Raw genomic sequence first — 93,100 nt, forward strand, 5'->3', positions numbered from 1 at the left:
ACCGCCCCGATGTGCTGACCTATGTCACCGAGCCCTTGACGGCGCCGCTGCAAATTTCCGGCCAGCCGATGGTCAACCTGTATGCGTCCACCAGTGGCAGCGATGCCGACTGGGTCGTCAAACTGATCGACGTGTATCCGGACGAGATGGCGTCGCAGCCTGAAATGGGCGGCTACCAGCTTGGCATCGCCATGGATATTTTCCGCGGGCGCTACCGGCATGACTTGAGCCGACCAAGCGCGATTCCAGCGGACAGCGTGGAGCGCTACCGGTTCGCACTGCCGAATGCCGATCACGTGTTTTTGCCGGGCCACCGCGTCATGGTGCAGATTCAATCGAGCTGGTTCCCGCTGTACGACCGCAACCCGCAGACCTACGTGCCGAATATTTTCTTTGCCAAGGCGGGGGACTACCGCAAGGCGACCCAGAAAATCTATCATGCGCCGGACATGGAAAGCGCGATTGAGCTGCCGGTCGTGAAGTCAATTGAGGTGAAGTGATCTGAGCTGAATCAAGGCGCCAGCGTTGGATACCGAACAGAGCGTCGCCACGGTCGGCCGTATCGTCGCTGCATGGGCACAATCCACATCGGCATTTCCGGCTGGCGCTACGAACCGTGGCGTGGTGTTTTTTATCCTGACGATCTGAGGCAGGATGACGAACTTGCGTTCGCCTCGCGCGCGCTCTCGTCGATTGAACTGAACGGCTCGTTTTACGCACTGCAAAAGCCGGAAAGCTACGCGCAGTGGTACCAGGCGACGCCGAAGGGGTTTGTCTTCAGCGTCAAGGGCAATCGTTTCATTACCCATGTCAGGCGGCTCAACGACATTGACGGTCCGCTCGCCAACGTGCTGGCGTCCGGCGCTTTTAACTTGCGCGAAAAGCTCGGGCCTTTCCTGTGGCAGTTCCCACCCAACTTCAAGTTCGAGCCGGATCGGATGGAGCGTTTTTTGAGCCTGCTGCCGCACGACACCGATGAAGGCCTGGCGCGCGCCCGCCAGTACGAGGCGCGCATGGAGGGCAAGGTGGCGCTGGACGTGGACAAAAAGCGCAAGCTGCGCCACGCCGTGGAGATCCGGCACGACAGCTTTATCGACGAGGCCTTCATTGCGCTACTGCGCAAGTACAAGGTGGCGCTGGTGGTGGCCGACACGGCGCGCAGCTGGCCGTATTACGAAGACGTGTGCGCCGACTTCATGTACCTGCGTCTGCATGGCGACAAGGAGCTGTATGCCAGCGGGTACTCCGACGAAGCGCTGGACAGGTGGGCGGAGCGGAGCGGCGCGTGGAGCGCCGGTGCGCAGCCGGACGATGCGCGCCTAATATCGGGCAAGGCCGGGCCGAAGAAAGCGAGCCGCGATGTGTTCTGCTATTTTGACAATGACGTCAAGGTCAGGGCGCTGTTCGATGCACAGCGGCTGATTGAAAAGCTGCGCTTACTGAGCGGCACTACGACTGCACGTGAATCCTGATCACCCGCTGCTTGGGCAGCTCCACCGGCGTACTGGGCTCACTGCACGCATTGCACGTGTCGCACCCGCTGCCCGAGCCGCTGCCGCTGCCGCTGCCGCAGCCTGCCTTTTTCCCGGGCCGATACCTGGCCCACGCCGACCATCCGGCCGCAAGCACAATCAATGCAACAATCAGATTTTCAATCATTTCAGACTCCGATCAGGGCCAGCGAAATGCGGTACGTCAGGAACGACGCCACATACGCCAGCGCGAACATATACCCGGCCATCAGCAGCGGATAGCGCCAGCCGTTGGTCTCGCGCTTGACCACCGACAGCGTGGACAGGCACTGCGGTGCAAACACATACCAGGCCAGCAGCGACAGCGCGGTCGGCAAACTCCACGAAGCGGCAATGATCGGCGTGAGCGACGTGGCCAGCTCGTCGCCCGTTTGCGACAGCGCATACACCGTCCCCAGCGCACCGACCGCCACTTCGCGCGCCGCCATGCCCGGCACCAGCGCAATGCAGATCTGCCAGCCAAAGCCGATGGGCGCAAACACCACTTCCAGCGCGCGGCCCAGCAGGCCGGCGATGCTGTAATAGATCGGCGGATGGGTGGCGCCTTCCGGCGCGCCCGGAAAACTCGACAGGAACCACAGCAGCACCATCAGCGTCAGGATGATGGTGCCCACGCGCGACAGGAAAATTTTGGCCCGCTCCCACAGGCCGATAGCCAGGTTGCCCAGGTGCGGCCAGTGATAGCTTGGCAGCTCGAGCATCAGCGGCTGGTTGCGGCTGGCCGACATTGAACGCTTCATCACCCACGCTACCGCCATGGCCGAGGCGATCCCGGCAAAATAGAGCACGAACAGCACCAGCCCCTGCAGATTCATCAAGCCCCACACCTCGCGGTTGGGAATGAAGGCGGCGATGATCAGCGCATACACCGGCAGGCGCGCCGAACAGGTCATCAGGGGCGCGATCATGATCGTCACCAGGCGGTCGCGCGGATTCTGGATGGTGCGCGCGGCCATGATGCCGGGGATGGCGCAGGCAAAGCTGGACAGCAGCGGAATAAAGGCGCGCCCGGACAGGCCCACCCCGCCCATCAGGCGGTCGAGCAGGAAGGCCGCGCGCGGCAGGTAGCCGCAGTCTTCCAGCGCCAGGATAAAGAAGAACAGGATCAGGATCTGGGGCAGGAACACCAGCACGCTGCCCACGCCGCCGAAGATGCCTTCGACCAGCAGCGAACGCAGCAAGCCGGCGCCCATGTGCGAGGTGACCCAGGCGCCCGCCGCTTCGACGGCGCCGGTGATCAGTTCCATGGGCACTGCGGCCCAGCTGAACACGGCCTGGAACACCAGGAACATGATCGCCGCCAGCAGCAGCGGCCCGACCAACGGGTGGAGCACGACTTCGTCGATTTTTTCGGTCAGGTTGCCGGTGTCGTTGGCGTAGCTGATGCACAGCGCCAGGATGCGGCGCACTTCGCGCTGGGTGTCTTCGACCGATACCGCGTCGATCACCGACAGCGGCAGCGACTTGAAGGTTTGATGGCGCGGCATGCGGTCGAGCGCTTCGAGCAGGGCCACTTCGCCGCCGCTTTCCACCGCCACCGTCTCGATGACGGGCATGCCAAGTTCGCGCGCCATCTGCGCGCTGTCGATCTCGATGCCGCGCTTGCGGGCCACGTCAACCATGTTCAGCGCCAGCACCATCGGCAGGCCAAGGCGCTTGATTTCGAGGACCAGGCGCAGGTTCAGGCGCAGGTTGACGGCGCTGACCACGCACACGATTGTGTCGGGCGCCTCTTCGTCTTCGCGCAGGCCGGCCACCACGTCGCGCGTGATCGCTTCGTCGGGCGTGGTGGCCGCCAGGCTGTAGGCGCCCGGCAGGTCCAGTACTTTATAGGGATGCCCGGCGGGCGAGGTGAAGCTGCCTTCCTTGCGCTCGATGGTCACGCCGGCGTAATTGGCGACCTTCTGGCGCGCGCCCGTGAGACGGTTGAACAGGGCCGTCTTGCCGCAATTGGGGTTGCCCAGCAAGGCGATCAGCGGCGTGCGCGCGGCACCCTGGCCCGGCGTTGCGACGCTCGTGGGCTTGAGGCTCGTGGGCTTGAGGCTCGTGGGCTTGAGGCTCGTGGGCTTGAGGCTCGTGGGCTTGGTGCTCATCGGCTTATTCCGGCCGGATCGAGATCAAGGCCGCCTCGAAACGACGCAACGCGAAGGTCGACTCGCCCACCCGCACGGCCAGCGGATCGCCGCCCGGCATGCCGCGCCTGAGCATGCGGATGCTCTCGCCCGGGACAAAGCCGAGTTCCATCAGGCGGCGCGAAACGTCCACGCCGGCATCGGCCTGGTCGCCGGGCGCGAGGTGGATCACGATGCCGCTCTGGCCTACCGGTAAGGCGTCAAGCGTTGTGAGGGTCGGAGCTAAGGTCATGATCGGCTTCAGTCACTAATGGAAGAAATGGGACGAGATGGGAAGAGATGTTTCGTGTTGGATATTAGCATCATAAACGCAAATGCGAACTATTTGTATTCAGGTTTTGCTTAAATCGCTTGCAATCGTCGTCGAGTTCCGACAAAATATGAATCTAAGTGATAATGATTCTCATTATAGAACGAGCGGTCGGCAAAATGCTGACTTCACACAAATTTACCTGGAAGGTGTATCAATGATTGTTTGTGTCTGCAATAACATCTCCGACAGGGAAATCCGCCAGGCAGTCGATCTTGGCCTCTCGTCCATGGCAGAACTGCGCCGCGATCTGGGCGTGGCTACCTGCTGCGGCAAGTGCGCCAGCTGCGCGAAGGAAGTGCTCAATGCCCACCTGGAGCGCAAAATCCAGGTCACCGAACTGTCGTTCCGCTCGGTCCAGGCGGCCTGAGCATCATGAACACGCTCGCTTACTCCTGCGCGCCGGACCTGGGCCAAGCCCGTAGCGCCATGGACAAGCTGCGCGCCCAATGCGGCCCGGTGACCATGGTAGTGGCGGTGCATGCGGTGCTGTTCTATTTCGCTTACAGCGGGATGATGAGCCGCATGGTCGACGCTGCGCTGCCGCAGGCGGTGCTGGTCAGCTTTGTCGCCCAGGTGCCTGAAGCGCCGCCGCCGGCCGCACCGACGCTGGTGCCGCTGGTGCCGTTGGTGCCGCTGGTGCCGTTGGTGCCGTTGGTGCCGGTGGTGCAGCCGCTCCCGCCCGTGGTACTGCCCACGGTGCCGGCGCCGGTGCTGCAGATCGCAACGCAGCCACATAGCGTCACGGTCGAGCAAACGTCGGTGCCGGCCGAGCCAGGCCAGGTCGCCGCCGTCGCAGCGCCGTCCGCGCCGCCGGCTGCTGCCTCCGGCACGCCCAAAACCATCACCAGCGGCGTTGAGTACATCCAGGCGCCGCAGCCGATCTACCCGCAAATGTCCAAGCGCATGGGCGAGCAGGGCCGCGTCATGCTGCGCATCCTGGTCAATGAAAAAGGCATGCCCGACCAGGTTGTGGTGCAGACGTCGTCCGGTTCGGCGCGGCTTGACGAAGCGGGCCGCCAGGCCGCGCTGCGCGCGCAGTTCAAGCCGCACATGGAAGACGGCCACGCAGTTGCCGTGTATGTCATCGTTCCGCTTAACTTCCAGCTGTCCAGCTGAATTAGCCCACGCCAGCCGCAACATTGAGCATGGCGCCGCAAGCGATGTAAAATGACACGCTACCACCACTCTAGAAAGAACACCCATGAAGGGCGATAAGAACGTCATCCGGCTGCTCAATGCGCAGCTGACCAATGAACTCTCCGCGATCAACCAGTACTTTTTGCACGCGCGCATGTATCGTCACTGGGGTCTGGAAAAGCTGGCCAAGAAGGAATATGAAGAGTCGATCGGCGAAATGAAGCACGCCGACAAGCTTATCGACCGCATCCTCACGCTCGACGGCCTGCCCAACCTGCAGGCGCTGCACAAGTTGCTGATTGGCGAGTCGACCCAGGAAATGCTGGAATGCGACCTGAAGCTGGAACAGGCGGCGCAGGTGACGGTAAAGGAAGGCATTGCCGCTGCTGAAATCGCCGCCGATTATGTGTCGCGCGATTTGCTTTTGTTCATTCTGGAAGATACTGAAGAGCATATCGACTGGCTGGAAACCCAGCTTGACCTGATCGTCAAGGTCGGAATCCAGAACTATCTGCAGAGCCAGATGGGAACTGCCGGGTAAGAAAGAAGCACTGGCTGCGAGCATTGGCTGGGAGCATTGACTGGAAGATGGTTCGCGGTTACGGAACGCCCTTTTGCTCGGGCTAGGGCGGCCGTACCCCGGTGTACTGCGCCGACACCATCTTCCACTCGCCGCCGCGCCGGTGCGCCACGAGCGTGGCGCGCAGCGTCATCTTGCGCTGCTCGCCGCCAGCCATCATGGTGTAGGTCAGCTTGACCGTTTGAATGCCCACATCGCCATAGACCCGCGTCAGTTCATTGTCGACCGTCAGGGGCGGCGCCTGCGTCTTTTTTTCAGGTGCATAGAAGCCCAGCATTTTCTCGCGGTCATCAAGCTCCCCGGCCGGCGACACCTCCACATAATTTTCGGCAGTCAGTGCGCGGATCGCGGGCAGGTCAAAACTGCGCTGCGCTTCCAGGAACTTGCCGGCAAGCGCGGCAACCGCCGCCCCCGCATCGTCGCGCGCCGCTGCGCCCCCGGCCATGGACAGCAACGAGAGCAAAGACAGCGAAACAAGCACAGCACGGAACGGCAACATGAGAGACCTCCGGAAAATGGCAAAAGTTCAATGTAAGCCACGTCGCGCCGGCAAGTCAACTTTGTGCATACATCCGGCGCCAGCGCCGTGCTGCCTAAGCGCGCCAGAGGCTTTCCCATTTGTCGTAGAACGCCAGGTCGCGCGGCACGGCGCCGGGCACGGCGCAGATGGCGCCGGCAAACTCGTTGGCGCGCGCCAGCGTGCGCTCGAGCGGCCAGCCGCGCGAGCGCCCCAGCAAGAAAATAGCCGCAAAGGCATCGCCCGCCCCGACGCTGTCAATCACAAAAGGCGGCGCCGGATTGTCGCGGTTGGCGACGATATGGCCATCGGCGCCAAAGTACACGGAGCCGCGGTGCCCAAGCGTGACGATCAACCCTTGCAGCGCAAACATCTGCACCAGGGCTGCGCAAGCGGCACGGACCTCACCGGCCGGCATCGGCGTCGCGCTCGTCGCGCTCGTCGCGCTCGTCGCGGGCCGCACATCGACATACCAGCCGAACAGATGTTGCAATTCTTCTTCGTTGACCTTGGCAATATCGGCCGCGTGCAGCGAGTGGAAGACGCAGCGTTCGTCGAATTGCCCTGCACGCAGATTGAGGTCGAGAAAGCGGGTGGCGTCGGTGGCATCGAGCAAGGCGTGCAAGGTGTCGCGCGAGCGCGGCCCGCGCTGCGCCAACGTGCCGAAGTACAGTGCTGCCGGCTCGACCATGTCGATCGCGGACAATGCCTGTTCCGGATTGATGAAGTCGTACGCTTGCCCCGGCAAAATCGTGAAGCGGTGCCCGCGCGTGCCGCGCTCGACAATGACGCGTCCAGTCTCTTCCATTTTATCGATCTGCAAGCCCGCGTCCGACATGGCAAAGCGCTCGAATTGGGCATGCACCACCGCGCCGTTCCTGTCGTTGCCGATGCGCGTGATCATCAGCTGCGGCGACAGGAACGCGGCCAGGTGGCGCGCCACGTTGAAAGGCGCGCCGCCGACCACTTGTTCGGTCACGAAATCGTCAACCAGCGCTTCCCCGAATACCACGGTTGTCATCAGCATGCTCCCCGGCGTCGCTACCACTTTGCCCTTTGACCTTCACGCGCAGGACGGCCAGCGCCGCGCACAGCATGAGGACTCCGGCGAGCATTATAACGTTCCCCGGTTGACCGCCAAGCAGACTGCGATAGTACAGCGGCAGCGTGAAAATCTGGATGATCATCGGGATCACGATGAACATATTGAAGATGCCCATGTAGACGCCCGTACGCTCGGCAGGAATGCTCCCGGCCAGCATCACGTACGGGTTGCCCATGATACTGGCCCACGCCAGCCCGATGCCGATCATCGGCACAAACAGCAGCGCACTGCTATGGATGTGCGGAATCCAGAGCATGCCCAGACCGGCCAGCGCCAAACACACGCTATGCATGTACTTGGGGCCGTAGCGACGGGTGAACGGCACCAGTGCAAAAGCGGCAATGAAGGCGACAAAGTTATAGAAGGCGCCGATCTGCCCGTTGAGCAGTCCCGCGTCGCGAAAGCCGTCGGTGGCCGGATCGGTGGTGCCGTAGATGGTGCTCGCCACCGACAACGAGATGTATTGCCAGTAGCAGAACATGGCGTACCACTGGAACAGTTTGACCAGCGCCAGCTGGCGCATCGTCGGCGGCATTTCGCGCACGGCGCTGGCGATGTCGCCAAGGGTGTGGCGCCATCCCGGCGGCTTGGCCTTGATGGTGGCAATTTCCCGTGCCGACAAGGGATGCTCGGCCGTCGTTTTGAGCGTCCACAGCACGGTGGTAATCGAGAACACCGCGCCGATGATAAAGGCCGCGATCACAATGTGCGGTATGTTGCTGGCGTTGACCGCGTGCTGGCTCATCCCGCACAGCACCAGCAGCGAGGGCGTCAGGTAAGCGAGCGTCTGCCCAAGACCGGTAAAGGCGCTTTGCGTGAGAAAGCCCAACGAATGCTGGTCCGGAGCCAGCTTGTCGCTGACAAAAGCGCGGTACGGCTCCATCGTCACATTATTGGCCGCGTCGAGTATCCACAGCAGGCTGGCGGCCATCCACAAGGTGGAGCTGAACGGCATGAACAGCAGCCCGATACTGCACAAAATGGCGCCGATCAAAAAGTACGGCGTGCGCCGCCCCCAGCGCGTGAGCGTGCGGTCGCTCATGGCGCCGATGATCGGCTGCACGATCAGCCCCGTCACCGGCCCGGCCAGCCACAGGTACGGCAAGCTTGCCTCATCCGCGCCAAGGTATTTGTAGATCGGACTCATGCTGCTTTGCTGCAGGCCAAAGCTGAACTGGATCCCGAAAAATCCGATGTTCATGTTGACTATCTGCCAGAACGTGAGGTGCGGCTTGTGAAGCGCCATGATGTGCTTTCGAAGGTTCAGCGAAGGTTCAGCGAAGGTTCAGCGAAGGTTCAATCAACAAGCCAGCGCGACAGCCACGGCTCATAGAATGCCAGATCGGCCGGGACCGCGCCACGGATGCCGCACACCGCGCCGGCAAATGCATTGGCGCGCGTGAGCGTGGTGTCCAGCGGCCAGCCGCGCGCCTGCCCAAGCAGAAATACGGCAGAAAACGCGTCGCCCGCGCCGACCGTGTCGACCAAGCGAGCCGGCCCCGCAGTGTCGTGCGCGGTGACGACGGCGCCGTCGGCGCCAAAGTACACCGCGCCGCGCGGGCCGAGCGTGACGATCAAGCCTTGCAGCGAAAACGTGCGGATCAGCGTGGCGCATGCGCTGCGTACTGCCACGCTGTCCATATGCTGCGTGGCGTGGCGGGTATGCGTGTACCAGCCGAACAGGTTGCGCAACTCGTCCTCGTTGACCTTGACAATGTCGGCCAGGTGCAGGGACTCGAACACGCAGCGCTCCGTCACCTGCCCTTCGCGCACATTCAGGTCAAGGTAGCAGCTCGCCGTGCTCGCTGCCAGCAGCGCGCGCAGCGCACCGCGCGAAGTCTCGCAGCGCTGTGCCAAGGTACCAAAGTAAATGGTGGCGGGCGGCGGCCCGGCAACGGCGGCCAGTGCGGCTGCCGCGTCGATATGGTCGTACGCCTGGTTGGGGAGAATGACAAAGCGGTGCTCGCCGTGCGCGCGCTCGACCAGCACGCGCCCGGTCGGCTCGGCCGCGTCAAGCTGGAGGCCATCCTGGCGCATGCCGAAGCGCGCGAACTCGGCGCGCACCAGCGCGCCGGCCGGGTCATTGCCGGTGCGGGTAATGAGCAGCGGCGCCAGGCCGAAGGCGGCAAGGCTGCGCGCCACATTGAAGGGGGCGCCGCCCACCACTTGCTCGGTGACGAAGTCGTCAACCAGCGCTTCGCCAAATACCAGCAACGGCCCCGTGTCCGCTTTGACGCCAGGCGTCGGGGTAAGTGAATTTGTCATCGATGCGCGCCTCAGGTTAGCGTTCGAGCCACAGCATGGCCCACGGTTGCAGCACCACCTGATCGGCGTAGCCAGGCCAGGCGCCGGCCTGCAGAGCGGCGAGGCTGACCACGAGCGGCAGGCCGGAAAAGTTGGACAAGCTCAGGAAGCGCTCGCCGCGCGCCAGCGCCAGCAAGGCCGGGTCCGCGGCCGCCAGCACGCTGCGCGGCGCGTCGGCCGCCAGCGCGGGCAGGCGACGGCGGGCGGCGATCAGTTCGCCCAGGCGCCGGTACAGCTCACCCGTCACAGCGCTGGCGTCGGCGCGTTCGGCAAAAAGCCGTTCGTCAAAAGGGGCGCGCTGGACCCAGCGCGTGTCGTGCGCACGCGAGGCGTCCAGAAGATAGGTGTGGTCGTTCTGCATGCCCAGTTCGTCGCCCATGTATAGCACCGGCAGGCCGCCGAACGACAGCGCCAGAGCGTACAGCAGTAGCAGACGGCGCACGCCCAGTTCACGCTGTTCAGCGTTGATCGCGGTCTCGATGCCGGCCAGCGCCGCGGCGCTGCCGTTGGTGCCGTGCACGGCGCGCGTGCCGCTGGTCTGAAAGGCGACGCCGGCGGCGAAACTGTCGCCGTCGGCATAAAAGCGTGCGATGGACGCCAGGCGCGCGTCGTCACCGGCTTCCGCGCGCAGCACGTTCCAGCCAATATCGTCGTGGCAGCGCACATAGGTCAGCCAGCTCGCCTCCGGCGGCAGCGCCGGGGTGGCGTCGATCACCGCTTGCAGCAGCGCGGTGTCCTGCTCGGCCAGCGCCGCCCAACCGGCCGTCATCAGGGTGCTGTGGTACGCCAGGTGGCACTCGCGCTGCGCGCCGCTCCCGAAGTAGGCCGGCAGCGCGCGCGTGGGGACAATGGCTTCCGCCTTGAGCAGCACGCCCGGCGCGGCAATGTCGACCAGCGCGCGTATCACTTGCAGCAACTGATGCGCCTCGGGCTGATTCATGCAGCTGCTGCCTTCCCGCTTCCAGAGAAAGGCGGTGGAATCGAGCCGAAACACTTCCACGCCGCGGTTGGCAAGGCGCAGCAAGGCGAGCACCATCTCGCCCAGCACAGCCGGGTTGGCGTAGTTCAGGTCCCACTGGAACGGATAGAAGGTAGTCCAGACCCAGCCTTGGACGGCGTCGACATACGTGAAATTGCCGGGGGCAGCTTGCGGGAAGACTTGGCCGAGCACCTGTTCGTAACGCTCAGGGACGCTCTGGTCGGGAAATATATGAAAGAACTGGCGCAGCGCCGGATCGCCGGCTGCAGCGCCCAGCGCCCACGGATGGTCGTCGGCCACGTGGTTGAGCACCAGATCCGAGCACAGGCTGATGCCCGCTTCGCGCAACGCCGCAGTGAGCGCCAGCAAGTCGTCGGTGCTGCCCAGCGCCGGATCGACCTCATCGAAGCTGGCGACGGCAAAACCGCCATCGTTCTCGCCGGCGCGCGGGCGCAGGAAGGGCAGCAAGTGCAGGTAGGTCACACCGAGTTCGCGCAGGTGTTCGATGCGGCCGATCACGCCGCGCAAGGTGCCGCCGAACTGCGGCACGTAGGCGCTGTAGCCAAGCATGCTCTGGCGGGTGAACCAGCCAGGTTCGGCGCTGCGCGCCGCGTCCAGCGCGTGCAGCGCGGCGGGACGCTGCCCGTGCAGGCGTCCGATCGTCTCCATCAAGGTGCTGAACCAGGCGTCGAGCGCGGGATCTGCTCCGTACAGCGCTGCCAGGTGCTCGCGCAAGGCTTCCTCACGCTCGGAAAAACGCTGCGAGGCGGCCGCGCGAAGGCGCTCGGGCAGCGCGCTGAGCATGCGCGCGTGTGCATTGGATAGTGTCATGGAAAAATCGCATCAGGTAAGGCACGGCCGCGCGCGGCGGCCGTGCGGGTCGGATTAAAACGAGTACTTCAGCGTCGCCTTGACCGAACGGCCGCCAATCGAACGCGCCGCATGGCCGTCGCCTTCAACCTCGGTATAGCCGGTCTGGTTGAACAGGTTGTTCGCGCTGAATGCCACCAGCACGCGCTGCGAGAACTGATAATTCAGGTAGCCGTTGACGGCGGCGTAGGCGCGCATATTGATGGTATGGGCGTCGTCGGCCCACGCCTTGCCGGTGCCAATCACCGACGCGCCGAAGCTGACGTCCCCGATCGTGTAGCTTGGCGAGACCTGGTACACGGTTTTTGCCTGGCGCCGCGGCGTGTTGCCGATGACCGCTTCGGCGCCGGGCGCGGTAGCGGTGATCTCGGCGTCGGTGAGGGTCACGCCGCCCATGATCCGCAGCGGTCCCGCGTTGTACGCCGCCTCGATCTCCACGCCCTTGGCGCGGTAGCTGTTGGCCGTCGTTTTCTGGGTTGTCGCTTCGAAGTTGGTTTCCTTGGTCCGGGCCTGGAACAGCGTCACAAAACTGCTGATGCCACCGCGCCGCCACTTCACGCCGCCTTCGAGCTGGCGCACGGTGTTCAGACTAATCGGCACGCTGCCGTCGAGCGGGGTACCGAACAGGATGCGGTCGGCGTTGAACGAGACGCCGTCGCTGACGCGGGCGAACAGCGCCACGCTTGGCGAAACACGGTAGTTGCCGCCGACCGAATACGAGGTGTGACCGAGCTCGTAATCCACCGACTGCAGCGTGGCCGGGTCGTAGCGAATGCCCCGCGTTGCAATATTGGCCGTGCCGGAGGCGCTTTGGCGGTCATGCCGCACGCTGGCGTCGACATTGACCGGACCCTGCTCGAAGCCGACGTTGACGTAGGGCGAAAGCAGCTTGTACTGCATGTCGACGGCGCGCGAGCAGCAGCCACCGAAGGCTGGCCCCACCAGGCCAGGCGTGCTGCTGGCAGTTTGCAGCAAGGCTGGCCGGTCGCCGCTGGCCTGCATCAGGTACTCATTGAAGTTCCAGGTCAGCGCGAGGTTTTGGGTGGAGGCGTACAGGCCGCCGGTGGCAGTGACCTTGGCGCTGCCGGCAGCGAACGTCTTGGCCAGCTTGGCATCGTTGAAGGTAGCGCCAGCGTCGTCGATCGCGGTATTGAACACAACGGCGGAAAAAGCGCGGCCGTTATAGGCTTGACCTGCGTTCGGTCCGGTAGCAAATTTGTAGCTGCCGACGGCGCCGTTATTGCCCGGGAATACACCGACGAAGCGGCCCGAATTGTTGGCGTGGCGGAAGTTTTCGCTCAAGGTCCAGCCCTCGCCAAAGCGCAGCGACGCTTCTAGGCCGATGGTGTTGCTCTTGACCGCTAGGCCGTCGTTGACGTCGCTCGTGACGGCGTTGTTGCCCTTGCCGAGCGAGACGTCGCGCACCCAGTACGGCGAATAGAACGTGGCGGTGCGCGGATCGATGCCGGGCAATGCCGACACCTGTTGATTGGTCACGCTGACCGGCACCGGCAAGGCAGTCGGGGTCTGGTCGTTGAGGTGTTTGAGCGACAGGCGTACAAAGCCGTTTTCGAATTCATGGGTGATATTGGCGCGGATCTGGCCACCTTTTTCGGTGTGCATGCCGGTGTTGCGCACGCCTTCGCCGCTGCGGTAAAAGCCGGCCACGAAATAGCGGGTCTTGGCCGACAGTGCGCCGCCAAAGTCGGCGTCAAAACGCGTGGAATGGTAGTCGAGACCTGTGGTGATGCCGACGCTGCCGCCCTTTTCAGCGCCATTTTTGCTGATGAAGTTGATGATGCCGCCCGGCGAATTGCTGGCCAGGGTGGAGGCCGAACCGCCGCGCACCACTTCCAGGCGGTCGAGACCGCCGTCGATCTTGACATACGCATCCGGCGTAATGAAGTTGAAGTCGCCCGACTGCAACACCGGCAGCCCATCTTCCTGGATCTGTACATAGCGCGCGCCGCCGGCCGAGATTGGCACGCCGCGCACCGTGATGTTGGCGTTGCCTTCACCGCCCGACGACTCCGAGCGCACGCCCGGGATGGAGCGCAGCACTTCCGCAGCGCTGGTCGGCGCACCGTTCTGGATCGACTCCAGACTCATTGTGCTCAGCGAGACGCTCGACTTCATCTTGGAAGTGCCGCCGGTGCTGCCGGTGACGACGATGCGCTCCATGTTCAGTCCGTCCGCGACCGGCGCGTCGGTTGTAGGGGCTTGCTGGGCAGCGGCGCCGCCCATATGCAACAGTGCGACGGACACTGCCGCCGCCATGCGTTTGACTGGGAAATTCATGTGCTCTCCTCCGGTGGGTTGCCGCCGTACTGCATGTCGGCGGTTATAGTTGGTTTAGGTACAAGACGAATCAAGTATGGAACAGATGCGCGGTTTATGCAATCGATTGCATCCTTGTTGCTAAAATGAGAATTTGAGGTCAAAAAGAGGGCGACAAGGGAGGAAAATCAGGCTAACGCGCGCGAATTGGCGTCGGCGCGCCGGGAGTGCAAGAAAAATGAGATGAGCCGAGGAACGACTTGCAACCGATTTCAGCGCGCCAAAAAGCTATTTAACCGCCGGCAGTGGCGCGCACGATTAATTCGGTTGGAAGCTGGCGCGAACCGGGCGCTTGCCCGTCGACCAGCGCCAGCAGTGCGTCGACCAGCGCGTGCCCGGCCGCGCGGATCGGCTGGCGAATCGTGGTCAAGGGAGGATGGAAGTACGTCGACAGTTCAATATCGTCATAGCCGACCACGGCAACGTCGCGCGGCACGCTTTTACCCACTTCACGCAGGGCGTTAATAGCCGTCATGGCCAGCAGATCGCTGCAGGCGAAGATGGCGTCGTATCCGAGCGCGCGGCGCTCGATTTCCTGGACGGCATGCGCGCCACTTTCCGGCAGAAAAGACACCGATACGCACAGTTGTGGATCGACCTGCAGTCCATGCTTGCCCAGCGCATCGCTGTAGCCGCGGTAACGCTGGGCCACTTCTGGCAAGTTGATGTCGCCGAAAAAAGCAATCCGCTTGCGCCCCTGCTTGAGCAAGTGTTCGGTGGCAAGCATGCCGCCGCTGACGTTGTCGCCGCCGACAGTGACGTACAGTTGTTGCGCCAATTGTGCGCCCCACACCACGATCGGCACATGGCGCGCGGCCAGCTGGTTGAGTTGGTCATGCTGGCGCCACTGGCCGATCAGGATAATACCGATCACGCGCCCGGTGTCGAACGGTTGCGCCGCAGCGTCAATCTGGCGCGCATCGACGCGCGAGAGCAGCATGTCGAAACCGCGCTCGGTGAGCGCGTCCGCCAGGCTGCCGAGCATGCTGAGGAAAAACGGGTCAGACAAATGCTGGCGCGTGGCGGAATCAAACGGCACGACCACGCCGACGGTGCGGTTTTGCTTGAGGCGCAGGTTTTGCGCGCCGATATTGATGGTGTACTTGAGCGAAGCGGCCAGCTCCAGGATGCGGGTGCGCGTTTCGTCGTTGACCAGGGGGCTGTGGTTGAGCGCGCGCGACACGGTGGCCTTCGAGACCCCGGCAAGACGCGCGATATCGGCCATCTGCAGGCGTTTTTGTGCCGCCCCGCCGGTGCTTTCCTCAGAACTGCCCATCGCCGCGACCGCCTTACTGGGGCACAGTATCTTTGAACGACTGGCGCTCGGACAGTTTGTCGTACAGCTTGGCCAAATTGGCGTAGTCGTCGCGCCAGGCAATGTCGGGGAAGCGGAAATCGAGCCAGCCCAGGCAGCAACCGACAGCGATGTCGGCCAGCGTGTAATGGTTGCCCTTGCAAAAAGGCGACTCGCGCAAATTGGCCGACATGACGGCCAGCCCCGCGTGAACCTTGCCCATTTGACGCTCGATCCAGGCCGGGCTTTGCTGCTCGTCGGGGCGCAGCGTGGTTTCCAGGCGCACCAGCACTGCAGCGTCGAGCACGCCGTCGGCCAATGCTTCCCAGACCTTGATGTCGGCGCGGTCACGCGCATTTGGCAGCAGCAATTTGCACACGGGCGTGAGCGTATCGAGGTACTCGACGATCACGCGCGAATCGTACATGCTGCTGCCGTCTTCCATCAGCAGGCAAGGAACCTTGCCCAGCGGATTCGAAAGATGAATTTTTGTTTCGGCGCCCCACACATTTTCGATTTCATAGCCGTAATCGAGCTTTTTTTCGGCCAGTACCACACGAACTTTGCGCACGTACGGGCTGGCCAGGGAACCGATGAGTTTCATAGACGCTTTGAATAGAAGATTGGATCACAGTATAGCATCGCGTTTCGCGCCCATGGAGGGCAAGCAGGCTGCTGCTGTGCGGCCACAACATCGGCTTGACATTGGCGCCGGTGGTAAAATTGCGCTCTCTGCGGCACGCGCGCGACATTTTTTCCCCTCCTCATAAAAGCCCTCTCCATGACCTCTACCGTCCCCTACTCCACGCTGTCGGCCCTGTCTCCACTGGACGGCCGCTACGCTGCCAAGACCGACAAGCTGCGCCCGATCCTGTCCGAATCGGGCTTCATGCATCACCGCGTCAAGGTCGAGATTTCGTGGCTACAAGCGTTGTCCCAGGCCGGCTTTGCCGAGATCAAGCCATTCTCCGTAGAAGCGACCGCCTTGCTGGAGCGCATGGCAGCCGATTTTTCCGAGAACGATGCAGCGCGCATCAAGGCGATCGAAGCGGTCACCAACCATGACGTCAAAGCGGTCGAGTACTGGCTCAAGGAGCAGGTCAAGGACGTGCCGGAATTGCTCTCGGCAACCGAGTTCATTCATTTCGCGTGCACCTCGGAAGACATCAACAACACCTCGCACGGCATGATGCTCAAGGCGGCGCGCGACACGGTGATGTTGCCGGCCCTGCAGGGCCTGGTCGAGAAGCTGACCCAGATCGCGCGCGACAACGCTGCCGTTCCGATGCTCTCGCGCACCCACGGCCAGACCGCCAGCCCGACCACGCTGGGCAAGGAAATGGCCAACGTCGTCGCGCGCCTCAAGCGCGCCATCGAGCGCATTGCCGCCGTTGAGATCATGGGCAAAATGAATGGCGCCGTCGGCAACTACAATGCCCACCTGTCGGCCTACCCGGGTTTCGACTGGGCGAATTTTTCCAAGAACGTGATCGAGCAGCGCCTGGGCCTGACGTTCAATCCGTACACGATCCAGATCGAGCCGCACGATTACATGGCCGAACTGTTCGACGCCTTCGCGCGCACCAACACCATCTTGCTGGACTTGAACCGCGATATCTGGGCGTATATTTCGCTCGGTTACTTCAAGCAGACGACCAAGGCCGGCGAAATCGGTTCCTCGACCATGCCGCACAAGGTCAACCCGATCGACTTTGAAAACTCCGAAGGCAACCTGGGCCTGGCCAATGCCGTGCTCAAGCACATGTCCGAAAAATTGCCGGTTTCGCGCATGCAGCGCGACCTGACCGACTCGACCGTGCTGCGCAACATTGGCGTGGGCCTGGGCTACGCCTTGCTGGCTTACGACAGCTGCCTGCGCGGCTTGAACAAGCTGGAAGTGAACCGCGCGCGCCTGGAACAAGACCTCGATGCGAACTGGGAAGTGCTGGCCGAGCCGGTGCAAACCGTGATGCGCCGTTACGGCATTGAAAACCCGTACGAACAGTTGAAAGAACTGACGCGCGGCAAGGGCATTTCAAAAGATGCGCTGCGTGAATTCGTCACCACGCTGGCCATTCCCCAGGATGCGAAAGACTTGCTGCTGGCGATGACGCCGGCAAATTACCTGGGCATTGCCGAAAAGCTCGCGCGCGAGATTTGATGGTCTAGGGAAGCACTGATTTATTCTGAGGGATGGAATCGGCCAGTGAAAAAGGCGGCCGGCAAGGCGCAAATTCGCAGCAATAGCTAGCTATTGCGAGAATTTGCAACGCCGCAGGGCGTCTTTTTTCATGGCCGAGTCCGCCCTCATGAATTAATCAGTGCTTCCCTAGCGGCATGTCGGACTGATCGGCGCCAGTGGCGCCGGCTATCCTGCTGTTGCCTTACCTCTGCCACACCAGCTTGACGCCCAGCGCGCGCCCCACGTGCGTCCTGGTCGCCAGCGGCCCGTACTCCCCGTGCGCGCCGTTCAAATTCTGCCCGAACACCGACAACTCCACCGCGCGCCGCAAGCGCCAGCCAAAGCGCGCGTCGAGCGCCGTATAGCCGGGCACGTCCGGTTCGCTCAGCGCACCGACCTTGCGCAGCATGAGGTCAAACTCTTTGTCGTCGCCCAGGTTGAAACTCGATCGCAGCTGGAGCGTATGGGACGGATCCTTGCCCACCGTGCCCGGCCCGGCCGCGTCATTGCTGAGCGCCTTCAAGGTCATGCTCTCGTGCAGCGCCATCAAGCCTGCGCTCAGGCGCCATGCCGGCGTGGCTTGGTAATTGCCCCACATTTCGATGCCGTCCGCCTTGCCTTGCATCAGATTGCCAAAGGTGACAAAGGTGCCGCCGGGATCGACTTCCTGCGTGCGCAAATGATCGTAATCATGGTGAAACGCCGTCATCGAATACGACAGCTTGGCCAGCGGCTGGCCGCGGTAGCCCAGTTCGAACACGGTGGCCACTTCGGAACGGATGCGCGGGCCGCCGCGCAGCAAGTACGGCGGCTTGCCGGGGATAAAGGCGTCGGCGTCTAGCCTGGACGGCGCGCGCACCGTGCGCGAGGCGCTGGCCCACAGCGTGTGCGCCGGCGCCATGGTCCACGCCAAGCGCAGCGTGGGCAAAAATTCCGTGCCCGTGTACCCATTGCGCTCAATACGCGCGCCAGTCACCGGGCGCAATGACTTGCCCAGCGTAACTTCGTCCTGCGCAAACAGGCTGGACCAGTTCTGGTTGGTCTTGGCGGGCAGAAAGGCAATGTAGTCGCTGTTGCGCACATCATCCCAGGTACGGCGATAGTTCGCGCCCCACACCAAAGCATGCGCGCCGATCGCCGCCAACGCATGCTGGAACTGCAGGTCGGCAATATCGAGCGACTCGCCAAAGGTGGGCGGCACGTCGCGCCGCGTATGGTCCAGATAGCCTTGCAGGCTGACGCCGGCGCCCTCGCCCAGCAGATAGTTCCAGCGTCCGGTCAGGTTCACGCCCGCCGTATTGATCGGCCCAAGCGCGAGCGGCACGCCGGTTTGCAGTGCGCCCGGCTCCGGCTGGTCGGCCTGGCCGCGGTAGGCGTTGCCGTGCACGCTGAACTGGTGGGCGCCGCGCTCCCAGTCGGCGCGAAAGCCGCGCTGGGCTTGCTGGCGCGCGTCGTTGACCACTTGGACGCTCGCCAGTTGCGTGCGCCGTTCCTCAAGATACTTGCCGTAGGCGCGCCAGTGGCCGCCGCCGGCCAGCGCGCCGCCCTGGCGAAACGCCACGTCGTAGCCGCGCTCGCCAGCCGTCACAACGCCCATCGCGCCCTGGATGTCGCGTGCCGACCGGGTGGTAATATTGATCACGCCATTGACCGCGTTGGCACCTCACAGCGTGCCGCCGGGTCCGCTGATGACTTCGATGCGCGCGATATCGTCGAGCATCAAGTCCTGCGCATCCCAGAACACACCCGAAAATAGGGGCGCATACACCGAGCGCCCGTCCACCAGCACTTGCAGCTTGTTCGGTGCGCTGTCGTTGCTGCCGTTCAGGCCGCGCGCGGTGATGGCATAGCCCCCGTTGGCGCCCTGCGCCACTTGCAGGCTGGGCGCCAGGTGCAACACGTCGGCCAGGTTTTGGAAGTTTGAACGCCGGATATCGTCGGCAGTGATGACGAACACCGAGGCGGCGGCGCCCGATAGTGTCTCGGCTTTTTTGGACACCGAGTAGATCTGGATGTTGGCCAGTTCCTCGATTGACAGGTCGGCGATCTCGGGCGACGCCGGTTCGCCCGCGCGGGGCAGGCAGCGCCAGCAGTGGCAACAGCGGCAACAGCGGCAGCAGCGGCAACATTACGGCCAGGCGCAGGATTGCTGTTTTCATGAGAGTCTCCCGGCAAACGTCACTGCATGGTTAGTATGATCAGATCGCTTACCGATTTTTACAATAGCAGACCCGTTGGCCCGTTTTCAACCGTGTTACTCTCGCGGCAAGCACAAGCAGGTTTTTTTTGGTATATTGGTTCTAACACGTACTAATTTAGAGGCGTCAATGCAACAGCGCTACACCAACGTCGCGATCATCTTCCACTGGCTGGTTGCGCTGATGATCATCGGCGCGTTCAGCATGGGACTGTTCATGACTGATATGGCCGTGTCGCCCGCCAAGCTTAAATATTACTCCTGGCACAAATGGACCGGGGTCACGATCCTTGCGCTCGCCACATTGCGCCTGTTGTGGCGCCTCGGCCATCCCGCGCCCGCCTATCCCGCCAGCATGCCCGCGTGGCAAAAATCGAGCGCCAATATCTTGCATGGCATGCTGTATGTGCTGATGTTTGCGGTGCCCGTGTCCGGCTATTTCTACACGCTGGCGGCAGGCTACCCGGTGGTTTATTTCGGCTTGTTCAAGCTGCCTGTGCTGATCGAGAAAAACGCAGAACTCAAGCCGGTGCTGCAAGCGGTGCATTTCTGGCTCAACATGACGCTGGCCGGCGCGGTCGGCGTCCACATTGCCGCTGCACTGAAGCACCAATTTATCGACCGCGACGGCGTGCTCAAGCGCATGCTGCCCAAGGCGTAATTTCACCTCCCGGAGAATGTATGAAACGAAACAGTGGCACATTGTTTGCAGCGTTGCTTGGCGTTAGCCTCGTTGCCGGGGCCGTTCCGCTCAAGACCGATCCGGCCAAGAGCCGCGTCTCGGCCGTCTTCAAGCAGATGAACGTGCCGGTTGAGGCCCCCTTCAAAAAGTTCGCGGCGGCGATCGACTATGATGCCGCCAAACCGGAACTGGCCAAGGCCAGCGTCGAGATCGATACGGCCAGCCTCGATGTGGGGGACGCCGACATGAACAAGGAAGTGGCCAAGAAAGACTGGTTCAATTCCGCCCAATATCCAAAGGCGAGCTTCGTGTCCTCGGCGATCAAGCCGGCCGGCGCCGGCAAGCTCAGTGTCATCGGCAAGCTGACGATCAAGGGCAAGAGTACCGAGGTAAATTTCCCCTTGACGGTCAAGACCGAGGCCGGCAAGCAAGTGTTCGAAGGCGCGCTGCCGATCAAGCGGCTGGCCTACAACATCGGTGAAGGCGACTGGAAGGATACGGGCATAGTCGCCGACGAGGTCGTCATCAAATTCCGCGTCACTGCGGCGCAGTAACATCCATTCGAAAAAAAGGAATTCCATGAAACTGAAGCAACTGTTTATTGCACTGCTGGCCTCCGGCGTTGCCGCCACCGCCTTTGCTGCCGCCGATACGTACAACATCGACCCGAACCACACCTTCCCGAGCTTTGAAGCTGATCACATGGGCCTGTCAGTCTGGCGCGGCAAGTACAAGAAGACCAGCGGCACCGTGACGCTCGACCGCGCGGCCAAGACGGGGTCGATCGACATCCTGATCGATGCCGCCTCGATCGACTTCGGCCTCGACGCAATGAACACGCACGCAAAAAAGGACGACATTTTCGACGTCGCCAAATTTCCGAACGTGACTTACCAGTCGAAGACGATCACCTTCACGGGCGACACGCCGACGTCGATCGCTGGCGAGTTGACCTTGCACGGCGTCACCAAGCCAGTCACGCTGACGATCAATAAATTCAAGTGCGTGATGCACCCGATGCTCAAGAAGGAAGTGTGCGGCGCCGATGCCAGTGCCACCTTCAACCGCGGCGACTTTGGCGTGACCAAAGGCTTGCCGATGTTCTCGCCGGAAGTCAAACTGGCGATCCAGGTCGAAGCCGTCAAAAGCAACTGATCGCAATCACTATAATGAAAGCCCCGCTGCCGCAAGGCACGGGGCTTTTTTCATACCGCAACCATCTCCCCCGGGGGAGGTTTTGGAAACATTTTGGTGGGAGATGAAGAAAGCCCCGTTTTCCTTAAGGAAGCGGGGCTTTTTGGGGCTGCGATGGCAGCGTTGCTGCCAGGCGGTGCTGGTTAGCGGCCGTCGCGGTCGAAGTCGCCAGGCATGGCGCGCTCAACCTTGTCCCACGCCGCACGCGAAGCGGACTTGGCTTGCTGCCAGTTCAGGCGCGAGCTGCCTTTGACGCGATCCCATTCGGTTCCCAGGTCGTTTTCTACTGAATCGAACTGCTGGCCAACATAACGGCCGCGGCTGTTGTAGCCCAGTTCGTAGGCAGGACCGTAGTCGTCGTAGGTGTAGCCTGGCGAATAGTACGGAGCCGTCTGGTACGAAGAACGCCAGTAAGCCGACTCTTCCTCTGGGTTGACCAGCGATCCAGCGGCGTGACCTGCCATGCCGCCCGCAACGGCGCCGATACCTGCGCCCACGGCCATGCCGACCGGACCGCCTACGGCGCCAACGGCGGCGCCCATTGCCGCGCCGCTGCCGGCGCCCACGCCTTTGGCGAGGTGGTGATCATGCAGGTCGTCGCCCGGGGTCGGGTTGACGACTTCGCCTGCACCCTTGCCTGCCAAGCCACCAGCCAAGCCGCCGATGGCAGCGCCCGCCGCCATGCCGATAGGACCGGCAACGGTACCGGCCATGGCGCCCGCTGCCGCGCCGCTACCTGCACCCATGCCTTTGGCAAAGTGGTGTTCGGGCAGTTCGTCGCCTGCCTTGGGATTGATAACTTCGCCCACACCCTTGCCTGCCAGGCCGCCGGCGATACCGCCGATTGCAGCACCTGCCACAGTACCGATAGGACCGGCGACCGAACCGATGGCCGCACCGGTCATGGCGCCGCCTGCGGCGCCCACGCCGGTACCGATGATGTGCTCGCCGGCATTGTCGGTCCAGCTGCGCTCGATATGCATGGCATCGTCGTCGCTGCGTGGATTTACGCCCATCAGGATGCCGCCGCTCTTGATGCCTTCTTCGTAGTGCACGACGCGCTCTTCAGGAATGCCGGCGCCGATCAGCGCGCCAACCAGGCCGCCTGCCAGACCGCCGGCGCCGGCGCCGGCCAGTGCCGCTGCGATTGGACCGGCCACAACCAGGCCAATGCCTGGCAGTACCAGCGTGGTGCCGACGGCGGCGATGCCGGCCAGCACTGCGCCAATGGTGCCGCCGATGCCGGCGCCGACGCCTGCGCCTTCGGCAGCTTTGCTGCCCAGCTCCGTGTCGGTATCGTTGAAATGGGTCTTGCGGGTGTCGTCAGACATCATCAAGGTGACGTCGTCACGGCTGTAGCCGCGGTCTGCCACGGCGTTGTAAGCGCGCTCGGCGCTTTGGCGGTCACGGAACAGGCCAGTAACCATACGATCGTTTTTTTGGGTGGTGGTGTCGTAGTTGCTCATTGGAATTTCCTTTCGAATTTTATTCATGTTCATGTGCGGGGCTCGCAGATAAACCTGGAAATATTTTGCCAGTGGTGCAACGATAAATCGACCGTAGAGCACCTTCCGTACGGTGACGCACGTTAACTTATACATTCTCCGAGGTAACAAAAAAATAATAAAAACACAATGCGTTTTTTGGTACGTTGCCGCACCGACCATGAAACGAGCGACCCTTAATCTGCTTCCACGGCCCAGCAATCGGCAATGCGCTCGGGGTCTTTTTTAACTAATAGGAGGAATCAATCATGTTATTCATCATCTGGATCGTGGTAGGTGGTATTTTGGGTTGGCTGGCAAGCATGGTCATGAAAACGGACGCTGAACAAGGCATGATCCTGAACGTTGTCGTCGGTATCGTCGGCGCCTTCCTGGGCGGCTGGCTGCTCTCGCCGCTGTTTGGCACCGGCACCATCAATCGCGATGACTTCAGTATCACGTCACTGCTGGTGTCGTTCCTCGGCGCCGTGATTCTGTTGGCCATCGTAAATCTCTTGCGTCGCGGAAAAGCGCGTTAATATGCTTTACCCCAACTAACCAACGCCCTGGGCGTTGGTTTTTTTTTGCCCGAAAGTTAGTCATGAGAACGAAATCCCTCAAGGCCGCCCTGATCGCCACCGCGTTAACGCTGCTTGCCGTCTTTCTGACGTTTAACTTCATGCCAAGCGAGAAGAAAATTGAACGGCAATTGCAGCGCCTTTACAACGTGGACGACCCCCAATTTCGTCGCTCCATGGGTGTCTTGCTCGGTCCGCCGATCATTGAAGGAAACCAGGTGGAGGTGCTGCTCAACGGCGACCAGATTTTCCCTTCCATGCTCAAGGCGATCCGCGAAGCGAAACAGACGATCACGTTCGAAACCTATATCTACTGGTCGGAAACGATCGGGAAGGAATTTTCCGACGCACTGATTGAACGCGCGCGCGCGGGCGTCAAGGTGCATGTGCTGCTCGACTTTATCGGAAGCATGAAGATGGACGATGCGGCGATGGACGCGATGAAATCGGCCGGCGTCAAATTCCATCGTTATCACAAGCCGGTCTGGTGGAAATTTACAAAATTGAACAACCGCACGCACCGCAAAGTGCTGGTGGTTGATGGAAAAATCGGCTTTACGGGCGGCGTCGGCATTGCCGACCAGTGGCGTGGCAATGGCCAGGACAAGGAACACTGGCGCGACACCCACTTCCGGATCGAGGGTCCGGTAGTGGGCCAAATGCAAGCCGTGTTTGCTGAAAACTGGACCAAGGCCACCGGCGTCGTGCTCGACGGCCAGCCGTACTTTCCCGCGCTGGCGGCGAAAGGAAGCCACGCTGCGCAAATGTTCAGCAGTTCACCCAGCGGCGGCAGCGAAAGCATGCTGTTGATGTACCTAATGTCGATCACCGCAGCCCAAAGCACGATTGAACTGTCGAGTTCTTACTTTGTGCCGGACGAGCTGACCATCAAAGCACTCGTTGCCGCAGCAAAACGCGGCGTAAAAGTGCGCATCATCACGCCCGGTGACACAATTGACTCGCGCATCGTCCGTGCGGCATCCCACGACACGTGGGGGCCGCTGCTTGCCGCCGGTATTCAAATTGCTGAATACCAGCCGACCATGTACCACGTGAAGGCGCTCGTTGTCGACTCACTGATGGTTTCAGTAGGTTCGACCAATTTCGACAACCGATCGTTCAGTTTAAATGATGAAGCAAACCTGAATATTATCGATGCAGTCTTCGCCAAGGAACAGGTTGCGGTGTTCAACAACGATTGGAAGCTGGCCAAGCCGATCACCTACGGCGCCTGGCTGGACCGGCCGTTCCTCGACAAGGCGGCCGGCAAGCTCGCCGCGCTGGTGGGCGACCAGTTGTGAGTTGCGCCGTCGGGACGCCGCCGCGCAGCGTCCATACAACATGCATATATTGCACATAAATCGCGCTTCAACGCTGCCATGGTCAAAATCTGATTGACTAAAATATGGGCGCTGCGGATACTCTAGGGCGCTCAAAAGGCGTGCCCTGTTCCGACTGACCATAATGAGACGAAACGCGAATGAAAAAGACCCTGATCACGCTCGCTATCCTTAGCATCGCAAGCGCCCATGCCGACGAAGGTATGTGGATGCCGCAACAGCTGCCGCAAATTGCCAAGCAGCTCAAAGCCGCCGGCTTGAAACTCGACCCGGCAACGCTGACCAAGCTGACCGAATTCCCGATGAACGCGATTGTGAGCCTGGGCGGATGCTCGGCTTCCTTCGTCTCGCCGATGGGACTCGTTGCCACCAATCACCACTGCGTGTACAACAGCGTGGCCGTCAACTCGACGCCTGAACGCGACCTGCTGGCCAACGGTTTCCTGGCCAAGACACTGGCCGAAGAATTGCCGGCTTCGCCTGGCAGCCGCATCTATGTCACCAAGGGCGTGACCAACGTCAGCGACAAAATCATCAGCGCCGACGTTGCCAAGCTGAGCGGCAAGGCACGGGTTGACGCGATTGAAAAGGCCCAGAAGAGCCTGGTTGCCGAGTGCGAAAAAGACGCCGGCCACCGCTGCACGGTCTCGAGCTTTTACGGCGGCCTGGAGTTCTACCTGATCAAGCAACTGGAAATTCGCGACGTGCGCCTGGTGCATGCGCCGCCGGCGGGCGTGGGCAAGTTTGGTGGCGACACCGACAACTGGATGTGGCCGCGCCACACCGGCGACTACGGCTTTTATCGCGCCTATGTCAGCAAGGATGGCAAGGCTGCCGATTTTTCCAAGGACAACGTCCCCTACCAGCCGGCTACGCACTTGAAAATTGCCAAGGAAGGCGTCAAGGAAGGCGACTTCATCATGGCTTTGGGGTATCCGGGCGCCACCAACCGCCACCGCCTGCCGTCCGAAGTGGCCAACACCTTCGGTTGGAACTATCCCGCGTTCGTGCAACGTTCGGCTGAAACGCTGGCCACCATCGAGAGCGAGACCAAGACCAATCCTGATGCCAAGCTCAAGTACGCGGGCCAGGTTGCCGGTGTCAACAATTACTACAAAAACCGCAAGGGCATGCTGACCAGCTACGCCGGCAGCGACTTCCTGGCGCGCAAGACGCAGGAGCACAAGGACCTGAAAGCCTGGGTGAATGCCAATCCAACCCGCAAGGCGCAGTACGCCAACGACATCGAGCAAGCCGAACAATTGATCGCGCTGCGCGACGCCAAGGCCAAGCGCGACTTCTACCTCGGCACGTCAGCGCCGCGCCTGCTCAACAGCGCGCGCGTGATGTACCGCCTGGCCAATGAGAGCGTGAAGCCGAATGCCGAGCGGCGTGCCGGCTTCCAGGAACGCGACCTCAAGCGCTTCCAGGCAAGCGTGGCCGGCATCGACCGCACCTACGACGAAAAAGTCGACAAGGCGCTGGTCATGAACAGCCTCGTCAAATACGCCGCGCAGCCGAAAGACCAGCGCGACGCCGGCTTCGACAGCGCCATGGGCATTCGCGACGGCATGACCGCGACCGAACTGCGCGCCATGCTCGACACCCTGTACGCCGGTTCCAAACTCGGCGTTGCACCCGAGCGCGCCGCGTGGCTGGGCAAGAAGCCGGAAGACTTCAAGACCAGCAACGACAGCTTCATCAAGGTAGCCGTTGCCATGTACGAACAAGGCTTGAAGGATGAAGCGGAAGAAGAGGAACTTGGCGGCAAGATCCAGCAATCCTACGCCAACTATATGAAAGCGAAGATTGCCTACATGACCAGCAAGGGCCGCGCCGTCTACCCGGACGCCAACGGCACCTTGCGCGTCACCTACGGCAACATTGCAGGTCGTCCATATGGCGCCGATGGCACCGGATCCTGGACCGCCTTCACCACCGTCAAGGGCGTGGTGGCGAAAGCGACGGGCGAAGGCGAATTCAACGCACCGCAAGCGCAGCTGGCCGCGATCCAGTCCAAGGATTTTGGCAAGTATGTCGATGCCAAGCTCAAGACGGTGCCGGTCAACTACCTGGCCACGTTGGACATCACGGGCGGCAACTCCGGTTCGGCAGCGCTCAACGCCAAGGGTGAATTCATCGGCTTGGCATTTGACGGCACGCTCGACTCGATCATCTCCGACTGGGACTTCAACAAGACCAACACGCGCGACATCCAGGTCGACGTGCGCTACATTCTGTGGAACATGAAGCATGTCGACAAAGCCGACAACCTGCTCAAAGAAATGAACGTGGAATAAGCAGCGCAGCCACAACCGAACGCCACGTCGCCGCAAGGCCGCGTGGCTTTTTTTCGTCCCAACAATGTTTTTTAATTGGGGTCAGACCTCGTCATTAAAATTGTTTTTTAATTGGGGTCAGACCTCCGTTTTGGAGCAACAAATTGCCAGCATCCACGAATACCTTCCGCATTGGCAGAGAAATCGCCCTGAATCATTCCTATAATAAAAAGAACGGGTTCAAAAAAGACGTGACGGCAATTTTTACGGCGAAAAGCAATGCAAAATCGGGGTCAGACCTCAGCGATGCAACTATTGCATCACTGTGGTCTGACCCCGAAGTGGGGGGTGTCGCGGATGGGGTAGTTTGCTGGGGAAACTCAGGCGTCGTTCAGTTTGGAGTGGTGGATGCTGTACAGGAAGTAGGTGGCCAGCGCCAGACCCATCACGACAGCAAACACGGTGTAGGTGGTGCGCGACAGACCGTGCATGATGTACAGGCAGGCGGCGATGCTCATGCCCGGCACCAGATAGGGCCCGAACGGTACGCGAAAGCCCTTGGTCAGCGCTTCGCCTTCGCGCGCGCGCAGCACCGGTACGGCAATCGATACCGCAATGAAGGCGGTAAGCGTTCCCATACTGACCATGTCCCACAGAAAGCTCGAATCGACCAGCGCCGCCACCAGCCCCACCACCAGGCAGACAATGACGGTGTTGCTGACGGGCGCCTGGGTGCGCGCGCTAACGTGCTGGAATGTTTTCGGAATCAGCCCGTCGCGGCTGATGGCGTACAGGATCCTGGTCTGTCCGTAAATCGTTACCAGCGTCACGCTAAATACGGAAATGACGGCTCCGGCCGACAGCACCAGCGCCGGCCATGCCTTGCCGGTCACGTTTTGCAGAATCACCGACAAGCCCGCCTCCTGGCCCTCGAACATGGACGCCTTTTGCGCGCCGATCGCCGCGAACGCAACGAGCATGTAGAACACTGTCACGATGCCCAGTGCGGCCAGGATTCCGATCGGAACGTTGCGCGTCGGATTTTTCACTTCCTCGCCGGCGGTGGCCACGGTATCGAGCCCGATGAACGAGAAAAAGACCAAGCCGGCGCCGGCGGCCACGCCCGCCATGCCGCCCATCCCCTTGCTGTCATCGGTATTGAAAAAAGGCGTGAAGTGCGACGCGTCAAAACCGGAAAACGCGATGACGACGAAAAACAGCAAGATCGCCAGCTTGATCAGCACCATCACCGCGTTGGTCGTGGCCGATTCCTTGGTGCCCCGGATCAGCAGGAAGCCACACAAGATGATCAGCAGCACGGGCGGCAAGTTGATGTGCCAGGCGTGAATTTCCAGCCCATGCTTGCCGGCGACAAACAATGGCGTGCGCAAGGCTTCCATGATTTGCAGGCCGAAGGCATTTTCCAGGAAATTGTTCAGGTAAGAGGACCAGCCGATTGCCGTGGCGCTTGCCGCTAGGCCGTACTCGAGCAGCAAACAGGCGGCCATGATGAAGGCGGCGAATTCGCCCAGCGTTGCGTAGGCGAACGAATAAGACGAGCCCGAGGCGGGGATGCGGAACGCCAGCTCGGCGTAGCACAGCGCCGTGAGGCCGGCCGTCAGCGCGGCGATCAGGAACGACAACACGACCGCCGGGCCCGCCTTGGGCACCGCTTCCACCATCGTGAAGAAAATCCCGGTGCCAATGGTCGCCCCCACGCCAATCATTGTCAGCGGGAACAGCCCCATGGTGCGGGCAAGGCCGCCTTCGTGATGCTTGCTTGCCGTTTTGGTGCGGAACAGCTTCTGGCCCAATGTCTGATTCACGGATCAATCCTTAATATGGTGCAATGGTCAATGGCAGCAGCGATTATAGGTGCTAATGCCATTTACTTATACACATCTTTGAGGACGGAAACGGGGCTGACTCTTGCCCGCAACGCCATGCCGCACGCACCCTTGTGCTTACTTCTCGAGATTGACTTTCGCTTCCGATTTGCCCTTGAAAAAGCGCGCAATCGCCACGCCGATGCCGCCCACGCCGAGGATGATCAGTTTCTTAAATGCCAGCAAGAGCGCGAACAGCTTGCCGAACAAACCCAGCTTGGCGGCAACGCCACCGGCCACCAGTGCCGCCAGCCCGTATTCAGCTGTCTTGTCCGTCGATGCGTTGAAATCAGCGTAGCGGTTGCCGGGCGTGAAGTCGGTAAACGCCGTGACGTGCTTCATTTCCTGTTTGATGGCCGCGATCTGCTGCATGTTAGCAATGGCATTGAGGACCAGCACGCCCTGGCGGCCGAGCACGCGGATGTTGTAGTTGAGGTCAGTCCCGGTGCTGCCTGCACTCTTGAATTCCTTGGCCCAGTACATTTTCTTGTGAACCTTGTCGTAGCTCGGCGCTTCCGCCCAGCCCACCAGCGTCATCGCCGCATAGCCCTGCTCCTTGCGGGCGACATTATTTTCCACTACCTCGGCCTGCATATCCTTGAGCAATTCGTCGTACTTGATGGTGTCCGCATCGCTATCGGCGACATGGCCGTCGCCTTCGTAAGTAATCAAGACGCCCCACCCGGCCTGGCTCAGCGGGCTGGCATTGGCCGGCACGATCATGCCCAGCGTCTTGTCGTTGTCGGGCGGATTGCCCCATCCCTGCACCAGCACGCGGTCGGCATCAGCCGGGCTCAGGTAGCGAAAGCCGGCCGGCAAATCCAGCGTGGCCAAGCCGCCGGGCAGCGCGATCTTGCCGGTCTTGTAGGTCAGCGACGCTTCGACTTGCTCCGCTGTCATCACGGCTGCCTCCGATTCCTGCGCGAAAGCCGTGCCGGTGCAGCCGAGGACCAGCAACAGCAGGGAAAGTTTGAGGGCGTTGAACATGATGGACGGTCGGTAGTTGGGGGAAGCAATCATTCTACCGGGAATTGTTGCACATATCTTAATTAATTAATGCATCAGCCACATGTTGGCCGCGCCCGCAGGCGAGCGGCGCGCGCCGGTCCAAGGTGCAAGCTGAGCAACCGGCGCACGGTTCACCCAACGATATGTTGCATGTTAAATGCATCTTTTGATAGAATTCTTTTTCTTTCGGGTTCGCCGTCGCGCCCTTCACGTCTTTTGCCGAAGCTGAACATGCAGGCAAGCGCCAATAGATCTGCACCAATATAGGACACAACCACAATGATTTCCCCAGCCTCCCGCGTCTATATCGACGCCAGCGTGCCGGTGCTGCGCGAGCACGGCGTTGCCATCACCACGACTTTTTACAAGAATATCTTCGCCGAAATTCCGACGCTGACCAACCTGTTTAACATGGGCAACCAGGCCAATGGCTCGCAGCAGCAGTCGCTCGCCTCGGCCGTATTCGCCTACGCCGCCAACATCGGCAGCCCCGACAAGCTCGGCCCCGTGATCGAGCGCATCGTGCACAAGCATGTCTCGGTGGGCGTACGCGCCGAGCACTATCCGATCGTGGGGCGCCACCTGCTCGGCGCCATCGCCCACACGCTCGGTGAGGCGGCCACGCCGGAGCTGCTCGCTGCATGGGCCGAAGCCTACGGCGCCCTGGCCAATATATTCATCGCCGCCGAACAGAAAATGTATGCCGCCGCCGGCATCGAACCCGGGCAGCAGCGCGCCATGCGCGTAACGAGCGTGGTGCGCGAAAGCGAGGACGTGCTGGCGATCCGCATGACGCCGGTGGACGGCGGATCGGCGAGCGCATTTCACGCCGGGCAGTATCTGAGCGTGTCCGTTCCCCTGGCCGATGGCCGCAGCCAGATTCGCCAGTACAGCCTGTCGGACGCGCCAGCCACCGACAGCCTGCGCATCTCGGTCAAGCGCGAACACGGCAGCGGCACGCCGGCCGGCGAGGTATCGCAGTGGATTCATCAGAATGTGCGCGAAGGCAGCGTGCTGCAGGTCTCGCCCCCATGCGGGGACTTTGCCATCGATACCGAGTCCGACCAGCCGCTGGTGCTGCTGTCGGCCGGCGTGGGCATCACACCGATGATCGCCGCCCTGAACCGGATTGCGCAGCACAATCCGCAGCGCCGCGTGATCTTCGCCCACGCCGCCCGCAGCCAGGCGCACCACGCGCACCAGGCCGACCTGCTGGCAGCCGGCGCGCTGATGCCGCATCTGCAAGTAATAACCTTCTATGAGGAAGGCGGCGGCGCGCTCGAAGGCCGGATGGAAGTCGCGCGCCTGCCCGCGTGGGAGCGCACCGGGACCGATGTTTTCCTGTGCGGACCGCTGCCGTTCATGCAGGCGCAGTGGCAGGCGCTGCTCGCCTGCGGGGTGCCGGTCGCGCGTCTGCATCGCGAAGTGTTCGGCCCGGAAGCGCTTGAGCATATCCTCACGCAGTAAGTCCGCGGGTACGACGGGCCTTGTCGCTCGCCTAGTTCGCCACCACGTGAACATGCTTGCCGCTGATGCTGCGCTGGGCCGGATCGCCATACACGGTGATGCTGCCCGAGCCATTGGTCTGGGCCACCAGCGCCTGCCTCACGCGCGCGCTGATGTCGCCCGAGCCGTTGGTGCTCAAGTCGGCGCGCTCGCTGGCCAGCGCCATCAGGTTCACGCCGCCGGATCCGAATACGCGCGCATTGACGTTGGTCGCCGCGCCGCTGGCGAGCATGTCGCCCGAGCCATGCACCTTGACGTTGAGCGCATCGGCCCTGACCTCGCCCATGGTCAGGCGCCCGGAGCCGTTCAGTTCAAGATTGGCGTTCCCGCTTTGCAGGGCGCTCGCATTGACGCTGCCCGAGCCGCTCAGCGCCATGTTCAGGCTTCCCACTTTCCCCGACAGCTGGCTCTCGCCGGAACCCGATTTGGTCAGCGTCAGCGCGCCGCCGTTAAAGCCGCTAGCCACCAGGCGCCCGGAGCCCGACGCCCGGATCTGGCCCAGTTGCGGCGTGGTGTAGATGATGCGCAGGCTGTTATTGGTGCGCACGCCGCCCTGCACCCAGACCCGCATCGCAGCGCCCGTGTTTTCGGTGCGGATCAGCGGCAGCAGGTTGCTGTCCGCTTCCACTTGCAGCGACGGCGCCGGGCCCACCCGCAGCTCGACCTGCAGCGGTCCGCTCATGTCAAATTCGGTCAGGCCGGCGGACACCGCGCGGCGCTCCAGCATCACCTTGCCGTCGCCAACCACGGCATCCTTGCCGAAGACGGTATGCAGCGAGACGTCGCCGTCATTGGGCGCAACGATGATGGCGCAGCCGGCCAGGGCGGCGGCGGCAACTAAAGTGAGGGCGAGCAGTGGACGCATGATGTGCCTTTGTTGAGGTGGGAGAATCGACGCAGTTGCGTCAGTGGTCTCACCTTAACAAAATGCCTATGTAGCGCCCCCCGCAATGCGACGAACTGCATAAAACGGGCAATGAGCCGTCAGCTGCGCACCACCATCAAGCCGGCGCGCAGGCCAACCCGCACGTCCGGATTGGGAAACACGACCAGTTCTTCGGCGTGTTGGACGCGATAGACCGTCTCGCCGTCGGTGGCAATCACGTCGCCTTGCTGCAGCGCGGTAAAGTTTTGCGTGCTGCGGTCGAAGGCCATCTGAAAACCGCTTGATAGCTTCATGATTTCCTGCGCCACCTTGAAGACATGCGGCTCCACCTTTGGCGCGGCCGGCGCAGCGCCGCGCAGCAGGTCTTCAAGCGCCGCCTGGACGTCGGCAAACAGCGACAAGTCGTTCTGTCCCAGCGTACCAACGCGCCCCAGCTCCACCGTGCTGGCGGCAGCGCCATGAAACTCGGCCGAATAATAGCTGTAGGTGCCGGCCGACTGCGGATTCATGATGATGGCGCCGATCGCCGCCTGCCCCAGCCACCCAATCAGCGCGCTCTTGGCGCCGGCGGCGATCAGGTCGGGCACGATGGCAAAGGTTGGATAGACGGACGGCCGGATCGCCGTATGCAGGTCCAGGTGCCAGCGCTTTGGGCCGGCGCCGTCGAAAAACGCGTCGGTGGCGGCGATCATCGCGTCCGCCCGCCCCGCTTCCGCCGCGTCGGCCAGCGCGCCGCGCACCGGACGGAACATCCGATTCAGGTCCGCATCAATAAAGCGCTTGCCGGCCGCGATGGCGTCGATATTGCCAACGCAAACCATCAGGTCCACCGCCAACGCATGCGGCTCCTGCGACAGGGCCTCGAGCACCTGGGCCACCACTTCGATCGGCCCCGTTTCATCCCCATGCACGCCGACCGACAGCACCACGGCGGCGCGCGCCGCCGCAGCATCGCCCTTGATGCTCAGGATGCCCTTGGCGCTCTGGAGCACGGTGAAACCGGCGGCGACAAAGCGCTGCGCGACGGCGCCGAAATCAGCTTCGGCCAGTGCGCGCACGGCCTCTGGCAATGCTCCCGGGGTAGGCATCTTATGCCGCCACCGGGACCGACGTGGTGGCCTCGGACAGCGCCCACACGTCCAGCATCGCCTGCTCCAGTTCGAGCGCAGGCGCGTAGCCGGCCAGGCCCATGCTGTTGGTGACCAATTCCACCGCTTCCATGGCGTCGCCGCCGCTCGACGAGCGGCCCAGCACCTGCAGCAACAAGCGCTGCTGCGTGCGGCGCAGCGCTTGCGTGGCGTAGCTGCGCAACTGTTCCTGCGACTTGGAGTGGGCGGCCAGCTTCAGGCCGCGCTCCAGCGTGTCGATGCCGGCCTGGCCGCGCAGCGCCATGCCAACTTGCAGGAACTGGGCCAGCGACATGCCGGCCGGGCGCTGCACCGACACCGCCGCAAACAGGAATGTGGCGACCGCTTCGATCGCATCCACCGCTTTCCACGCCTGGGTGAACGAAGACGCCAGCGCCGGGTATTCGTCCGCCTCGGCCTTGAACGGCATCAGCTGGCGCAGCATTTCCGGCTCGGCAAACAGGCGTGACAGTTCTTGCATGCCGCCGGCGCCGCGCTGCAAATCCACGGGAACCGACAGCACGCCTTCGATGATGGCCTTGAACAGTACGCGGGTGCGGGCGTCGACCTTGATCGACACTGCCCGCGGCACGTTGAGCGCGTCCGCGTCGAGCGCGGCGAACACCGGCGCCAGGTGCAGCGCCGACCACGACTGGCCCCAGGCCTTGACCACATCCGACTCGTCCACCGAATGCTCCACGGCCAGGTCGCGGATCATCAAAGGGCCGCAGCGGTTGACCGCTTCATTGGCCAGCACCGTGGCCAGGATGGTATTGGCCAGCGGATGCGCCAGCGCGTTGCGGGTGGCCACCAGCTGGGTCGGGAAATAAGGCTTGAGCACCGACTCGGCCCATGGCAGTTCGGTCAAAGGCAAGGTCGCCATGATGCGCTTGAAACGGTTCTTGACGTTGGCAATGACGACCGCCAGTTCCGGCGCCGTCAGACCAATGCCGCCCGCCTTGCGGCGCTGCAGTTCGGCGTCGCTTGGCAGCTGTTCCAGTTCGCGCGAGAGCGCACCCTCCGCTTCAAGGCTGGCGATCAGCGCCGCGTAGCCATCCACCACTTCAGGATGCACCTGCGATTGCACTTCGCGCGTGAGCAAGTGGGTCTGCTGCTTGTTGTCGCGCAGGACCAGCTCTTCGATCTCGCTGGTCATGTCGTTGAGGATGCGGTTGCGGTCCACTTCCGGCAACTGGCCGGCGTTCACTTCGGTGTCGAGCCAGATCTTGACGTTCACTTCATGGTCAGAGCAATCCACGCCGGCCGAATTGTCGATCGCGTCGGTGAAGATACGGCCACCGGCCAGCGCAAACTCGATCCGGCCGTTCTGCGTGGCGCCCAGGTTGCCGCCTTCGGACACCACCTTGCAGCGCAGCGCGTTGCCATTGACCCGAATATGGTCGTTGGCGCGGTCCTTGACCTGCGCGTTGGTTTCGGTCGAGGCCTTGATATAGGTGCCGATGCCGCCGTTGTAGAACAGGTCGACGGGCGCGAGCACGATGCGGTGCATCAGTTCTTCCGGCGTGAGCACGCTCTCTTCGATGTCGAGCGCGGCGCGCACCTGGGGCGTCAGTTCAATCGAACGGGCGGTGCGCGGAAATACGCCGCCGCCCTGCGAGATCAGCGCCTTGTTGTAGTCTTCCCACGAAGAGCGTGGCAGCGCGAACATGCGCTCGCGCTCGGCGAACGAGACGGCGACGTCCGGCGCCGGGTCAAGGAAGATATGCCGATGGTCGAACGCGGCCAGCACCTTCAGCTGGCGGCACAGCAGAACGCCGTTGCCGAACACGTCGCCCGACATGTCGCCCACGCCGACCATGGTGATCGGGGTGGTGTTCATGTCATGGTCCATCTCGTAGAAGTGGCGCTTGACCGCTTCGAACGCGCCCTTGGCGGTGATACCCATTTTTTTATGGTCGTAGCCGTTCGAGCCGCCCGACGCAAACGCGTCACCCAGCCAGAAGCCGCGCTTGACGGCGATGCTGTTGGCAATGTCGGAGAACGTTGCCGTGCCCTTGTCGGCGGCCACCACCAGGTATGGATCGTCCTGGTCGTAGCGCACGGTGTCCTGGGGCGGCACAATCTCGCCGCGCACGCGGTTGTCGGTCACTTCCAGCAGGCTGGAGATGAACAGGCGGTAGACGGCCTCGCCTTCAGCCGCGATGGTTTCACGCACCGCGTCTTTCGGCATCTGCTTGCAGACAAAGCCGCCCTTGGAACCGGCCGGCACGATGACCGCGTTCTTGACCATCTGCGCTTTGACCAGGCCCAGTACTTCGGTGCGGTAGTCTTCCATCCGGTCCGACCAGCGCAGGCCGCCGCGGGCGACCGGGCCGCCGCGCAGGTGCAGGCCTTCGAAGCGGCGCGAGAACACGTAGATTTCGCGGTACGGACGCGGCTCGGGCACCAGCGCCAGCTTGCTGGTGTCGAACTTGAAGATGATCTTGTCGCCCTGCTGGTCGTTCTGGAAGTAGTTGGTGCGCACGGTGGCGAGCATCAGGTCGACCAGCGCGGCCAGGATTTCCTCGGTGTCGGCATGGTTGACCGCGGCCAGGCGCTTCTTGACGGACCGGATCTTGTCGGCCGTGGCGACGCGCTCGGCTTCAGGCAGCGATGGGTCGAAGCGGGCGATGAAGTATTCCACCAGCTCCTTGACCATGCCCGGCTGGCGGCGCAGCGTGTCGGCCATGTAGCGCACCGAAAACTTGCTGCCGGTCTGGCGCCAGTAACCGATGTAGGCGCGCACCAGCTGCACTTCACGCGTCGACAGCCCGCCTTCGATGACCAGGCCATTCAAGCGCCCGTCTTCGGCTTCATCGTTGAACAGCGACGCAAACAGCTCCTGCGCCACTTCCACAATGTTCGGCCTGGCCAGCTTCGCCGCGCTGTCGGCATCCACCGCCAGGCTGGTGACAAAGCGCCTGGAACCGTCGGCCAGCACGATCGAGTAGGTCTGCTCGCGGTCGATCGCCACGCCGGCATTTTGCAATGCCGGCAGGATGCGCGAGAGCGACGGCACAGCGCCCACCGAATACAGGCGCACGGTGGCGCTGCCGGCATCGTCGGCCAGCACGCGCACGGCAACGTGGCCTTCATGGCCGTTGTGCAGCAGCGCGTTCAGGTCGTGGAAGGCCACTTCCGGCGCGGTCGCGGTGACATAATTGACCGGCAGCGTGGAGCACAGTTTGCGCAGGCTGCGGCGGGTGCCCATGTCGAACACATTGTCGGTCAGCGCGGCGAACTTGTCGTGCCAGCCGTCGAGCACCGACAGCAGCGGGCGCTGGATGTCCGTTTCCAGGTCGAGCGGGTAGCGCGCGGCGTGGGCGATCAGGTAGACGCGGGCCAGCGGGCCGTCGGCCACCAGGGTCTGCGAACGCACGTCCAGCGCGCCCGAGCTTTCCTTCAGGGCGCTGGCCAGGGCGGCGGCCACGGCGGCGCTGTAGCGCTCGCGCGGCAGGTAGACCAGCACGTTCAGGTGGCGCGCATACACGTCGCGCCGCGCGAACACCTTGGCGCGCGGTTGCTTGTACAGCGACACGACCGAGCTGCACACTTGCGAGAGCCATTCGGGATCGGACTCCAGCGCTTCGGTGCGCGGCAGCGATTCGAGAATTTCGAGGAATTTTTCGGCGCGAAAGCCTTCCTGGCGCACGCCGGCCAGGCTCAGGACCTTGGCCACGCGGCCGCGCGCAAACGGCAGGCGCGCCAGCGGCGTTGCGGTGGCGGCGCGGGTGAACAGGCCGACGAAGCAATGCTCGCCGCGGATATTGCCCTGGGCGTCGGTGTCGCGCACGCCGATAAAGTCGAGCGGCTGGTCGCGGTGCAGCGTGCCTTCGACGTCGGCCTTGACGATCGAGAGCGTGTCGGCGCGCTTGGACAGGGTTTCAAAGTCGCCCGGGATGTTGGCGATGCAGGTCCCGTAGACCGGGTGTGCCGTGTCTTGCAAGACGCCGATGCGGCTCGGGATGTCGCGCTCTAGTTCGCGCACGCCCGGCTTGACGACGTAATACGCGTAGCCGAACAGCTCGAAGCCTTCGTTTTTAGCCCACTCGAGAAACGCCGCCGCTTCCTGGCCTTCGGTGCCGTTCATGGCGGCCGCTGCGGCCACGGAGGTCAGGCGGTCAGCCATGGCCACCGCATCGCGGCGCACGATGGCCGCGTCGCGCGCGACCATCTGCAGGCGCGCGACCAGCGCGGCCAGTTCGTCGGCCAGCAAGTCTTCGGCCAGCAGGCACAATACATACGATTCCAGCGGTGCGCCGGCTTCGCCGACGGCCACTGCAGCGCCCGCCGCATCGCGCCGCACGGCCAGCACGGAATTCATGACGCCGGTGACAGCCACGCGCTGCTTGCGCATTGCCATGACGATCGAATCGACCAGGTAAGGCATGTCGTCGTTCAGGATGAGCAAGGCAGTAGCCATGCCGCCGCGGCCATCGGAGTGGCGCAACTGGGCGATCTGGCAGCCCTGGACGGTGCGCCCGGCCGCCTGCGTGAAGCCGTCGTGCAGCACCGGCGCGAGCGCGTCGGGGGAGGTGCCGGACAGGTCTTCATCGTCCAGCGATGCAAGCCAGGCGCCGATCAGGGCTGCGACCGGGCTGCCGTCTGCGGCGCCATGGTTGGCGTTGATCAGGTCAAGCGTCTGTTTGCGCAAATCTTGTGGCATCTGTTTCATCTTGCATCTCCAATACTTGGTTGTATTCGTCGCATGCGCGCCTGCTTGTGGCGGTACGTCTGCGCATTTATTGGCGAACGGGGTTGGCCCGTCCAGTCATAATTTTCGAGTGGGCGTATTCTACGTCAGGTCGTAAAGTGAAGGCAGCGCGAGAATGCGCATCAGTTCCTCCAGCGCCAGCTGGCATTCGATCGCCAGCTGCGGGTCGGCCAGGTCCTTGGGGTCGAGCTGGTCGCGGTAGTATTTGCCGACCCACTCGACCAGCGTGGCGTACAGCGCCTCGGTCATGATCACGTTCTGGTGCATGGCGCCCGCTTCCAGTTCGGTAAGCGCCACGCGCAAGCGCAGGCACGCCGGTCCGCCGCCGTTGCGCATGCTCTGGCGCAGGTCGAAGTGAATCAGTTCATCGATCGGACCGTCGCTGGCGACGAGCTGCTCGAGGTAGCGCGCCACGGCCAGGTTTTCCTCGCACTCCTGGGGAATGACCAGTGCCATCTTGCCATCCGGCTTGGTGAGCAACTGGCTGTTGAACAGGTAACTGGCCACCGCGTCGCCGACCGACACCACGCGCGTATCGACGCGAATCGGGTTGAGTTGCGCGCCCACGCCGTCCAGCGCCGCGCGCAGTTTATTGAGCACGGCCGCTTCATCGTGAAACGCCTGCTCGTGATAAAACAGCACGTTGCCGTTGCCGACCGCGATGACGTCATTGTGGAACACGCCCTGGTCGATCACATCCGGATTCTGGGACGCGAACACGGTGCGCGCCGCATCCAGGCCATGCAGGCGCGCGATGGCTTGCGACGCTTCCATGGTCTGGCGTGCCGGGTATTTTTTCGGGCTTGGTGCGGACGGGTCGAATTCGACCTTCCCGTAGGTGAAAAATTCGACACCCCTGGCGCCATGTTCGGCACACAAGCGGGTGTGGTTGGCCGCGCCTTCATCGCCGAACGCCGGCGTCGACGGCAGCGGCGCGTGCACCGCAAAGTGCTTTTCGTCGCTGAACAAGGCGCGCAGCGTGCGACTCGACTGGGCATGCTCGTCGGCGCGGTGCAGCTTGTTGTTCAGGTTGGCGGCGGTGAAGTGGGTGCGTCCGTCGAAGGTGTCGGCGGACGGGCTGACGGTTGCCGCGTTGGCGGTCCACATGGGCGAAGCAGAGTAGGCGCAGGCCAGGATCACGGGCGCCTCGCGGTAGGCGCGCGCCAGCACGTCGGCGTCGGTGCCGCCAAAGCCGATCGAGCGCAGCAGGCGAAAGTTGGGACGCGACTGCGGCGGCAGCAGCGCCTGGGCAAAGCCACGCGCGGCCAGCGCGCGCATCTTGGCCAGGCCCTGCAAGGCGGCCTGCCTTGGATTGGACGCGCTTTTCACGTTGGAGAACGAGGCCACGTTACCGAACGACAGGCCGGCGTAGTTGTGGCTGGGGCCGACAAGGCCGTCGAAGTTGTATTCGCGTGCTGATGGCATGATGGTGTTGTCCTGTAGTCCTAGAACGTGAGGCCTGGAGACAGCTTGGCCGGCATTTCGAGTTCACTCGTTTCGATCGACGCGACCGGATACGCGCAGTAGTCGGCCGCATAGTAAGCGCTGGGACGGTGGTTGCCCGATTTGCCCACGCCGCCAAACGGCGCGCTGCTGGCCGCACCGGTCGTCGGCCGGTTCCAGTTGATGATGCCGGCGCGCGCCTGCACCGCGAACTGCTTCCACAATGCCTCGTCGTTCGACAGCAGCGCCGCGGCCAGGCCGAATTCGGTGTTGTTGGCGACCTTGATCGCGGCGTCAAAGTCGGCCACGCGCACGATCTGCAGCAGCGGGCCGAACCACTCTTCGTCAGGGATGCCCTTGGCGTTGGTGACGTCGACGATGCCGGCCGTGACAAAGCCCGCCTTTGGATCGCGCTGCGTCATTTGTAGCAGCACCTTGCCGCCCTTGGCGGCCATGTCGGCCTGGGCTTGCACCAGGCGCGCGGCCACTGCTGCCGAGACGACCGGGCCCATGAAAGGCTGCGGTTCGGCGTTCGAGGCGCCAACGCTGAGCGTCGCCGCCACTTCGACCAGGCGCTCGATGAAGGCGTCGCCTTCTTCGGTATCGGCCACCACCAGCCGGCGCGCGCAGGTGCAGCGTTGGCCGGCCGAGATAAACGCCGACATGATGGCGTGGTGGACGGCGGCGTCGATATCGCGCACGTCCCACACCACCAGCGGATTATTGCCGCCCATTTCCAGCGCCAGCATCTTGCCGGGCTGGCCGCCGAACTGCTTGTGCAGCGCCACGCCGGTCTGGCAGCTGCCGGTGAACAGCACGCCGTCGAGCCCGTCGTTTTTACCCAGCGCGATGCCGGTGTCGCGCCCGCCGTTGACCAGGTTGATCACGCCGGCAGGCAGGCCGGCCTGTTGCCACAGCTGCACCGTCTTGATCGCGGTGCGCGGCGCGTATTCGCTGGGCTTGAAGACCACCGTGTTTCCGGCGATCAGGGCCGGCACGATATGCCCGTTGGGCAGGTGGCCGGGGAAGTTGTAGGGACCGAAGACGCCGAACACGCCGTGCGGACGGTGGCGCAGCACGGCATTGCCGTCGGCGACCTTGGCCGCCACTTCGCCGGTGCGCGCGCCGTAGGCCTGGATCGAGATGTCGACCTTGTTGGCCATGATCGCCGCTTCGCTGCGCGCTTCCCACAATGGTTTGCCCACTTCCTCGGCAATGGTCTGCGCCAGCTCTTCCGCGTTTTCCTTGAGCAGGTCGCGATAGCGCGTGCACACGGCGATGCGCTCTTCCAGGGGCGTCAAGGCCCAGGCATCGAACGCTGCGCGCGCTCCCTGCACCGCGCTCTGCACGTCCTGCGCGGTGGACTCGTTGCTTGACCAGGTCTGCGCGCCGGTCGATGGATCGATCGTCACCAGTTCCTGGCCGGTCCCGGCCAGCCATGCGCCGTTGATGAAATTGCTGAGGTTAGACATGTACATTCTTCCTTACGCTAAGTGACAGCGTGCGAATCGAATCGCCGCTTTGGCAGTGCAGTAATGCCAGCTCCGACGCCGTCAAGGCGATCTTGCCGGCGACGGGATTGGCGTGGGTGACGATCATGCGGAAGTCTTCCAGCCTGGTGTTCGACACCAGCAGCGGCTCGGCATCAGTTGACACTGCAGATGGGTCGGCAATCGCCACCGTGCTGTCGCGCAGTGCGCGCAGCTCGGACACGCGCGCCTGCAGCACCGGGCCGGCGTCAAAAATATCGACGTAGCCTTCAAAGTGCATGCCTTCCTGTTCCAGCAACCGGCGCGCGGGCGCCGTCGAACGGTGCACCTTGCCGATCACTTCCTGGGCGTCGTCCGGCAGGTAGGCCACGTACATCGGCTGGCGCGGCATCAGCTCGGCGATGAAGGACTTCTTGCCTATCGCCGTCAAATGGTCGACATGGTTGAAATCCATCTTGAAGAAGTGGCGGCCCAGGCCTTCGTAGAAAGGCGAGCGGCCGTCTTCTTCCTGGTAGCCGCGCATTTCGGCGATCAGCTTTTCGGTGAACAGATGCGGGAACTGGGCGATGAACAGGAACCGGCTTTTCGAGAGCCACTTGCCGTTGTTGCCGCTGCGGTAATCGGGGTGCAAAAACAGCGAGCACAGTTCGGTCGCGCCGGTCAGGTCGTTGGACAGGTAGAGCGTGTCCATCCGGCTGAACACGTTCAGCTCGTGGCTGGAATGGACCAGGGTGCCGATGCGGTAGTTATAAAACGGCTCATCCAGGCCCACCGCGCCCTTGATCGCGCAGATGCCGGCCAGGCGGCCACTGGAAGTGTCTTCCATCACGAACATGTAGTCGCGCTGCTCGGGCGGGATGGTGCCTGCGAACGAAGCCACGGCTACCGTCACGCGGTCGCCCAGCATCTTGCGGTCCGGCTTGAGGGTGGTCATGCCGCTGCCGACCTGCTTCGCCAAGTCGATCAGCGGGTCCAGGTCCGCTGCGGTGATTGCGCGTACAACTAGCATAGGGTTCTCTCTTTTTTCTCTGTCAGATTCTGACGCAGATGACGTTTTCGCCCGGCACCACCATCAGCGCGTCCTGGACTTCCTGGGTCAGGCTGACGGTCTCGCCGCTGTCGGCGGTCGGACACGACGCGGTGACGGCGCGGAAGTTTTCCTCGCAGCTGGCGGCAATCGCATAGGTGACCATCAAGTCCGACGAATTGCCAGGTTCGGCATGCAGCACGCGGCGCAGCATGGAGCCGGAGAACGAGCGCAGGCTGTTTTTGTGGGCTTGCAGGATCGGGCCGCCGTCGAAAATGTCGACGTAGTCGTCAGCTTCGAAACCTTCCTCGGTCAGCAGGCTGAAGGCAAGTTCACCGTCGGCATGGATCTGGCCCATGGCGGCCTGGGCGTCGCCAGGCAGCAGCGGCACATAGACCGGATAGTGCGGCATCAGTTCGACGATCAGGGTGCGGTTGCGCGCCCCGCCGATGACTTTTTCAGCATCTAGAAAATCCATCTTGAAGAACTTGCGGCCCAGCGCCTCCCAGAACGGCGACTGGCCGTTGGCGTCGGTGACGCCTGCCAGCGGCACGAAAAAGCGGTCGCCAAAGCGGTGCGGCGCGAGCACCGCGAACAGCAAGCGCGCGCGAGAGAGCAGGCCCGCTTCAAGGCCGGCGTGGGCGCGGTCATTGAGGTAAAAACCGGACAGCTGCGAATACGCAGTCAGCTCCGAACAGAGCGTGAGCGCATGCACGCTGTGGCTGATATTGAGGTCGCGCGAGACTTGCTGGATGACGTCGTTGCGAAACGAAAAATAGGTGCCGTTGGAACCGGCCGACGCGAAAATGGCGGCGGTGCCGACGATGGCGCCGCTCGACTGCTGTTCCAGCACGAAGACGTACGACTCTTCGCTTGGAATGTCGACATGGGCGGCAAACGATGCGATGGAGCGCTCGACCGCGACGGCGATTTTCTCGCGCGTCCTGGGGAGCGTGTGCACGCCGCGCGTGGCCCCGGCCAGCAGCGTTTCGAGGGCGTCGATATCCGTAAGTTCAACCGGACGAACAACAAACATGGGAGCTCCCTAAAGGACTAGCGACTTGCTTGAACTTGCTTGAACCAGCTTGAACGACCAGCCCCGCGCGTGCGGGGCAGGCCAGTTGGGCTTACTTGGCAGGCGCCGTTTGCAGCATGCCGGCGACGGCGGCGCGCATGATGCGGTCCGCTTCGTCAATTTGCGCGTCGGTGACGATCAGGGCGGGCGCCAGGCGCACCACATCGGGGCCGGCGATCAAGAGCATCAGGCCCATCGCTTCGCACGCCTTGGTGATGTCCTTGGCGCGGCCCTTGAACGGCTCGGCGACCGGCAGACCAATGAGCAGGCCCGAACCGCGCACTTGGCCGAACACCTGCGGAAAGTCGACCGCGAGCTGGGTGAGGTTGGCAAAGATCTTGGCCGACGCTTCTTTTACGCGCGCCAGGAAAGCTGGCTGGTTGATCATGTCGATCACGTTCAGCGCCACGGTGGCGGCCAGCGGATTGCCGCCGTAGGTGGTGCCGTGCGAACCGACGCCGAAGTGCGCGGCGATCTCGTTGGTGGTCAGCATGGCGCCGATCGGGTAGCCGTTGCCGAGGGCCTTGGCGGTAGTCAGGATGTCGGGCGTGACGCCCTTGTCCATGTACGCGTACAGCGCGCCGGTGCGGCCCACGCCTGACTGGACTTCGTCGAAAATGAGCAGCGCGCCGACCTTGTCGCAGCATTCGCGCAGCGCCTGCAGGTATTCCGGATTGCCCGGAATGACGCCGCCTTCGCCCTGGATCGGTTCCACGATCACGGCGCAGACATCGTCGCCAATGGCGGCGCGCGCAGCGTCGATATCGTTGTAGGGAATGTGGTGAATTTCTTGCGGCAGCGGCTCGAAGCCCTCGGTGTACTTGGGCTGGCCGCCGACGGACACGGTAAACAGCGTGCGGCCGTGGAACGACGACAGGCACGAAATGATGCGCGACTTGTGGGGGCCGAACTTGGTGTGGGCGTACTTGCGCGCCAGCTTCAAGGCGCCTTCGTTCGCTTCCGCGCCCGAGTTGCAAAAGAAAGCGCGGTCGGCAAAAGTGGCTTCGGTGAGCGCGAGCGCCAGGCGCAGGACCGGCTCATTGGTGTAGCCGTTACCGAGGTGCCACAGGCTGTTGATCTGCTGGGTCAGCGCGGCGACCAGGGTCGGGTTGCAATGGCCGAGCGACGAGACAGCGATGCCGGACGTGAAGTCGAGGTAATGCTTACCATTTTGATCCCACAGGTCGAGTCCGGCGGCGCGCACGGGCACCATCGCGGCGGGCGCGTAGGTTGGCACGAGGACGTCGTCGAAAGTCTGCCTGGTAACAGGGCGGGTTGTCGTAGCGGAATCAAGCTTAGCGTTCATGGCAATCCTCATCCAATGTTAGGGGGCGCATCCGGCCGAAACCGCTGGATGCATCGACCCATTATAAGAACGCCGGCCCCAAACATCTTTTGAATACGCGACAAGCATTTTCATTTTTGCCCACCACCAACAGCCCCCACCCCCGGGGTCAGACCTCGATTAAAAAATTTCTTCAAACTGGAGGTCTGTCCCCATTGTTTTTATTGTTTGATCGCGACCGGCCGACATTCGCATTTCCAGACACGCCATTGATCTCCGAAGACGAACAACGAAGCCCATTTTTCGCCAAATTCGTTGCTTAATTGGTGTCAGACCTCCAATTTCAGGAAATTTATTAATTGAGGTCTGACCCCAATGGGGGGGGGGCGAGTTTGCGCTGGCGCTCTTCGCGGGGGGTGTGGCCGAACAAGGCGCCAAATGCGGTCGAGAAATGCGAGCCGCTCGAGAAGCCACACATCAGCCCCACCTGGACGATCGAATAGTGGGTGTCAAGTAGCAACTGGCGGGACCTTTGCAGTCGCAGCTCCAAGTAGTAGCGCGACGGCAGGCTGCCAAGATATTGTTTGAACAGGCGTTCAAGTTGGCGCCGGGAAATGCCGACCAGGTTGGCAATGTCATCCGTCGATAGCGGCTCTTCAATGTTCGACTCCATCAGCGTCACCGCTTCCGTCAGCTTCGGTTGCAAGGCGCCAAAACGCGCCTGCAGCGCCACCCGCTGCCGCTCTTCCTTGCCGCGCACCCGGTCCACGCACAGCGTTTCCTTGATCTGGGCCTGCACGCCGGCGCCAAACAGCGTTTCCACCAGCGTCAAGGCAAAGTCGATGCTGGCCGCGCCGCCGCAGCAGGTCAGCCGGTGCTCGTCCACTTCATACAGATGCGGCGTAAACAGCGCGTGGTCGGCGATGCTGTCGACATCCACATACAAGGCCCACGGCAGCGCCGTGCGCACGCCGTTGAGCACGCCCGCGTCGGCCAGCCACAGCACGCCCGCCCCCACCCCGCCCCAAAACGGCGCGGCGCGGCAGCGCTCGATCAGCTTGCGGCTGTTGGCCGGTTTCAGCGATGCCTGCGCTTCGTCAGCCACCAGTAACACCAGGTGCCAGTGCGACTGGTCGCCGCCGACAAATTTATCGGGGCTGCGCACGTCCACGTGCAGCCGCTCGGGGCCGACAATCTTGGCGGCCAGGCGCAGCGGCTGGTACAGGCCCGACCAGGTCAGCGTGTCCGGCTCGCCGGCGTTAATCAGCAGCACGCGCAGCGGCTTTTCCTGGGCAAGGCGGGAGAGTTTGGTAAGTGGCATGCGGCTTGTCGGCTTACTCGGGCACCAGCGCGCCGGCAGGACGCCGTTCGCTGTTCCATTGACTCACTATCATACCGGAGATCAACAACGCCGCGCCGATCCAGCCGCGCGCCGTCATCGTTTCGCCGAGCCAGAAAAACGCGAAAAACGCGGCGGCCGCCGGCTCGAAGGCATAGATCACGGCCGCTTCATTGGCGCTGCTGTGACTCTGCCCCCAGGTCTGCAGCGAGATGATGGCCGCCGTGGCCACCACGCCGAGGTAGACAATATTGTAGGCGCCGCCCTCGAGCGCCGTAGCAATGTTTTGCGCGTAGACGTCAAAGGCGGGCCTTGCAAACGGTACTTCGGTCGCCAGCAGCCACAGCGCCGCGCAAGCGGCCACGGTGGCAATCTGCATCGCGGTGATGGTCATCAGGCGCGTGGCGGCGCGGGTGTGCACTTCCATCATCTTGACGTACAGCCCGAAGCACAGCGCCGCGCCCAGCGCGAGGGTGTCGCCAAAGCCCCACGCGCCGCCATCCCACGACAGCGCGCCCAGCCCGGCCACGGCCAGCGCCAGCGCAATCCAGATGCGCGGCTCGGGAGCGCGCCCGGCCACGATGCCCAGCAGCGGGACGATGAGTACATTGAGCCCGCAAATAAAGGCGTTGCGGTTCGAGCTGGTCAGGTTCAAGCCTTCGACCTGGAACACGTAGCAAAAAAACAGCAACAAGCCCAGCAGCAGGCCGGAACGCAGGTCGGCGCGCGCGCCGCGCACCAGAAAGGGCGCGAGCAGCAGCGCCGCCAATGCAAAGCGGGTGAACACGATCCAGGCCGGCGAGACGGCCGCCGTCAGCGCTTTCATGGCGGGAAAGGTGGTGCCCCAGACCAGGGTGACGACCAGCAGGGCCAGAATGCCCCGCAACTGGTAACTCATGTGCTTCCTTTTGACGATTGGCGCGTGGAATCAGGGCGCTATGGTACCTGTCCACCGGGCAAAACGCGAATGTGGCCGGGGCAAATTCGGCGTAGCCAGCTATAATCAATGCCTATGGGGGAACGTTATCTAAAGAGTGTGCGCTTGCTGGCGGAATGCCTGCAAGGCTTCGAGCGGTTTTCCGGCGAGGCGGTGCGCCGCTGCGGCCTGACGCATGCACAGTTCGACATTATCGCCACGCTGGGCAATACGCCCGGGATGACGTATAAGGAGCTGGGCGACAAGACCTTGATCACCAAGGGCACGCTGACGGGCGTCATCGAGCGCCTCGACAGCAAGGGTTTGGTGGAAAGAATCCGCTCGAGCGAAGACAAGCGTTCTTTTTCGGTGCGCCTGACGGTGCAAGGCGAAAAAATCTTTGCCGACGTCTTTCCGACCGTCGTCGCCCAGGGCAAGGCGCTGTTCGCGCCCTATTCCGATGCCGATTTCGATGCCATGGACCACACGCTGCGCAAGCTCAAGCAACTCCTGGCCGAGCGTTCCACCTGCCCCACAACACAACAACAGAAGGAAGAATTTTGAAAACCACCCTGCTCGAAGGCCAGACTCCCGCCAAATTTGACAAGAACATCATTGGCAACTTGCTATTGAACGTGGCCACGCCCGACGAAGTGCGCCAGGAAAAAATGCTGATCGGCGTGCGCAACGAAGAGGGCGACATTTACCGCCTGATCGGCGCGACCAAGGTCAACAGTTTCATGAATGCGGTGGAGGAACTTTTCGACCTGGGCCTGGTCGATGAGCTGAAGGATACGGAAGCACCGCAAGATGGCTACGACGCCATTTTCAGCGAGCCTTAATCTGCTGCACAAACGCGCAGCACAGGCGTAGAATAATGCTTCGAAGCACTCTTTGGCGGCAAGTTTTGACCAACTTATAGGGGTATAAATTTCTCATGGACAGACTTGAAGCCTTCAAGAGCATTGCTGCTCAAGCAAGCCGCGGCGAGCTTACCTTTCCCACCAACGTGGATGCCACGCTCAAGCTGCAACGGGCGCTGAACGATCCCGATTGCCATGCCGAGGTCGCCGCGCGCCTGGTGCAGTCCGAGCCGCTGCTGGCCGCGCGCACCGTCGCCATCGCCAACTCGGTCGCCTACAACCGCTCCGGCAACGAAATCACCAATGTGCGCAATGCCGTGCAGCGGGTGGGTTTTCGCACGCTCAATGCGCTGGCGGCGGCCGTCATCGTGCGCCAGCTCGACAGCAAGATCACCCAGCCCACCCTGCGCGCCAAGGCCGATCAGTTGTGGAAACATTCGGCGCACGTGGCTGCGCTCTCGCAGGTGATCGCCAAACGGGTGGCGCACCTCGACCCTGAAACGGCGCTGTTTGCCGGTATCGTGCACGAAGTGGGCGGCTTTTACCTGTTGTCGCGCGCGGAAGAGTTTCCGGGCCTGTTGGACGGCGACCCGGAGGAATGGGTCGAGTACGGCGAAGTGCAGATTGGCCGCTGTGTGTTGCAAAAATTGAATGTGCCTGCGGCTGTCATGCAAGCCATTGAAGGCTTGTGGGCGGGCATGCGCGCCTTGCCGCCGGAAACCTTGGGCGACACCCTGTTGCTGGCCAACGATCTTTCGCCGATCGCCTCCCCGCTGCATGAGCGCGCGGGCGCGACCAGCATGCAGTCTGCTTCGACGATCGACTTCGTGATTGGCGAAGGCACCTTGAACAGCATCCTCGAAGAGTCGGCCGAAGAGGTCAAGACGCTCACGGCGGCACTGCTGTAAAAGCGCTGGACAAAAAAACGCCCGCTGGTAAGAGCGGGCCAAGTCCAAAACTAGGGATGTCCTGAAAGAGACAACTGAACTATAGTTCCTCGTGTATTTTCTTTCTGTGCGTTGCCACACACAAGCAAAAGATTCCACGAGGAAATACGAATTAATTGATTTCCAGCACGTTTGGAAGCTTCATCATGCGCTTTTTTTCCCTCTTCGGTACCTGACAACGAGACTAGTTGCCACCGCGCTGCGCACGTATTAGTATCGCAAACTTAGCGATTACCTAATTCGAAAGCCCGGATGCCGACTTCATGTCAAACAGCGTGCTGACCGCCGCCGAGCGTACCAGCCTGCGCGACGCCTCCATGCGCGTGCGCGAAAGCATCCTCCAGATTGTCTACGACGCCGGTTCCGGCCACGTGGGCGGCGCCCTGAGCCAGACCGACATCCTGGTCGCCCTGTATCACCGGGTGCTGCGCTTCGACCTTGCGCGGCCCGACTGGGCGCAGCGCGACCGCTTCATCCTGTCCAAGGGCCACGGCGGGCTTGGACTGGCTGCGGTGCTGGCCGATTGCGGCCTGCTCGAACCTGCGCTGCTGTCCAACTTTGGCGACACCGGCAGCGCGCTGGGCATGCACATGGACCACCGCCAGGTCAGCGCGATCGAGACGGCCACCGGTTCGCTCGGCCACGGCCTGGGCATCGCCACCGGCATGGCGCTCGGCGCGCGCCTGCACCGCTGGCCTTCGCGCACCGTGTGCCTGCTGTCGGACGGCGAATGCTACGAAGGCTCGACCTGGGAAGCGGCGATCGCGGCCTCCAGCCAGCGCCTGAACAAGCTGATCGCCATTGTCGACCGCAACCGGCTGACGATGGATGGCTTCACCGAACAGGAAGTGCCGCTCGAACCGCTGGCGCAGAAATGGCAGTCGTTCGGCTGGCGCGCCGTCACCTGCGACGGCCACGACCACGACGCGCTGGCCGACGCGCTCGCGCAGGCGTGCGCGCCGTGCGAGGCGCCCAGCGTGATCATCGCCGACACCGTCAAGGGCAAGGGCGTGGCCTTCATGGAGGACCAGGCGCGCTGGCACTACGGCGCGCTCGACTCGCAGATGCTGGCCGTGGCGCTGGCGTCGGTGCGCGCGGGAGCGCCGGCATGAGCACGAGCCACGCAAGCGCCAAGATCCAGGGCTTCACCTGGACCGTCGAAGACGTCAACCTGATCAGCGAGGCCGAAACCTGGGGCGAGGTGCTGGTCAAGGCCGGGCATGCCGATCACCTCATCGTCGCCCTCACCGCCGACCTGGGCAACTCGACCAAGATCGGCCGCTTCAAGGCGGCCTTCCCCGAGCGCTATTTCAATGTCGGCATCGCCGAGCAAAACCTGATGGCGGTGGCGGCCGGCCTGGCCGCGACCGGCTTTACGCCCGTGGTGTGCAGCTACGCGACGTTTGCCACGCTGCGCGCGGCCGAATTCGTGCGCACCGATATCGGCTACGGCGCGCGCAACGTCAAGATCATCGGCACGCTGGCGGGCGTGGCCTACGGCCAGGGCGGGCCGACCCACCACGCCGTCGAGGACCTGGCCATCATGCGCGGCATTCCCGGGATGGTGGTGCTGGCCCCCGCCGACGGCCATGAAATGGGCGCCGCGCTGCTGGCCGCGCTGGCGCACGCGGGGCCGGTCTACCTGCGCCTGGGGCGCGGCGTGGAACCCGACCTGCCGGCCCTGCACGGCCTGCCCTTTGAAATCGGCAAGGCGCGCGAACTGGCGCCTGGCTCCGACGTGGCGCTGTTGGCCATCGGCCCGTGCGTGCACGAAGCCTTGCGCGCCGCGCGCCGGGCCGCGCGCCACGGCGTGAGCGTGCGGGTGCTGAACGTGGCATCGGTCAAACCGCTCGACCGCGCCGCCGTGCTGGCCGCCGTGCTCGAGGTGGGGCGGGTGATCACGGTCGAAGACCATTCCATCGTCGGCGGCCTGGGAACCGCGGTGGCCGAAGTGATCGCCGAATCGGGCCAGGGCTGCAGTTTCCGGCGCCTGGGCCATCTGGACACTTTCCTGCCGATGGGCGTTCCCGAAGACCTGATGCATATCGGAGGCTTCGATGAAGACGCGATCCTGGCCGCCATCGCCGCCATGATGGGCGCCGACTTTACCGAGCGTGTCGATTGGGAGAACGCCCCGTGAGCGCGCGCGAGGAACTGCGCGCGCGCGTCTTCCTGCGCGCCCTGGTGCCGCTGCTGGAACTGGTGGTGCGCGACCTTCCCTCCATGGCCGGCGCGTTCGCCAAGGTGGAGGCGAGCGTGCAGATCGCGGTAGCGAATTCGCCGCTGGCCGCGCGCCTGGTGTTTGCCGGCGGCGCGCTGCAGGTCACCCACGACATTGGCCCGGCCGAACTGGAGTTCACGTTCAAGGATGTCGCCGCCCTCAACGCGTTTTTCGGTGGGGCACTGGTGCTGCCATCGGTGTCAGGCGCTCTGCGCCATCCGGTGCTGTTCACGCGCGTGGCGCGCCTGTTCGCCACGCTCAACATGCTGCAGCCGCAAGCGGCGCCGCTCGAACCTGCACAACGCAGCTTGCGCGTGACGCTGCTGCTGCAGCTTGTCACGCGCGCGCTGGCCGAGCTGCAGCATGGCGCTCACCCCGGCATGACGGCGCTCACCGCGGCAAGCCCCGACCGGCTGTACCAGTGGACCGTGGCGCGCGAAGGCATCGTGTGCTGGCTGCGCATGAAGGAAGGCAAAGTACTGACCGGGCGCGGCGCCTGCACCGCTCGCGAGCCGTTCGTGCATTTCGTGTTCCCCGATGTGGACGCCGCGCTGGCGGTGCTGACCGCCACCGGCAGCCAGATGGACGGCGTGCGTGGCGGCGCGGTCGAAGTGATCGGTAGCCCCGAGTACAGCCGCAAAATCAGCCTGCTGATGCAGCAGGTCGACCAGCTGCTGGTGGAGGGTTGATTGCATGAAGGCGATGGAGACGACTGCGTATTATTCGTTCGGGGTGCCGCTGTATTTCCTGCTGATCTGGCTTGAAGCACGGCGCGCAAAAAAGCGCGGGATGCCCGCCATCACGCTGCCCGTATCGATCAACAATCTGTCCACCGGCCTTGGCACGATGGTCATCGGCCTGTTTCTGGGTCCCGCGCTGATCCTCCTGTACGAGTGGGCGTTTCGCCATTTCGCGCTGCTGCACTGGGGCGCGGGCAGCTGGCAGCCGTGGGTGCTGGCGCTGGTGCTGGCCGACTTTGGCCACTACTGCCACCACCGGTTCGACCACCGCGTGGCGGCCTGCTGGACGGTGCACGGCGTGCATCATCAGCCCGAGCAGATGAACTATACGGTCGCAATGCGGCACGCCTGGTTTTCAGATCTGTATTCGTTTCCGTTCTATGTGTGGCTGCCACTGGCCGGGGTGCCGACCGCGCATTTTTTCATCATCACCACCTTGATGTCGCTGCATGCACTGCTGACGCATACCGAACAGTTTCGTTTTCCCAGCCTGGGTATCTTCGTCACGCCGCAGTCGCATGTGCTGCACCACGCGAAGAACGATCCGTATGTGGACAAGAATTTTGGGGCCATGCTGTGCATCTGGGACCGGCTGTTCGGCACCCACGTGCGGCGCGATCCGGCGCACGCGCCGCAGTACGGCAGCAGCAACGGCTATGAGACGCATGACGGGGTCAGGTCGCAGTTCGTGCTGCAGCGCGACCTGTGGCGCTTGGCGCGCCAGGCCGGGTCATGGCGCGAAGGCTTGCGCGTGCTGTTCGGGCGTCCCGGGACGCTGCCTGCGGGCGCGCGCGCGCCGGTGCCGGGAACGGCCTTGCCGGCGGCGAGCATTGGGCGCGGCGTCAAGATCTATGCGGCTGTGCAGTTTGTGGTGACGCTGTGCTTGTCGCTGCTGGTCTTGATCCCGCGCGATGATTTTGCGTGGCAGTGGCAGCTGGCTGCGGCAGTGGCGACGGTGGCGGCACTGTCGTCGATTGGCGGCTTGCTCGATGGGCGGCGCCGGGCGTGGGCGGTGGAGGCTGCCAGGTGCGCCGTCACGCTGGCCGCCGGTGCCTGGGTGCTGCTGGCGTGAGCGGCGCTGCCGCCGGTATGAACGTGCTGCAGGACCGTAGGTCGGATAAGCGAAGCGCAATCCGACCTACGGTCCTACCGCCCGATCTCGAAAGACGCCGGGAAAACCATGCGTACTGCCCGTTGCCTCCGTCTACCGCACCAGCCCCAGCTCCGCCCGCAAGCGCGCATCCACCGACGGCTTCCAGATCTGCTGATCGAGCCAGTAATGATGAAAAAACAGCCCCCAGTACAGCGCCAGAAACATCTGCGCCGCGTGCGAGGGCGCCAGTTGCCCGGGCGGCGGCGCGCCCCGCAAGAACGTGAGCCACAGATACAGCAGCGACACCACTACCATCACCCCATACGCCAGCAGCGGCTTGCGTCCAAACACATCGGCAGCGCGGCGGCGGCTGGTGGCAATCACCATCCCCAGATACTGCATCCCATGCACAATCCCGGCCACCACGCTGGCGGCCATGAACACTTGCTCGGGCGTCAGCACCCCTGGCAGCAGCGGCTCGCGCATCCCCACCGCAAAAAACGCAAACAGCGTGCTACCGACCGCCACGAACAGTGCCAGCAAGCCTGGCCTGAGCGTCTCGCCGCGCCGCCAGCGCTGCACCAGCGCCAGCATCCACCCGCACACGGCCAGCCCCAGCGCGCCGGCCAGCACGGCGGCGACAACGCGCTCGCCGTGCCCGAGCGCAGGCGCCAGACCGAGCTGGGCACGATTGAAATGGTGCAAAAAAATGAACAGCGCGACCGCGCCCCACATGGTGGCGTGCAGCAGGCCGCTGTCGAGAAGGCGCGCCTGTGCGCTGGCCTTGCCCAGCCGCTGGTACACCGACACAATGCCGTGATGCTGGCGCACCGCATGGTGATACGACCATAGCGCGGCGCCACCCAGCAGCAGCAAGAACAGGTCGGGCCGGCCCAGCCACCATGATGCAATGAGCATGAATGGCGCCGGCAGCAGCCACAGCAAACTGACCAGCAGCATGCGCCGCCGTTCGCGCCGGCACTGCGCGTCGAGGTAGGTGCGCTGCCAGGTCGCCACCAGGTGCGGCCCTTCAATCAGCCACAGCCACAATAACCACAGCGGCATGATGGTTGCCGGCACCGCCAGCGCAAGCGAGCCTGCGGCCACGGCCAGCATTCCGGCACCAAAGAAAAAGCACCGGTCAAAGCTGCGCCCGCCGATCCAGCCGGGAGTGTTTTGCCAAGCCGCCGCGCCAGTGTCTTGCATCGTTCACCCGTAAAAAAAGCTCCTGCACTTGATTGTAGGAGCTTTCGGGGCAATGTAGGTTACCAGCGCACGTCGGTTTGCTGCCAGGCCTCGAGTGCCTTGATGCGTTCGAACCAGGCCATCACATTCGGGAAGCGCTCCAGGGGCAGGCGGCCGCGCTCGATGTACATCAGCGACGGGGCGATCGCCAGGTCCGCCAAAGTGATCGACTTGCCGGTCACCCATTCGCGCCCTTCAAGCTGGGCGTCGAGCACGGCGCCGAACTGCAGCAGCTCGCGTTCGCCGCGCGCCAGTTCGCGCGGGTCGGCTTCGCCCATGCCGCGCATGGCTTTCCAGATATTTTCAGACGTCAGCACGCCGACCGCCGGCGCGAAATGCTGGCTGACCCAGAACATCCAGCGGTTGACGTCGGCACGGGCGCGCGCATCTTGCGGGTACAGTTCCTGGTCCGGCGAAAGGTCGGCCAGGTACTGCATGATGGCGCACGATTCCCATAACGAAAAATCGCCATCTTCCAGCACCGGCAGCTTGCCGTTCAGGTTGATCTCACGCAGGCGCTTGCGCTCTGCCTCGTCCTTGAGGTTGACTTCGAGCAGCTCGAGCGGCATGCCCAACAGGTGGGCGGTCAGACGCACGCGGCGCGCATTCGATGACAGGGGGTTGGTGTAGAGTCGCATGTCATATCTCCTTGGTGTTGTGAACAGACCTTCATCATAAGGGCGGCCTGCGACAGTTTCTGTCAGGAGTCCGGGTCGATATCGAGTTCCTTGCGCCAGCGCGCCAGCAGGTCGCTGCGGTGCGCCGGATAGCGCTCGCCCGTGCTGTCCGCCTGCCTAACGCGGTCGATGCGAAAGTGCCGAAAGCTCGAGCGCAGTTCGCACCAGCCGGCCAGGATGCGCCGCCCTTCAAAAAACGCCAGCGCGAACGGCCACACCACGCGCTCCGATTCCTTGCCGGCCTCGTCGCAATACAGCATGCGCAGCTTGTGTTCGTGGCGAATCGCTTCGCGCGCGGGCTGCAGGAACGCTTCACTCGAGCGCGCCGCGCGCGGACCCGGCACCCACAGGCTGGTTTCTGCCATGGCGTCGCGCAGGTCGCGCGGGGTGGCGGTGGCAATTTTTGCGAGCGCGTTGCTGGCCGCCTGGGCCAGGCCGTCGTCGCCCTGCTGCCGGACCCAGCGCGCACCCAGCACCAGCGCTTCGAGTTCGTCGGGGCTGAACATCAGCGGCGGCAAAAACATCCCGGCGCGCAGCAGGTAGCCGACCCCGGCTTCGCCTTCGATGGGCGCGCCCAGGCCGGCCAGCGTCTGGATGTCGCGGTAGATGGTGCGTTCCGATACGCCGAGCTTGTCGGCCAGCGCGGCGGCGGTGACGGGGCGGCGGTTGGCGCGCAGCGCGTCCATCAGCAGGAACAGGCGTCCGGTGCGGCTCATGGTTCTCCAAATGAAAAATGCCGCGTAGCGCAAAGGCTACACGGCATGTATTGCAAAGCGGCTCAGGCAGTCGCGTTAGACGACGGCCCCGTCCGTTTCATCTTTTTCCTTGATCGGCTTGATCAAGTCTTCGCGCTTGACGCCCAGCCACATGGCGATTGCCGCCGCCACGAACACCGACGAGTAAATGCCGAAGCAGATACCGATGGTCAGCGCGATGGCAAAGTGATGCAGCGTGGTGCCGCCAAAGAACAGCATCGACAGGACCATCATCTGGGTACAGCCGTGGGTGATGATGGTGCGCGAAATGGTGCTGGTGATCGCGCTGTCAATGACTTCTTCAACGCTGGCCTTGCGCACCTTGCGGAAGTTTTCGCGGATTCGGTCAAAAATCACCACCGATTCGTTGACCGAGTAGCCCAGCACCGCCAGCACGCCGGCTAGCACCGCCAGCGAAAACTCCCACTGGAAGAAGGCAAAAAAGCCCAGGATGATGACGACGTCGTGCAAGTTGGCGATGATGGCCGACAGTGCATATTTCCATTCGAAGCGAACCGCCAGATAGACCATCACGAACAAGACCACCATGATCAGCGCGTATGCGCCATTGGTGGCCAGTTCGTCACCCACCTGCGGACCGACGAACTCGACTTTGCGCTGTTCGAGCACCTGCGCGTTGGCCGGGTTGAAGCAACTTGCCTTGGTCTGTTTGACGCCTTTGGCATCGGCCAGTTCCACCGACTTGGGCTCGCCGCCCTCGGCCTTGCACAGGGTCTCGAAGACGATCTGCGAACTGCTTGCGCCAGGCACGACCTTGACTGGCGGCAGGCGCAGCATGACGTCTTGCGCGGTGCCGAAAGGCGTCACTTCAGGCGCCTCGTAGCCGAGCTTGTGCAAGTCGGCGCGGATTTTTTCAAGATTGGCCGCGGCCGGATAACGCAGTTCCATCACCGTGCCGCCGGTAAATTCGACCGAATAATTCAAGTTCTTGGTAAAAAGAAAAAACACGGCTGCCACGAAGGTCAGCGCCGAAATCACGTTGAAAATCAACGCATGGCGCATGAAGGGAATATCTTTCTTGATGCGGAAAAATTCCATCTTAAATCCTGTTGTAGTGAGTACGTCTTGGGTACTGATGAATACGTATTATTTCGCGACCGAAAGGCCAGGCGTCCAGACGGTACCAATCGATACGCCGCCGAGCTTTTTCTTGCTGCCGTACCAAAGGTTGACCACACCGCGCGACAGGAATACCGCCGAAAACATCGACGTCAGGATACCCAGGCAGTGAACCACGGCAAAGCCGCGCACCGGACCGGAACCGAACACCAGCAGCGCGATACCGACGATCAGCGTGGTGACGTTGGAGTCGAAGATGGTGGCCCAGGCGCGGTCGAAACCGGTGGCGATGGCCGACTGCGGCGACGCCCCGCTGCGCAATTCCTCGCGGATGCGCTCGTTGATCAGTACATTGGCGTCAATTGCCATGCCCAGCGCCAGCGCAATTGCGGCAATACCGGGCAGGGTCAGCGTTACCTGCAACAGCGACAGCAAGGCCAGCAGGAACAACAGGTTGGACGCCAGCGCCACGACGCTGAAGAAACCAAACATGTGGTAGTACAAGATCATGAAGATGGCGATGGCGATGAAGCCATATACCGTCGAGTACAAGCCTTTTTCGATGTTCTCGGCGCCAAGCTGAGGGCCGATCACGCGCTCCTCGACAAACTCCATGGGCGCGGACAAGGCGCCCGAGCGCAGCAGCAGCGCCAGTTCGTTCGATCGTTCCGCCGTGCCCATGCCGGTGATATTGAAGCGGCTGCCCAGTTCTTCCTGGATGGTCGGGACCGACAAAACACTATATTTGCCCTTTTCCTTGAGCAAGATGGCCATACCCTTGCCGACCCGCTCGCGCGTGGCTGCGCGCATCTTTCGCCCGCCGTCGCCGTTCAGCTCAATCGACACGACCGGCTGATGGTTCTGGTCGACGGTGCCGATGGCCGAGCTGATGTAGTCGCCCGTCAGAACAATGTCCTTGTACACGACCACCGGACCGCCCTGTTCGGCGGTGAACAATTCCGAGTTCAGTGGAATGGTGGCGCTGGTCTCGGTGCCGCGCGTGACGCTGGTGTCGACCATGCGCAGTTCGAGCGTGGCGGTGCGCCCGATGATGTCCTTGGCGTGGGCGACGTCCTGCACGCCCGGCAGCTGAACCACGATGCGGTCTGCGCCCTGCTGCTGGATGATCGGCTCCGACACGCCCAGTTCGTTGATCCGCTTGGACAACGTGGCAATGTTTTGCTTGACGCCTTCTTCGGTGGCTTTCTTGAGCGCTTCCGGCTTGATCGACAAGACCAGCTTGCTGCCTTCGCCATCCACGGATTCGGCGAACAGCAGTTCGGTCGTCTCCTTGGCCAGCAGTTCGCGCGCCTTGGTGCAGCTATCTGCATCGCGGCATTTGATTTCGACGCTGTTACCCGTGCGCTCAATGCCGGTGTGCAGGCTCTTGCCGCGCAGCTGGCTGCGCACGCTCGAGACCACGCCCTTGATCTTGTTGTCGGTGGTGGCCGCAACGTCCACCTGCAGCAGGAAGTGCACGCCACCGCGCAAATCCAGGCCCAAGTTCATCGGCGCGGCATGCACCAGTTGCATCCACTTGGGCGTGTTCTTCACCAGGTTGACCGTGACGATATAGTTCGGGTCGGCCGGATCGGTGTTCAGCGCCCGCTCGAGCGCCAGTTTGGCCTTGAACTGCTCGTCCGTGGTAATAAAGCGCACGCGCACCGAGGTGGTGTTGCCGCTACCCTCGACTTGGACTGCCTGCGCCGCAACGCCAGCCGTCCTGAGCGCCTCGGACACGCGCTGTGCGGTGTCGGCGCTGATCTTGAGGGTGGTGCGGCCGGTCGTCACCTGCAACGCCGGCGATTCGCCGAAGTAGTTGGGCGCCGTGTACAGCGCGCCGAACAGCAGCGCGATGACGATCAAAACGTATTTCCAGACGGGATAGCGGTTCATAGTATTCCAGCGGTCAGATTGAGCAGGCAAGCGGCGCGATGCCGCCCGTCAGGCTTACAGCGACTTCAGGGTGCCTTTTGGCAGCAGGGTGGTCACTGCGTGCTTTTGCACGGTGATTTCGGTGTTGGCGGCAATTTCGAGCATCACGTAGGTGTCGAGCACTTTGGTGACTTTGCCCAGGATGCCGCTGGCGGTGACGACTTCATCGCCCTTGGCCAGCGCGTCCATCATCTGGCGCTGTTCCTTGGCTTTCTTCTGCTGCGGGCGGATCATCAGGAAGTACATGACCACGAACATCAATACCAAAGGAAGGAAGGTGGACAAGTTGCCCATCAGGCCGGAATTTGCAGCAGCGGGGGCCGCTTGTGCGTAGGCGTTAGAAATAAACACGAGAACTCCAGGGTGAATTGGTTGAATGAGTAAAAAAAGCAGCGCTGTATTCTAGCATCGACGGGTGTGCCAAGACCAATTGGGGGTAGTTGGCCTGTTAATTTGTTTTTGCAAGGTGTTGATTTGCAATAAATTTGTGTTGGGCCGCCAGGCACCCCACCGTTAAACGCCGCGGGCGCGGGCAGCGTTGAACTCCAGCCTGAACGCATGAAACCGGTCAGCATCGATCGCATCGCGCATTTCGCTCATCAACTTCAGGTAATAATGCAGGTTGTGAATCGTATTCAACCGCGCCCCTAAAATTTCTTTCGAGCGGTGCAAGTGATGCAGATATGCACGCGAAAAGTTTTTGCAGCAATAGCAGTCGCAACTCTCATCGAGCGGGCCCATGTCTTCCTTGTAGCGTGCATTCTTGATCTTCACATCGCCAAAACGCGTGAACAGCCAGCCATTGCGAGCATTTCTGGTCGGCATCACGCAATCGAACATGTCGATGCCATTTGCCACGCCGGCCACCAGGTCTTCCGGCGTACCCACGCCCATCAGATAGTGCGGCTTGTTGGCCGGCAGCTTTGGTCCGACGTGCGCCAGCATGCGCATCATGTCTTCCTTCGGTTCGCCCACCGATAGCCCGCCAATCGCAATGCCGGGGAAGTTGATCTCTTCCAGGCCGGCCAGCGACTCGTCGCGCAAATGCTCGAACATGCCGCCCTGGACGATGCCAAACAGCGCGTTCGGGTTCTGGCCCTGGGTGAATTCATTCATCGAACGCTGGGCCCAGCGCAGCGACATGCGCATCGACTTGCCCGCTTCCTCGGTCGTGGCCGGCCGGCCGTCAATCTCGTAAGGCGTGCATTCGTCGAACTGCATCACGATGTCGGAATTGAGCGAGCGCTGGATCTGCATCGAAATTTCGGGAGAGAGGAACAGTTTGCTGCCGTCGATGGGTGACTGGAACTTGACGCCTTCTTCGGTAATCTTGCGCATTGCGCCCAGCGAAAACACCTGGAAGCCACCCGAATCGGTCAGGATCGGCCCGTCCCAGCCCATGAAGCCGTGCAGGCCGCCGAATTTGTCGAGCACTTGCGTGCCCGGACGCAGCCACAGGTGGAAGGTATTACCCAAAATGATCTGGGAACCGATTTCCTTCAGCTCCACCGGCGACATCGCCTTGACCGAGCCGTAGGTGCCCACCGGCATGAAGATCGGCGTTTCGATGACGCCGTGATTGAGCGTCAGGCGGCCGCGGCGCGCGTGCGACAGGCCGCTGGTGTCGGTTTTCAGGAGTTTGAAGTCGAGCATGTTTAAACGTTCTTTGTAGTGAGCAGCATGGCGTCGCCATAGCTGAAAAAGCGGTATTCGCTGGCGATCGCATGCGCGTAGGCGCGCCGGATGGGTTCATAACCGGCAAAGGCGGACACCAGCATCAGCAGGGTCGACTTGGGCAGGTGGAAGTTGGTAATCAGGCGCGTGACGGTCTTGAAGGTGTAGCCGGGCGTGATGAACAGGGCCGTGTCGGCGCTGCCCGCTTCCAGCTGGCCCGACTGCGACGCCGATTCGAGCGCGCGCAGGCTGGTGGTGCCGACGGCGACAACGTCACGCCCGGCGGCCTTGGCGGCGCGCACCGCGTCCACGGTCGCTTGCGGCACGCTGTACCACTCGGTGTGCATCTTGTGCTCGGCCAGCACTTCCACCCGCACCGGCTGGAAGGTGCCGGCGCCCACGTGCAGCGTGACGTAGGCGAAGTTGACGCCCTTGGCCTTCAGCCTGGCCAGCAGGGCTTCGTCGAAATGCAGGCCGGCGGTGGGTGCGGCCACCGCGCCCGGCTCGCGCGAATACACGGTCTGGTAGCGCGTTTCGTCGAATGCGTCGGCGTCATGCTCAATGTACGGCGGCAGCGGCAGGCGGCCGTGCGCTTCGATCAGGTCGAACACGTCGCCGTCGAACGTGAGCGTGAAAAACTCGCCGGCGCGCTCGCCCGCGGTGACGTTGAAAGCGTCGGCCAGGCGGATCTTGTTGCCCGGCTTGGGCGACTTGGAGGCGCGCACCTGGGCCAGCACGGTGCGCTTGTCGAGCACGCGCTCGACCAGCACCTCGACATTGCCGCCGGTTTCCTTGACGCCGAAAAAGCGCGCCTTGAGCACGCGCGTGTCGTTCATTACCAGCAGGTCGCCGGGAACCAGCAGGTCGACCATGTCCCCGAACTGGCGGTCGATGATGGTGTCAAGGTCCAGGTGCAGCAGGCGCGAGGCGCTGCGGTCCGGCAGCGGCAGTTGCGCGATGCGTTCCGGGGGCAGGTCGAAATCGAAGTTGGAGAGCGAATACATAGTTTGAATCAGCATAGAAGAGATTGAGTCAACGTGACGCTTGGCGGATTGCGCTTTGCTTATTCGCCCTACGGTTTTCCGGCTACGAACCGTAGGGCGGATGCAATCCGCCAAGAGTGGCCGCGACTGCGTACAATAGCGCTCACGCGTCGGGCAACCCTCTATTTTATCCTAGCGCAGCTAAATCGCAGCAATATGCCCCCATCAAAACCAAAAGCCGCGCCAAAAACCAACGAAAGCAAGCTCGCCAAGCTGGGGCTGCACACCGATATGGACCTGGTGCTGCACCTGCCAATGCGCTACGAGGACGAGACGCAAGTGGTCCCTATCCGCGAGGCGTGCCTGCGCGGCGGCCACGTGTCGCAGGTGGAAGGCGTGGTCACCAAGAATGAGATTTCTTACCGGCCGCGGCGCCAGCTGCTCGTCACCATCGCCGACGAAACGGGTGACTTGCTGCTGCGCTTCATGAATTTTTACGGCAGCCAGGTCAAGCAGCTGGCCGAAGGCACCCGCGTGCGCGCCCGGGCCGAACTGAAACACGGTTTTTTCGGCGCCGAGATGGTCCATCCCGGCTACAAGGTGGTCAATGAAGGCGCACCGCTGCCCAAGGAACTCACGCCCGTGTATCCGTCCGGCGAAGGCCTCTCGCAAGCCATCCTGCGGCGCGCCATCGCCGACGCCATGAAGCGGGTCGACTGGGCCGACACCCTGCCCGCCGCCCTGCTCTCGTCGATGAGCCTGTCGAACTTTGAACCGGCGGTGCGCCTGCTGCACTACCCGCCGCAGGAAATCGACGCCAACGCGCTGGTCGACCGTTCGCACCCGGCCTGGGTGCGCATGAAGTTCGACGAACTGCTGGCCCAGCAGCTCTCGCTCAAGCGCGCGCAGCGGGCGCGCCGCGTGAAAGGCGCGCCGGTGCTCAAAACGGTCGGCGCGCTGTCCGAAGGCTTTTTGGGAGAACTGCCCTTCAAGCTGACCGGCGCCCAGCAGCGCGTGCTCAAGGAGATTCGCGCCGACCTCAAAAACGGCTACCCGATGCAGCGCCTGCTGCAGGGCGACGTCGGCAGTGGCAAGACGGTGGTGGCGGCGCTGGCGGCGGCGCAAGCCATCGACAGCGGCTACCAGGCCGCGCTGATGGCGCCGACTGAAATTTTGGCCGACCAGCACTTTCGCAAAATCGCCGCGTTGATGGAGCCGCTCGGCGTGAAAGTGGTGTGGCTGACCGGCAGCCTGAAAAAAAAGGACAAGGTCGCCGCCACCGCGCTGGTTGAATCGGGCGAGGCGCAACTGGTGATCGGCACCCATGCGCTAATCCAGGACACGGTGCAATTTGCCAAACTGGGACTGGTGATCGTCGACGAACAGCACCGCTTTGGCGTGGGCCAGCGCCTGACGTTGCGCAACAAGGGCAGCAATGGCAAGACGCCGCACCAGCTGATGATGTCGGCCACGCCCATTCCGCGCACGCTGGCGATGACGTATTACGCCGACCTTGAAGTGTCGGTGATCGACGAGCTGCCGCCTGGCCGCAGCCCCATCGTCACGCGCGCGATCGACCAGAACCGGCGCGATGAAGTCATCGAACGGGTGTACGCGGCGACGCTGGAAGGCCGGCAGGTGTACTGGGTCTGTCCGCTGATCGAGGAGTCCGAGGCGCTGCAGCTGCAAACGGCGACCGACACGCATGCGATGCTGGCCGAGGCCTTGCCCGACTTGCAGGTGGGGCTGGTGCATGGCCGCCTCAAGCCGGCCGAAAAGCAGGAAGTGATGGACGCTTTTACCACCAACGACGTGCAAGTGCTGGTGGCCACCACCGTGATCGAGGTGGGGGTGGACGTGCCCAACGCGTCGCTGATGGTGATCGAACATGCGGAGCGCTTTGGCCTCTCGCAGTTGCACCAGCTGCGCGGGCGCGTGGGCCGCGGCTCGGCGGCCAGCGTGTGCCTGCTGCTGTATCAAAGTCCGCTGGGGCAGATTGCAAAGCAGCGCTTGATGACGATGCGCGAGACCACCGATGGCTTCGAGATCGCCCGGCGCGACCTGGAAATTCGCGGGCCGGGCGAATTTTTAGGCGCGCGCCAGTCGGGGCAGGCGATGCTCAGGTTTGCCGATCTGGAGACCGACCAGTGGCTGGTGGAGCAGGCGCGCGGCGTGGCGCACAAACTGATTCATGATGCGGTTGATGATGTGGTCGAGGCGCATCTGGCGCGCTGGCTCGGGGGCAAGGAAGAATTCTTGAAGGTTTGATGGGTCTTGGGCGGCGCATGGTGGAATGCGCCCGTTGGGCTTTTCCACCCTACGTTTGCGGTATCGGTTGCCACTTTTGCTTGGGCCTGAACACGCTGGCGTCGGCGTAGAAGGCGGCGTCCTGGCCCTCCCACCAACCCGGCACGCCCAGCACCGGCAGCGGTGTAAAGCAGGCGGTGCTCAAGCCTTCGGCGGCCAGCGATGCGGCCACGTGCGCGTCGATCCAGGTGCGCTGCGCATCGTGATCGAGCGCGAAAAAGGCGTCGCCTGCCGGCACCACGCGCGTGTGCGCGGTGATTGCCTTGCGCGGGGCGACCAGCTTTTCCATCAGTGCGTGCCCGAACAGCCACACCTGTACGTCGGGGCCGAACGCGGCGCAGCGTTCATGCAAGGCTTCGCTCCACAAATGCGCGCGCAAGGCCTCGACCAGCGCTGCGCCTTGCGAACCTTGGCGCACCACCAGCAGCGCGCAATTTTCATCAAAGATGGTAGCGCCGTCGCGCGCCGCGCCGCGCGACTTGCCCACGCCCGCCAGCGCGATCTGCGCCGCCTGCAAGGCATTGAGCTGCAGCTTGATGCGCGGGAAAGTGAGCCACACCAGGCCGTTGAAAAAGTCATGCAGGTTCTCGCGCGTGGGCACGCAGCCGGTGGCGCCGATGAATTCTTCGTAGGCGCGCCCTTCGGGCAAATCGGCCTGCGGCACAAAGCGCACCGGCTGGCCGCGCTGGTTCACCAGCGCCAGCGCGGCGGCGCCGGCATTCAGAGCGCCGGTGAGGCCGAGCGCGTCCAGGTCCGGGTCCAGGCCCGCAAAGGCGGGCCGCACCGAATCGTACCAGCGGCGCGTCCAGTCAATCTGCGGGAACATCGGCCTACAGCAGTTTCCAGTTGATCTGCTCGCCGCCGTTAAGCGGCACCAGCGTGGACTCGGCCAGCGGCACCGTTTGCGGCAGCGTCCAGGCTTCGCGCTTGAGCGTCACGGTCCCGGTATTGCGCGGCAGCTCGTAGAAATCCGGACCGTGGAAGCTGGCGAAGGCTTCGAGCTTGTCGAGCGCGCCGGCACGTTCGAACGCTTCGGTGTACATCTCCATCGCGTGCAGGGCGGTGTAGCAGCCGGCGCAGCCGCATGCGGTTTCCTTGGCGCCGATGGCATGCGGGGCGGAGTCGGTACCGAGGAAAAAGCGTTCGTCGCCGCTGGTGGCCGCCGTCATCAAGGCCAGGCGGTGTTCTTCGCGCTTGAGTACGGGCAGGCAGTAGAAGTGGGGACGAATGCCGCCCTTGAAAATCTCGTTGCGGTTGTAGAGCAGGTGGTGGGCGGTGATGGTGGCGGCGATCGGGCCGTCCGCTTCGGCCACGTATTGCGCCGCGTCTTTGGTGGTGATGTGCTCGAAGACGATTTTCAGCGCCGGCATGTCGCGCCGCAGCGGACGCATTACCCGTTCGATGAATACCGCTTCGCGGTCGAACAGGTCGATGTCCTGGTCGGTCACTTCGCCATGGACCAGGAAGGGCATGCCCACTTCCTGCATCACTTCAAGCGTCTTGTAGCAGCGCGTGAGGTCGGTCACGCCGGCGTCCGAATTGGTGGTGGCGCCGGCCGGGTACAGCTTGACGGCGTGCACGAAGCCGCTGTCGGCCGCACGCCGGATTTCGTCGGGGTCGGTATTGTCGGTCAGGTAGAGCGTCATCAGGGGCTCGAACGCCATGCCGGACGGCAGCGCGGCCAGGATGCGCTCGCGGTAGGCTTGCGCCATGGCGGTGGTGGTGACCGGCGCCTTGAGGTTGGGCATGACGATGGCGCGCGCGAACTGGCGTGCGCTGTGCGGCAGCACGCTGGCCAGCGCCGCGCCGTCGCGCAGGTGCAGGTGCCAGTCGTCGGGGCGGGTGATGGTGAGCGATTGCGGGGTGGCGAGGAGGGTCATGGCAGCTTTCGGCGAAGGATGCAGCATTTTACCTGCCCCCACGCGTGTTGGGGCGCCGGCAGCGGCGCCGGAAGTTGTCGCGCCATGGTTTGCTAAGCTCGCGCTTTGTCTAGACAACCGTTGGCATTGCGCATCAACTTTTGTCTAAAAATGCGAACTTTTGTCTTTCGCTGATTTTCCGGGATACAGTCGAGCTTGGTTCTGAGTTGGCAGTACTGCATGCTTGGCCGCCCGCAGGCGCAAGGGACATCGGAATCAACGGGTCATAGTGAAACACCACGCCTTTGGAGATCGCATTGAAAAAATCAATGATTGCTCTGCTTGTGTTGTTGCCATCGATGTAAGCCAGCGCTTCCGAACTCACCACCTGCACCGCCAGCAAGCGGGTCTACCTGACCGGCACCGTCATCAGCGCGCCCCGCTTCGCTTCGTCAAGTTCCACCCGGGATGGGCGTACTAGGTCTACCAGGCCGCATCGATCTGCGCGGCCAACGCCGACCCGGTGGCCGAATACCACGAAGCAGGCGAGCGCGAAGCGTTCCTGCGCGAGCGCGCCGCCATGGTCAAGCTGTGCGCGGGCATGTCGCCGGCCCAGGTGCAGGAAAGGCTGGCCTTTTTGGACACCGCCGCGCGCGCCGGACACGTGGGCGCGCAGATCGACTTTTACATGGAAGGCCCGTACGGGCGCGATTTCGATGTTGCCGACAACCCGGGCGACCCCACTGTCGTGCAATGGAAAACCGATGCGCTGGCCTACCTGAAGCAAGCGGGCCGCACCTGCGACCAGTTCGCGCTGGCGCTGCTGTCGACCGTCTACGATGCGGGCCAGCTCACCGGGCGCGATCCGGAGGCGGCCATGGCCTACAGTATCGCGGCCGCGGTGCCGCGCAAAAAGCTGCTTGCAGAGGCGCAGCTGCGCGAACGCTTTGGGGACGAGCTGTCGGCGGCGCAGTTTGCCAGCGCGCAGCAGCGCGGCGCCAGCCTGGCGCGCGAGGCTTGCGCCAAGTAGGCCGCAGCCTGACAATCCTGGTGCCAGCCGTCAGCCGCTCAGTGAATGATCTTGGCCAAGAATTCGCGCGCCCGCTCGGACGCCGGCTGCGTGAAAAACGCCTGCGTCGGCGTATCTTCGACAATCCGGCCGTGATCCATGAAGATGATGCGGTCGGCCACCTTGCGCGCAAAACCCATCTCGTGGGTTACCACCATCATCGTCATGCCCTCCTGCGCCAGGCCGACCATCACGTCGAGCACCTCGGTGATCATTTCCGGGTCGAGCGCGGAGGTGGGTTCGTCGAACAGCATTGCGACCGGGTCCATCGCCAGCGCGCGCGCGATCGCCACGCGCTGCTGCTGGCCGCCCGAGAGCTGGCTGGGAAACTTGTCCTGCTGCGCCAGCAAGCCAACCCGGTCCAGGTACTTCAGGCCGCGAACAGTGGCTTCCTCGCGCGTGCGCCCCAGCACCTTGATTTGCCCGAGCGTCAGGTTGTCGCGTACCGACAGGTGCGGGAACAGCTCGAAATTCTGGAACACCATGCCGATGCGCGCGCGAAGGCGCGACAGATCGGTCTTGGGCGCGCCCACCGACACGCCGTCGACGATCACTTCGCCCGCCTGGAACGGCTCCAGGCCGTTGACGGTCTTGATCAGGGTCGACTTGCCGGAGCCGGACGGGCCGCAGATGACCACCACGTCGCCCTTGTCGACGCGCGTGCTGCACTCGGCCAGCACCTTGAAAGCGCCGTACGACTTGCTGACATTTTTAAGTTCGATCATGTTGTTTTCTTGCCTGTTCGGGACGGGTGCGGTCGGCTTGACAGCACCCCCGCCCACTAGGATACTGCCAAACTTGCAATGAGAATGCTATTTTGCCCAGAAGGCAAGCTTAGGCTCATCGGCTCACTGACTCATCAACTCATCGGCCTACCAACAGGATGCGCACCATATGAACAAGAAGAATCGCCTCACCCTCTACATTCTCGGCGCACTGGTGCTCGGCCTGATCACCGGCTACGCCGCCAACCTGATGCTGGCCGATCCCAAACCGTTTGCCGATTACCTATCGCTGGTCACCACGGTGTTCCTGCGCCTGATCAAGATGATCATCGCCCCGCTCGTGTTCTCCACCCTGGTGGTGGGCATCGCCAAGATGGGCAGCGCCAGCGAGGTGGGACGCATCGGCGCCAAGGCGCTGCTGTGGTTCGTGCTAGCGTCGGTCATGTCGCTCTCGCTCGGCCTGGTGCTAGTGAACGTGCTGCAGCCGGGCGTGGGCATGGAACTCGAGCCCTTGGCCAAGACCGACATCACCACCGCCAGCTTGACGCTCAAAGAATTCGTCACCCACCTGGTGCCCGCGTCGATCGTCGATGGCATGGCCAAGAACGAGATTTTGCAGATCGTGATTTTCTCGCTGTTCTTCGGCACCGCGGCCGCTGCGGTGGGCGAACGCGCAAAACCGTTGATCGACGCGATCGACGGCGTGGCCCACGTCATGCTCAAGGTGACCGGCTACGTGATGAACCTGGCGCCGATCGCGGTGTTTGCCGCCGTGACGGCGATTATCGCCAAGAGCGGCCCGAAAGTGATCGCCAAGTACAGCGTTTTCATGGGCGAATTTTACCTCGGCATTGCGCTGTTGTGGCTGCTGCTGATTTTTGCCGGCTTCCTGTTCCTCGGTCCGCGCGTCATTGCGCTGCTGCGCGAACTGCGCGAACCGACACTGCTCGCGTTTTCGACCGCGTCGTCCGAAGCGGCCTTCCCCAAAACGCTGGAAGGCCTGGAGCGCTTTGGCGTGCGCAACCGGATTGCCGCCTTCGTGCTGCCGATCGGGTATTCGTTCAACCTCGACGGCTCGATGATGTACTGCACCTTCGCCACCATTTTCATCGCCCAGGCTTACGGCATTCACATGGAGTGGAGCACCCAGCTGACAATGATGCTGGTGCTGATGCTGACCTCCAAGGGCATGGCGGGCGTGCCGCGCGCCTCGCTGGTGGTGATTGCCGCCACGCTGGCGCAGTTTGGCCTGCCTGAACAAGGCTTGCTGCTGCTGCTCGGGATTGACCACTTCCTCGACATGGCGCGTTCGGCCACCAACGTCATCGGCAACGGCATCGCCACCGCCGTCGTGGCGAAGTGGGAAGGCGAACTGACCAATCCAACGCAGGAAGACCTGGCTACCGCCCCGCTGCCTTGAGCTGCCCCGCCCATTTATCAACACCCTAGTCAGTCCAGGAGACCGCATGCTTCGTAAAAATCCCGCGCAATCGATGTTGGCGCTGTTCGGCCTATTGTTCTTCATGGCCGCGCACGCCGAGTCGGCCGCGCCCAAGCTGGCCAATGTGACGATCCTGGCGACCGGGGGCACCATCGCCGGCACCGGCGCCTCGTCCACCACCACCGTCGGCTACACCGCCGCCACCGTCGGCGTGCAGCGCCTGATCGCGGCGGTGCCGGAACTGGCCAAGGTTGCCAACGTCAGCGGCGAGCAGGTGTTCCAGATCGCCAGCGAGAACATGAGCAATGAGCACTGGCTCACGCTGGCCAAGCGCGTCAATGTGTTGCTGGCCCAGCCGAATGTGGACGGCATCGTCATCACGCACGGCACCGATACGCTGGAAGAAACCGCTTATTTTTTAAACCTGGTCGTCAAGAGCCGTAAACCCGTGGTGCTGGTGGGCGCGATGCGGCCGTCGACCGCGATCTCGGCCGACGGCCCGATCAACTTGTATAACTCGGTGCTGCTCGCGGCCAGCCCGGAAGCGGTGGGCAAGGGCGTGCTGGTGGCGATGAATGACCAGATCCAGTCCGCGCGCGATGTCGCCAAGAGCAATACCTCGACGCTCGATGCGTTCCGCACTTCCGAGCTGGGCATGCTCGGTTATATCCAGGGCGGCAAACCGTTCTTTTATCGCCAGCAGCTGCGCAAGCATACGAGCGACACCGAGTTCGATATCGGCGCGCTGCAGGTGCTGCCGGCGGTGGAGATTGTGTATGGTTACGCGAATATGGGGCCGGTGGCGGTCGATGCGTTTGTGGCCACAGGCGCCAAGGGCATCATCCATGCGGGCGTGGGGGACGGCAGCCTGGCGTCCAAGGTCAAGCCGGCGCTGGTGGCGGCGCGCGCCAAGGGTGTGGTTGTGGTGCGCGCAAGCCGCGTGGGCCAGGGGATTTTGGCGCGCAATGGCGAGGCCAATGACGATGAGCTGGACTTTGTGGTGGCCGATACCTTGAGTGCGCAAAAGGCGCGCATCTTGCTGATGCTGGCGCTGACCAAAACCAGCAATACCAAGGAGATTCAGCGGATGTTTTATACCTACTGAGGCGGTGAGAAATGGCGGAATGCGCTGCGCTTTTCCGCCCTACGGGCGCATCCATGCAAAAGGTGCTCCATTCGCTGACGACACCGCGTAGGGCGGAAAAGCGCCAGCGCATTCCGCCACATTGTTGGCTATTTTTTCAGCCGCAACGGTCGCTGCGCGATGCAAACCAAGGCGTCACGTCGGCACCGGAGACGCCAGCAACTCTTCATCCTGCCTGGCCTGCTGCCGCTCCCACATCTGCCGGTACAAACCATCCTGCGCGAGCAGGGCCTGATGCGTGCCGCGCTCGACGATCTTGCCGTGATCGAGCACCAGGATCTGCTGCGCGTCGGCCACCGTCGAGAGCCGATGCGCAATCACCAGCGTGGTGCGGTTCTTTGCAATTTCCTTCAACTGCGCCTGGATCGCCTGCTCGGCCTTTGAATCGAGCGCCGATGTGGCCTCGTCAAAGATCAGGATCGCGGGATTTTTGAGCAGGGTGCGGGCAATTGCCACGCGCTGCTTTTCGCCGCCCGATAGCTTCAAGCCGCGCTCGCCCACCATGGTTCCATACCCGTCCGGCAAGGTCTCGATGAAGTCATGGATCGACGCCGCCCGCGCTGCCGCGACAATATCGTCCTGCGTGGCGCCCGGTTTGCCATAAGCGATGTTGTACCCGATGGTGTCATTGAACAGCACCGTATCTTGCGGCACAATGCCGATCGCGCTGCGCAGCGACTCTTGCGTGACGTGGCGCAGATCCTGGCCGTCGATGCTGATGCCACCGCTGTTGACGTCATAAAAGCGGAACAACAAGCGCGACAAGGTCGACTTGCCCGAGCCGCTGTGCCCCACCACCGCCGTGGTGGTCCCGGCCGGGATCGTGAAGTCCACGCCGAACAAAATCTCGCGATTGCTCTCGTAGCTGAAGTTCACGTTTGAAAACACGACCTGCGCGCCGCGCGTCTGCAGTGCCTTGGCGCGCGGGTCGTCGGCCACTTCCTTGTTCTGGTCCAGCAGCGAGAACAGGCGCTCCATGTCGGCCAGGCTTTGCTTGATCTCGCGGTAGATCACGCCCAGAAAATTGAGCGGAATGTACAGCTGGATCATGAAGGTATTGACCAGCACCAGGTCGCCCAACGTCATGCTCCCGGCGATCACGCCGGCGGTGGCGCGCCATAGGATCAGCGTGACGGCGGTGGCGATAATCAGGGACTGCCCTGTGTTGAGGAACGACAGCGAGGTCTGCGACTTGACTGCGGCGTTTTCAAACCCCTTCAGGCCTTCGTCGTAGCGCGTTGCTTCGTAATCCTCGTTGCCGAAGTACTTGACGGTTTCATAGTTGATCAGCGAGTCGATCGCTTTGGTGTTGGCCTTGGAATCGAGGTCGTTCATGGTGCGCCGGAAGTGCGTGCGCCAGTCGGTGACGAGGACGGTAAAGGCGATGTAGGTCACCAGCGCCACCGCGGTGATGACTGAAAACCAGATGTCGTAATGGGTCACCAGGTAACCGAGCACGAGCGTGATTTCGACCAGCGTGGGCAAGATATTAAACAGCGTGAACGAGATCAGCGAGCTGACGCCGCGCGTGCCGCGTTCGATATCGCGCGTCATGCCCCCGGTCTGGCGGTTCAGGTGAAAGCGCAGCGACAGCGCATGCAGGTGGCGAAACACGCGCAGGGCAATGGTGCGCACGGCGCGCTGCGTGACGCGCGAAAACAGGAACTCGCGCAGCTCGGTAAACACGGTTGTCGACAAGCGCAGCATGCCATAGGCGACCAGCGCCCCGAGCGGCAGCACCAGCAGCGCATGCGGGCTGGCCGGGTTGATGGTGAGCTGGTCGATGAGCTTTTTGAGCACCATCGGCACGCCCACGTTGGCCACCTTGGCGGCGATCAGGCAGGCCATGGCCGCCATCACGCGCCATTTGTAGACCCACAGGTAGGGAAACAGCGTCTGGATGACGGCCCAGTCGCTGCGGACTACGGCTTTGGGGTCGGCGACAGGGGGTGGCGTGCTGGAGGAATGGTGGCGCATTGGCAGAGGTCTGATATTTATGGTTCAATCTGGACGATTGTAGCCTTTCATGAGAATTCAAGATGACCACGCCCGAAAAAGACGCTTCCGCACCATCCACCACGGGCCTTCCTCCTGGCAAAATGCCGCAATTGCGGGTGATGCCGGCGCCGTCCGACGCCAATGTCTACGGCGATGTGTTCGGCGGCTGGATCATGGCGCAGGTCGACATTGCCGGTTCGCTGCCGGCCACGCGCCGCGCCAACGGCCGCGTTGCCACGATCGCGGTCAACTCCTTCGTATTCAAGCATCCCGTGTTCGTAGGCGACCTGCTGTCGTTTTACGCCGATATCGTCAAGGTCGGCAACACATCGGTGACCGTCTACGTCGAAGTGTATGCCGAGCGTAACCGCCTGCAGGCCGACACCGTCAAGGTGACCGAAGCGACGCTAACGTATGTGGCCACCGGCGACGACCGCAAGCCGCGCAAGCTGCCCGCGCTCGACAGCACCAGGGCCGACTGCTAAGGTGCCGGTGCAGCAGCAGCGCCGGATTTTCCTGCTGCGCGGCGCGCGCCTGGCCGGCCTGGGCGCCGCGCTGGGGGCGGCCGGCGCCAGCGTGGCGGCCCCGGCCCCGCGCGCGCAAGCTTATCCATTCAGTCTCGGTGTCGCTTCCGGTTCGCCCCTGCCCGACTCCGTTATTCTCTGGACGCGCATCCTGGCCGATCCGCTCAATGCACAGTCGATGCCGCCAGTGGCCGTTCCGGTGCGCTGGGAGGTGGCGCACGACCAGGCGTTTACCCGTATCGTCGCCGCGGGTACGGCAACCGCCTCGCCCGCACTGGCCCACAGCGTCCATGTAGACGTCAAGGGACTGGCACCGGCGCGCTGGTACTGGTACCGCTTCATGCTGGGCGACGCCGTCAGCCCGGCCGGGCGCACCCGCACCGCGCCCGCGCCGGGCACCATGCCCGGGCTGCTCAAGCTGGCCGTCGCCTCCTGCCAGCACTGGGAGTTTGGCGCGTACGCGGCGCACCGCCATATCGCAGCCGCCCATCCGGACCTGGTGGTGTTTTTGGGCGACTACATCTACGAGTGGGGACCGTACCAATTGCACCACCCGGCCAGCGCGCAGCGGGTGAACGAGTCGTACTCGCTGCCCGACTACCGCGCTCGCTACGCGCAGTACAAGAGCGACCCGGACCTGCAGGCGGCGCACCTGGCCGCGCCCTGGATCGTGACCTGGGACGACCATGAAGTGGCCAACGACTACGCGCGCGACCGCGACGAGCTGCTCACGCCCGACTTTGCAGCGCGCCGCGCCGCGGCCTACCAGGCCTTCTACGAGCACATGCCGCTGCGCCTGGCAACGCCGCGCTCGGGTGCCTTTGGCGACGTGCGTATCTACCAGCGCTATGACTGGGGCCAGCTGGCGCGCCTGCACGTGCTGGACGACCGCCAGTACCGCGCGGTGCAGGCGTGTGCGCCCAAGGGGCGCGGTGGTTCAAGCTCGGTCACGCGTGCCTGCAAGGCGTTGGCCGATCCGGCGCGCAGCATGCTCGGCGCGCAGCAGGAAGCGTGGCTGGCCGAAGGCTTTGCGTCGTCGAAAGCACGCTGGAATATCGTGGCGCAGCAAACGCCCATGGCGCAATCGAGCCAGCTGCCGCTCACTACGCCCGGTGGCGGGCGCTTCTGGAACGATGGCTGGGATGGCTATCCGGCGGCGCGCGCCCGGCTGTTCGATGCGCTGGTGGCGAGCCGCGCGGCCAATCCGGTGATCCTGTCGGGCGACGTGCATACTTTTTACGCGACTGATCTGTTGGCCGATTTCGGGCGCCCCGTCTCGGCGCGCAATCCCGTCATTGCCACCGAGTTGTGCGGCACTTCCGTTACCTCGAGCTCCAGGGGGCAGGCGCGCACGCAGCAGTTTGTCGACATGAACCCGCACATCAAATATGGCCGCAGCGACAAGCGGGGCTTCATGCTGATGGAAATTACGCCGGAATCGACTTCGACCGTTTTTGTCGGCCTGGACAATGTGCGCGACCCGAACAGCGCGGCGGCGCGCCTGGCCAGCTTTGGCGTCGCGAACGGTCGACCGGGCGCGCGGCGCACTGGATGAGGCAGCAAATCAGGTAGTAAAAACCACATTTCCCAGCACTTTTCTATCAAATATTGTAGTAAAACTACGTTTACGATATATTTGCCGCAACTAGACAACCGGTAAATACGATGCGCGACTTGGACCTTGTGGTATTTGGCGGTGTCGGCATCGACACCATCGTGCGCGTTCCCTGGCTGCCGCTGGCGACGGCAGACTCAATTCATGTGGGCCCGGTGCGCGACTACGTGGCCCATACCGGCAATGGCGTGGCGCTCGGCTCGCACGCGCTTGGGCGGGCCACGATGTTGGTCGACTTCATCGGCGACGATCCGCAGGCAGAACTGATCCACGCGCGTTACCGCGAGCGGGGCCTGCCCTTCAGCTATCTGATTCACCCAAGCGGCACGCGCCGCAGCGTGAACCTGGTTGACCCGGCGGGGCGGCGGCTCTCCTTGTATGACGCTCGCCATCCGGACGCGCTGCGCATGGAGCGCGCGTATTACCTGCCCTTCCTGGAGCGTGCCACGCATGCGCATTTTTCCATCGTGCCGTGGGCAGCGGATCTGTACGACGATGCGCAGGCGCTTGGCGTGATGGTGTCGACGGACCTGCATGACTGGGACGGCAGCAAACCTTATTACCATCTCTTCGCCTATCGTTCGGACATCGTGTTCATGAGTACCGCCGCCATGGGAGGGCGGCATGAACAGGTCATGCGCGAGATTTTCGCGCAGGGCCGCGCACAAGTCGTGGTGGCTACGGCCGGTGCGGCGGGCAGTTATTTCATGACGCGGGGCGAGCAGGTATCGCGGCACGTGCGGGTGGCGGGGATGGGACGGCCCATCGTTGACAGCAATGGCGCGGGCGATGCGTTTGCGGCGGCGTTTTTGGCCGGCTACGCGCAGGAGCGGGGGGTGTTGGAGTGCATGCAGATGGGAGCAGTCGCCGGCGAGCATGCGTGCGGGCTCGAGGGCACGGCGGAGGGGTTTTTGACGGGTGAGGAACTGCGCAATCTCCTGTGATCGAGGTCGGCGCGGGCTGAAAACAGGGGCACGCTGGCAAAGCAATCACGCCGATAACAACGCCAAGCCTCATCGTCCCGCGTTCCATGTCGCTGCAAAAGAGTAGGTCCACGAAGCCCCTTGTGCAGCAGCCTCGCTCGCGAGGCCGCTGGGGCTTGCCAGTTACGCGGCGGTCTTTTCGTCGCGCAGCTCGCGCCGCAGGATCTTGCCGACGTTGGTCTTGGGCAGATCGGTGCGGAACTCGATGTACTTCGGCTTCTTGTACGCGGTCAGCTGCTCTTTGCAGTAATCCATCAGCATCTCGGAGGTCAGGTTCGGATCCTTTTTCACCACGAACAGCTTCACAGCCTCGCCTGAATTTTTGTCCGGCACGCCCACGCACGCGCATTCGAGCACGCCCGGATGCGCGGAGACCACGCCTTCAATCTCGTTCGGATAGACGTTGAAGCCCGACACCAGAATCATGTCCTTCTTGCGGTCCACGATCCGGGTGTAGCCGCGTTCGTCCATGATGCCGACGTCGCCCGACTTGAAGAAGCCGTCGGCCGTCATGACCTTGGCCGTTTCATCGTCGCGCTGCCAGTAGCCGGCCATCACCTGCGGGCCACGAATCGCGATTTCGCCGGCGGTGCCCAGCGGGACCGGCTGGCCGTCGTCGTCCAGGATCTGGATTTCGGTGGACGGATACGGCAGGCCGATCATGCCGGTAAATTCCTTGATGTCGCAGCGGTTGGCGGTGGCCACCGGCGACGTCTCGGACAGACCATAGCCTTCGATGATCGGGGTGCCGGTCAGCTTGAGCCACTTGTCGGCCACGGCCTGCTGCACCGACATGCCGCCGCCGTTGCAGATCTTGTAGCTTGAAAAATCAAGCTTGTGGAAGTCGGCGTTGTTGAGCAAACCGTTGTACAGCGTATTCACGGCCGGGAAAATGTTGACCTTGTACTTGGCCAACTCCTTGACGAAACCGGGCATGTCGCGCGGATTTGGAATGAGCACGTTCAAGCCGCCCAGGCGCGTGCCCATCATGGCGCAAACGGTGAGCGAATAGATGTGGTACAGCGGCAGCGCGCAAATGAAGATGAGCTGCTGGTCCTTTGGCAGTGTATTCAAGGTCGGCTGCAGCCACGCTTCGTTTTGCAGCACGTTGGCGATCACGTTGCGGTGCAGGAGCACGGCGCCCTTGGACACGCCCGTGGTGCCGCCCGTGTACTGCAAAAAGGCGATGTCGTCATGACCGAGCTTGACGGGTTTGAGCGTCAGGCGCGTGCCTTCGGCGAGCACCTTGTTGAACGGGATCGCGGTTGGCAGCGAAAACGCCGGCACCATTTTTTTGACCTTGCGCACCACGAAGTTGACGATGGTGCCTTTTACGAAACCGAGCAAATCGCCCATGTTGGCGACGATGACGTGCTTGACCTTGGTTTTGGCCAGCACCTGTTCGACGGTGGTGGCGAAGTTCTCCAGCACGATGATCGCCTCGGCGCCCGAGTCGGAAAGCTGGTGCTGCAGTTCGCGCGGGGTGTACAGCGGATTGACATTGACGATCACGTAACCGGCGCGCAGCACGGCGGCCATGGCGACCGGATACTGCAAGACGTTGGGCATCATGATGGCCACGCGCGCACCTTGCTTGAGCCCGCGCGACTGCAGCCAGGCGCCCATCTGCCGCGACATCTGATCGAGCTCGCCATAGGTGATGGACTTGTCCATGCAGGCGAAGGCCTTGCGGTCGGCGTATTTCTTGAACGCTTCTTCGAGCAAGGCGTTGAGCGACCGGTACTGCGTGATGTCGATCTCCGTTGCCACGCCTTTTTCGTACGACTTAAGCCAAAACTTGTCCATCTGATGCCTCTCTCGTTGTTGTGTGCTTCTACCGTGCTTTCTAACGCAAAAGCCGCCCGAGCGGATCGGGCGGCTTTCGGTTTCCACTATTTACGCGGCTTTCTTTTCATCTCGCAGGACGCGGCGCAAGATCTTGCCGACGTTGGTCTTTGGCAGCTCGTCGCGAAACTCAATGTATTTCGGTTTCTTGTAGCCGGTGAACTGCTGCTTGCAGTAGTCCATCAACTGCTCGCTGGTCAGGTTCGGGTCCTTGCGCACCACGTACACCTTGACCGCTTCGCCGGAGTGCTCGTCGGGCACGCCGATGACGGCGCATTCCAGCACGCCCGGATGGAGCGCGATCACGCCTTCGAGTTCGTTCGGGTAGACGTTAAAGCCGGAGACCAGGATCATGTCCTTCTTGCGATCGACAATCTTGACGTAGCCGTTGGCGTCCATGACGCCCACGTCGCCCGACTTGAAAAAGCCGTCGGCGGTCATGACCTTGGCCGTTTCGTCGGCGCGGTTCCAGTAGCCGGCCATCACCTGCGGGCCGCGGATCGCGATTTCGCCCGGCTCGCCCAATGCCACCGGATGGCCGTCGTCGTCCAAGATGGCGATTTCGGTCGACGGCACCGGCAGGCCGATGGTGCCGGAAAACTCGGTCAGGTCGGCCCGATTGCAGGTGGCTACGGGCGACGTTTCGGACAAGCCGTAGCCTTCGATGATGCAGGTGCCCGTGAGTTTTTTCCACTTGTCGTTGACGGCCTGCTGCACGGCCATGCCGCCGCCATTGGAAATTTTCAGGCCTGAAAAATCGACCTTGCCGATGTCAGGATGGTTGACCAGCGCGTTGTAGAGCGTGTTCACCGCCGGCAGCATGTTGATCTTGTACTTGGCCAGCTCCTTGATGAAGCCCGGGATATCGCGCGGGTTCGGGATCAGGATATTGAGCGCGCCCACGCGGGTGCCCCACATGGCGCACGCCGTCAGCGCAAAGATGTGATACAACGGCAGCGCGCACACGATGACGACCTGCTCGACGACCGGCGCGCGCACCAGGGCCGGCTGCGACCACGCTTCGCTTTGCAGCACGTTGGCGATGATGTTGCGGTGCGTGAGCGTGGCCCCTTTCGACACGCCCGTGGTGCCGCCCGTGTACTGCAAAAAGGCGACGTCCGATGCGCTGGCCTTGACCGGCGTGAAGGTCATTTTTTCGCCCTGGGCCAGCACGTCCTTGAAGCGCAGCGCGTTCGGCAGCGAAAACGCCGGCACCATTTTTTTGACGTTGCGCACCACGAAATTGACGATCATGCCTTTCAGGCCACCGAGCATTTCGCCCATGCTGGCCACGACGATGTGCTTGACGCCGGTCTTGGCCAGCACCTGTTCGAGCGTGGTGGCGAAGTTCTCCAGCACGATGATCGCTTCGCTGCCCGAGTCGTTGAGCTGGTGTTCCAGTTCGCGCGGCGTGTACAGCGGGTTGACGTTGACGACTGTGTAGCCGGCGCGCAGGATGGCGGCAATCGCGATCGGGTACTGCAGCACGTTGGGCATCATTACCGCCACGCGCGCGCCTTTTTTCAGGCCGCGCGTCTGCAGCCAGGCGGCCATACGCCTGGAATACAGGTCGACTTCACGGTAGGTGAGGAACTTGTCCATGCAGACGTAGGCATTGCGGTCTGCGAATTTGGTGAAAGACTCTTCCAGCAACTGGACGAGCGAGCCGTATTGGTCAGGATTGATCTCCGACGGCATGTTTGCGGGATAGGATTTCAGCCAAAATTTGTCCATCGAATGCCTCTGTCTCAAATAATTATATTGTTGGATCTGGCGGCACCCTGCCAGTCGCGTTGCTTTTTAGATTAAAAAGAACGAGCATGCGTTTTATCACACCTGCTTGTGATGCTATCGGGCAGACGGCTTGGACGCAAGCGCTTTTGCTGGTATTCGAGCAAGACCTCTATCCGGAGGATCATTGCTGCGCTGCAGCAACAACAGCTATCGGTCCGCCGAGGCGTTTGAGCTGGGTATGGCGTTCGTCTTTGTCAAGTTCGGCAAGGACGCGGGCGGCGGCATAAAAGCGGGAAAAGGTCTTTTCGCGCGCCAGCAAGGCGCGGAAAGCGGGGATGAAATCGTTATAAGTGGCAATTGATGCCAGGTGCGCGTTGGACAGCGGTTCGGCGAAAAAGCGGTCGTAGCCGGCAAAGCCGCCCCAGCTAAGCTTAAGCAACTGGTAGTCATCCTTGAGCTTTTGGAACAGGCGCGCCTTGGCGGCGCGCTTGTTGGCTTGGCTGGCCTTGGAAGCGTAGGTTTCTTCCAGCGCGCTGCGGCAGGTGAGCAACAGTTTCAGAAATTCCTTCTTGCGCGCGGAAAACTTGATGTAATTGTCGCGTATGGCCTGGTTGCCGTAGCTGCTCAGCCAGCGCTCCACGCCGGCCTCCTCCACCGCGCTGGCGAACGATTCATTGAACTGGGAATCGCCCTGCACGTACACCACCTGGTGCGACAATTCGTGGAACAGCAGGCGCGCCAGTTCGGCGTCCGGGTAGTAGATGAAGGTCGAAATCAGCGGATCGTCGAACCAGCCGAGCGTGGAATAGGCCGGCACGCCGCCGACCTGCACGTCGTTGCCCGCGGCGCGCAGTTCGCGTCCGTAGGCTGCGGCGTCTTCCTTGCTGTAGTAGCCGCGGTAACTGACGCAGCCAGCCACCGGGAAGCACCACTGGACGGGCTTGAGCGAGAGCTCGGGCGTGGCGACGACATTCCACAGCACGAAGGGGCGCGCGAGCGACGCGTAGTTTTTATAGCTGTTGTTGTCGGGCAGGCCAAGCTCGTGCACGGCGAAGGTGCGGATCTGGCGCGCGGTGGCCAGGCGCGTCCTGAGTTTGGCGTCGGTGTTCTGGTCGGCCAGCCATTCTTCGATGGGTCGGGCGTCGGAAAGCAGCGTCAGCTGGCCCTGCGCGGCCTGGGCGTAGTAATTTAGGCTAGAACAACTGACAAGCATGGTCGCCGCCGCGCACATCAACATGCATCCTTTGGCTGTGCGGCTGAACTTCATGCGCGATCCTTTTTTCAAGCGGCTTTTTCCACCTGCACTAGTGTGTCATAGAAAGTCGGGGCGCGGCCCATGTCGGTCAAGGCCTGGCTTGTCACTTGGTTGGCGTTCTTGCCATCGCTGGCGAGCTTTTTCCACCATACTGACAGACCAACGACCAGTCCGGCGCGCGCCTTCGGCGTAATGCGCGCCTTGCACACGAATGCGCCGCGATCGTTGTAAATGCGCACCATATCGCCGTCTGCAATGCCGCGCGGCGTGCAATCGTCCGGGTGCATGTCCAGCCGCGGTTCGCCTTCGGTGCCGCGCAGGCTGATGACGTTGACGAAGGTCGAATTGAGAAAGTTGCGCGCCGGTGGAGAAATCATGGCCAGCGGGTATTTGGCGGCCAGTAGCGGGTTGCTGGCCCGCGATTCATAGGGCGCGATGTAGCATGGCAGCGGGTCCAGGCCGTCGGCCAGCATGCTCGCCGAATAAAACTCGCACTTGCCCGACGGCGTAGGAAAGTTGCCGTTGGCGAAAGGCGCATCCGGCATTGCCAGCTTTTGCCAACCCTTGCGCTTGAGCGACTCCCAGTCGAAGTGAACCGCGCGCGCGTGGGTCTTGTCAAATGCCTGGGCGGCGAGTTGGTCGTCGCTTTCCTGGAAGCAGGGGTCGTCAAAGCCCATGCGCGCGGCGAGCAGGCGGAACACTTCCGTGTTCGGCTTGGCTTCGCCCAAGGGGGCGATGGCGGCGTTGTTGGCCATCATGTACAGGTGGCCGTAGGCGTGGTGCACGTCAATGTGCTCGAGCTGCGTGGTGGCGGGCAGCAAGATGTCGGCGTAGTCGGCGCTGTCGGTCTGGAAGTGTTCCAGCACCACCGTGAACAGGTCGTCGCGCAAAAAGCCGCGCATCACCTTGTCGGAATCGGGGGCAATCGCCAGCGGGTTGGCGTTGTAGACAATGACCGCTTCGATCCTGGGACCGAACTCGGGCGAGCTCTCGCGCAGCAAATCGTCGCCGATGGTGGTCATGTTGATGGTGCGCGCCGGCGTGGTCAGCAAGTCCGGACGCTGCATGGCCGGCTTGTTGAGAGGAAACGAGCCGGAAGTCGACAGCTGGATGCCCCCGGCCGCGTGGCGCCATGCGCCCACCAGCGCCGGCAGGCAGGCGATGTTGCGCACGGCCATGCCACCGCCGCGCACGCGTTGCACGCCGTAGTTGGTACGGATGGCAACCGGTTCGCCGCGCCGCGCCGCCTGGCCGTATGCGCGCGCCAGGCCCAGCACTTCGTTGGTCGAAATGCCGCAGGTGTCGGCCGTGCGTTCCGGGGTCCATTCGGCCACGCGCAGTTTCAGCTCCGCGAAGCCGAGCGTGTATTGGTCGATGTAATCCTGGTCAACGAGGTCTTCGGCGATCAGCACGTGCATCAGGCCCAGCGCCAGCGCCGAATCCGTGCCGGGTAGCAGGGCAATGTGCTGGTGGCATTTTTCAGCCGTCAGCGAGCGGTACGGGTCGATCGCGATCAACTTCGCGCCGCGCCGCTTGGCTTCCTGCGCGCGCATCCAGAAATGCAGGTTGGAGGCAATCGGGTTGCCGCCCCAGATGATGATCAGTTTGGCATCCTGGAATTGCTCGATATCGGTGCCGATGGTGGCGCCGATGGTGTATTTATAACCGATGAAGCCCGCCATGGCGCAAATGGTACGGTCCAGCAAGGAGGCGCCCAGTTTGTGGAAGAAGCGCGCCGACATCGACTCGCCCTGCACTTGCCCCATGGTGCCGCAATAACTGTAAGGCAAAATTGCCTGAGGAGCGCGGGCGACGATGCCGCCCAGTCGGGTGGCGATCTCGTCGATTGCCTGTTCCCAGGTGATGCGTTCAAACTTGCCCTCGCCCTTGTTGCCCACGCGGCGCATCGGATGCAGCAGGCGGTCGGCATGGTAGGTGCGCTCGGCGTAGCGCGCGACCTTGGTGCACAGCACGCCGGCCGTGGTCGGATGGTCGGGATCGCCTTTGACCTCGGTGGCGACGCCATCCTCGACGGTAATGAGCAGCGCGCAGGTATCGGGGCAGTCGTGCGGACAGGCGGCACGCACTTGGGTAATGGTCATCAGCGATCCAGGAAAAAATCACGGGGCGAAACCGCTACTGTAAACGATTCCCGCCACCCTCATGCAATGCCCCACGGGAAGAAGTCCACCCCGGGATCAGCAGGGCTACAATAGTTCGGCAAATGCATTAACATTCGGACATTAGGAGAACCACATGAAACTCGTCGAACCCATCATCGCCTTCCAGTCGGAACTGCAGCAAATTCGGCGCGATCTGCATGCGCATCCGGAACTTTGTTATGAAGAGCAGCGCACTTCGGACGTGGTCGCCGCGCGCCTGACCGAATGGGGAATTTCGGTCGTGCGCGGGCTGGGCGTGACGGGCGTGGTGGGCATCATCAAGAACGGCTCGTCCGCGCGGGCGATCGGCCTGCGCGCCGATATGGATGCGCTGCCCATGCAAGAGAGCAATAGCTTCGAACACGCCTCTGTTCACCCGGGAAAGATGCACGCCTGTGGCCACGACGGCCACACGGCCATGCTGCTCGGAGCGGCGCATCACCTGGCCACGCACCGCCATTTTGACGGCACGGTGTATCTGATTTTCCAGCCCGCCGAAGAAGGCGGCGGCGGCGCCAGGCGAATGATGGAAGACGGCTTGTTCGAGCAGTTTCCCATGGATGCAGTCTACGGCATGCACAACTGGCCGGGCCTGGAAATGGGAACGTTCAATATCGTGGCCGGGCCCATGATGGCGTCCAGCAACGAGTTTCACGTCGTGGTCAAGGGCAAGGGCGCGCACGCGGCCCAGCCGCACAAGGGTGTCGATCCCGTCATGGTGGCGGTGCATATCGCGCAAAGCTGGCAAACCATCGTGTCGCGCGAGAAAAACCCGCTTGATACGGCCGTGCTGTCGATCACCCAAATCCACGCCGGCAGCGCCACCAACGTCATCCCCGACGAAGCGGTGCTGATCGGTACCGTGCGCACCTTTACCACGCCGGTGCTGGACTTGATCGAACAGCGCATGGAAGAGGTCGCCAGGCATACCGCGGCCGCTTTCAACGCCGACATCGACTTCACGTTCAAGCGCAATTACCCGCCGCTGGTCAATCATGCCAAGGAAACGGCGTTCGCGATCGAGGCGATGAAGGCGGTCGCCGGGCCGGAGCGGGTCGACAGCAATACCGCGCCGACCATGGGTGCCGAAGATTTCGCCTACATGCTGCAGGCCAAGCCAGGCTGCTATGTCTTCATCGGCAATGGCGAAGGCAGCCACCGCGCGGGCGGCCACGGCCTGGGGCCTTGCCAGTTGCACAATGCGAGCTACGATTTCAACGACAGCCTGCTGCCGATCGGGGCCAGCTACTGGGTGCGCCTGGCGGAAATGAGCTTGCCGCTGGCCTGACAGCACGCAGCTCAGGGACAACGGTCCGGGCCGGCGCCAAGGCGCTGCCCCGGATTTTTTTTCTCCAGCGCCAGCAAGGCAGCTGCATGGTCGGCGTGCGGGTGGTCAGCGGCGATGCTCTGGAACGACTCCGTCACCAGCGCTGCGACCGGCAGCACCAGGCCCGCGTCGGCCGCCGCCGCCAGTACATTGCGCAAGTCCTTGAGCTGGCTTTTAACCTGGCCGCCGGGCATGAAATTGCGGTCGAGCATGCGCTGGCCGTGCAGCTCGAGGATGCGGCTTTCGGCAAAGCCACCCCGGATCGCATCGCGCACGGCATGCGGATCCGCGCCGGCCGCCTGCGCCAGCAGCAAGGCTTCGGCGACGATGCCAAGCGTGGCGCCAACGATCAGTTGGTTGCACAGTTTGGCGACCTGGCCGCTGCCTGCGGGACCGACCAGCGTTGCGCGTCCCATCGCCGTCAGAACCGGCATGGCCTCGGTAAAGTCATCCATGGCGCCGCCGGCCATGATCGCCAGCGTGCCCGCCTCGGCGCCGGCGACGCCACCGGAGACGGGCGCATCGACGAAGCGGCAACCATGCCGGACCAGATTGGCGTGAAAGACCAGCGCTTCGGCGTGCGCCGTGGAACTCATGTCGATCCACAGCGTGCGCGGCGCCAGCGCGGGCAAGGCGGCCGCGATCACCTCGTCCACGGCGTCGCCCGCTTCCAGCATCGAGATCACGATGCCGGCGCCGCGCACCGCTTCGGCCACGCTGGCGAACGGTTCGGCGCCGGCCGGGTGCAGCGACTGCGCTTTTGCAGCGGTCCGGTTCCAGACGCGCACCGGGTAGCCGGCCTGCAACAGGCGCAAGGCCATGGGCCTGCCCATCAATCCGATGCCGATAAATACGATTGGTAGTTGTGTCAATGTCGCTCCATTCATTATGTCACGCGTGCGCGCCCTCGAAATGACCGCGAGGCCGGTACAATGCTTGCTGTTCAATTATCCTTCGCCGAAGCACCCATGATAGCCCCAACGCAATTCAACGTCCTCGCCGTGCTCCTTGCGCTGGCTGTGCCGCTGCCCGCGCTGGCTGGCGCGCCGACGCCGGACGGCGCGTCGCTCGAGTATGGATCGGGTTCCAAAGTCGCGCTGCTGCGCGCCGGGCTGCAGTCACACTGGGAGCGGCGCTGGTTCGAGCACAATGGCAGGCATATCGGCGCCTACTGGGACGTGCAGCTGGCGCGTTGGCAAGGGCGGGCCTACCAAAACGTCAAGGGGCAGAACCAGAATATTACCGACTTCGGACTGACGCCGGTGTTTCGCTGGCAGGCTGACGAGCGCAAGGGCTGGTACCTGGAAGGCGGGATCGGCGTGCACTGGCTGTCGGCGCTGGTCGACAATGACGCCAACTGCCTGTCAACCCGTTTCCAGTTCGGCGACCATGCGGGTGCCGGCTATGTGTTGGACAATGGCTGGGACCTGGGCTTGAAGGTCCAGCATTTTTCAAACGGGGGCATCAAGAAGCCGAACAGCGGCGTCAATTTTGTCGTGGTCAAAGTTACCCGTGCTTTTTAATCAGGCGCCGTAAGACGCCAATGGCTGCGCGAAACTGAGCAGCCACAGGCTTAGCTCGCGCTCGGCGCCCCTGGCCACGCGCACGCGGTTGGTGGCGGCGCTCCCCGCAACGATATTGCCGCCGGCATCAACCTCGAAGCCGGTGACGTCGGCGTCTACAACTTCGTTCCCTCGCGCATCGAATACCCGGGTTGCCATGCCAAAGTCGTTGTCGTTGGTAATGGCCAGTGTGTGCGCGTCCACCAGCGCCAAGCCTTCCGCTTTTTCAGCGACCCAGCCGATGCCATTCAGGCTTAGCAGTTCCGTCTTTTTCAACGGTGTCACGGCCGACCAGTCGGCGCCATTCACGGGGGAGCCGCCCATGCTGCTGCGTTCCAGGTCCGCCGTTGCCGGATTGAAAGCGGCGGCGCCGATGTCCGTGGCGGCGGCCGTGTCGACCAGCATCAGCTTGTTGAACACGTGGCCGTGCTCGCCCTCGCCCTGTTCGATCACGATGAACTTTCCGCCACCGAGCGCTACCACGTCGCCCAGCTTGGCATTGCCGGTGCGCCCGTCGGCAAACTGCGCCCCGGCCAGCGGATAGGCCATCATCCGCAGCGTCGAAGCGCTGGCCGGGTCGAACTCGACCCAGCGCAGGAAGGCGGCGTAGCGTTCGATTTTTTCGACCTTCTCAGTGACGGCGTAGGGCGCCGCGCCATCGCTCAGCGGACTTTGCAGGAAGGCGTGGAGGGTGTCGGTGGCGGGGTCGAGCGTCATGCCCTCCATGCCGCGGTTTGCGCGCCGCCGGGCCAGGATGGATGGCAAGCCGCTGCCCGGTGCATACCGTTCCAGCATCGCACCACTATCCGGATCGATCTTCATCAGGAACGGGCCATACTCGTCGGCCACCCACAGCACGCCGCGCTGGCGGTCGTAGGCGATCGCTTCGCTGTCGATGCCTCCGGCGTGAAAAACCGCTTTGCCGCCGGCGTCGAAACGCAGGGCATCATGCAGGGGAATTTCCGCTGCATCGGGCAGCGGCAAGCCGGACGCCATCAAGGTGGGGGAGATGCGGATTGGCAGGCTGGACGCAAGCGCGGCCCCGTGCGCGCCGACCCGCAGCAGCCCGATCGCCGGCGTAAAACCAGGCGCGGGGAATAGCTTGCTGTCCATCATGCCAGCGCCGTCGAGGGACGGCAGGCGCGGCCCGTCGCCGTTCGGACCGCGGTCGGTCAGGCAGAAAAACTCCAGGTCGCCATCGGAGCCGACGCCCTTGAACGCCAGTCCCGAACCGTACGAGGGCGAAAAACCGTCCGGGAAGTCTTGCTGCACGTGAGGGTCGGCGCCTTCGTAAGGCACATTCAAGGCGGCGGGCACGGCCACGACGTGACGCGTGACGGTGACGCCGACCGCGCCGAGCGGGGTGCTCTGGGTATAGCTTGCGTGACTGGACATGTTGATGACTATACCTTAGAACCTTTGATATTTCGCAAACCTGACGGCTGCGCCGATGTGCCGGGCACAACTGTGCGCGTTAAGCTTTTTCCATCGAGAACGACGGAGGCACTCATGTACGGCACAAGCCTGGCGACGGCAGTGATCATGGTATCCGGTATGGCGGTGTCGGGCACGGCGGCGGCAAGCCAGGGCAGCTGGCTGACCGTCGGTGAAGCGGCCTTCGCCCAGCTCAAGCTTGGCGGGCACAAGGTTACCATCCGCGCCAATCAGCTGGCGGCGGGCGGCGCTGAAAACCTGTACTTGATCGAAGTGCGCACCCGCGATCTGCCGTCGATTGCGGCCACGCTGCATCGCAAGCTCAAGCACTGCGGCGGCTTCATGTTCCATGCCAGCGAAGCGCAGGCGCGCGTGGCGCTGGCCGGCGGCGCACTGCGCGCGGTGCCGCTCAGCACGCGCCCGTCGTATGTGCTTGCCAACCAGGCGCTGGTTACGCCCATCCTGGCGCAGATGGACGAGCAGCAGATCGCCGCGACGATCATCCGCCTGTCCGGCTTCGTCAACCGCTACTACAGCAGCGCGCACGGGGCGCAGGCGGCGGACTGGATCAGCACCACATGGGCGGCACTGGCGGCCGGGCATGGCAACATGGCGGTGACGCAGTTCGACCACGCCGGCTACGCTCAGCGCTCGGTCATCGCGACGATTACCGGCAGCGACAAGGCGTCCGAGGTGATCGTGCTGGGCGCCCACTTGGACTCGATCAGCTTGAGCGCCGAGCGCGCGCAGGCGCCAGCGCCCGGGGCCGACGACGACGCCTCCGGGGTCGCCGTCCTGACCGAAGTGCTGCGGGTGCTGGTCCAGGCCGACTACCGGCCGCGCCGCACCATTAAGCTGATCGCTTACGCCGCCGAGGAAGTCGGCCTGCGCGGCTCGCAGGATATTGCGCGCGAGTTCAAGCGGAACAAGGTCGACGTGGTCGGCGTCTTGCAGCTCGACATGACCAACTTCAAAGGTTCCAGCAAGAATATTTATCTGATCAGCGACTACACGGACGGCGAGCAAAATCGTTTTCTCGAAAAACTGATTGCCGCCTATTTGCCGACGGTGAACATTGGCAGCGACAGATGTGGCTATGCCTGTTCCGACCATGCGGCCTGGAGTGCGCTGGGCTACGCGACTTCGATGCCTTTCGAATCGACGCTTGCCCAGGATAACCCCAGCATCCACAGCAAGAACGACACGTATGCCAACTCGGGCGCTCAGGCCGCGCACGCGCTCAAGTTCGCCCGCATGGCAGCGGCTTATGCTGTCGAGCTGGGGACGGATTCTCCTTAGCACGTCACAGTGCCGTGCGATAACAAAGGTTGTAAGTCATTGATTTTGTTAAGAATTAGACTGTCGGCCTAATGAGACACCTGCCCCGCAACACACAATTTGCGTGATAGTATTTTTCCCAATCTTGCGTTTTCGCGCAAACACCAGCTCCACGAGATCCACGTTGCGGCCATCCCGGTCGCCTTGTTTTGGATAGGCGGGACTAGGCCTACCGGCCTGCATTCCGCTTGCAGAGGGCAACCCGCCCATAACAAAAGGAAAAATCAATGAGTCAGAAACGCAAAGTTGCAGCTGGTAGCGCTCCCGTCATTCTCGCCGTTTTGCTCGCTGGATTGTTTGCCAGCGGCGCTGCGATGGCCGAGGGCAAGAAGAGCTGGATTACCGTGGGTGAAAAAGCATATGCGCAATTGCAGAAAATGGCGCCACAGGTGATCGCCCGCGATACCAAGACGCTGCGTACCAATGCAGCGGGCGCGAAGGTGGCGTCGACCGAACAAGTCCATCTGGTCGAAGTGGATGAAGAACAAATGCGCAAGCTGAGCGAAGCCATCCACCATGAATTGAAGCGCTGCGGCGGCTTCATGTTCCACGCCAGCGAAGCCGAGGGCAAGCGTTCGCTGGCGCAGCAGGCGGCCCCGCCGGCCACGCTGGCAACGCTCACGCGCCCGGCATACACGCTGGACAACGCAGCTCTGGTAACGCCGGTGCTCTCGCAAATGCAAGCGGGCAATATCACCACGACGATCAACGATTTGTCGACGTTTGTGAACCGCTATTACACCTCCACCGGCGGCACTGACGCCTCGAACTGGCTGCGCACCAAATGGGCCGGCATGGCCACCGGCCGCAGCGACATTACCGTCACCCAATTCGCGCACACCGGCTACACGCAAAAGTCGGTGATCCTGACTATTGCCGGTATCGACAATGCGTCCGAAGTGGTGGTGCTGGGCGGCCACCTCGACTCCATCAATGTGTCGAATACGGGTGAAACAGCGCGCGCGCCGGGGGCGGACGATGATGCATCGGGCATTGCCAGCATGACCGAAGCGCTGCGCGCCATGATTGCCAACGGATACAAGCCGCGCCGCACGATCAAGATGATCGGCTACGCCGCCGAGGAAGTGGGCCTGCGCGGCTCGAAAGACATTGCCGCCAACTTCAAGGCGAACAATGTGAACGTGGTCGGCGTGATGCAGCTGGACATGACCAACTACAAGGGCTCGCCCAACGACATCTACCTGTTCACCGATTACACCGACGCCCTGCAGTCGGACTTCATCGCCAAGCTAATCACGACCTACCAGCCGGGCGTGACGATCGGCTACGACAAGTGCGGCTATGCATGTTCGGACCATGCCTCCTGGACCGCCCAGGGTTACTACGCATCGATGCCGTTCGAGACGGCCATGGGCCAGGACAATCCCTACATCCATACTGCGAACGACACCTACGCCAATTCCGGCAACCAGGCCGCGCATGCGCTTAAGTTTGCCAAGATGGCGGCGGCGTTCGCCATTGAGCTGGGCAGCGACGGGCCGGCAGTCGTTCCGACGCAGCGCGTGGAAACGTTCACGGGATCGTTCACGGCCGGCCAGACCAAATCGTTCGGGCCATTCAAGGTGATTTCGGGTGGCACGCTGAAGGGCGAAACGACCGGCACTGGGGACGTTGACCTGTATATCCGCAAGAGCGCGCTGCCGACCACGTCGACTTACACCTGCAAGTCGGACGGCGCGGCTGCGGCCGAAACCTGCACGGTCAGCATGACGGCAAATGGCGACGTGTACCTGCTGCTCAAGGGCTATTCGGCATCGACCTATACCTTGAAAGTCACCTACAGCCCGCAGTAATCCTGGCGGCCCCAAGTCCGCCTTTCGGGGCGGATTTTTTTGGGACAGGGGCACAAGCAGGTCGCTTGGCTCGGCGAAGACCGAACGCTGCACCGTCAACAGGACGGCGAGTAGCAAGGAGCGCAGTTCGCGGCCACAGTTCCCGGGACACGGTTGAGCGGGATCATCGGCCCATTTGCCTGATGCATCAAAGTCTGCTTTCGGCAGCACTGCTTGCATAAGGGTTCCCATGGATGCCTTGTTCCTCTCCAGGATGCAGTTCGCCTGGCTGATTGCATTCCACATCTTGCTGCCGGCCTTTACGGTCGGCCTGTCCTGCTATGTGGCCACCCTCGAGGTCCGCTACTGGCTGGGCAAGGACGAGACGGTGCGTCGGCTGTCGGCGTTCTGGATCAAGATTTTCGCGATCTCGTTCGGCATGGGCGTGGTGTCGGGGATCGTCATGCCGTTCCAGTTTGGCACCAACTGGAGCCGGTTTACCGACGCCACCTCGAACGTGGTCGGCGCGCTGCTCGCCTACGAAGTCGTCACCGCATTCTTTCTTGAATCCGCCTTCCTCGGCGTGTTGCTCTTTGGCAGGAAGCTCGTGCCGCAGTGGGCGCACGCGCTGTCGGCGGTCCTGGTGGCGCTGGGCACCGTGCTGTCATCGTTCTGAATTCTCGCCGTAAACAGCTGGATGCAGACGCCGGCCGGCTACCAGATCGTCGACGGGCGTTTTTTCCCGCTCAGCCTGTCCGCCGTGATCTTCACGCCCTCCTTTCCATACCGGCTCGCGCATACCGTCTCGGCATTCCTGATCACCACGGCGTTCGTGGTCCTCGCCGTCGGTGCCTATTATTTGCTGCGGGGGGCGGCGCGCGCCGAGAGCCGCATCATGATGCGCATGTCGCTGCTGTTGCTCGCCCTGTTCGTGCCCTTGCAGATCATGCTTGGCGACCTGCACGGCCTGAACACGCTGCAGCATCAGCCTGCAAAGGTGGCCGCCATGGAAGGCATATGGGAAACCCAGCGCGGTGTCGCCGCTTCCCTGTTCGCGCTGCCCGATGCCGAGGCAGAGAAAAATCATCTTGAAGTTGCCATTCCCAAGCTGGCAAGCATTTACCTGACACACGATCCGAACGGTGAAGTCAAGGGCTTGAAGGAATGGCCGCGGCAGGACCGCCCGCCTGTCGCGGTGGTGTATTTTGCGTTTCGCGTCATGGTCGGCATCGGCCTGCTCATGCTCGCCATCGTCCTCACCGGCCTGTTGCTGTGGTGGCGCGGCCGCCTGTTCGATACGCGCTGGTATCTACGCGCATGCCAGGTGTCGGGCGCTTTCGGCTTTATTGCCGTGGTGGCTGGCTGGACGGTGACGGAAGTCGGGCGCCAGCCTTGGGTGGTGTATGGGCTGATGCGCACCAGCGAGGGTGTGACGCCCTCGCTGGTGCGCATCAGCGAGGGTGTGACGCCCTCGCTCACCACGCTTGACGTACTCATTTCGCTGGCCGGTTACGTGCTGGCGTACATCATCATTTTCGGGAGCGGCTTTGTGCTGATGCGCCCCATGTCGGCGGTGAGCAATGCAGATGGCCAGGCGACACTTGCGGGAGGATCCGATGTCCCTTGACCTGGTGCCACTGTGGGCACTGATCCTGTCGCTCGCGGTGCTGATGTATGTGCTGCTCGACGGCTTCGACCTTGGCGTAGGCATCCTGTTCTTTTTCCGCAAGGATGCAGAAGAGCGCGACCTGATGGTGGCGTCGGTCGCACCGATCTGGGACTTTAATGAAACCTGGCTGGTGTTGGGCGGCGGAGGATTGCTGGCCGTGTTTCCGCTCGCGTTTGCCGTAATCATGCCGGCGGTCTATTTCCCCATTTTGGTCATGCTGCTGGGGCTGTTGTTTCGCGGGGTTGCGTTCGAGTTCCGGCACGTGCCCCAAGCCCGGCGCGCGGTTTGGGACAGGTCGTTTGCGTACGGCTCTCTGCTTGCGACTTTCGCGCAGGGCGTCGTGCTTGGCAATTTCATCGAAGGATTCCCGGTCAAAGGCCGCGCGTTTTCCGGAACCAGCTGGGACTGGATCGGTCCGTTCCCGCTGCTGACCGGCGCTGGCCTGGTCGTCGGCTACACGCTGCTTGGCGCCACCTGGCTGTACATGAAAACCGAAGGCGCGCTGCAGGAATGGACGCGCACGATGGCGCAGCGCGCCTTGCTGGGCATACTTGCCTTTATCCTCATGGTGAGCGTCTGGACGCCGCTGACAAACGAGCGTATCGCCGCGCGCTGGTTCACGCTTCCCAATTTCTTTTATTTTGCCCCAGTGCCGCTGCTGACCGTGGTGCTTGCCTGGCTTATATGGCAATCCTTGCGCAGGGGACGCGAGGTGGTGCCCTTTCTCGCTTCGATGGGCTTGTTTTTCCTGTCGTTCACGGAGCTGATTATTTCACTGTGGCCGTATGTGGCGCCGCCGTCCATTACCTTGTGGGATGCCGCGACGGCGCCCATGTCCCAGCAGTTTCTGATGGTGGGCACCATGTTCCTGCTACCGGTGATTTTGCTGTACGTGTTTTGGTCATACTGGGTGTTTCGGGGGAAGGTCAAGGCTGATGCCGGCTATCACGGGCCCTGATCGCGACATGTTGCCGTCGATCAGGCGGCTGGTTGCGAGATGCTGATCAGGCGCGCTTGCGCGACACTGCCAGCGCGATCGCCAGTCCAAGACCCATCAAGGCCAGAGGTGCCGGCTCAGGCACGTCGGATGATGGGACCGCGACAGCGTTGCCGTGGATGGTGAAGTCCGCTGCCAATCCGTTCGCGCCGCCACCAGTATTGTTCACCAAGAAATTAATGGTGTTGAGTCCCTGGAGCAGCTCGCCGACGACCGAAGCGCTGTTCGAAATGCGCCAGACCTTCGATGCGCCGATATTGTTCACGCCGAGCGACGTACCATTGAGGGTAACGTCGGTCAGGTAGTCGTCAGAGATCCAGCGGAAATCGAAGGTGGTCGTATCAGCGTTCCCCTGCAACATGGAACCGGCCCAGTTGAACTGGAAACTGTAGTTGTAGACGTTGTTCCTGAACACAGTCGACGGACGGCCGGACTGGATGGGATCCCACGAAATGTAGCGCCCACTCGTCACGCTTGGCTGTGGCAGTACTGGCCAGCCAGGCGCGGCAGCGGTAACGAGGTAGGCTTGAGCGCTATTGACGGTGAACTGGTCGTCCAGACCGTCATGGTCAAGGTCTTGGCCCGTGGCGTAGGTGAGGCTGGCAAAGGCAGGGGCGCTGAGGGCAAGTGCCGCAGCGACCGCAGCGAATTTAAAGGTATTGAAGGTCATGATTTTTTCTGGCTCTAATGTGAAGTTTGACGTGTGCGTTATTGACACTGCTCAAATTGTTGATGCGCTCAACAATTCATTAGAGAAATCATAACATCGAGAAGCAACACAAATATCGCAATGGCAATTCTTTCATACCAAATGCCATTTATTGCATGGATTGCTTGTGCTTGGAAAGGTGCACGGTTCCGTTGAAATTAACGCCAATGACGACGTTTAGGGAAAATCGGTACATTTCTGCGGGTTTTCGCTTATAACGACTGCAGGGACGGTAACGGGACGCGAACATGGCGGATTTCATCCGCCCTAAGGTTGCCGTGCTTGGCATATTGACGGGTGTAATCTGGGGACGAAAAAAAACCCCACATTTCTGCGGGGTTTTTCTCTTATAACTAGCCTGACGATAACCTACTTTCACACTGGTTGCAGCACTATCATCGGCGTAATATCGTTTCACGGTCCTGTTCGGGATGGGAAGGGGTGGTACCGATTTACTATGGTCATCAGGCATAACTTGTACAGCTTGGTGCTCCCAACAGGGCAGCACTAGCTTGAATCTGGAAGAAGTATTGTTTTTTATTTCTGGTAGCGATCTGTGTATCAACACAAAGCACAACGCGCATTCTTATCTTCTATACCTGCTAAGGTTATAGGGACAAGCCGTACGGGCAATTAGTATCAGTTAGCTTAATGCATTA

The 93,100-nt window shown here is 62.6% G+C and carries 78 protein-coding genes, 1 rRNA gene and 1 pseudogene (1 of these 80 cut by a window edge); 33 read left to right on the forward strand and 47 right to left on the reverse strand.

Features of this window, described 5'->3' with window-relative positions; translation table 11 throughout:
• Both ACP7D4_RS09205 and ACP7D4_RS09210 read left to right on the forward strand, forming a co-directional pair.
• Window positions 1-500 carry the 3' end of a CocE/NonD family hydrolase gene (locus tag ACP7D4_RS09205; protein WP_426208753.1) on the forward strand. Its footprint begins 1,420 nt before the window's first position, so 500 of the gene's 1,920 nt are visible here — the last part of the coding sequence; its start codon lies off the left edge, out of view; the stop codon is at window positions 498-500.
• A gap of 72 nt (window positions 501-572) precedes the next feature.
• Window positions 573-1,472 carry a DUF72 domain-containing protein gene (locus tag ACP7D4_RS09210; RefSeq protein WP_426208755.1) on the forward strand — a complete coding sequence of 300 codons (900 nt, stop codon included), beginning with the start codon at window positions 573-575 and terminating at the stop codon, window positions 1,470-1,472.
• Here the strand turns inward: ACP7D4_RS09210 and ACP7D4_RS09215 are convergent.
• Genes ACP7D4_RS09215 through ACP7D4_RS09225 form a run of 3 tightly spaced genes read right to left on the reverse strand, consistent with a single transcriptional unit; the run spans window position 1,450 to window position 3,896 of the window.
• On the reverse strand, window positions 1,450-1,659 hold the full coding sequence (locus tag ACP7D4_RS09215; protein ID WP_426208756.1) for a hypothetical protein: 210 nt from the start codon (window positions 1,657-1,659) through the stop codon (window positions 1,450-1,452). The two genes, ACP7D4_RS09210 and ACP7D4_RS09215, sit on opposite strands and share 23 nt — an antisense overlap.
• Window position 1,660: 1 nt before the next feature.
• Window positions 1,661-3,625 (reverse strand): ferrous iron transporter B, encoded by a 1,965-nt coding sequence (feoB, locus tag ACP7D4_RS09220; protein WP_426208758.1) that lies wholly within the window; start codon window positions 3,623-3,625, stop codon window positions 1,661-1,663.
• Window positions 3,626-3,629: 4 nt separating this feature from the next.
• Window positions 3,630-3,896 carry a FeoA family protein gene (locus tag ACP7D4_RS09225; RefSeq protein ID WP_426103825.1) on the reverse strand — a complete coding sequence of 89 codons (267 nt, stop codon included), beginning with the start codon at window positions 3,894-3,896 and terminating at the stop codon, window positions 3,630-3,632.
• A 235-nt stretch (window positions 3,897-4,131) separates the two neighbouring features.
• On the opposite strand from ACP7D4_RS09225, the gene ACP7D4_RS09230 reads away from it, so the two are divergent.
• The 3 genes from ACP7D4_RS09230 (at window position 4,132) to bfr (ending at window position 5,655) form a co-directional block, all read left to right on the forward strand.
• On the forward strand, window positions 4,132-4,344 hold the full coding sequence (locus ACP7D4_RS09230; RefSeq protein WP_426103826.1) for a (2Fe-2S)-binding protein: 213 nt from the start codon (window positions 4,132-4,134) through the stop codon (window positions 4,342-4,344).
• Between the two features lie 5 nt (window positions 4,345-4,349).
• A complete protein-coding gene (locus ACP7D4_RS09235; protein ID WP_426208760.1) occupies window positions 4,350-5,093 on the forward strand; it encodes an energy transducer TonB in 744 nt (247 codons plus the stop codon).
• 85 nt (window positions 5,094-5,178) lie between these two features.
• Window positions 5,179-5,655: a bacterioferritin gene (bfr, locus tag ACP7D4_RS09240; protein WP_426103828.1), complete on the forward strand. Its 477-nt coding sequence runs from the start codon at window positions 5,179-5,181 to the stop codon at window positions 5,653-5,655.
• 82 nt (window positions 5,656-5,737) lie between these two features.
• Here the strand turns inward: bfr and ACP7D4_RS09245 are convergent, their stop codons facing one another.
• The 8 genes from ACP7D4_RS09245 to ACP7D4_RS09280 all read right to left on the reverse strand — a co-directional run bounded on the left by ACP7D4_RS09245 (window position 5,738) and on the right by ACP7D4_RS09280 (window position 15,704).
• Window positions 5,738-6,193, reverse strand: coding sequence for a nuclear transport factor 2 family protein (locus tag ACP7D4_RS09245; RefSeq protein ID WP_426208762.1), 456 nt, complete (start codon window positions 6,191-6,193; stop codon window positions 5,738-5,740).
• A 94-nt stretch (window positions 6,194-6,287) separates the two neighbouring features.
• The gene (locus tag ACP7D4_RS09250) at window positions 6,288-7,232 is read right to left on the reverse strand and encodes a PfkB family carbohydrate kinase (RefSeq protein WP_426208764.1); all 945 of its coding nucleotides are present in this window, start codon (window positions 7,230-7,232) and stop codon (window positions 6,288-6,290) included.
• Window positions 7,198-8,562 carry an MFS transporter gene (locus tag ACP7D4_RS09255; RefSeq protein WP_426208766.1) on the reverse strand — a complete coding sequence of 455 codons (1,365 nt, stop codon included), beginning with the start codon at window positions 8,560-8,562 and terminating at the stop codon, window positions 7,198-7,200. The genes ACP7D4_RS09250 and ACP7D4_RS09255 overlap by 35 nt, the downstream gene beginning before the upstream one ends.
• Window positions 8,563-8,612: 50 nt before the next feature.
• Window positions 8,613-9,581, reverse strand: coding sequence for a PfkB family carbohydrate kinase (locus ACP7D4_RS09260; protein ID WP_426103832.1), 969 nt, complete (start codon window positions 9,579-9,581; stop codon window positions 8,613-8,615).
• Between the two features lie 16 nt (window positions 9,582-9,597).
• Window positions 9,598-11,430, reverse strand: coding sequence for an alpha-amylase family glycosyl hydrolase (locus tag ACP7D4_RS09265; protein WP_426208767.1), 1,833 nt, complete (start codon window positions 11,428-11,430; stop codon window positions 9,598-9,600).
• 54 nt (window positions 11,431-11,484) lie between these two features.
• Window positions 11,485-13,767, reverse strand: coding sequence for a TonB-dependent siderophore receptor (locus ACP7D4_RS09270; RefSeq protein WP_426103834.1), 2,283 nt, complete (start codon window positions 13,765-13,767; stop codon window positions 11,485-11,487).
• A 271-nt stretch (window positions 13,768-14,038) separates the two neighbouring features.
• Window positions 14,039-15,082, reverse strand: a complete 1,044-nt coding sequence (locus tag ACP7D4_RS09275; RefSeq protein ID WP_426208769.1) for a LacI family DNA-binding transcriptional regulator — start codon at window positions 15,080-15,082, stop codon at window positions 14,039-14,041.
• Window positions 15,083-15,095: 13 nt separating this feature from the next.
• Complete coding sequence (locus tag ACP7D4_RS09280) at window positions 15,096-15,704, reverse strand: glutathione S-transferase family protein (protein ID WP_426103836.1); 609 nt, start codon at window positions 15,702-15,704, stop codon at window positions 15,096-15,098.
• A gap of 177 nt (window positions 15,705-15,881) precedes the next feature.
• Between ACP7D4_RS09280 and purB the strand changes: the two genes are divergently transcribed.
• On the forward strand, window positions 15,882-17,261 hold the full coding sequence (gene purB / locus ACP7D4_RS09285; RefSeq protein ID WP_426208771.1) for an adenylosuccinate lyase: 1,380 nt from the start codon (window positions 15,882-15,884) through the stop codon (window positions 17,259-17,261).
• 223 nt (window positions 17,262-17,484) lie between these two features.
• On the opposite strand, the gene ACP7D4_RS09290 is transcribed toward purB, so the two are convergent.
• A complete protein-coding gene (locus ACP7D4_RS09290; protein WP_426208773.1) occupies window positions 17,485-18,924 on the reverse strand; it encodes a TonB-dependent receptor plug domain-containing protein in 1,440 nt (479 codons plus the stop codon).
• 21 nt (window positions 18,925-18,945) lie between these two features.
• On the reverse strand, window positions 18,946-19,281 hold the full coding sequence (locus tag ACP7D4_RS09295) for a TonB-dependent receptor plug domain-containing protein (RefSeq protein WP_426103838.1): 336 nt from the start codon (window positions 19,279-19,281) through the stop codon (window positions 18,946-18,948).
• Window positions 19,282-19,609: 328 nt separating this feature from the next.
• Here ACP7D4_RS09295 and ACP7D4_RS09300 point away from each other — a divergent pair, with 328 nt between their 5' ends.
• The 3 genes from ACP7D4_RS09300 to ACP7D4_RS09310 are packed head-to-tail and all read left to right on the forward strand — an operon-like array spanning window position 19,610 to window position 21,316.
• The gene (locus ACP7D4_RS09300; protein ID WP_426103839.1) at window positions 19,610-20,140 is read left to right on the forward strand and encodes a cytochrome b; all 531 of its coding nucleotides are present in this window, start codon (window positions 19,610-19,612) and stop codon (window positions 20,138-20,140) included.
• Window positions 20,141-20,160: 20 nt separating this feature from the next.
• Window positions 20,161-20,715: a YceI family protein gene (locus ACP7D4_RS09305; protein ID WP_426103840.1), complete on the forward strand. Its 555-nt coding sequence runs from the start codon at window positions 20,161-20,163 to the stop codon at window positions 20,713-20,715.
• Window positions 20,716-20,740: 25 nt separating this feature from the next.
• A complete protein-coding gene (locus ACP7D4_RS09310; RefSeq protein WP_426103841.1) occupies window positions 20,741-21,316 on the forward strand; it encodes a YceI family protein in 576 nt (191 codons plus the stop codon).
• 182 nt (window positions 21,317-21,498) lie between these two features.
• On the opposite strand, the gene ACP7D4_RS09315 is transcribed toward ACP7D4_RS09310, so the two are convergent.
• The gene (locus tag ACP7D4_RS09315) at window positions 21,499-22,821 is read right to left on the reverse strand and encodes a hypothetical protein (protein WP_426103842.1); all 1,323 of its coding nucleotides are present in this window, start codon (window positions 22,819-22,821) and stop codon (window positions 21,499-21,501) included.
• A gap of 287 nt (window positions 22,822-23,108) precedes the next feature.
• Here ACP7D4_RS09315 and ACP7D4_RS09320 point away from each other — a divergent pair, with 287 nt between their 5' ends.
• The 3 genes from ACP7D4_RS09320 to ACP7D4_RS09330 all read left to right on the forward strand — a co-directional run bounded on the left by ACP7D4_RS09320 (window position 23,109) and on the right by ACP7D4_RS09330 (window position 27,057).
• The gene (locus ACP7D4_RS09320; protein ID WP_426103843.1) at window positions 23,109-23,378 is read left to right on the forward strand and encodes a GlsB/YeaQ/YmgE family stress response membrane protein; all 270 of its coding nucleotides are present in this window, start codon (window positions 23,109-23,111) and stop codon (window positions 23,376-23,378) included.
• Between the two features lie 62 nt (window positions 23,379-23,440).
• Complete coding sequence (locus ACP7D4_RS09325) at window positions 23,441-24,718, forward strand: phospholipase D-like domain-containing protein (protein WP_426103844.1); 1,278 nt, start codon at window positions 23,441-23,443, stop codon at window positions 24,716-24,718.
• Window positions 24,719-24,897: 179 nt separating this feature from the next.
• Entirely contained in the window at window positions 24,898-27,057 is a 2,160-nt protein-coding gene (locus ACP7D4_RS09330) for a S46 family peptidase (protein ID WP_426208775.1), read from the forward strand.
• Window positions 27,058-27,416: 359 nt separating this feature from the next.
• Here ACP7D4_RS09330 and ACP7D4_RS09335 read toward each other — a convergent pair whose 3' ends face one another.
• Window positions 27,417-28,862 carry an APC family permease gene (locus ACP7D4_RS09335; RefSeq protein ID WP_426208777.1) on the reverse strand — a complete coding sequence of 482 codons (1,446 nt, stop codon included), beginning with the start codon at window positions 28,860-28,862 and terminating at the stop codon, window positions 27,417-27,419.
• 138 nt (window positions 28,863-29,000) lie between these two features.
• Window positions 29,001-29,909: a DUF2167 domain-containing protein gene (locus ACP7D4_RS09340; RefSeq protein ID WP_426103847.1), complete on the reverse strand. Its 909-nt coding sequence runs from the start codon at window positions 29,907-29,909 to the stop codon at window positions 29,001-29,003.
• Between the two features lie 300 nt (window positions 29,910-30,209).
• On the opposite strand from ACP7D4_RS09340, the gene ACP7D4_RS09345 reads away from it, so the two are divergent.
• The gene (locus tag ACP7D4_RS09345) at window positions 30,210-31,397 is read left to right on the forward strand and encodes a globin domain-containing protein (protein WP_426103848.1); all 1,188 of its coding nucleotides are present in this window, start codon (window positions 30,210-30,212) and stop codon (window positions 31,395-31,397) included.
• A 31-nt stretch (window positions 31,398-31,428) separates the two neighbouring features.
• On the opposite strand, the gene ACP7D4_RS09350 is transcribed toward ACP7D4_RS09345, so the two are convergent.
• From ACP7D4_RS09350 to ACP7D4_RS09395, 10 genes are all read right to left on the reverse strand, one after another.
• Window positions 31,429-32,301 carry a head GIN domain-containing protein gene (locus ACP7D4_RS09350; protein WP_426208779.1) on the reverse strand — a complete coding sequence of 291 codons (873 nt, stop codon included), beginning with the start codon at window positions 32,299-32,301 and terminating at the stop codon, window positions 31,429-31,431.
• A 119-nt stretch (window positions 32,302-32,420) separates the two neighbouring features.
• The gene (locus tag ACP7D4_RS09355; protein WP_426103850.1) at window positions 32,421-33,410 is read right to left on the reverse strand and encodes a succinylglutamate desuccinylase; all 990 of its coding nucleotides are present in this window, start codon (window positions 33,408-33,410) and stop codon (window positions 32,421-32,423) included.
• A 1-nt stretch (window position 33,411) separates the two neighbouring features.
• On the reverse strand, window positions 33,412-38,124 hold the full coding sequence (locus tag ACP7D4_RS09360; RefSeq protein WP_426208781.1) for an NAD-glutamate dehydrogenase domain-containing protein: 4,713 nt from the start codon (window positions 38,122-38,124) through the stop codon (window positions 33,412-33,414).
• Between the two features lie 120 nt (window positions 38,125-38,244).
• On the reverse strand, window positions 38,245-39,588 hold the full coding sequence (gene astB / locus ACP7D4_RS09365) for an N-succinylarginine dihydrolase (RefSeq protein WP_426208783.1): 1,344 nt from the start codon (window positions 39,586-39,588) through the stop codon (window positions 38,245-38,247).
• 20 nt (window positions 39,589-39,608) lie between these two features.
• The gene (astD, locus tag ACP7D4_RS09370; protein ID WP_426103853.1) at window positions 39,609-41,078 is read right to left on the reverse strand and encodes a succinylglutamate-semialdehyde dehydrogenase; all 1,470 of its coding nucleotides are present in this window, start codon (window positions 41,076-41,078) and stop codon (window positions 39,609-39,611) included.
• Window positions 41,071-42,105: an arginine N-succinyltransferase gene (astA, locus tag ACP7D4_RS09375; protein WP_426103854.1), complete on the reverse strand. Its 1,035-nt coding sequence runs from the start codon at window positions 42,103-42,105 to the stop codon at window positions 41,071-41,073. Before astA ends, astD begins: the two co-directional genes overlap by 8 nt.
• Window positions 42,106-42,127: 22 nt before the next feature.
• Window positions 42,128-43,159 carry an arginine N-succinyltransferase gene (locus tag ACP7D4_RS09380; protein ID WP_426208785.1) on the reverse strand — a complete coding sequence of 344 codons (1,032 nt, stop codon included), beginning with the start codon at window positions 43,157-43,159 and terminating at the stop codon, window positions 42,128-42,130.
• 91 nt (window positions 43,160-43,250) lie between these two features.
• Window positions 43,251-44,504 carry an acetylornithine/succinylornithine family transaminase gene (astC, locus tag ACP7D4_RS09385; RefSeq protein WP_426208787.1) on the reverse strand — a complete coding sequence of 418 codons (1,254 nt, stop codon included), beginning with the start codon at window positions 44,502-44,504 and terminating at the stop codon, window positions 43,251-43,253.
• A 334-nt stretch (window positions 44,505-44,838) separates the two neighbouring features.
• A complete protein-coding gene (locus ACP7D4_RS09390; RefSeq protein WP_426208789.1) occupies window positions 44,839-45,804 on the reverse strand; it encodes a GlxA family transcriptional regulator in 966 nt (321 codons plus the stop codon).
• A gap of 13 nt (window positions 45,805-45,817) precedes the next feature.
• Window positions 45,818-46,720, reverse strand: coding sequence for a DMT family transporter (locus tag ACP7D4_RS09395; RefSeq protein WP_426103858.1), 903 nt, complete (start codon window positions 46,718-46,720; stop codon window positions 45,818-45,820).
• A 114-nt stretch (window positions 46,721-46,834) separates the two neighbouring features.
• On the opposite strand from ACP7D4_RS09395, the gene ACP7D4_RS09400 reads away from it, so the two are divergent.
• The 7 genes from ACP7D4_RS09400 to ACP7D4_RS09430 all read left to right on the forward strand — a co-directional run bounded on the left by ACP7D4_RS09400 (window position 46,835) and on the right by ACP7D4_RS09430 (window position 52,581).
• Window positions 46,835-47,302, forward strand: a complete 468-nt coding sequence (locus tag ACP7D4_RS09400) for a MarR family winged helix-turn-helix transcriptional regulator (protein WP_426103859.1) — start codon at window positions 46,835-46,837, stop codon at window positions 47,300-47,302.
• The gene (locus tag ACP7D4_RS09405) at window positions 47,299-47,580 is read left to right on the forward strand and encodes a hypothetical protein (protein WP_426103860.1); all 282 of its coding nucleotides are present in this window, start codon (window positions 47,299-47,301) and stop codon (window positions 47,578-47,580) included. Before ACP7D4_RS09400 ends, ACP7D4_RS09405 begins: the two co-directional genes overlap by 4 nt.
• Before the next feature lie 95 nt (window positions 47,581-47,675).
• Window positions 47,676-48,509, forward strand: coding sequence for an HDOD domain-containing protein (locus tag ACP7D4_RS09410; protein ID WP_426208791.1), 834 nt, complete (start codon window positions 47,676-47,678; stop codon window positions 48,507-48,509).
• Window positions 48,510-48,811: 302 nt separating this feature from the next.
• Entirely contained in the window at window positions 48,812-49,660 is an 849-nt protein-coding gene (locus tag ACP7D4_RS09415; protein WP_426103862.1) for a transketolase, read from the forward strand.
• Window positions 49,657-50,688: a transketolase family protein gene (locus ACP7D4_RS09420; RefSeq protein ID WP_426103863.1), complete on the forward strand. Its 1,032-nt coding sequence runs from the start codon at window positions 49,657-49,659 to the stop codon at window positions 50,686-50,688. Before ACP7D4_RS09415 ends, ACP7D4_RS09420 begins: the two co-directional genes overlap by 4 nt.
• Window positions 50,685-51,458 (forward strand): hypothetical protein, encoded by a 774-nt coding sequence (locus tag ACP7D4_RS09425; protein ID WP_426103864.1) that lies wholly within the window; start codon window positions 50,685-50,687, stop codon window positions 51,456-51,458. The genes ACP7D4_RS09420 and ACP7D4_RS09425 overlap by 4 nt, the downstream gene beginning before the upstream one ends.
• A 4-nt stretch (window positions 51,459-51,462) precedes the next feature.
• Window positions 51,463-52,581, forward strand: coding sequence for a sterol desaturase family protein (locus tag ACP7D4_RS09430; RefSeq protein WP_426103865.1), 1,119 nt, complete (start codon window positions 51,463-51,465; stop codon window positions 52,579-52,581).
• Window positions 52,582-52,713: 132 nt separating this feature from the next.
• Here ACP7D4_RS09430 and ACP7D4_RS09435 read toward each other — a convergent pair whose 3' ends face one another.
• From ACP7D4_RS09435 to queA, 8 genes are all read right to left on the reverse strand, one after another.
• On the reverse strand, window positions 52,714-53,808 hold the full coding sequence (locus ACP7D4_RS09435; RefSeq protein WP_426208793.1) for a hypothetical protein: 1,095 nt from the start codon (window positions 53,806-53,808) through the stop codon (window positions 52,714-52,716).
• 59 nt (window positions 53,809-53,867) lie between these two features.
• Window positions 53,868-54,485: a glutathione S-transferase family protein gene (locus tag ACP7D4_RS09440; RefSeq protein ID WP_426208794.1), complete on the reverse strand. Its 618-nt coding sequence runs from the start codon at window positions 54,483-54,485 to the stop codon at window positions 53,868-53,870.
• A gap of 62 nt (window positions 54,486-54,547) precedes the next feature.
• On the reverse strand, window positions 54,548-55,240 hold the full coding sequence (locus ACP7D4_RS09445; RefSeq protein ID WP_426103868.1) for a helix-turn-helix transcriptional regulator: 693 nt from the start codon (window positions 55,238-55,240) through the stop codon (window positions 54,548-54,550).
• Window positions 55,241-55,315: 75 nt separating this feature from the next.
• Window positions 55,316-56,338: a protein translocase subunit SecF gene (gene secF / locus ACP7D4_RS09450; protein ID WP_426103869.1), complete on the reverse strand. Its 1,023-nt coding sequence runs from the start codon at window positions 56,336-56,338 to the stop codon at window positions 55,316-55,318.
• Window positions 56,339-56,386: 48 nt separating this feature from the next.
• Window positions 56,387-58,255 (reverse strand): protein translocase subunit SecD, encoded by a 1,869-nt coding sequence (gene secD, locus ACP7D4_RS09455; protein ID WP_426208796.1) that lies wholly within the window; start codon window positions 58,253-58,255, stop codon window positions 56,387-56,389.
• A 54-nt stretch (window positions 58,256-58,309) separates the two neighbouring features.
• Complete coding sequence (gene yajC / locus ACP7D4_RS09460) at window positions 58,310-58,645, reverse strand: preprotein translocase subunit YajC (RefSeq protein ID WP_426103871.1); 336 nt, start codon at window positions 58,643-58,645, stop codon at window positions 58,310-58,312.
• 162 nt (window positions 58,646-58,807) lie between these two features.
• Window positions 58,808-59,947 carry a tRNA guanosine(34) transglycosylase Tgt gene (tgt, locus tag ACP7D4_RS09465; protein WP_426103872.1) on the reverse strand — a complete coding sequence of 380 codons (1,140 nt, stop codon included), beginning with the start codon at window positions 59,945-59,947 and terminating at the stop codon, window positions 58,808-58,810.
• 2 nt (window positions 59,948-59,949) lie between these two features.
• Window positions 59,950-60,972, reverse strand: a complete 1,023-nt coding sequence (gene queA / locus ACP7D4_RS09470) for a tRNA preQ1(34) S-adenosylmethionine ribosyltransferase-isomerase QueA (RefSeq protein WP_426103928.1) — start codon at window positions 60,970-60,972, stop codon at window positions 59,950-59,952.
• A gap of 195 nt (window positions 60,973-61,167) precedes the next feature.
• On the opposite strand from queA, the gene recG reads away from it, so the two are divergent.
• Window positions 61,168-63,219 (forward strand): ATP-dependent DNA helicase RecG, encoded by a 2,052-nt coding sequence (gene recG / locus ACP7D4_RS09475; protein WP_426103873.1) that lies wholly within the window; start codon window positions 61,168-61,170, stop codon window positions 63,217-63,219.
• A 49-nt stretch (window positions 63,220-63,268) separates the two neighbouring features.
• On the opposite strand, the gene ACP7D4_RS09480 is transcribed toward recG, so the two are convergent.
• The 3 genes from ACP7D4_RS09480 to ACP7D4_RS09490 all read right to left on the reverse strand — a co-directional run bounded on the left by ACP7D4_RS09480 (window position 63,269) and on the right by ACP7D4_RS09490 (window position 65,520).
• Window positions 63,269-64,084 (reverse strand): DUF3025 domain-containing protein, encoded by an 816-nt coding sequence (locus tag ACP7D4_RS09480; RefSeq protein WP_426208798.1) that lies wholly within the window; start codon window positions 64,082-64,084, stop codon window positions 63,269-63,271.
• A 4-nt stretch (window positions 64,085-64,088) separates the two neighbouring features.
• Complete coding sequence (gene pyrC, locus ACP7D4_RS09485; protein WP_426208799.1) at window positions 64,089-65,138, reverse strand: dihydroorotase; 1,050 nt, start codon at window positions 65,136-65,138, stop codon at window positions 64,089-64,091.
• Window positions 65,139-65,271: 133 nt separating this feature from the next.
• The gene (locus ACP7D4_RS09490) at window positions 65,272-65,520 is read right to left on the reverse strand and encodes a hypothetical protein (protein ID WP_426208801.1); all 249 of its coding nucleotides are present in this window, start codon (window positions 65,518-65,520) and stop codon (window positions 65,272-65,274) included.
• Between the two features lie 120 nt (window positions 65,521-65,640).
• Between ACP7D4_RS09490 and ACP7D4_RS09495 the strand changes: the two genes are divergently transcribed.
• Window positions 65,641-66,147, forward strand: a complete 507-nt coding sequence (locus tag ACP7D4_RS09495) for a hypothetical protein (RefSeq protein WP_426103877.1) — start codon at window positions 65,641-65,643, stop codon at window positions 66,145-66,147.
• Between the two features lie 38 nt (window positions 66,148-66,185).
• On the opposite strand, the gene ACP7D4_RS09500 is transcribed toward ACP7D4_RS09495, so the two are convergent.
• Complete coding sequence (locus ACP7D4_RS09500; protein ID WP_426103878.1) at window positions 66,186-66,911, reverse strand: amino acid ABC transporter ATP-binding protein; 726 nt, start codon at window positions 66,909-66,911, stop codon at window positions 66,186-66,188.
• Between the two features lie 169 nt (window positions 66,912-67,080).
• Between ACP7D4_RS09500 and ACP7D4_RS09505 the strand changes: the two genes are divergently transcribed.
• A complete protein-coding gene (locus ACP7D4_RS09505) occupies window positions 67,081-68,331 on the forward strand; it encodes a dicarboxylate/amino acid:cation symporter (protein WP_426103879.1) in 1,251 nt (416 codons plus the stop codon).
• 46 nt (window positions 68,332-68,377) lie between these two features.
• A complete protein-coding gene (locus ACP7D4_RS09510) occupies window positions 68,378-69,457 on the forward strand; it encodes a type II asparaginase (protein WP_426103880.1) in 1,080 nt (359 codons plus the stop codon).
• Between the two features lie 174 nt (window positions 69,458-69,631).
• Here the strand turns inward: ACP7D4_RS09510 and ACP7D4_RS09515 are convergent, their stop codons facing one another.
• Window positions 69,632-71,473, reverse strand: coding sequence for an ABCB family ABC transporter ATP-binding protein/permease (locus ACP7D4_RS09515; protein ID WP_426103881.1), 1,842 nt, complete (start codon window positions 71,471-71,473; stop codon window positions 69,632-69,634).
• A gap of 62 nt (window positions 71,474-71,535) precedes the next feature.
• Here ACP7D4_RS09515 and ACP7D4_RS09520 point away from each other — a divergent pair, with 62 nt between their 5' ends.
• The 3 genes from ACP7D4_RS09520 to ACP7D4_RS09530 all read left to right on the forward strand — a co-directional run bounded on the left by ACP7D4_RS09520 (window position 71,536) and on the right by ACP7D4_RS09530 (window position 74,577).
• Window positions 71,536-71,979 (forward strand): acyl-CoA thioesterase, encoded by a 444-nt coding sequence (locus tag ACP7D4_RS09520; RefSeq protein WP_426103882.1) that lies wholly within the window; start codon window positions 71,536-71,538, stop codon window positions 71,977-71,979.
• A 7-nt stretch (window positions 71,980-71,986) separates the two neighbouring features.
• Window positions 71,987-73,573, forward strand: coding sequence for an alkaline phosphatase D family protein (locus ACP7D4_RS09525; RefSeq protein ID WP_426208802.1), 1,587 nt, complete (start codon window positions 71,987-71,989; stop codon window positions 73,571-73,573).
• Between the two features lie 110 nt (window positions 73,574-73,683).
• Window positions 73,684-74,577 carry a carbohydrate kinase family protein gene (locus ACP7D4_RS09530; protein WP_426208804.1) on the forward strand — a complete coding sequence of 298 codons (894 nt, stop codon included), beginning with the start codon at window positions 73,684-73,686 and terminating at the stop codon, window positions 74,575-74,577.
• A gap of 162 nt (window positions 74,578-74,739) precedes the next feature.
• Here the strand turns inward: ACP7D4_RS09530 and ACP7D4_RS09535 are convergent, their stop codons facing one another.
• The 4 genes from ACP7D4_RS09535 to ACP7D4_RS09550 all read right to left on the reverse strand — a co-directional run bounded on the left by ACP7D4_RS09535 (window position 74,740) and on the right by ACP7D4_RS09550 (window position 81,552).
• A complete protein-coding gene (locus ACP7D4_RS09535; protein ID WP_426208806.1) occupies window positions 74,740-76,422 on the reverse strand; it encodes a long-chain fatty acid--CoA ligase in 1,683 nt (560 codons plus the stop codon).
• 90 nt (window positions 76,423-76,512) lie between these two features.
• Entirely contained in the window at window positions 76,513-78,195 is a 1,683-nt protein-coding gene (locus ACP7D4_RS09540; protein ID WP_426103886.1) for a long-chain fatty acid--CoA ligase, read from the reverse strand.
• 181 nt (window positions 78,196-78,376) lie between these two features.
• Window positions 78,377-79,462: an aminopeptidase gene (locus ACP7D4_RS09545; RefSeq protein ID WP_426208808.1), complete on the reverse strand. Its 1,086-nt coding sequence runs from the start codon at window positions 79,460-79,462 to the stop codon at window positions 78,377-78,379.
• A gap of 14 nt (window positions 79,463-79,476) precedes the next feature.
• Entirely contained in the window at window positions 79,477-81,552 is a 2,076-nt protein-coding gene (locus tag ACP7D4_RS09550; RefSeq protein ID WP_426208810.1) for a molybdopterin-containing oxidoreductase family protein, read from the reverse strand.
• Between the two features lie 154 nt (window positions 81,553-81,706).
• Here ACP7D4_RS09550 and ACP7D4_RS09555 point away from each other — a divergent pair, with 154 nt between their 5' ends.
• On the forward strand, window positions 81,707-82,900 hold the full coding sequence (locus tag ACP7D4_RS09555; RefSeq protein WP_426208811.1) for a M20 aminoacylase family protein: 1,194 nt from the start codon (window positions 81,707-81,709) through the stop codon (window positions 82,898-82,900).
• A gap of 11 nt (window positions 82,901-82,911) precedes the next feature.
• Here the strand turns inward: ACP7D4_RS09555 and ACP7D4_RS09560 are convergent, their stop codons facing one another.
• Window positions 82,912-83,826 (reverse strand): NAD(P)-dependent oxidoreductase, encoded by a 915-nt coding sequence (locus ACP7D4_RS09560; protein ID WP_426208813.1) that lies wholly within the window; start codon window positions 83,824-83,826, stop codon window positions 82,912-82,914.
• An 81-nt stretch (window positions 83,827-83,907) separates the two neighbouring features.
• Between ACP7D4_RS09560 and ACP7D4_RS09565 the strand changes: the two genes are divergently transcribed.
• Window positions 83,908-84,462, forward strand: coding sequence for an acyloxyacyl hydrolase (locus ACP7D4_RS09565; protein ID WP_426103891.1), 555 nt, complete (start codon window positions 83,908-83,910; stop codon window positions 84,460-84,462).
• Here ACP7D4_RS09565 and ACP7D4_RS09570 read toward each other — a convergent pair whose 3' ends face one another.
• The gene (locus ACP7D4_RS09570; protein WP_426208815.1) at window positions 84,463-85,896 is read right to left on the reverse strand and encodes an esterase-like activity of phytase family protein; all 1,434 of its coding nucleotides are present in this window, start codon (window positions 85,894-85,896) and stop codon (window positions 84,463-84,465) included.
• Between the two features lie 114 nt (window positions 85,897-86,010).
• Between ACP7D4_RS09570 and ACP7D4_RS09575 the strand changes: the two genes are divergently transcribed.
• The 4 genes and pseudogenes from ACP7D4_RS09575 (at window position 86,011) to cydB (ending at window position 91,693) form a co-directional block, all read left to right on the forward strand.
• A complete protein-coding gene (locus tag ACP7D4_RS09575; RefSeq protein WP_426208817.1) occupies window positions 86,011-87,234 on the forward strand; it encodes a M20/M25/M40 family metallo-hydrolase in 1,224 nt (407 codons plus the stop codon).
• A gap of 266 nt (window positions 87,235-87,500) precedes the next feature.
• On the forward strand, window positions 87,501-89,087 hold the full coding sequence (locus tag ACP7D4_RS09580; RefSeq protein ID WP_426208818.1) for a M20/M25/M40 family metallo-hydrolase: 1,587 nt from the start codon (window positions 87,501-87,503) through the stop codon (window positions 89,085-89,087).
• A 229-nt stretch (window positions 89,088-89,316) separates the two neighbouring features.
• Window positions 89,317-90,624, forward strand: a pseudogene (locus tag ACP7D4_RS09585) (cytochrome ubiquinol oxidase subunit I); the annotation flags it as partial.
• A 58-nt stretch (window positions 90,625-90,682) separates the two neighbouring features.
• Entirely contained in the window at window positions 90,683-91,693 is a 1,011-nt protein-coding gene (cydB, locus tag ACP7D4_RS09590) for a cytochrome d ubiquinol oxidase subunit II (protein ID WP_426208819.1), read from the forward strand.
• Between the two features lie 46 nt (window positions 91,694-91,739).
• Here cydB and ACP7D4_RS09595 read toward each other — a convergent pair whose 3' ends face one another.
• Together ACP7D4_RS09595 and rrf are read right to left on the reverse strand one after the other, a co-directional pair.
• On the reverse strand, window positions 91,740-92,402 hold the full coding sequence (locus ACP7D4_RS09595; RefSeq protein ID WP_426208821.1) for a PEP-CTERM sorting domain-containing protein: 663 nt from the start codon (window positions 92,400-92,402) through the stop codon (window positions 91,740-91,742).
• Between the two features lie 395 nt (window positions 92,403-92,797).
• Window positions 92,798-92,910: ribosomal RNA gene (gene rrf, locus ACP7D4_RS09600) — 5S ribosomal RNA — on the reverse strand.
• Window positions 92,911-93,100 lie beyond the last annotated feature (190 nt).

The organism is Massilia sp. TWP1-3-3 (genome assembly GCF_049897805.1).
GTDB lineage: Bacteria > Pseudomonadota > Gammaproteobacteria > Burkholderiales > Burkholderiaceae_D > Telluria_A.

Bases quoted from the DNA above. Each gene is read 5' to 3' on its own strand.
- ACP7D4_RS09210 (WP_426208755.1), top strand. From the start codon at position 573: ATGGGCACAATCCACATCGGCATTTCCGGCTGGCGCTACGAACCGTGG.
- ACP7D4_RS09215 (WP_426208756.1), bottom strand. From the start codon at position 1,659: ATGATTGAAAATCTGATTGTTGCATTGATTGTGCTTGCGGCCGGATGG.
- feoB (WP_426208758.1), bottom strand. From the start codon at position 3,625: ATGAGCACCAAGCCCACGAGCCTCAAGCCCACGAGCCTCAAGCCCACG.
- ACP7D4_RS09225 (WP_426103825.1), bottom strand. From the start codon at position 3,896: ATGACCTTAGCTCCGACCCTCACAACGCTTGACGCCTTACCGGTAGGC.
- ACP7D4_RS09230 (WP_426103826.1), top strand. From the start codon at position 4,132: ATGATTGTTTGTGTCTGCAATAACATCTCCGACAGGGAAATCCGCCAG.
- ACP7D4_RS09235 (WP_426208760.1), top strand. From the start codon at position 4,350: ATGAACACGCTCGCTTACTCCTGCGCGCCGGACCTGGGCCAAGCCCGT.
- bfr (WP_426103828.1), top strand. From the start codon at position 5,179: ATGAAGGGCGATAAGAACGTCATCCGGCTGCTCAATGCGCAGCTGACC.
- ACP7D4_RS09245 (WP_426208762.1), bottom strand. From the start codon at position 6,193: ATGTTGCCGTTCCGTGCTGTGCTTGTTTCGCTGTCTTTGCTCTCGTTG.
- ACP7D4_RS09250 (WP_426208764.1), bottom strand. From the start codon at position 7,232: ATGACAACCGTGGTATTCGGGGAAGCGCTGGTTGACGATTTCGTGACC.
- ACP7D4_RS09255 (WP_426208766.1), bottom strand. From the start codon at position 8,562: ATGGCGCTTCACAAGCCGCACCTCACGTTCTGGCAGATAGTCAACATG.
- ACP7D4_RS09260 (WP_426103832.1), bottom strand. From the start codon at position 9,581: ATGACAAATTCACTTACCCCGACGCCTGGCGTCAAAGCGGACACGGGG.
- ACP7D4_RS09265 (WP_426208767.1), bottom strand. From the start codon at position 11,430: ATGACACTATCCAATGCACACGCGCGCATGCTCAGCGCGCTGCCCGAG.
- ACP7D4_RS09270 (WP_426103834.1), bottom strand. From the start codon at position 13,767: ATGAATTTCCCAGTCAAACGCATGGCGGCGGCAGTGTCCGTCGCACTG.
- ACP7D4_RS09275 (WP_426208769.1), bottom strand. From the start codon at position 15,082: ATGGGCAGTTCTGAGGAAAGCACCGGCGGGGCGGCACAAAAACGCCTG.
- ACP7D4_RS09280 (WP_426103836.1), bottom strand. From the start codon at position 15,704: ATGAAACTCATCGGTTCCCTGGCCAGCCCGTACGTGCGCAAAGTTCGT.
- purB (WP_426208771.1), top strand. From the start codon at position 15,882: ATGACCTCTACCGTCCCCTACTCCACGCTGTCGGCCCTGTCTCCACTG.
- ACP7D4_RS09300 (WP_426103839.1), top strand. From the start codon at position 19,610: ATGCAACAGCGCTACACCAACGTCGCGATCATCTTCCACTGGCTGGTT.
- ACP7D4_RS09305 (WP_426103840.1), top strand. From the start codon at position 20,161: ATGAAACGAAACAGTGGCACATTGTTTGCAGCGTTGCTTGGCGTTAGC.
- ACP7D4_RS09310 (WP_426103841.1), top strand. From the start codon at position 20,741: ATGAAACTGAAGCAACTGTTTATTGCACTGCTGGCCTCCGGCGTTGCC.
- ACP7D4_RS09315 (WP_426103842.1), bottom strand. From the start codon at position 22,821: ATGAGCAACTACGACACCACCACCCAAAAAAACGATCGTATGGTTACT.
- ACP7D4_RS09320 (WP_426103843.1), top strand. From the start codon at position 23,109: ATGTTATTCATCATCTGGATCGTGGTAGGTGGTATTTTGGGTTGGCTG.
- ACP7D4_RS09325 (WP_426103844.1), top strand. From the start codon at position 23,441: ATGAGAACGAAATCCCTCAAGGCCGCCCTGATCGCCACCGCGTTAACG.
- ACP7D4_RS09330 (WP_426208775.1), top strand. From the start codon at position 24,898: ATGAAAAAGACCCTGATCACGCTCGCTATCCTTAGCATCGCAAGCGCC.
- ACP7D4_RS09340 (WP_426103847.1), bottom strand. From the start codon at position 29,909: ATGTTCAACGCCCTCAAACTTTCCCTGCTGTTGCTGGTCCTCGGCTGC.
- ACP7D4_RS09345 (WP_426103848.1), top strand. From the start codon at position 30,210: ATGATTTCCCCAGCCTCCCGCGTCTATATCGACGCCAGCGTGCCGGTG.
- ACP7D4_RS09350 (WP_426208779.1), bottom strand. From the start codon at position 32,301: ATGCGTCCACTGCTCGCCCTCACTTTAGTTGCCGCCGCCGCCCTGGCC.
- ACP7D4_RS09355 (WP_426103850.1), bottom strand. From the start codon at position 33,410: ATGCCTACCCCGGGAGCATTGCCAGAGGCCGTGCGCGCACTGGCCGAA.
- ACP7D4_RS09360 (WP_426208781.1), bottom strand. From the start codon at position 38,124: ATGAAACAGATGCCACAAGATTTGCGCAAACAGACGCTTGACCTGATC.
- astB (WP_426208783.1), bottom strand. From the start codon at position 39,588: ATGCCATCAGCACGCGAATACAACTTCGACGGCCTTGTCGGCCCCAGC.
- astD (WP_426103853.1), bottom strand. From the start codon at position 41,078: ATGTCTAACCTCAGCAATTTCATCAACGGCGCATGGCTGGCCGGGACC.
- astA (WP_426103854.1), bottom strand. From the start codon at position 42,105: ATGCTAGTTGTACGCGCAATCACCGCAGCGGACCTGGACCCGCTGATC.
- ACP7D4_RS09380 (WP_426208785.1), bottom strand. From the start codon at position 43,159: ATGTTTGTTGTTCGTCCGGTTGAACTTACGGATATCGACGCCCTCGAA.
- astC (WP_426208787.1), bottom strand. From the start codon at position 44,504: ATGAACGCTAAGCTTGATTCCGCTACGACAACCCGCCCTGTTACCAGG.
- ACP7D4_RS09390 (WP_426208789.1), bottom strand. From the start codon at position 45,804: ATGCCACTTACCAAACTCTCCCGCCTTGCCCAGGAAAAGCCGCTGCGC.
- ACP7D4_RS09395 (WP_426103858.1), bottom strand. From the start codon at position 46,720: ATGAGTTACCAGTTGCGGGGCATTCTGGCCCTGCTGGTCGTCACCCTG.
- ACP7D4_RS09400 (WP_426103859.1), top strand. From the start codon at position 46,835: ATGGGGGAACGTTATCTAAAGAGTGTGCGCTTGCTGGCGGAATGCCTG.
- ACP7D4_RS09410 (WP_426208791.1), top strand. From the start codon at position 47,676: ATGGACAGACTTGAAGCCTTCAAGAGCATTGCTGCTCAAGCAAGCCGC.
- ACP7D4_RS09415 (WP_426103862.1), top strand. From the start codon at position 48,812: ATGTCAAACAGCGTGCTGACCGCCGCCGAGCGTACCAGCCTGCGCGAC.
- ACP7D4_RS09420 (WP_426103863.1), top strand. From the start codon at position 49,657: ATGAGCACGAGCCACGCAAGCGCCAAGATCCAGGGCTTCACCTGGACC.
- ACP7D4_RS09430 (WP_426103865.1), top strand. From the start codon at position 51,463: ATGAAGGCGATGGAGACGACTGCGTATTATTCGTTCGGGGTGCCGCTG.
- ACP7D4_RS09435 (WP_426208793.1), bottom strand. From the start codon at position 53,808: ATGCAAGACACTGGCGCGGCGGCTTGGCAAAACACTCCCGGCTGGATC.
- ACP7D4_RS09440 (WP_426208794.1), bottom strand. From the start codon at position 54,485: ATGCGACTCTACACCAACCCCCTGTCATCGAATGCGCGCCGCGTGCGT.
- ACP7D4_RS09445 (WP_426103868.1), bottom strand. From the start codon at position 55,240: ATGAGCCGCACCGGACGCCTGTTCCTGCTGATGGACGCGCTGCGCGCC.
- secF (WP_426103869.1), bottom strand. From the start codon at position 56,338: ATGGAATTTTTCCGCATCAAGAAAGATATTCCCTTCATGCGCCATGCG.
- secD (WP_426208796.1), bottom strand. From the start codon at position 58,255: ATGAACCGCTATCCCGTCTGGAAATACGTTTTGATCGTCATCGCGCTG.
- tgt (WP_426103872.1), bottom strand. From the start codon at position 59,947: ATGCTCGACTTCAAACTCCTGAAAACCGACACCAGCGGCCTGTCGCAC.
- queA (WP_426103928.1), bottom strand. From the start codon at position 60,972: ATGTATTCGCTCTCCAACTTCGATTTCGACCTGCCCCCGGAACGCATC.
- recG (WP_426103873.1), top strand. From the start codon at position 61,168: ATGCCCCCATCAAAACCAAAAGCCGCGCCAAAAACCAACGAAAGCAAG.
- ACP7D4_RS09480 (WP_426208798.1), bottom strand. From the start codon at position 64,084: ATGTTCCCGCAGATTGACTGGACGCGCCGCTGGTACGATTCGGTGCGG.
- pyrC (WP_426208799.1), bottom strand. From the start codon at position 65,138: ATGACCCTCCTCGCCACCCCGCAATCGCTCACCATCACCCGCCCCGAC.
- ACP7D4_RS09500 (WP_426103878.1), bottom strand. From the start codon at position 66,911: ATGATCGAACTTAAAAATGTCAGCAAGTCGTACGGCGCTTTCAAGGTG.
- ACP7D4_RS09505 (WP_426103879.1), top strand. From the start codon at position 67,081: ATGAACAAGAAGAATCGCCTCACCCTCTACATTCTCGGCGCACTGGTG.
- ACP7D4_RS09510 (WP_426103880.1), top strand. From the start codon at position 68,378: ATGCTTCGTAAAAATCCCGCGCAATCGATGTTGGCGCTGTTCGGCCTA.
- ACP7D4_RS09515 (WP_426103881.1), bottom strand. From the start codon at position 71,473: ATGCGCCACCATTCCTCCAGCACGCCACCCCCTGTCGCCGACCCCAAA.
- ACP7D4_RS09520 (WP_426103882.1), top strand. From the start codon at position 71,536: ATGACCACGCCCGAAAAAGACGCTTCCGCACCATCCACCACGGGCCTT.
- ACP7D4_RS09530 (WP_426208804.1), top strand. From the start codon at position 73,684: ATGCGCGACTTGGACCTTGTGGTATTTGGCGGTGTCGGCATCGACACC.
- ACP7D4_RS09535 (WP_426208806.1), bottom strand. From the start codon at position 76,422: ATGGACAAGTTTTGGCTTAAGTCGTACGAAAAAGGCGTGGCAACGGAG.
- ACP7D4_RS09540 (WP_426103886.1), bottom strand. From the start codon at position 78,195: ATGGACAAATTTTGGCTGAAATCCTATCCCGCAAACATGCCGTCGGAG.
- ACP7D4_RS09545 (WP_426208808.1), bottom strand. From the start codon at position 79,462: ATGAAGTTCAGCCGCACAGCCAAAGGATGCATGTTGATGTGCGCGGCG.
- ACP7D4_RS09550 (WP_426208810.1), bottom strand. From the start codon at position 81,552: ATGACCATTACCCAAGTGCGTGCCGCCTGTCCGCACGACTGCCCCGAT.
- ACP7D4_RS09555 (WP_426208811.1), top strand. From the start codon at position 81,707: ATGAAACTCGTCGAACCCATCATCGCCTTCCAGTCGGAACTGCAGCAA.
- ACP7D4_RS09560 (WP_426208813.1), bottom strand. From the start codon at position 83,826: ATGAATGGAGCGACATTGACACAACTACCAATCGTATTTATCGGCATC.
- ACP7D4_RS09565 (WP_426103891.1), top strand. From the start codon at position 83,908: ATGATAGCCCCAACGCAATTCAACGTCCTCGCCGTGCTCCTTGCGCTG.
- ACP7D4_RS09570 (WP_426208815.1), bottom strand. From the start codon at position 85,896: ATGTCCAGTCACGCAAGCTATACCCAGAGCACCCCGCTCGGCGCGGTC.
- ACP7D4_RS09575 (WP_426208817.1), top strand. From the start codon at position 86,011: ATGTACGGCACAAGCCTGGCGACGGCAGTGATCATGGTATCCGGTATG.
- ACP7D4_RS09580 (WP_426208818.1), top strand. From the start codon at position 87,501: ATGAGTCAGAAACGCAAAGTTGCAGCTGGTAGCGCTCCCGTCATTCTC.
- cydB (WP_426208819.1), top strand. From the start codon at position 90,683: ATGTCCCTTGACCTGGTGCCACTGTGGGCACTGATCCTGTCGCTCGCG.
- ACP7D4_RS09595 (WP_426208821.1), bottom strand. From the start codon at position 92,402: ATGACCTTCAATACCTTTAAATTCGCTGCGGTCGCTGCGGCACTTGCC.